This window comes from Parafrankia sp. FMc2, from assembly GCF_041008525.1.
GTDB lineage: Bacteria > Actinomycetota > Actinomycetes > Frankiales > Frankiaceae > Parafrankia.
The window spans coordinates 112,576-227,918 of the sequence record NZ_JBFLUG010000001.1; the positions used below are offsets into that span (position 1 = coordinate 112,576).

Annotated in this window: 104 protein-coding genes and 1 pseudogene (2 of these 105 only partly in view); 24 read left to right on the top strand and 81 right to left on the bottom strand. The window is 72.6% G+C overall.

What is annotated here, in order from left to right; all coding sequences use genetic code 11:
- Positions 1-850: the 5' portion of a Rossmann-like and DUF2520 domain-containing protein gene (locus AB1460_RS00555; protein ID WP_368958526.1), read on the bottom strand. The gene continues 203 nt to the left of window position 1, outside the view; only the first 850 of its 1,053 coding nucleotides appear in the window; its start codon is at positions 848-850; the stop codon falls past the left edge of the window.
- Between the two features lie 1,038 nt (positions 851-1,888).
- Between AB1460_RS00555 and AB1460_RS00560 the strand changes: the two genes are divergently transcribed.
- The 3 genes from AB1460_RS00560 to AB1460_RS00570 all read left to right on the top strand — a co-directional run bounded on the left by AB1460_RS00560 (position 1,889) and on the right by AB1460_RS00570 (position 6,734).
- Complete coding sequence (locus AB1460_RS00560; protein ID WP_368958527.1) at positions 1,889-3,775, top strand: 2-oxoacid:acceptor oxidoreductase subunit alpha; 1,887 nt, start codon at positions 1,889-1,891, stop codon at positions 3,773-3,775.
- Positions 3,772-4,833 (top strand): 2-oxoacid:ferredoxin oxidoreductase subunit beta, encoded by a 1,062-nt coding sequence (locus AB1460_RS00565; protein ID WP_368958528.1) that lies wholly within the window; start codon positions 3,772-3,774, stop codon positions 4,831-4,833. The genes AB1460_RS00560 and AB1460_RS00565 overlap by 4 nt, the downstream gene beginning before the upstream one ends.
- Before the next feature lie 404 nt (positions 4,834-5,237).
- Positions 5,238-6,734, top strand: a complete 1,497-nt coding sequence (locus tag AB1460_RS00570; protein ID WP_368958529.1) for a hypothetical protein — start codon at positions 5,238-5,240, stop codon at positions 6,732-6,734.
- A 92-nt stretch (positions 6,735-6,826) separates the two neighbouring features.
- Here the strand turns inward: AB1460_RS00570 and AB1460_RS00575 are convergent, their stop codons facing one another.
- The 16 genes from AB1460_RS00575 to AB1460_RS00650 form a co-directional block, all read right to left on the bottom strand.
- Positions 6,827-7,843, bottom strand: a complete 1,017-nt coding sequence (locus AB1460_RS00575) for a polyprenyl synthetase family protein (RefSeq protein ID WP_368958530.1) — start codon at positions 7,841-7,843, stop codon at positions 6,827-6,829.
- 7 nt (positions 7,844-7,850) lie between these two features.
- On the bottom strand, positions 7,851-9,428 hold the full coding sequence (gene nuoN, locus AB1460_RS00580) for an NADH-quinone oxidoreductase subunit NuoN (RefSeq protein ID WP_368958531.1): 1,578 nt from the start codon (positions 9,426-9,428) through the stop codon (positions 7,851-7,853).
- Positions 9,425-10,984, bottom strand: a complete 1,560-nt coding sequence (locus AB1460_RS00585) for an NADH-quinone oxidoreductase subunit M (RefSeq protein WP_368958532.1) — start codon at positions 10,982-10,984, stop codon at positions 9,425-9,427. The genes nuoN and AB1460_RS00585 overlap by 4 nt, the downstream gene beginning before the upstream one ends.
- A gap of 1 nt (position 10,985) precedes the next feature.
- Complete coding sequence (gene nuoL, locus AB1460_RS00590) at positions 10,986-12,971, bottom strand: NADH-quinone oxidoreductase subunit L (RefSeq protein ID WP_368958533.1); 1,986 nt, start codon at positions 12,969-12,971, stop codon at positions 10,986-10,988.
- Between the two features lie 258 nt (positions 12,972-13,229).
- Positions 13,230-13,529, bottom strand: coding sequence for an NADH-quinone oxidoreductase subunit NuoK (gene nuoK, locus AB1460_RS00595; RefSeq protein WP_066066242.1), 300 nt, complete (start codon positions 13,527-13,529; stop codon positions 13,230-13,232).
- Positions 13,526-14,485 (bottom strand): NADH-quinone oxidoreductase subunit J, encoded by a 960-nt coding sequence (locus tag AB1460_RS00600; protein ID WP_368958534.1) that lies wholly within the window; start codon positions 14,483-14,485, stop codon positions 13,526-13,528. Before AB1460_RS00600 ends, nuoK begins: the two co-directional genes overlap by 4 nt.
- Positions 14,482-15,141 (bottom strand): NADH-quinone oxidoreductase subunit NuoI, encoded by a 660-nt coding sequence (nuoI, locus tag AB1460_RS00605; RefSeq protein ID WP_368958535.1) that lies wholly within the window; start codon positions 15,139-15,141, stop codon positions 14,482-14,484. The genes AB1460_RS00600 and nuoI overlap by 4 nt, the downstream gene beginning before the upstream one ends.
- Positions 15,142-15,144: 3 nt before the next feature.
- Positions 15,145-16,482, bottom strand: coding sequence for an NADH-quinone oxidoreductase subunit NuoH (gene nuoH / locus AB1460_RS00610; protein WP_368958536.1), 1,338 nt, complete (start codon positions 16,480-16,482; stop codon positions 15,145-15,147).
- Positions 16,479-19,058, bottom strand: a complete 2,580-nt coding sequence (locus AB1460_RS00615) for an NADH-quinone oxidoreductase subunit G (RefSeq protein ID WP_368958537.1) — start codon at positions 19,056-19,058, stop codon at positions 16,479-16,481. The genes nuoH and AB1460_RS00615 overlap by 4 nt, the downstream gene beginning before the upstream one ends.
- 1 nt (position 19,059) lies before the next feature.
- On the bottom strand, positions 19,060-20,403 hold the full coding sequence (gene nuoF, locus AB1460_RS00620; RefSeq protein ID WP_368958538.1) for an NADH-quinone oxidoreductase subunit NuoF: 1,344 nt from the start codon (positions 20,401-20,403) through the stop codon (positions 19,060-19,062).
- A 2-nt stretch (positions 20,404-20,405) separates the two neighbouring features.
- Complete coding sequence (gene nuoE / locus AB1460_RS00625; protein ID WP_368958539.1) at positions 20,406-21,191, bottom strand: NADH-quinone oxidoreductase subunit NuoE; 786 nt, start codon at positions 21,189-21,191, stop codon at positions 20,406-20,408.
- The gene (locus AB1460_RS00630) at positions 21,191-22,588 is read right to left on the bottom strand and encodes an NADH-quinone oxidoreductase subunit D (protein WP_368958541.1); all 1,398 of its coding nucleotides are present in this window, start codon (positions 22,586-22,588) and stop codon (positions 21,191-21,193) included. The genes nuoE and AB1460_RS00630 overlap by 1 nt, the downstream gene beginning before the upstream one ends.
- Before the next feature lie 106 nt (positions 22,589-22,694).
- On the bottom strand, positions 22,695-23,384 hold the full coding sequence (locus tag AB1460_RS00635) for an NADH-quinone oxidoreductase subunit C (protein ID WP_368958542.1): 690 nt from the start codon (positions 23,382-23,384) through the stop codon (positions 22,695-22,697).
- A complete protein-coding gene (locus AB1460_RS00640; protein ID WP_368958543.1) occupies positions 23,377-24,171 on the bottom strand; it encodes a NuoB/complex I 20 kDa subunit family protein in 795 nt (264 codons plus the stop codon). Before AB1460_RS00640 ends, AB1460_RS00635 begins: the two co-directional genes overlap by 8 nt.
- Positions 24,162-24,524: an NADH-quinone oxidoreductase subunit A gene (locus tag AB1460_RS00645; protein ID WP_071083831.1), complete on the bottom strand. Its 363-nt coding sequence runs from the start codon at positions 24,522-24,524 to the stop codon at positions 24,162-24,164. The genes AB1460_RS00640 and AB1460_RS00645 overlap by 10 nt, the downstream gene beginning before the upstream one ends.
- 377 nt (positions 24,525-24,901) lie before the next feature.
- Positions 24,902-26,200 (bottom strand): geranylgeranyl reductase family protein, encoded by a 1,299-nt coding sequence (locus tag AB1460_RS00650; protein ID WP_368958659.1) that lies wholly within the window; start codon positions 26,198-26,200, stop codon positions 24,902-24,904.
- Between the two features lie 490 nt (positions 26,201-26,690).
- Between AB1460_RS00650 and AB1460_RS00655 the strand changes: the two genes are divergently transcribed.
- Positions 26,691-27,428, top strand: coding sequence for a dienelactone hydrolase family protein (locus AB1460_RS00655; RefSeq protein WP_368958544.1), 738 nt, complete (start codon positions 26,691-26,693; stop codon positions 27,426-27,428).
- Positions 27,429-27,471: 43 nt separating this feature from the next.
- Here the strand turns inward: AB1460_RS00655 and AB1460_RS00660 are convergent, their stop codons facing one another.
- The 5 genes from AB1460_RS00660 to AB1460_RS00680 form a co-directional block, all read right to left on the bottom strand.
- A complete protein-coding gene (locus tag AB1460_RS00660) occupies positions 27,472-28,266 on the bottom strand; it encodes a demethylmenaquinone methyltransferase (RefSeq protein ID WP_368958545.1) in 795 nt (264 codons plus the stop codon).
- Positions 28,267-28,270: 4 nt separating this feature from the next.
- Positions 28,271-29,335 carry an adenosine deaminase gene (gene add / locus AB1460_RS00665; RefSeq protein ID WP_420497146.1) on the bottom strand — a complete coding sequence of 355 codons (1,065 nt, stop codon included), beginning with the start codon at positions 29,333-29,335 and terminating at the stop codon, positions 28,271-28,273.
- 74 nt (positions 29,336-29,409) lie between these two features.
- Positions 29,410-30,615 (bottom strand): cyclic dehypoxanthinyl futalosine synthase, encoded by a 1,206-nt coding sequence (gene mqnC, locus AB1460_RS00670; protein WP_368958546.1) that lies wholly within the window; start codon positions 30,613-30,615, stop codon positions 29,410-29,412.
- 94 nt (positions 30,616-30,709) lie between these two features.
- Positions 30,710-31,048: a hypothetical protein gene (locus tag AB1460_RS00675; protein WP_368958547.1), complete on the bottom strand. Its 339-nt coding sequence runs from the start codon at positions 31,046-31,048 to the stop codon at positions 30,710-30,712.
- A 63-nt stretch (positions 31,049-31,111) separates the two neighbouring features.
- A complete protein-coding gene (locus AB1460_RS00680; RefSeq protein WP_368958548.1) occupies positions 31,112-32,992 on the bottom strand; it encodes a serine/threonine-protein kinase in 1,881 nt (626 codons plus the stop codon).
- Positions 32,993-33,648: 656 nt separating this feature from the next.
- Here AB1460_RS00680 and AB1460_RS00685 point away from each other — a divergent pair.
- A complete protein-coding gene (locus AB1460_RS00685) occupies positions 33,649-34,089 on the top strand; it encodes a sirohydrochlorin chelatase (RefSeq protein WP_420497147.1) in 441 nt (146 codons plus the stop codon).
- Here AB1460_RS00685 and cobA read toward each other — a convergent pair.
- The 6 genes from cobA to AB1460_RS00715 all read right to left on the bottom strand — a co-directional run bounded on the left by cobA (position 34,029) and on the right by AB1460_RS00715 (position 39,624).
- Entirely contained in the window at positions 34,029-35,666 is a 1,638-nt protein-coding gene (gene cobA, locus AB1460_RS00690) for a uroporphyrinogen-III C-methyltransferase (protein ID WP_368958550.1), read from the bottom strand. The genes AB1460_RS00685 and cobA overlap by 61 nt on opposite strands.
- Before the next feature lie 194 nt (positions 35,667-35,860).
- Positions 35,861-36,532: a phosphoadenylyl-sulfate reductase gene (locus AB1460_RS00695; RefSeq protein ID WP_018638526.1), complete on the bottom strand. Its 672-nt coding sequence runs from the start codon at positions 36,530-36,532 to the stop codon at positions 35,861-35,863.
- Entirely contained in the window at positions 36,532-36,843 is a 312-nt protein-coding gene (locus tag AB1460_RS00700; RefSeq protein ID WP_368958551.1) for a hypothetical protein, read from the bottom strand. Before AB1460_RS00700 ends, AB1460_RS00695 begins: the two co-directional genes overlap by 1 nt.
- Positions 36,840-38,576 (bottom strand): nitrite/sulfite reductase, encoded by a 1,737-nt coding sequence (locus AB1460_RS00705; RefSeq protein WP_368958552.1) that lies wholly within the window; start codon positions 38,574-38,576, stop codon positions 36,840-36,842. Before AB1460_RS00705 ends, AB1460_RS00700 begins: the two co-directional genes overlap by 4 nt.
- A 56-nt stretch (positions 38,577-38,632) precedes the next feature.
- Complete coding sequence (locus AB1460_RS00710; RefSeq protein ID WP_368958553.1) at positions 38,633-38,920, bottom strand: hypothetical protein; 288 nt, start codon at positions 38,918-38,920, stop codon at positions 38,633-38,635.
- Between the two features lie 116 nt (positions 38,921-39,036).
- Positions 39,037-39,624 (bottom strand): response regulator transcription factor, encoded by a 588-nt coding sequence (locus tag AB1460_RS00715; protein ID WP_368958554.1) that lies wholly within the window; start codon positions 39,622-39,624, stop codon positions 39,037-39,039.
- Between the two features lie 757 nt (positions 39,625-40,381).
- On the opposite strand from AB1460_RS00715, the gene AB1460_RS00720 reads away from it, so the two are divergent.
- The gene (locus tag AB1460_RS00720) at positions 40,382-41,551 is read left to right on the top strand and encodes a helix-turn-helix domain-containing protein (RefSeq protein ID WP_368958555.1); all 1,170 of its coding nucleotides are present in this window, start codon (positions 40,382-40,384) and stop codon (positions 41,549-41,551) included.
- 40 nt (positions 41,552-41,591) lie between these two features.
- Here the strand turns inward: AB1460_RS00720 and AB1460_RS00725 are convergent, their stop codons facing one another.
- The 8 genes from AB1460_RS00725 to AB1460_RS00760 all read right to left on the bottom strand — a co-directional run bounded on the left by AB1460_RS00725 (position 41,592) and on the right by AB1460_RS00760 (position 48,396).
- Positions 41,592-42,452, bottom strand: coding sequence for a menaquinone biosynthetic enzyme MqnA/MqnD family protein (locus AB1460_RS00725; protein WP_368958556.1), 861 nt, complete (start codon positions 42,450-42,452; stop codon positions 41,592-41,594).
- A gap of 194 nt (positions 42,453-42,646) precedes the next feature.
- Positions 42,647-42,955 (bottom strand): hypothetical protein, encoded by a 309-nt coding sequence (locus AB1460_RS00730; RefSeq protein ID WP_368958557.1) that lies wholly within the window; start codon positions 42,953-42,955, stop codon positions 42,647-42,649.
- Positions 42,955-43,170: a hypothetical protein gene (locus AB1460_RS00735; protein ID WP_368958558.1), complete on the bottom strand. Its 216-nt coding sequence runs from the start codon at positions 43,168-43,170 to the stop codon at positions 42,955-42,957. The genes AB1460_RS00730 and AB1460_RS00735 overlap by 1 nt, the downstream gene beginning before the upstream one ends.
- Before the next feature lie 311 nt (positions 43,171-43,481).
- The gene (gene mqnE / locus AB1460_RS00740; RefSeq protein ID WP_368958559.1) at positions 43,482-44,630 is read right to left on the bottom strand and encodes an aminofutalosine synthase MqnE; all 1,149 of its coding nucleotides are present in this window, start codon (positions 44,628-44,630) and stop codon (positions 43,482-43,484) included.
- A gap of 70 nt (positions 44,631-44,700) precedes the next feature.
- Complete coding sequence (locus tag AB1460_RS00745; RefSeq protein ID WP_368958560.1) at positions 44,701-45,081, bottom strand: hypothetical protein; 381 nt, start codon at positions 45,079-45,081, stop codon at positions 44,701-44,703.
- 128 nt (positions 45,082-45,209) lie between these two features.
- Entirely contained in the window at positions 45,210-45,992 is a 783-nt protein-coding gene (locus AB1460_RS00750; protein ID WP_368958561.1) for a UbiX family flavin prenyltransferase, read from the bottom strand.
- Positions 45,993-46,018: 26 nt separating this feature from the next.
- Positions 46,019-46,948 carry a menaquinone biosynthesis prenyltransferase MqnP gene (gene mqnP, locus AB1460_RS00755; protein WP_420497148.1) on the bottom strand — a complete coding sequence of 310 codons (930 nt, stop codon included), beginning with the start codon at positions 46,946-46,948 and terminating at the stop codon, positions 46,019-46,021.
- Positions 46,945-48,396, bottom strand: a complete 1,452-nt coding sequence (locus tag AB1460_RS00760) for a menaquinone biosynthesis decarboxylase (protein ID WP_368958562.1) — start codon at positions 48,394-48,396, stop codon at positions 46,945-46,947. The genes mqnP and AB1460_RS00760 overlap by 4 nt, the downstream gene beginning before the upstream one ends.
- Positions 48,397-48,746: 350 nt before the next feature.
- On the opposite strand from AB1460_RS00760, the gene AB1460_RS00765 reads away from it, so the two are divergent.
- A complete protein-coding gene (locus tag AB1460_RS00765; RefSeq protein ID WP_368958662.1) occupies positions 48,747-49,166 on the top strand; it encodes a PLD nuclease N-terminal domain-containing protein in 420 nt (139 codons plus the stop codon).
- 43 nt (positions 49,167-49,209) lie between these two features.
- On the opposite strand, the gene ccsB is transcribed toward AB1460_RS00765, so the two are convergent.
- The 14 genes from ccsB to AB1460_RS00835 form a co-directional block, all read right to left on the bottom strand.
- The gene (gene ccsB / locus AB1460_RS00770; protein WP_368958563.1) at positions 49,210-50,355 is read right to left on the bottom strand and encodes a c-type cytochrome biogenesis protein CcsB; all 1,146 of its coding nucleotides are present in this window, start codon (positions 50,353-50,355) and stop codon (positions 49,210-49,212) included.
- Positions 50,355-52,514 (bottom strand): cytochrome c biogenesis protein ResB, encoded by a 2,160-nt coding sequence (gene resB, locus AB1460_RS00775; protein WP_368958565.1) that lies wholly within the window; start codon positions 52,512-52,514, stop codon positions 50,355-50,357. Before resB ends, ccsB begins: the two co-directional genes overlap by 1 nt.
- Positions 52,511-53,533: a cytochrome c biogenesis CcdA family protein gene (locus AB1460_RS00780; protein ID WP_368958566.1), complete on the bottom strand. Its 1,023-nt coding sequence runs from the start codon at positions 53,531-53,533 to the stop codon at positions 52,511-52,513. The genes resB and AB1460_RS00780 overlap by 4 nt, the downstream gene beginning before the upstream one ends.
- A 7-nt stretch (positions 53,534-53,540) precedes the next feature.
- Entirely contained in the window at positions 53,541-54,131 is a 591-nt protein-coding gene (locus tag AB1460_RS00785) for a TlpA family protein disulfide reductase (RefSeq protein ID WP_368958567.1), read from the bottom strand.
- Between the two features lie 281 nt (positions 54,132-54,412).
- Entirely contained in the window at positions 54,413-55,330 is a 918-nt protein-coding gene (locus AB1460_RS00790) for a putative RNA methyltransferase (RefSeq protein WP_368958568.1), read from the bottom strand.
- A gap of 23 nt (positions 55,331-55,353) precedes the next feature.
- A complete protein-coding gene (locus AB1460_RS00795; protein WP_368958569.1) occupies positions 55,354-55,998 on the bottom strand; it encodes a histidine phosphatase family protein in 645 nt (214 codons plus the stop codon).
- Positions 55,995-57,347 (bottom strand): glutamate-1-semialdehyde 2,1-aminomutase, encoded by a 1,353-nt coding sequence (gene hemL / locus AB1460_RS00800; RefSeq protein WP_368958570.1) that lies wholly within the window; start codon positions 57,345-57,347, stop codon positions 55,995-55,997. Before hemL ends, AB1460_RS00795 begins: the two co-directional genes overlap by 4 nt.
- Positions 57,348-58,005: 658 nt before the next feature.
- Positions 58,006-58,230 carry a heavy-metal-associated domain-containing protein gene (locus AB1460_RS00805; protein ID WP_368958571.1) on the bottom strand — a complete coding sequence of 75 codons (225 nt, stop codon included), beginning with the start codon at positions 58,228-58,230 and terminating at the stop codon, positions 58,006-58,008.
- A 218-nt stretch (positions 58,231-58,448) separates the two neighbouring features.
- Positions 58,449-59,498: a porphobilinogen synthase gene (gene hemB, locus AB1460_RS00810; protein WP_420497149.1), complete on the bottom strand. Its 1,050-nt coding sequence runs from the start codon at positions 59,496-59,498 to the stop codon at positions 58,449-58,451.
- Positions 59,495-61,309, bottom strand: coding sequence for a uroporphyrinogen-III synthase (locus AB1460_RS00815; RefSeq protein ID WP_368958572.1), 1,815 nt, complete (start codon positions 61,307-61,309; stop codon positions 59,495-59,497). The genes hemB and AB1460_RS00815 overlap by 4 nt, the downstream gene beginning before the upstream one ends.
- A gap of 2 nt (positions 61,310-61,311) precedes the next feature.
- The gene (hemC, locus tag AB1460_RS00820) at positions 61,312-62,385 is read right to left on the bottom strand and encodes a hydroxymethylbilane synthase (RefSeq protein ID WP_368958573.1); all 1,074 of its coding nucleotides are present in this window, start codon (positions 62,383-62,385) and stop codon (positions 61,312-61,314) included.
- Positions 62,382-63,815 (bottom strand): glutamyl-tRNA reductase, encoded by a 1,434-nt coding sequence (locus tag AB1460_RS00825; protein WP_368958574.1) that lies wholly within the window; start codon positions 63,813-63,815, stop codon positions 62,382-62,384. The genes hemC and AB1460_RS00825 overlap by 4 nt, the downstream gene beginning before the upstream one ends.
- On the bottom strand, positions 63,812-64,603 hold the full coding sequence (locus tag AB1460_RS00830; protein WP_420497150.1) for a redox-sensing transcriptional repressor Rex: 792 nt from the start codon (positions 64,601-64,603) through the stop codon (positions 63,812-63,814). Before AB1460_RS00830 ends, AB1460_RS00825 begins: the two co-directional genes overlap by 4 nt.
- A gap of 344 nt (positions 64,604-64,947) precedes the next feature.
- A complete protein-coding gene (locus AB1460_RS00835) occupies positions 64,948-65,364 on the bottom strand; it encodes a glutaredoxin family protein (RefSeq protein ID WP_368958576.1) in 417 nt (138 codons plus the stop codon).
- A 410-nt stretch (positions 65,365-65,774) separates the two neighbouring features.
- Between AB1460_RS00835 and AB1460_RS00840 the strand changes: the two genes are divergently transcribed.
- The gene (locus AB1460_RS00840) at positions 65,775-66,626 is read left to right on the top strand and encodes a sigma-70 family RNA polymerase sigma factor (RefSeq protein WP_368958577.1); all 852 of its coding nucleotides are present in this window, start codon (positions 65,775-65,777) and stop codon (positions 66,624-66,626) included.
- 204 nt (positions 66,627-66,830) lie between these two features.
- Positions 66,831-67,715, top strand: coding sequence for an HAD family hydrolase (locus AB1460_RS00845; RefSeq protein ID WP_368958578.1), 885 nt, complete (start codon positions 66,831-66,833; stop codon positions 67,713-67,715).
- A 1,103-nt stretch (positions 67,716-68,818) separates the two neighbouring features.
- On the opposite strand, the gene AB1460_RS00850 is transcribed toward AB1460_RS00845, so the two are convergent.
- From AB1460_RS00850 to AB1460_RS00900, 11 genes are all read right to left on the bottom strand, one after another.
- Entirely contained in the window at positions 68,819-69,850 is a 1,032-nt protein-coding gene (locus AB1460_RS00850) for a lysophospholipid acyltransferase family protein (protein ID WP_368958580.1), read from the bottom strand.
- Positions 69,851-70,191: 341 nt separating this feature from the next.
- Positions 70,192-71,232: an NAD-dependent epimerase/dehydratase family protein gene (locus AB1460_RS00855; RefSeq protein ID WP_368958581.1), complete on the bottom strand. Its 1,041-nt coding sequence runs from the start codon at positions 71,230-71,232 to the stop codon at positions 70,192-70,194.
- A 200-nt stretch (positions 71,233-71,432) separates the two neighbouring features.
- Positions 71,433-72,299, bottom strand: coding sequence for an SAM hydrolase/SAM-dependent halogenase family protein (locus tag AB1460_RS00860; protein ID WP_368958582.1), 867 nt, complete (start codon positions 72,297-72,299; stop codon positions 71,433-71,435).
- A gap of 250 nt (positions 72,300-72,549) precedes the next feature.
- Positions 72,550-72,648 carry a 30S ribosomal protein bS22 gene (locus AB1460_RS00865; RefSeq protein ID WP_003948845.1) on the bottom strand — a complete coding sequence of 33 codons (99 nt, stop codon included), beginning with the start codon at positions 72,646-72,648 and terminating at the stop codon, positions 72,550-72,552.
- Positions 72,649-72,761: 113 nt separating this feature from the next.
- On the bottom strand, positions 72,762-73,613 hold the full coding sequence (gene proC / locus AB1460_RS00870) for a pyrroline-5-carboxylate reductase (protein ID WP_368958583.1): 852 nt from the start codon (positions 73,611-73,613) through the stop codon (positions 72,762-72,764).
- Positions 73,614-73,714: 101 nt separating this feature from the next.
- Entirely contained in the window at positions 73,715-75,913 is a 2,199-nt protein-coding gene (locus tag AB1460_RS00875) for an acyltransferase family protein (protein ID WP_368958584.1), read from the bottom strand.
- A 431-nt stretch (positions 75,914-76,344) separates the two neighbouring features.
- Complete coding sequence (locus tag AB1460_RS00880) at positions 76,345-77,094, bottom strand: class I SAM-dependent methyltransferase (protein ID WP_368958585.1); 750 nt, start codon at positions 77,092-77,094, stop codon at positions 76,345-76,347.
- Between the two features lie 32 nt (positions 77,095-77,126).
- Positions 77,127-77,975, bottom strand: coding sequence for a sugar phosphate isomerase/epimerase family protein (locus AB1460_RS00885; RefSeq protein WP_368958586.1), 849 nt, complete (start codon positions 77,973-77,975; stop codon positions 77,127-77,129).
- Between the two features lie 329 nt (positions 77,976-78,304).
- Entirely contained in the window at positions 78,305-79,531 is a 1,227-nt protein-coding gene (locus AB1460_RS00890) for a Ppx/GppA phosphatase family protein (protein ID WP_368958587.1), read from the bottom strand.
- 260 nt (positions 79,532-79,791) lie between these two features.
- Positions 79,792-80,472, bottom strand: coding sequence for a response regulator (locus AB1460_RS00895; protein WP_368958664.1), 681 nt, complete (start codon positions 80,470-80,472; stop codon positions 79,792-79,794).
- Positions 80,473-80,631: 159 nt separating this feature from the next.
- Positions 80,632-81,978 carry a sensor histidine kinase gene (locus AB1460_RS00900; RefSeq protein ID WP_420497151.1) on the bottom strand — a complete coding sequence of 449 codons (1,347 nt, stop codon included), beginning with the start codon at positions 81,976-81,978 and terminating at the stop codon, positions 80,632-80,634.
- A 423-nt stretch (positions 81,979-82,401) separates the two neighbouring features.
- Here AB1460_RS00900 and phoU point away from each other — a divergent pair, with 423 nt between their 5' ends.
- On the top strand, positions 82,402-83,046 hold the full coding sequence (gene phoU, locus AB1460_RS00905) for a phosphate signaling complex protein PhoU (RefSeq protein WP_368958588.1): 645 nt from the start codon (positions 82,402-82,404) through the stop codon (positions 83,044-83,046).
- A gap of 124 nt (positions 83,047-83,170) precedes the next feature.
- On the opposite strand, the gene AB1460_RS00910 is transcribed toward phoU, so the two are convergent.
- Positions 83,171-83,908 carry a phosphoglyceromutase gene (locus tag AB1460_RS00910; RefSeq protein WP_368958589.1) on the bottom strand — a complete coding sequence of 246 codons (738 nt, stop codon included), beginning with the start codon at positions 83,906-83,908 and terminating at the stop codon, positions 83,171-83,173.
- Between the two features lie 430 nt (positions 83,909-84,338).
- Here AB1460_RS00910 and AB1460_RS00915 point away from each other — a divergent pair, with 430 nt between their 5' ends.
- Together AB1460_RS00915 and AB1460_RS00920 are read left to right on the top strand one after the other, a co-directional pair.
- A complete protein-coding gene (locus AB1460_RS00915) occupies positions 84,339-84,773 on the top strand; it encodes a Fur family transcriptional regulator (protein ID WP_368958591.1) in 435 nt (144 codons plus the stop codon).
- Positions 84,774-84,780: 7 nt separating this feature from the next.
- Complete coding sequence (locus AB1460_RS00920) at positions 84,781-85,959, top strand: YgfZ/GcvT domain-containing protein (RefSeq protein WP_368958592.1); 1,179 nt, start codon at positions 84,781-84,783, stop codon at positions 85,957-85,959.
- 106 nt (positions 85,960-86,065) lie between these two features.
- Here AB1460_RS00920 and AB1460_RS00925 read toward each other — a convergent pair whose 3' ends face one another.
- The 5 genes from AB1460_RS00925 to AB1460_RS00945 all read right to left on the bottom strand — a co-directional run bounded on the left by AB1460_RS00925 (position 86,066) and on the right by AB1460_RS00945 (position 92,233).
- Positions 86,066-87,415, bottom strand: a complete 1,350-nt coding sequence (locus AB1460_RS00925) for a transcriptional regulator (protein WP_368958594.1) — start codon at positions 87,413-87,415, stop codon at positions 86,066-86,068.
- Between the two features lie 422 nt (positions 87,416-87,837).
- On the bottom strand, positions 87,838-89,010 hold the full coding sequence (locus AB1460_RS00930) for an ABC transporter ATP-binding protein (RefSeq protein WP_368958596.1): 1,173 nt from the start codon (positions 89,008-89,010) through the stop codon (positions 87,838-87,840).
- Positions 89,007-90,359 carry an extracellular solute-binding protein gene (locus AB1460_RS00935; protein ID WP_368958597.1) on the bottom strand — a complete coding sequence of 451 codons (1,353 nt, stop codon included), beginning with the start codon at positions 90,357-90,359 and terminating at the stop codon, positions 89,007-89,009. The genes AB1460_RS00930 and AB1460_RS00935 overlap by 4 nt, the downstream gene beginning before the upstream one ends.
- 21 nt (positions 90,360-90,380) lie before the next feature.
- Positions 90,381-91,274: a carbohydrate ABC transporter permease gene (locus tag AB1460_RS00940; protein WP_368958598.1), complete on the bottom strand. Its 894-nt coding sequence runs from the start codon at positions 91,272-91,274 to the stop codon at positions 90,381-90,383.
- Positions 91,271-92,233, bottom strand: a complete 963-nt coding sequence (locus tag AB1460_RS00945; protein WP_368958599.1) for a carbohydrate ABC transporter permease — start codon at positions 92,231-92,233, stop codon at positions 91,271-91,273. Before AB1460_RS00945 ends, AB1460_RS00940 begins: the two co-directional genes overlap by 4 nt.
- 383 nt (positions 92,234-92,616) lie before the next feature.
- On the opposite strand from AB1460_RS00945, the gene AB1460_RS00950 reads away from it, so the two are divergent.
- The 4 genes from AB1460_RS00950 (at position 92,617) to AB1460_RS00965 (ending at position 96,510) form a co-directional block, all read left to right on the top strand.
- Positions 92,617-93,975, top strand: coding sequence for a DUF349 domain-containing protein (locus AB1460_RS00950; RefSeq protein ID WP_368958600.1), 1,359 nt, complete (start codon positions 92,617-92,619; stop codon positions 93,973-93,975).
- Between the two features lie 106 nt (positions 93,976-94,081).
- Positions 94,082-94,951, top strand: coding sequence for a helix-turn-helix domain-containing protein (locus AB1460_RS00955; protein WP_368958601.1), 870 nt, complete (start codon positions 94,082-94,084; stop codon positions 94,949-94,951).
- Positions 94,952-94,992: 41 nt separating this feature from the next.
- A complete protein-coding gene (locus AB1460_RS00960; RefSeq protein ID WP_368958602.1) occupies positions 94,993-95,460 on the top strand; it encodes a hypothetical protein in 468 nt (155 codons plus the stop codon).
- Positions 95,461-95,589: 129 nt separating this feature from the next.
- Positions 95,590-96,510: an aldo/keto reductase gene (locus AB1460_RS00965; protein WP_368958603.1), complete on the top strand. Its 921-nt coding sequence runs from the start codon at positions 95,590-95,592 to the stop codon at positions 96,508-96,510.
- 165 nt (positions 96,511-96,675) lie between these two features.
- On the opposite strand, the pseudogene AB1460_RS00970 reads toward AB1460_RS00965, so the two are convergent.
- Positions 96,676-97,098, bottom strand: a pseudogene (locus AB1460_RS00970) (DUF1269 domain-containing protein); the annotation flags it as partial.
- Positions 97,099-97,226: 128 nt separating this feature from the next.
- Here AB1460_RS00970 and AB1460_RS00975 point away from each other — a divergent pair.
- On the top strand, positions 97,227-97,748 hold the full coding sequence (locus AB1460_RS00975; RefSeq protein ID WP_368958604.1) for an O-acetyl-ADP-ribose deacetylase: 522 nt from the start codon (positions 97,227-97,229) through the stop codon (positions 97,746-97,748).
- Here the strand turns inward: AB1460_RS00975 and AB1460_RS00980 are convergent.
- Positions 97,717-98,535: a class I SAM-dependent methyltransferase gene (locus AB1460_RS00980; protein ID WP_368958666.1), complete on the bottom strand. Its 819-nt coding sequence runs from the start codon at positions 98,533-98,535 to the stop codon at positions 97,717-97,719. The genes AB1460_RS00975 and AB1460_RS00980 overlap by 32 nt on opposite strands.
- A 230-nt stretch (positions 98,536-98,765) precedes the next feature.
- On the opposite strand from AB1460_RS00980, the gene AB1460_RS00985 reads away from it, so the two are divergent.
- Together AB1460_RS00985 and AB1460_RS00990 are read left to right on the top strand one after the other, a co-directional pair.
- On the top strand, positions 98,766-100,145 hold the full coding sequence (locus AB1460_RS00985; RefSeq protein WP_420497152.1) for a glycosyltransferase: 1,380 nt from the start codon (positions 98,766-98,768) through the stop codon (positions 100,143-100,145).
- Positions 100,146-100,224: 79 nt separating this feature from the next.
- A complete protein-coding gene (locus AB1460_RS00990) occupies positions 100,225-100,719 on the top strand; it encodes a YbjN domain-containing protein (RefSeq protein WP_368958605.1) in 495 nt (164 codons plus the stop codon).
- A 37-nt stretch (positions 100,720-100,756) separates the two neighbouring features.
- Here AB1460_RS00990 and AB1460_RS00995 read toward each other — a convergent pair whose 3' ends face one another.
- The gene (locus AB1460_RS00995) at positions 100,757-101,347 is read right to left on the bottom strand and encodes an FABP family protein (RefSeq protein WP_368958606.1); all 591 of its coding nucleotides are present in this window, start codon (positions 101,345-101,347) and stop codon (positions 100,757-100,759) included.
- 222 nt (positions 101,348-101,569) lie between these two features.
- On the opposite strand from AB1460_RS00995, the gene AB1460_RS01000 reads away from it, so the two are divergent.
- Both AB1460_RS01000 and AB1460_RS01005 read left to right on the top strand, forming a co-directional pair.
- Positions 101,570-101,932, top strand: a complete 363-nt coding sequence (locus AB1460_RS01000) for a DsrE family protein (protein ID WP_368958607.1) — start codon at positions 101,570-101,572, stop codon at positions 101,930-101,932.
- A gap of 146 nt (positions 101,933-102,078) precedes the next feature.
- Entirely contained in the window at positions 102,079-102,327 is a 249-nt protein-coding gene (locus AB1460_RS01005; RefSeq protein ID WP_018638585.1) for a hypothetical protein, read from the top strand.
- A 17-nt stretch (positions 102,328-102,344) separates the two neighbouring features.
- On the opposite strand, the gene shc is transcribed toward AB1460_RS01005, so the two are convergent.
- The 10 genes from shc to AB1460_RS01055 form a co-directional block, all read right to left on the bottom strand.
- Positions 102,345-104,402 (bottom strand): squalene--hopene cyclase, encoded by a 2,058-nt coding sequence (gene shc / locus AB1460_RS01010; RefSeq protein ID WP_368958608.1) that lies wholly within the window; start codon positions 104,400-104,402, stop codon positions 102,345-102,347.
- Between the two features lie 169 nt (positions 104,403-104,571).
- Positions 104,572-105,282 (bottom strand): TetR/AcrR family transcriptional regulator, encoded by a 711-nt coding sequence (locus AB1460_RS01015; RefSeq protein ID WP_420497153.1) that lies wholly within the window; start codon positions 105,280-105,282, stop codon positions 104,572-104,574.
- A 338-nt stretch (positions 105,283-105,620) separates the two neighbouring features.
- Complete coding sequence (locus AB1460_RS01020; protein ID WP_368958610.1) at positions 105,621-105,920, bottom strand: DUF1416 domain-containing protein; 300 nt, start codon at positions 105,918-105,920, stop codon at positions 105,621-105,623.
- Positions 105,921-105,922: 2 nt separating this feature from the next.
- The gene (locus AB1460_RS01025; RefSeq protein ID WP_368958611.1) at positions 105,923-106,756 is read right to left on the bottom strand and encodes a sulfurtransferase; all 834 of its coding nucleotides are present in this window, start codon (positions 106,754-106,756) and stop codon (positions 105,923-105,925) included.
- Complete coding sequence (locus AB1460_RS01030) at positions 106,753-107,172, bottom strand: DUF4395 domain-containing protein (RefSeq protein WP_368958612.1); 420 nt, start codon at positions 107,170-107,172, stop codon at positions 106,753-106,755. Before AB1460_RS01030 ends, AB1460_RS01025 begins: the two co-directional genes overlap by 4 nt.
- Positions 107,173-107,415: 243 nt before the next feature.
- Positions 107,416-107,991 (bottom strand): TlpA family protein disulfide reductase, encoded by a 576-nt coding sequence (locus AB1460_RS01035; protein ID WP_368958613.1) that lies wholly within the window; start codon positions 107,989-107,991, stop codon positions 107,416-107,418.
- 140 nt (positions 107,992-108,131) lie between these two features.
- Entirely contained in the window at positions 108,132-108,899 is a 768-nt protein-coding gene (locus AB1460_RS01040; RefSeq protein WP_368958614.1) for a DUF2993 domain-containing protein, read from the bottom strand.
- Positions 108,896-110,119, bottom strand: a complete 1,224-nt coding sequence (locus AB1460_RS01045) for a hypothetical protein (protein ID WP_368958615.1) — start codon at positions 110,117-110,119, stop codon at positions 108,896-108,898. The genes AB1460_RS01040 and AB1460_RS01045 overlap by 4 nt, the downstream gene beginning before the upstream one ends.
- Positions 110,120-110,224: 105 nt before the next feature.
- The gene (locus AB1460_RS01050; RefSeq protein ID WP_018638593.1) at positions 110,225-110,479 is read right to left on the bottom strand and encodes a MoaD/ThiS family protein; all 255 of its coding nucleotides are present in this window, start codon (positions 110,477-110,479) and stop codon (positions 110,225-110,227) included.
- Between the two features lie 9 nt (positions 110,480-110,488).
- Positions 110,489-111,469 carry an alpha/beta hydrolase gene (locus AB1460_RS01055; RefSeq protein WP_368958616.1) on the bottom strand — a complete coding sequence of 327 codons (981 nt, stop codon included), beginning with the start codon at positions 111,467-111,469 and terminating at the stop codon, positions 110,489-110,491.
- An 85-nt stretch (positions 111,470-111,554) separates the two neighbouring features.
- Here AB1460_RS01055 and AB1460_RS01060 point away from each other — a divergent pair, with 85 nt between their 5' ends.
- Entirely contained in the window at positions 111,555-112,295 is a 741-nt protein-coding gene (locus AB1460_RS01060; RefSeq protein WP_026311287.1) for a response regulator transcription factor, read from the top strand.
- Between the two features lie 527 nt (positions 112,296-112,822).
- The gene (gene mshD, locus AB1460_RS01065) at positions 112,823-113,836 is read left to right on the top strand and encodes a mycothiol synthase (protein WP_368958617.1); all 1,014 of its coding nucleotides are present in this window, start codon (positions 112,823-112,825) and stop codon (positions 113,834-113,836) included.
- On the opposite strand, the gene AB1460_RS01070 is transcribed toward mshD, so the two are convergent.
- Complete coding sequence (locus AB1460_RS01070) at positions 113,800-114,189, bottom strand: STAS domain-containing protein (protein ID WP_368958618.1); 390 nt, start codon at positions 114,187-114,189, stop codon at positions 113,800-113,802. The genes mshD and AB1460_RS01070 overlap by 37 nt on opposite strands.
- Before the next feature lie 536 nt (positions 114,190-114,725).
- Between AB1460_RS01070 and AB1460_RS01075 the strand changes: the two genes are divergently transcribed.
- On the top strand, positions 114,726-115,343 hold the 5' portion of the coding sequence (locus AB1460_RS01075; RefSeq protein ID WP_368958619.1) for a hypothetical protein. Its footprint extends 201 nt past the window's final position; only the first 618 of its 819 coding nucleotides appear in the window; its start codon is at positions 114,726-114,728; its stop codon lies beyond the right edge, outside the window.

Here is a 115,343-nt window from a genome sequence, read left to right on the forward strand (position 1 = left end):
CTGTGACGGTCCCGACATCGCCACGCCGGACCGGGCCGGTCATCGCGTGCACGCCTGCGACGAGCGCGTTCTCCAGCGACATCCGCAGCAGTGGGCCGAGCGCCGCCGCCTGGTCGTCGACGCCGGCCGCGGCCACCAGCTGCCCGGCCGCGGTGACGAGGGTGGCGAGGAAGTTGCCGCCGAGCACCAGGGCGGCGTGGTAGATCGCCCGCCGCTCCTCGGGGATGATCGCCGGTCGGCCGCCGACGCTCTCGACGAGACGACGGGCGCGGGCGGCCGCGACGTCGTCCCCAGGCGCGGTGGTGATGCCGAACGTCGCGCCGACCAGCTGAGCCGCGTCGCCCGGTGCGCCGGTCAGGGTCATGATCGGATGGATTGCTGCGGCCCGGGCACCGACCGCGGTCACCGCGCGCAGCGGCAGGATCCCGTGCCGCCCGCTCAGATGCGCGACGAGGGGAGCCGGCGCGCGGGCAGCGCCGGGAGCGACCTGCCGGGCCACCTCGGCGATCCGGTCGTCCGGCACACCCAGAATGATCACTTCTGCGTGGGACGCGGCCGCGGCGGGGGTGGCGCAGACCTCGGCGGCGGAGAACACAGCCGCGGCCCGTTCTCGGCCAGCACCGGTCCGGCTGTACAACGCGCTCACCTGGTATCCGGCGGCCATGAGCGCCCGGCCCATCGCCATGCCGGCCCGACCCGGCCCGATGATCGCCACGGAGCGCCCTGGCAGCTCCCCCGACTCCAGGGGCTCCACCGACTCCACGGGCTCCACGGGCTCGACGGGCTCGACCGGATCCAGCGACTCTGCCAGTTCGTCCGCCGGTCCGGCGTCGGGAGACTGCGGCCGCATGTAACCCTCCTCCTCGTGCACGCCATCCACCATCCGTCCGGTCGGGCTCACACCGGTAAACCCGAACGTCACAGCGCAAAGGAACGGGCGGCGTTCGAGTGGTGCCCGGGATGCCGGGTCGGCCGTCAGCACTGCCGTGGTGGCCTTCTCGCGAGCCCGTTTCGGGTGATGCCGCCCGGCCGCGAAGCCGCCGGACACCGGCCTGCCCTCCGCACCGTGACGGCCGACACGCCGCCGCTGCCTACATACGGCGTTCCGTGCACGGTTGGTGCCGGCGGCGGCGCAACCAGGTCACGGCCATCGTTATCGAGCGATACGAATTGGCGGCGCCGCGAACCGCTGAGATCCGCCTATAGACGACGGTTGCGTCGGCCACCATCGACCCTATCCGGCCCGCTCCTGGAATACAGTCGTACTGTGACAGGCCGCGCGGCCGCCGAGGCGGGCCAGCGTTACCACCGGGGTGCCGAGCGGTCGTTTAGCCGACTACGCCGCCATAGCCGCCGCGGATCGGAGGCCAGCTGAATACTCGCGCGCCGCACATACCTGCCGCGGTCGGGGCACAGGCCACCGGCGGGCTGCCCACACGCGCCTTCGGTGCCTGCGCACGAGGCTCTGTCGCCTGGCCGACCGGCCAGGTCCGGCTGTCCGCCTGCGGACACCCGTCAGGGTTCCCGCGAGCGGGTGACGTCGTATGTCATGGCGGTCCCGAGGGGACGACGGGCCCCGGCGTGGGCGCGGCTCCGCGCTCGCGGCGACACGCGACCGGTGTGTCGCCCGCGGGAGTCCGGGCCGCTCGCACCATGTCCGCACGGCCCGCCGGAGGCGGCCCGGCCCCCTGTTCCCGGACCCCCGCGGCCGATACCAGAAAACGCATACTGCAACCAGTCACGCACGGCCAGCAAGGGGTCGGCGGTCGGGATAATCCGGCCGGAAGCCGCGGTACCCCGCTCTTCCCGGCGGCGCCGGGCGGCGGCATCCTCGTGCCCTATTGAGCTGCCCGGTACGCTGGGGTGGTACCTGAGGAGGTTACTAAAGGTGTCTGAGCAGGTCAGGGAGAGGGAGACCCGCCGGCTCGATCGGGTCGTCGTGCGGTTCGCCGGCGACTCCGGCGACGGTATGCAGCTCACCGGGGAACAGTTCACGAGCGAGACGGCGGCATTCGGCAACGATCTGTCCACGCTTCCGGACTTTCCCGCGGAAATTCGGGCGCCAGCCGGCACGCCTGCCGGAGTTTCTGGCTTCCAGCTCCATTTTTCCGATCACGATATTCTGACCCCGGGCGATGCCCCGGACGTCCTGGTCGCCATGAACCCGGCCGCGCTGAAGGCGAATCTCAAGGACCTGCCACCTGGCGCGGACCTGATCGTCAACACCGATGCGTTCACCGGCGGCAACCTGAAGAAGGCCGGCTACGCCGCCGACCCGCTGACGGACGGGACCCTGGACAACTACACCGTCCACCGCGTGCCGCTGACGTCGATGACGATCAACGCGGTCCACGCCGCCGAGGGCGTCGGCGGGGCGGTGAACAAGAAGGAGGCCGAGCGGGCGAAGAACATGTTCGCGCTCGGCCTGATGAGCTGGCTGTACCACCGGCCCACCGGCGGCACCGAGGGCTTCCTCAAGAAGAAGTTCGCCAAGCGACCGGAGATCGCGGCGGCCAACATCGCCGCGTTCCGTGCCGGTTTCAACTACGGCGAGACCACCGAGTCCTTCTCGGTGACCTACGAGGTCGCCCCGGCCCGTATGCGGTCCGGCACCTACCGCCGCATCACCGGGAACATCGCCCTCTCCTACGGGCTGATCGCCGCCGGTGAGCTCACGAAGCTGCCGCTGTTCCTCGGCACCTACCCGATCACCCCGGCGACGGACATCCTGCACGAGCTGAGCAAGCACAAGCAGTTCGGCATCCGGACGTTCCAGGCCGAGGACGAGATCGCCGGCGTCGGTGCGGCACTCGGCGCCTCGTTCGGCGGCTCGCTGGGTGTGACGACGACGTCCGGCCCGGGAGTCGCGCTGAAGAGCGAGACGATCGGCCTGGCGGTCAGCCTGGAGCTGCCGCTGCTGATCGTGGACATCCAGCGTGGTGGCCCGTCGACCGGCCTGCCGACCAAGACCGAGCAGGCCGACCTCCTGCAGGCGATGTTCGGCCGCAACGGTGAGGCCCCGGTGCCGATCGTGGCGCCGCAGTCACCGGCGGACTGTTTCCACGCCGCCATCGAGGCCGCCCGGATCGCGACGAAGTACCGCACACCGGTGTTCCTGCTCTCGGACGGCTACCTGGCGAACGGCTCCGAGCCGTGGCTGCTGCCGACCAGCGAGGAGCTGCCGGACCTCACGGTGACCTTCACGACCGAGCCGAACCACACCGGTCCCAAGGGTCCCGAGTTCTGGCCCTACCAGCGCGACCCCGAGACGCTCGCCCGGCCGTGGGCTGTCCCCGGCACCCCGGGCCTCGAGCACCGGATCGGTGGTCTGGAGAAGGCGGACGGATCGGGCAACATCTCCTACGACCCGGCGAACCACGACCGCATGGTGCGGCTGCGGCAGGCGAAGGTCGACGGCATCGCCCGTGACATCGCCCCGCTGGAGGTCGACGACCCGTCCGGCATGGCGGACGTGCTCGTGCTCGGCTGGGGGTCGACCTTCGGGCCGATCGCCGCCGGCTGCCGGCGGGTCCGGGCCAAGGGCCTGCACGTGGCCCAGGCGCACCTGCGCCACCTCAACCCGTTCCCGGCGAACACTGCCGAGGTGCTGCGCTCCTACGACAAGGTGCTGATCCCCGAGATGAACCTCGGCCAGCTCCGCACCCTGATCAGGTCGCAGTTCCTGGTGGACGCGATCGGCTACAACCAGGTCCGTGGGCTGCCGTTCAAGGCTGCGGAACTCGCGGGCGTCTTGGAGGATGTGATCAACCAGTGACCGTCACGACGAACGGCAACGGGATTACCAACCGACTCCTGGACCTGGTGCCCGCCGCCCCCACCCAGCTGACCCGCAAGGACTTCACCTCCGACCAGGAGGTGCGCTGGTGCCCGGGTTGCGGCGACTACGCCATCCTGGCGACCGTGCAGGGCTTCCTGCCGGAGCTCGGCATCGCCCGGGAGAACGTCGCCTTCATCTCGGGCATCGGGTGCTCCTCCCGTTTCCCGTACTACCTGCAGACCTACGGGATGCACTCGATCCACGGGCGTGCGCCGGCGATCGCGACCGGGCTGGCCACCTCCCGTCCGGACCTGTCGGTGTGGGTCGTCACCGGTGACGGTGACGCCCTGTCCATCGGCGGGAACCACCTGCTCCACGCGATGCGCCGCAACGTCAACCTCAAGATCCTGATGTTCAACAACAGGATCTACGGTCTGACCAAGGGGCAGTACTCGCCGACCTCCGAGGTCGGGAAGATCACGAAGTCGACACCGTTCGGCTCGCTGGACCGCCCGTACAACCCGGCGTCGCTGGCGCTGGGCGCGGAGGCCACCTTCGTCGCCCGGTCGATCGACTCGGACCGCGCCCACCTGACGTCGGTGCTGCGCGCCGCGGCGGAGCACCCGGGCACCGCGTTCGTCGAGATCTTCCAGAACTGCAACATCTTCAACGATGGCGCGTTCGAGCCCCTCAAGGACCGGACGACGCGGGACGACGTCACCCTGAAGCTGGTCGACGGCGAGCCGCTGCTGTTCGGCGCCGAGCGGGACAAGGCCATCCGGCGCTCCGCGTCGGGCGGCCTGGAGGTCTGCGCGGCCACCGACGAGGGTGTCCTCGTGCACGATGCGGCGAACCGGGACCCGAGCCAGGCCTTCGCCCTGTCGCGGCTGACCGGCGACGACCACGGAGTCACCCCGATCGGGGTGTTCCGCAACGTCGACGTACCGACCTACGACGAGGCCCTCAACGGGCAGGTCGAGCAGGCCCGCGCCAAGAGCGGCGCCGGGGACCTGATCAGCCTCATCTCGGGCAGCGAGACCTGGACGATCGACTGACCGCGCATCGAGCGCCCGCGCGTCGAGCGCCCGCGAAGATCGGCTGACGGCTCAGGTCGGCTGACAGCACGACCGTGACGGCCGGGGTGGTGGAACAACACCACCCCGGCCTTCGCCTTTCGGCCCCGCGCATGGTTTCCGGACCGCCGGCGCGCCGCTCCAAGGTGCCATCCGCTTCCTTTTGTCCCTGTTGGCGGCACATGCTGCACTTGCCGCTTTCTGATCAGTGTGCGGTAAGGTGATTGCCGGTGGGGGTGCCGTGCGGCCCGGGGGGGCTCACAACACCAGAACAGCCGGAGGCGTAGTGCGGGTTCACGCAGCGCGAGGTCACCGAGCCCATCACCGAGGCTCGCCGCCGCCCACCAGTACCCGGTTCCAGGGCCTGTCGGCCGCGGGAGCGCGGCATGGGTAGCCACTCCGCGGGCCGGCACAGCCGGGGAGCCCCCAGCAGCGGTCGGCGCCCCGAGGCGCGGGCCGAGGCTCCGGGCCAGGCCTCGGCTCACACGCCCCCACGCGGCCGCCTGTCGCAGCCCTCCGAGCGCGACCTCCCCCGTGAGCCGCTGCCGCACCGCTACCCGACGCCGCGCCGCGAGCCGTCACAGCATCGCGAGCCGTCGCTCTACGCCCAGCGGCGTGCCGAGCCCCTCCCACGGACGTCTCAGGCGCAGAGCCGGCAGCAGAGCGCGGCCCCGGCCCGTTCCACCTGGGTCACCAGCGAGTGGAGCAGCAGCCCCTCCGCGGGGACGTCCCCGCTGCCGAGGCGTTTCCCGCCGCCCCGGCCGACCAGCCGACCCCCCGGAGAGATCGACACGCTCACCGGGCCGCTGTCGATGAGCTCCGGTGCCGACACCGCACGGCCGGCCCGGCCCGCCCGCACCACGCGCTCCTCGCTGTTCGAGCCCGTGCGCCCGGTCGGCTCCCTCGACGTCGGGCACGCCGAGGACGTCGATCCGGGCGCACCAGCCCCCCGGGATCGGGCGCCGCGCCCGGGAGGCACCCGGTCGGGTTCCGCCACGGCCGGCCGCGGAGCGCACCGCGCACCGGCCCCCCGCCGCGCACCCGGCCGCACCAGGATGGTGGTCGCGGGCACCGCCTCCCTCGCCGGCCTCTCCGCGATCGTGACCGGTGTCGCGCTCACGGGCGAGCACCCGGTCACCAACGCCGGGCCGACGACCGGCGCGACGCCGCTCATCCAGGTGGACGAGGCCCGCCACGCGTTCGGTTCGGACGACGCGCAGGCCTCCCGGGGCAGCCGCGAACCGCTGCTGCCTCCGCAGGTCTCCGACCCTGTCGGCGACACCTTCCCCACCGGTTCCGGCACGAGCACCAGCACGGGCCCGATCGGCCAGGAGTACGGGTACCAGCACTACACCCGGCAGGACACCCCGGCGCCGCCGGTGAACCCGGGCACCACGGGCGCCACGGGCGAGGAGGGTCTCTCCGGCTACGAGATCCCATTCGTACCGCTGACGCCGCAGACCAGCGCGGCGCCGACGCCGGGCGGGTCCACCCCGCCGGCGGGCACGACGGCCGACCCGGCCACCGGCGGAACCACGACCGGTGGAACCACCACGGGCACGACCCCTGGTGCAACGCCCGGCGGCACCACCACCGGCGGCACGACCACCGCCCCGGGGACCACCCAGCCCGGGGGCACCGCCACGCCGAGGCCGACAGCCCCGGCGACGAAGCCGGCATCCGGCGGCACGACGACGCCCACTACTCCGCGCCCGTCCAGCTCGACCTCGACCACCCCGCCGCCGAGCACGACGCCGGAGGACGAGGAGGAGGGTTCGCTGCCGTTCAACCCGGAGCCGGTGCAGGTCACCCCGATCTGGGATTCGCTCTTCCCGCCCGCGACCTCCGGCTCCACGGCGACGAGCAGCTCCGCCACCAGGTAAGGCCGCCCGGCCACGGGGCCGGGAAGATCCCTGCGGCCGCCCACCGCCTCTGGCGGGTGGGCGGCCGCTGGCAGTTCGTGGTCAGCTCGTGGTCAGCCCGTGCGGTCGACGACGAAGTCGGCCAGTGACTCGAGGGCCACCTTCGCGGAGCTGTCCGGGAGCGGAGCCAGGCAGGCGCGGGCCTCACTCGACCAGCGGATCAGCTCGGCACGTGCCCGGCCCATGGCCGGGTGCTCCCGCAGTACCTCCAACGCCTCCGCGACGGCGGGCTCCGCGACTCCCTCCTGCGCCCAGGGGTTCTCGCCGAGCAGGTCACGCAGCCGCCGCGCACCCGCGTCGTCGCCCTCCAGGGCATACAGGACGGGCAGCGTCGGGATGCCCTCACGCAGATCGGTGCCGGGGGTCTTCCCGGACGCCTCGGTCGGCGACGCCACGTCGATGAGGTCGTCGGAGAGCTGGAAGGCCACCCCGAACCGCTCACCGAACGCGGCGAGGATGTCGGACGTCACCGGGTCGGCGCCGGCGAGCATCGCCCCGAGCCGGCCGGAGGTGGCGATCAGTGACGCGGTCTTGTCGGTGATGACCCGCAGGTAGTGCTCGATCGGGTCCTGGCCGGGCGCGGGGCCGACGGTCTCGCGGATCTGCCCCTCGCACAGCGCGGCGATGGTGCGGGCCAGGATGCGGGTGGCCTCCGGCCCCAGGTCGGCCGTGATCTCGGAGGCGCGGGCGAACAGGAAGTCGCCGGTGAGGATCGCGACCGTGTTCGTCCAGCGGGCGTTCGCCGATGCCGCGCCACGCCGCAACGGCGCCTCGTCCATCACGTCGTCGTGGTACAGCGTCGACAGGTGCGTCAGCTCGATCGCGACGGCGGCCGGCACCACGCCGACAGCGTCGGGATCGGCGAACTGCGCCGCGAGCAGCACGACCATCGGCCGGAACCGCTTGCCGCCCGCATCGACGAGGTGCCGGGATGCCTCGGTGACGAACGAGAACTCGCTGCGGACGGACACCCGCAGCTGGTCCTCGACCGCGGCGAGCCCGACCCGGACAGCCTTCTCAAGATCAGGGTCGGCCCTGATCCCCATCACGTCCAGCCCGATAGCGCTCATACCGCCATCAGCGTACGAAGCCGGAGGTCGCCGCGGTGGTCGCAAGGTCGAGAAGTGGCTGGGGAATTACGCCCAGCAGCAGGGTCATGAGTGCACCTATACCCACCGTGGCGAAAGTCAGCGTCGGGCGGGTGACCACCACCGGGCCGTCAGCCAACGGCTCGGAGAAGAACATCAGCACGATCACGCGGACGTAGAAGAAGGCGGCGATGGCGCTGCAGACAAGCGCGACGACGACGAGCGGGGTGGCATCACCGGCGATCGCGGCCTGGAAGACCGCGAACTTTCCGGTGAATCCGCTGGTCAGCGGGATACCGGCCAGTGCGAGCAGCAGGAACGCGAACGTGCCCGCGACCACCGGCGACGTGCGGCCCAGGCCCTGCCACTGAGACAGGTCGCTGGCCTCCCCGTCTCCGGTGCGGACGAGCGAGACGACACCGAACGCGGCGATGGTGGTGAAGCCGTAGGTCACCAGGTAGAACATCGCGCCGCGCAGGCCGTCGGTGTTCGAGCCGGCCATGCCGACCAGCAGGAAGCCGGCGTGGGCGACGGCCGAGTAGGCCAGCATCCGCTTGATGTCGCGCTGGGTCAGCGCCAGCACAGCCCCGACGACCATGGTGAGGATCGCGACGGCCCACACCACGGGACGCCAGTCCCAGCGCATACCCCCGAAGGCCACGTAGAAGACCCGGAGCAGGGCGCCGAAGGCGGCCACCTTGGTGCCGGCCGCCATGAACGCGGTGATCGGCGTCGGGGCGCCCTGGTAGACATCCGGCGTCCAGGAGTGGAACGGAGCGGCACCGATCTTGAAGAACAGGCCGACACCGAGCAGGGCCAGCGACAGGTAGAGGTAGGTGTCGTTCTGGCCCACCGTGCCGACCGCGTCGGCGACCCGGCCCAGCTCGACACTGCCGGCGTAGCCGTAGGCGAACGCGACGCCGTAGAGGAAGAAGGCCGACGAGAACGCCCCGAGCAGGAAGTACTTCATCGCGGCTTCCTGCGACAGCAGGCGCCGCCGGCGGGCGAGTCCGGCCAGCAGGTACAGCGGCAGCGAGAGGATCTCCAGCGCGACGAACATGACGAGCAGGTTGTTCGAGGCGACGAAGAGCAGCATGCCGCTGACCGAGAAGACCATCAGCGGATAGGCCTCGGTCTGCACCTCCGGGGAGGTGCGCTGCGCCGTGGAGCCCTTGGAACCGGGCACGACGGCCGCGGAGGCGACGAGCGCGCCACCGGAGGAGTCCAGCCGGCGCTCGGCGACGAGCAGGACGGCCAGCGCCGCGAACACCAGGATGGTGCCCTGCATGAACAGGGTGGGCCCGTCGATGGCCACCGCGCCGGCGGCGAGGATCTCGCGCCGGGTGTGCAGGAGCACGACGGCGACGAAGGCGGCGATGAAGCCGCCGGCCGCGAGCAGCGGTTGCAGCACCCGCCGGGCCTTCGGCGGCGCGAAGGCGTCGACGAGGACACCGGCCAGGGCGACGCCGAAGAGGATGAGCATCGGGCTGAGCGCCGAGTACTCGATCGACGGCGGTGTGATCTTCTGTGTGACGTCCTGCGCCAGCACAGTGGGTACTGCGCTCACGAATGGCCTCCGGATTCCGGCGCGGCCACCGGGGCCGTCGGCGCCGGGTCAGACTTCCCGATGTCCTCGAAGGTGGCGGTGACCGTGGGCGTGATGATGTCGAGCAGCGGCTTGGGGTACACACCGAGCCCGATGATCAGCGCGACCATCGGGGCGACCACCAGCCGCTCCCGCGTGCTGAGGTCCTTGACGAGGCGCATCTTCTCGTCCTTGATCGGACCGGTCATCGTGCGCTGGTACAGGTAGAGGATGTAGACCGCGGCGAGCACGATGCCGCAGGTCGCCACGATCGCCAGCGCCCGGTACTCGGTGAAGGTGCCGACCAGCACCAGGAACTCGCTGACGAAGCTGTTCGTGCCCGGCAGCGCCAGCGAGGACAGGCCTGCGATCAGGAAGACCCCGGCGAGTATCGGCGTCACCTGGGCCATGCCGCCGTAGGCGCTGACGTCCCGGCTGCCTCGCCGGCTGACCAGGATGCCGACCACCAGGAACAGCAGGCCCGTCGACAGGCCGTGGTTGACCATGTAGAGCACGGCACCCGTGCCGGCCTGCGAGGTGAAGGCGAACGTCCCCAGGGCGATGAAGCCGAAGTGCGCCAGCGAGGTGTAGGCGACCAGGCGTTTCATGTCCCGCTGGCCGATGGCCAGCAGTGCGCCGTAGAAGATGCCGATCACCGCCAGGGCCAGCACCATCGGCGCGAAGTACTCGGCGGCGTCCGGGAACAGCGGGATGCAGTACCGGATGAGGCCGAAGGTGCCGACCTTGTCCAGGACGCCGACCAGCAGCACGGCGCCGCCGGTGGGCGACTGCGCACCGGCGTCGGGCAGCCAGGTGTGGAACGGGAACAGCGGCGCCTTGATCGCGAAGGCGACGAAGAAGCCGAGGAACAGCAGCTTCTGCACGCCGGGGGTGATCTCCAGCTGGCGCAGGGTGGCGAAGTCGAAGGTGCCGGTACCGAGCTGGTCGGCGGAGACCACGTAGAGACCGATCACCGCAGCCAGCATCAGCAGCCCGCCGAACAGGCTGTAGAGCAGGAACTTCACCGCCGCGTAGGAGCGCTGCGCCTTCTCCTCGGCCGGCCCGTAACTCCCGATGAGGAAGTACATCGGGATGAGCATGGCCTCGAAGAAGACGTAGAAGAGGAACACGTCGGTGGCCGCGAAGACCCCGATCATGCCCGTCTCGAGCGCCAGCAGCAGCGCGAAGAACGCCGGGACCGACCGCTTGCCCTCCTCGACCTCGTCCCACGAGGCCAGCACGACCACTGGCACGAGCAGCGCGGCGAGCAGCATCAGCACCAGCGAGATGCCATCGGCGCCCACCGAGTAGGAGACGCCGAACTCCTTGATCCAGTCGTAGGACTGGCCGAACTGGAAACCGGCCTTGTCCGGGTCGTAGGCGGCGGTGGCCAGCACGGCCAGCACCAGCACCGCGAGCGAGATCGCCAGCGTGAGCTGCTTGGCGAGCGTGACGGACCGGCGCGGGAGACCCGCGACCACCAGAGAGCCGACCGCGGGGACGATCAGCAGGATCGTCAGCCAGGGAGCCGTACTCACGTCAGCCGGCCCTGGTCAGCAGCAGAGCACCGACCACGAGGACGGCACCTCCCAACATCGACAGTGCGTAGGACCGGACGAAACCGGTCTGGGTGCGTCGCAGCCGGCCGGACAGCCCGCCGACGGCCGCGGCGCTGCCGCGCACGAATCCGTCGATGCCGACGTTGTCCGCCCAGACCAGGAAGCGGGTCAGGTACTGCCCGGGCCGCATGGCGACGGCTTCGTTGACGGTGTTCGCGTAGAGGTCGTGCCGCGCGGCGACGGTGACCACGCTGACCTCGGCGTCCGGCCGGGCGACGGCCTCGACGGGGCGCAGCGCGTAGCGCAGGTACGCACCGGCGAAACCTCCGGCGGAGACGACCAGCACCAGCGCGGTGACGACGGCGGGTGAGATGTCGTGGTGCGCCTCACCGTGCTCGCCGACGACCGGCGCCAGCCAGTTCTGCATCGAGTTGCCGAGGACGAACAGGCCACCGGCGAACACCGAGCCGACCGCGAGCAGCAGCATCGGGCCGGTCATCGTGGCCGCCGACTCGTGCGGGTGCTTCGCGGCCGGGCCCTCGTGTTCCCAGCGTTCCTTGCCGTGGAAGGTCATGAGGAACAGCCGGGTCATGTAGAACGCGGTGATGCCGGCGCCGAGCAGTGCCACTCCGCCGAGGACGTAGCCGCTCGTCCCGCCCTTGGCCAGCGCGGTCTCGATGATGCGGTCCTTGGTGAAGAAGCCGGACAGGCCCGGGAAGCCGATGATCGCCAGGTAGCCGAGCCCGAAGGTGATCCAGGTGATCGGCATGTACTTCCGCAGGCCGCCGTAGCGGCGCATGTCCTGCTCGTCGTCCATCGCGTGGATGACGGAGCCGGAACCGAGGAAGAGGCCGGCCTTGAAGAAGCCGTGCGCCAGCAGGTGCATGATGCCGAGCGCGTAGCCGGCGGGCCCGAGGCCCACGGCCAGGAACATGTAGCCGATCTGGCTGACCGTCGAGTACGCCAGGACCTTCTTGATGTCGTCGTAGGCGCAGCCGATGACGCACCCGATCAGGATCGTGACCGCGCCGATGATCAGGACGACGGTGCGGGCGGCCTGCGTCTGGTCGAAGATCGGCGCCGCGCGGACGATCAGGTAGACACCGGCGGTGACCATCGTCGCGGCGTGGATCAGCGCGGAGATCGGGGTGGGGCCCTCCATGGCGTCCGGCAGCCAGGCCTGCAGCGGGAACTGGCCGGACTTGCCGCACGCGCCGAGCAGGAGCAGCAGCGCGACCGCGCTGATGGTGCCGTAGCCGATCACGTCCGCGGCGGCCGCGCCGAACACGTCGTCGTAGTTGGTGCTGCCGACGGTGGCGAACATGAACATGATGGCGAGCGCCAGCCCGACGTCACCGACCCGGTTCATGTAGAAGGCCTTGTTCGCGGCGGTGGCCGCGGCGGGCTTGTACTCCCAGAACTTGATGAGCAGGTAGGACGAGAGACCGACCAGCTCCCAGCCGCCGTAGAGAACCAGGAAGTTGTTCCCCAGGACCAGCAGCAGCATGGACGCCAGGAACAGGTTCATGTAGGCGAAGAAGCGCCGCCGCCCGGGGTCGTGCGCCATGTAGCCGATCGAGTAGATGTGGATCAGCGTTCCCACACCGGTGATCAGCAGCACGAACAGGATGGACAGCTGGTCCACCAACAGGCCGACGTCCACCTGGAAGCTGTTGACCGGCACCCAGCTGAACAGGTGCTGGGAGACCGCGCGGTCGTCGCCCTCCCGGTCGAGCAGCCCGACGAACAGCACCAGGCCGACGACGAACGAGGCCGCCGCCGTGAGCGTTCCGAGCAGGTGGCCCCACCGGTCGGTGCGCCGCCCGCCGAGCAGGAGAACGGCCGCCCCGGCCAGCGGCAGCGCGATGAGCAGCCAGGTCAGCGAGAACGCCCCGGACGCGGCGGCGTAGTGCACGGCCCCACCGCCGTGCTCCTCGGCCGCGAGGAGGGCCCCTGGCGCGCTCATCGCGGTCCGGTTCCGGGTACGTGCGCCAGCGCCAGGGCCACCGGAGGTGGTCCGGGCTGCGCCGCCCCTGTTGCGCAAAGCGTCACTGCAGTGTCGTCCGTTCTTCCGTGACCGGAGGTCCCGGTCGCGGCCGCGTCGTGGGCGGCCGGGGACAGGCCTGGAGGAGGCCCGAGTACGTCGAGGGTTGCGCTCAGTCCGTCGAGGTTGCTCAGTACATCGAGGTTGCTCAGTACATCGAGTTACTCAGACCTCAGCGGCTCAGTACTTCAGGAGGTTCACGTCGTCGACCGAGGCGGATCTGCGCGTCCGGAAGATCGCCAGAATGATGGCTAGGCCGACGACCACCTCGGCGGCGGCCACGACCATGACGAAGAACGCCATGATCTGGCCCTCCAGCGTGCCGTGGATGCGGGAGAAGGTCACCAGCGTCAGGTTCACCGAGTTGAGCATCAGCTCGATCGACATGAACACGACGATCGCGTTGCGCCGGACCAGTACGCCGGTCGCCCCGATGGTGAACAGCAGTCCCGACAGGATCAGATAGTTCGCCGGGTTCACCGACCACTCCCCCTGCCCGCGCCGACCGGCGCCGACTCGCCCACGGCGCTCCCGCTGTCGGAGCGCTCCGCTGTGCCGTTCACGCCCTCGCCGCCACCGCCGGTGCCCGGCTCGCCGTCGCCACCCGTACCACCTGAACCACCCGGACCGCCCGTGTTACCGGGGCCGCCGGAGCCACTCGGGCCGCCTGGACCACCCGTGGCAGGGCCAGGGCCGGCGCCGCTGGCACCGGGCCCGTCACCGGCGGACGTACCGCCGACGGCCGGAAGCTCGCCGGTGCCGCGGACGGCCTGCTCCAGATCGGGGTTGAGCGCGAAGACCTTCGGCCCGGGTCGCGGCGTGACCGGCCCGCCCGCGGTGAAGCGCCGGCGCATCTGCTCCTTCTGCGTGAGCTTCCCGCCGGTGTGCTCGCGGTGGCCCAGCACCATCGTCCCGATGGCGGCCACAACCAGCAGGACCGAGATCGCCTCGAAGACGAACACGTACTCGGTGAAGAGCAGGCGTCCGATCGCGTGGACGTTGCCCCCGCTGTTCGCCGCCTCCAGGCCCGCCGCCGTGCCACCGTCGATCGCCCGGCCGATCGGGAAGACCAGCAGGCCGGCGAAGCCCAGGCCGAGGATCACCGCGGCGATCCGCTGGCCGCGCAGGGTCTCGACAAGCGAGTCGGACGAGTCCACGCCGACCAGCATCAGCACGAACAGGAACAGGACCATGATTGCGCCGGTGTAGACGATGATCTGGACGAACCCGAGGAAGGGTGCGTCCTGGATCAGGTAGAACACCGCGACGCAGAACAGGTTCACGACCAGCAGCAGCGCCGAGTGCACCGCGCTGCGCACCAGCACCAGCCCGAGGGCGGCGATGACCGCGACGGGTGCGAGGAGCCAGAAGGTCCAGGCCTCGCCGTTCGACGTGCTGGTCATCTCCGCCGCCTGGGCGAGGATCTGCGGACTCATCGCGGCTGCTCCGAACCGGCGCCGTGGGCGGGAACCTCGTCCGCCCGGGAGTGCTCGCCGGCGACCCGGCGGGCGATGACGCTCTCCGCCTCGGCCTGGGTGTCCCCGGCGGGCGCACCGCCATCCGGGGTGCTGCCGACCTGCCAGGGCAGGGGGGCGTCCGGGTCGCGGGTGTAGTAGTCGGTCTCGCTCTCGCCGAGCCGCATCGGGTGCGGCGGGGACTCCATCCCCTCCCGCAGCGGGGCGAGGAGCTGCTCCTTGGTGAAGATCAGGTCGGCGCGGCTGTCGTCGGCGAGCTCGTAGTCGTTCGACATGGTGAGCGCCCGGGTCGGGCACGCCTCGATGCACAGCCCGCACAGGATGCAGCGCAGGTAGTTGATCTGGTAGACGCTGCCGTAGCGCTCACCCGGGGAGTAGCGCTCCTCGTCGGTGTTGTCCGCGCCCTCGACGTAGATCGCGTCCGCGGGGCACGCCCAGGCGCACAGCTCGCACCCGACGCACTTCTCGAGACCGTCGGGGTGCCGGTTGAGCTGGTGCCGGCCGTGGAACCGCGGCGCCGTCTCCTTCTTGTACTCCGGGTACTGCTCGGTCGTCGGCTTCTTGAACATCGTCGAGAAGGTGACGCCGAATCCCTTGTAGGGGTCGAGGATCCCCATGGTTCAGCTCTCCTGACGCGGGCCGGAGCCCGCGGGGATGACGGTGGTGTTTCCCTTGTCGCGCCCTGCCAGCACACCCGTGGCCGGGCCGCCGGACGGCGGGGGCCAGGGGATCCGGTCGAGGCTCGGGGCGGATTCGGCCCGTTCCCGCTCGGCCTCCTCCTGCTCCCGTTGAGCCCTGCCCGCACCCGGGTCGATGATCGCGACGATGAGCAGGATGCCCACCACGACCCCGAAGCCGATGAGCCAGGGCGTCCGGTCGGTGACGTGCTCCTGGTAGGCGCGGAACGTCGCGACCGCGACCACCCAGACCAGGCCGACCGGGATGAGGACCTTCCAGCCGAAGGCCATGAACTGGTCGTAGCGCAGCCGCGGCAGCGTTCCCCGCAGCCAGATGAAGACGAAGATGAACAGCAGCAGCTTGGCGACGAACCAGATCAGCGGGAACCAGCCGTGGTCCAGCCCGGACAGGCCCGGGATCGGCGGCGGCTGCCACCCGCCGAGGAACAGCGTCGTCGCGATCGCCGAGACGGTGACCATGTTGATGTACTCGGCGAGGAAGAAGAAGGCGAACTTGATCGAGCTGTACTCGGTGTGGAAGCCGCCGACCAGCTCGCCCTCGGCCTCGGGGAGGTCGAACGGCGTCCGGTTCGTCTCGCCGACCATCGCGATCACGTACAGGATGAAGGACGGCAGCAGCGCGACGTACCACCAGTCGTGCTGGCTCTGCACGATGCCGGCCGTGCTCAGCGTCCCGGCGTAGATGAACACCGCGACGAAGGCGAGGCCCATCGCGACCTCGTAGGAGATGATCTGCGCGGCCGAACGCAGCGAGCCGAGCAGCGGGTACGTCGACCCGCTGGACCAGCCGGCGAGGATCAGTCCGTAGACACCCACCGACGCCGCCGCCAGCAGGTACAGGACGCTGACCGGCAGGTCCGCGAGCTGCAGCAGGGTCCGCTCACCGAAGATCGACACCTCGGGCCCGAACGGGATGCACGCGAACGCCAGGAACGCGGGCACCGCGGAGATGACCGGCGCCAGGATGAAGATCGGCTTGTCGGCCAGTGCCGGGATGATGTCTTCCTTGAGCATGAGCTTCACGCCGTCGGCGAGGCTCTGCAGCCAGCCGCGCGGGCCGTGCCGGTTCGGCCCGACCCGCTGCTGCATCTTCGCGACGACCTTGCGCTCGAAGACGATCGCGAACAGCGTCATCACCAGCAGGAACGCGAAGACCGCGACGGCCTTGATCAGGATGAGCCAGAACGGGTCGTCGGTGAGGACGGACGTGTCCGGGTCGCCCATGTTCGCGGCGATCAGGAGCGTCGAGGTCCCGGTCATGCCCGGCCTCCGGTGGTGTCGTTCCGGCCGAGCGGGGTCACGGTCACAGCGGTGTCCCTGGCCTCGGCGAGCTGCGAGCCCAGCGCGGTACCGCGCGTCTCGTCGACCGGGAAGGTGTCGACGCCGCCGCCGGGCGCGGTCTCGGTCGGCAGCAGACCGCCGGCGCTGAGCCGCACCCGGACCCCCGCGTGCTCCGCCAGCGAACGGCGCACGTGCGAGCCGGGCGAGTGCGTCGGGACCCAGACCACCCGGAAGGGCATCTCGCTGATCTCCAGCGGCAGGGTGACGGAGCCGCGGGCGGTGCTGACGGTGACCGGCTGGCCTTCGACCGCGCCGATCTCGGCCGCGGTGGCCGCCGAGAGCAGCACCTGCGGCGGGCGGGCGGTGCCGGCGAGGTAGGGCTCGCCGGCCTGCAGCGCGCCGTCGTCGATGTTGAGGTGCCAGGTGGCGAGCAGAGCCTCGCCCGGCCCGGCGGCCACCGGTGCGGACGGGACGTCCGTCGGTGCCGGGCCACGGCCGGTCTCGTCGCCGGCCCGGCCGAGCTCGCTCAGCTCGCGCGCGGCCGCCCCGGCGTCCGGAACGCGCAGGTCGATGCCCATCTCGGCGGCGAGCAGGTGCAGCACCCGCAGGTCGGGCAACGCGGGAGTGTCGAGGGCCCGCTGGAAGGGACGCAGCCGGCCCTCCCAGTTCACGAACGTGCCCGCCTTCTCCGCGACCGGGGCCACGGGGAAGACCACGTCGGCGACCTCGGCGATCGACGAGCGGCGGATCTCCAGCGAGATGCAGAACGGCACCCCCGCCAGGGTCTCCAGGGCGGCGGCCGGGTTCGGCAGGTCCTCGGCGTCGACGCCCGCGACCACGACCGCGTCGAGCTGGCCCGCGTCGGCGGCGGCCAGGATGCCGGCGGTGTCGCGGCCGGGCGCGCCGAGCAGGTTGGCGCCCCAGAAGGACTCCACCTCGGCGCGGGCTCCGACGTCCGCCACCGGGCGTCCGCCGGGGAGCAGTGACGGCAGCAGGCCGGCGGACACCGCACCGCGCTCGCCGGCGCGGCGCGGTACCCAGGCCAGCGCGGCACCGGTCGTCTCGGCCAGCCGCAGGGCGGCCGAGAGGGCCCCGGGCGACTCGGCTGCCCGCGAACCGACCAGGATCACCGCGCCGGGTGCGCGCAGCGCCTCGGTCGTGGCGGCGCCGGTCGTCCCGGCGGCCAGCTCGTCGAGCGCGGCGGCCTCGCCACCGGGCACGATCGGGATCAGGGTGCCGGCCAGCTTCCGCAGGCCACGGGTGACCAGCGGCGCGAGCGCGTGCACGGCGGTGCCGCGCTTGTCGGCCGCCTTCCGCAGCCGCAGGAAGACGATGCCGGACTCCTCCTCGGGCTCGAAGGCCACGAGCAGGACGGCGGGGGCGGCCTCCAGGTCGGCGTAGGTGACGCCGATGCCGGTGCCGGCGACCTCGCTGCCGAGGAACGCCTCCTCCTCGGCGGAGTGCGGGCGGGCCCGGAAGTCCACATCGTTGGTACGCAGGGCCACCCGGGCAAACTTGGCGTAGGCGTAGGCGTCCTCGCGGGTGAGCCGGCCTCCGGCCAGCACGCCGACGCCGCGGCGGTCCCGGCACTCGGCGAGACCGCGGGCGGCGTACTCCAGCGCCTCCGACCAGCTCGCCTCGACCAGCTCACCGGTGTTGTCGTCGCGGATCAGCGGAGTGGTGAGACGGTCGGCCTGCCGGGCGTAGGTGAACGCGAAGCGGCCCTTGTCGCAGTTCCACTCCTCGTTGACCGCCGGGTCCTCGGCGGCGAGGCGACGGGTCACCTTGCCGCGGCGGTGGTCGGTGCGCAGCGAGCAGCCGGCGGCGCAGTGCTCACAGGACGTCGGCGTCGACACCAGGTCGAACGGCCGGGCCCGGAACCGGTAGGCGGCGCTGGTGAGCGCGCCGACCGGGCAGATCTGCACCGTGTTGCCGGAGAAGTAGGACGAGAACGGCTGCCCGTCGCTGACCGCGACCTGCTCGGCGGCACCGCGCTCGAACAGCTCGATGAACGGGTCGCCGGCGATCTGCGCGGAGAACCGGGTGCACCGCGCGCAGAGCACGCAGCGCTCGCGGTCCAGCAGGATCTGGGTGGAGATGGCCAGCGGCTTGGGGTAGGCCCGCTTGGTCTCCTTGAACCGGGAGGTGGCGGCGCCGTTCGCCATCGACTGGTTCTGCAGCGGGCACTCGCCGCCCTTGTCGCAGATCGGGCAGTCGAGGGGGTGGTTGAGCAGCAGGAACTCCAGCGTCCCGGCCTGTGCCTTCTTGGCCACCGGCGAGGAGATCTGGGTCTTGACCACCATGTCCGCGGCGACCGTCGTGGTACAGGAGGCGACCGGCTTGCGCTGGCCCTCCACCTCCACGATGCACTGCCGGCAGGCCCCGACCGGGTCCAGCAGCGGGTGGTCGCAGAAGCGCGGGATCTCGATGCCCAGCTGCTCCGCGGCCCGGATGATCAGGGTGCCCTTCGGCACGCTCACCGGCAGGCCGTCGATGGTGAGCGTGACGTGGTCGGGGGCGGCCGGCACGGCCGGCTTCTCTGGGGCGACGGTCATGTCAGTGCGCTCCCGCGTAGGTGCCCGGCGTGCCCGCGGCCGCGCCACCCGCGGCCGCGCCGTTCGCCGAGCCGGCTACCGACGTGGTGGAGCCCGACGGGTTCGCCGGGGTGATCGGGAGGAACTCGTTCCGGAAGAACTTGATCCCGGAGACGATCGGCGAGGTGGCGCCGTCCGCGAGCGCGCAGAAGGCGCGTCCGAAGATGTTGTCGCAGGCGTCGACGAGAGTGTCGACGTCGTCCGGGTCGCCCTGGCCGCGCTCCATCCGGGACAGGATCTGCACCATCCAGGTGGTGCCCTCCCGGCAGGGGGTGCACTTGCCGCACGACTCGTGTGCGTAGAACTGGGTGAGCCGGCGGACCACCGGGAGCATGTCGACGGTCTCGTCCATGATCATGAGTGCGGCGGTGCCGAGCAGCGAGCCGGCCTCCTGCACGCCCTCGAAGTCCAGGGGAGCGTCCAGGTGGTCGGCGGTGAGCAGCGGGGTGGAGGAGCCGCCCGGTGTCCACGCCTTCAGCTTGCGACCGCCGAGCACGCCACCGGCGAGGTCCAGCAGCTCGCGCAGGGTGGTGCCCATCGGGGCCTCGTACTGCCCGGGGCGTGTCACGTGCCCGGAGAGGCTGTAGATCTTCGGGCCCGGCGAGCGCTCCCGGCCCATCGAGCGGAACCAGTCGACGCCGTAGTTGACGATGAAGGGAACCGTGGCGATCGTCTCGACGTTGTTCACGACCGTGGGAGATGCGTACAGACCGTGCGTCGCCGGGAACGGCGGGCGCAGCCGCGGCTGGCCTCGCCGGCCCTCCAGCGAGTCGAGCAGGGCCGTCTCCTCGCCGCAGATGTAGGCACCGGCCCCCGAGTGGATCACGAGGTCGAGGTCGAAGCCGCTACCGAGGATGTCCCGCCCCAGGTAGCCGGCCTGGTAGGCCTCGGCTACGGCGGCGCGCAGCCGCCGCGCGGCGTGGATCAGCTCACCGCGCAGGTAGACGAAGGCCCGGCTGGCCCGCACCGCATAGGCGGCGATGACGATGCCCTCGATGAGCGAGTGCGGGTCCGCCTTCATCAGCGGGGCGTCCTTGCACGTGCCCGGCTCGCCCTCGTCGGCGTTGATGACGAGGTAGTGCGGCTTGCCGTCGCCCTGCGGGATGAAGCCCCACTTCATGCCGGTGGGGAAGCCGGCTCCGCCACGGCCGCGCAGGCCGGAGTCCTTGATCAGTTTGATGAGGTCGTCGGGCCCCTGGGCGAGTGCCCGGCGCAGGCCCTGGTAACCGTCGAGGCGCTCGTAGGTCGCCAGCGTCCACGACTCGGGCGCGCTCCAGCGCCGGGTGAGGACCGGGGTGACAGGCATGGTCAGTTCACCTTCGTCTGCGTGGCGCCGGTCGCCGAGGCGGGCGGCGGTGCCTGGTCCGCCGCGCCGGTCGCGCCCGCGGGGGCGGACGGCGGCGCGGTCGACGGGAGCGGCGTCAGCGGCGGGGCGCCGGCGACACCGTCCTCCGGCTTCCAGCCGCCGGCCTCCGCGATCAGCACGCCGGCGAGCGACGGGTCGCCCACCCCCGGGCCCGCGACACCCTCCGGCCGCGGGTCGGCGAACCCGGCGAGCTGGAAGGAGGTCTCACCAAACGTACACAGCGGACCACCACGGGTGGGGGCCGGGCGCTCGCCACGCCGGAGGGCGTCGACGATCTCCTCGGCGGAGTCCGGGGTCACCTGGTCGTAGAACTCGTAGTTCACGGTCATGACCGGGGCGTAGTCGCAGGCCGCGAGGCACTCGGCGTGCTCCAGCGTGATCGTGCCGTCCTCGGTGGTCTGGTCGTGCCCGACCCCGAGCGTGCCTGACAGCCGCTGGTAGACGTCCTCACCGCCGCGCAGCAGACACGACAGGTTCGTGCACACCGAGACCAGCCAGTCGCCGACCGGACGGCGCTTGTACATCGTGTAGAAGGTCGCGACCGCGCTGACCTCGGCGTGGGTGATGCCGAGCTGCTCGGCGCAGAAGTCGACGCCCTCCGCGGTGACGGCCCCCTCCGCCGACTGCACCAGGTGCAGCATCGGCAGCAGCGCGGACCGGGAGCGCCCCGCCGGATAGCGGGCGATGATCTCGGCCGCGGAGGCCCGGGTCTGTTCGGTCAGTGCCATCAGCGGTCAACTCCCCCGAGCACCGGGTCCACGGAGGCCACTCCGACGATCACGTCCGCCACCTGCCCGCCCTCCGTCAGTGCGGGCACGGCCTGCAGGTTGACGAAGCTTGGGTCGCGCACGTGGACGCGGAACGGCCGGCTGCCGCCATCGCTGACGACGTGGTAGCCGAGCTCGCCGCGGGGCGACTCGACCTGCGTGTAGACCTGGCCGGCCGGCACCCGGAAGCCCTCGGTGACCAGCTTGAAGTGGTGGATCAGGGCCTCCATCGAGGTACCCATGATCTTGCGGATGTGGTCGAGCGAGTTACCCATGCCGTCCGACCCGATCGACAGCTGCGACGGCCAGGCGATCTTCTTGTCGGCGACCATGACCGGGCCGGGACGCAGCCGGTCCAGGCACTGCTCGACGATCTTGAGGGACTCGCTCATCTCCTCCAGCCGCACCAGGTACCGGGCGTAGGAGTCGCCCTCCAGCGCGGTGGGGACGTCGAACTCGTAGGTCTCGTAGCCGCAGTACGGCATGGTCTTGCGCAGGTCCCAGGGCAGGCCGGCGGCGCGCAGCACCGGGCCGGTCGTCCCGAGGGCGATGCAGGCGGCGGCGTCGAGGAAGTTGACGTCGACCATCCGCGCCTTCCAGATCGGCTGGCCGGTCAGCAGCGCGTGGTACTCACGGATCCGCTTCGGCATGTCGACGAGGAACTCACGGATCCGCGGCACCGCCTCGTCCGGGATGTCCTGCGCCAGGCCGCCGGGGCGGATGTAGGCGTGGTTCATCCGCAGGCCGGTGATCAGCTCGAGCAGGTCGAGGATCTTCTCCCGCTCACGGAAGCCGAAGATCATGCCGGTGGTCGCGCCGAGCTCCATGCCGCCGGTGGCCAGCCACACCAGGTGCGAGGCGATCCGCTGCAGCTCCATGACCAGCACCCGGATGACGGTCGCCCGCTCAGGCACCTCGTCGGTGATGCCGAGCAGCTTCTCCACCGACAGGCAGTAGGCCGCCTCGTTGTACAGGGGGGAGAGGTAGTCCGCCCGGGTGAGGAAGGTGACCGCCTGCGTCCAGGTGCGGTACTCGCAGCTCTTCTCGATGCCGGTGTGCAGGTAGCCGATGACCAGGCGGGTCTCGGTGACCGTCTCGCCCTCGATCTCCAGCACCAGCCGGAGCACTCCGTGCGTGGACGGGTGCTGCGGGCCCATGTTGACGACGATGCGCTCGCCGTCGTCCTCACCGGAACCGAGGACCTGCTCCCAGTCTCCCCCGGTGACGGTGTAGACCCGGCCGGCGGACGACTCGGTGAAGCCGGCCTCGTAGGGCTGGGCACCGGTGACGGTCTCGGCCGGATCGCCGGCCGCCGTGCCACCCGCGGCGTCGACAGGGGTCTCGGTGTGCGTGCTCATAGCGAACCTCGGAGGTCTGCTCGGATGTACGCGGCGGCACTGTTGTACGCGGCGGTACCGACAGTCCCGGCGGTCTGGCGCTCCCCGACAGCCCGGCGACGGGCCGTCACGAGTAGCTCCGGCGCGTGTCGGGGGGCGGGATCTGCGCGCCCTTGTACTCGACGGCGATGCCGCCCAGCGGATAGTCCTTGCGCTGCGGATGCCCGACCCAGTCGTCCGGCATCATGATCCGCGCGAGGCCGGGGTGGCCGTCGTAGACGATGCCGAACAGGTCGTAGGTCTCCCGCTCGTGCCAGTCGGCGGTCGGCCAGACCGGCGTCAGGCTCGGCAGGTGCGGGTCGGCGTCCGGCACCGAGACCTCGACGCGCAGGCGGCGGCGGTGGGTCATCGACGTCAGGTGGATGACCGTGTGCAGGCGCCGGCCCGTCAGATCGTCGGGGTAGTCGACCCCGGACGAGGAGGAGAGCAGCTCGAACCGCAGGCCCGGGTCGTCGCGCAGCTTCCAGGCGACCTCGAGCAGCCGCTCGCGGCGGACGTGGATCGTCAGCTCGCCGTAGGCGAACACGACCCGCTCGACGGCGTCACCCAGCTCCGGGAAGACCCGCTCCAGGGTGTCGTACACCGAGTCCGCCGCGTCGTCCCCGAACGGCCGGGAGCTCGACTCAAGGGTCGCCACCGGCGGCACCAGCCCGCCGAAACCGGAGGTGTCTCCGCTGCCGCGGGCACCGAACGCGTCCCGGCGGCGGCCGCCCGGGCCGCCCGGGACTCCGGCATTGCCAGGTACCAGGTCAGTCATCGGTCAGGGTCTCCGTGCTCGGTCCGGGTCCGCCGGACCGGGACTCGTCGGTCGGCTTGGCGTCGACCGGCACCCTCTTGCCGCGCCCGAACACCGACGGCGGGGCGATGGCAGCCGGGCGGCGGGTGTCCAGCGACGGCTCGACGGCACCGCGACCGGCCGGGGCCGGCGCCCCCTCCGGGAGGCTGAAGCGCTTGCGGTCGTTGACCGACAGGGTGCGGGTGTCGACCGCCCCGGCCGGCAGGCCGGACCACGCCGTGGCCACCTCGATGGGCTTCGCGTACGGCGCGGCGCCGACCTCGGTGTGCTCGGTCTTGCCCGACACCGGACCGGCGAGGATCTTCTCGTGCAGCTTGATGATCGCGTCCATCAGCATCTCCGGACGCGGCGGGCAGCCGGGCAGGTACATGTCGACCGGGACGATGTGGTCGACGCCCTGCACGATGGCGTAGTTGTTGAACATGCCGCCGCTGCTCGCGCAGACGCCCATCGACAGCACCCACTTGGGCTCGGGCATCTGGTCGTAGATCTGGCGCAGCACCGGGGCCATCTTCTGGCTCACCCGACCCGCGACGATCATGAGGTCGGCCTGGCGCGGGCTGGCGCGGAAGACCTCCATCCCGAAGCGGGAGAGGTCGTAGCGGCCGGCGCCGGTGGACATCATCTCGATGGCGCAGCAGGCCAGGCCGAACGTGGCCGGCCACAGCGAGGAGCGCCGCGACCAGTTGGCCAGCTTCTCGACGGTGGTCAGCAGAACTCCACCGGGCAGCTTCTCTTCTAGTCCCATTCCAGACCCCCCCGGCGCCATATGTAGGCGTAGGCGACGAAGATCGTCGCCATGAACGACACCATCGCGCCGAGACCGAAGACCGCGAGACTGTCGAACGCGACGGCCCACGGGAACAGGAAGATGATCTCGATGTCGAAGACGATGAAGAGCATCGCGGTGTTGTAGTACTTCACCGGGAACCGGTGCGGCCCGGCCGGCACCGGCTCAGGTTCGATACCGCACTCGTAGATGTCGACCTTGGCACGGTTGAACCGTTTCGGGCCGACCAGCGCGCTCACCGCCACGGAACCAACCGCGAACAGCATCGCGATCGCGAGCAGAACGAGGATCGGCACATAACTGTCAAGCATGCCGAACTCCTCTCCTTCGAATGTTTGGTGCGGACGTCTTGGTGGCGGTTCGCCGGGGGCGGCCGTTACCGCCCGCCCGGGCCAACCGGTGTACTTCCCGCCCCGGCCCCGGACGGGGCAGAGCGCGCATGCAGCCTACGCGACCGCTGTTTTCCCGATCGCACCGGGATTGTTCACTCCTGCCCGTCACCAGGCGGCTGCCTGTTGGCCGGCCGAAGGACGTCGAAACGTTCTTTCGCTGCCGGCACGGGCGACCGGACGAATATCCGCGCCGCGCGGGCGGTGCGCCGATGTCCCGATCGTTCGCCGCCGGACGGTGCTTCGTCCACCCCGGAGTCCCGGGTCGCGGGGCCGCGCCGGGCCCGCGGGGCCTGCGGTCAGGTGGTGGGCGCCAGCCGGGTCAACGCGTTGATCAGCCGGTCCGAGGCATCACCTCCCCGCGGGTCGGTCAGGTTCGCCATGATCTTCAGGACGAAACGCATCAACATGGGCCGGGGCAACCCGTACCGCGTACCCAGACCCATCACGGTCGGATTCCCGATCAGCTGTACGAACAGGCGACCCAGGGTGTAATACCCGCCGTATGTCTCCCGGATGATCTCCGGATAACGCTCCAGCGCACGCTCCCGCGCCGACCCGGACCCGCGGGCGAGCGCGAGCACGATCGTCTCGGCCGCAATCCGGCCCGATTCCATCGCATACGCGATGCCCTCACCATTGAACGGGTTCACCATCCCGCCGGCATCGCCGACGAGGAGAACCCCGTCCTGGTAGTGCGGGGTGCGGTTGAACGCCATCGGCAGCGCGCTCCCCCGGACCGGGCCGAGCGCGTTCTCCTCGGTGTATCCCCACTCCGGCGGCAGCGCCGCCAGCCACCGGTGCAGAAGATCCCGGTAGTCGGTGTTCTGGAAGGCACTGGTGGTGTTCAGCATCCCGAGGCCGACATTACTCGTGCCGTCGCCCATACCGAAGATCCAGCCGTACCCGGGCAGCAGCCGGCTCTGCCGGGGCGGACCCTCCCACAGCTCCAGATGCGACTCCAGGAAGTCGTCGCCCGAGCGCGGGCTGCGGTAGTAGCGCCGCACCGCGACGCCGAGCGGGCGGTCCTCCCGCCGACGGATCCCCAGCGCCAGCGCGATCCGTGCGCTGTTCCCGTCCGCCGCGACGACAACCGGGGCGCGGAAGTCGACCGGCGCCCGGTCGACCCCGGCCCGTGCGGTCACGCCGACAACCCGCCCGGTGCGGTCGTCACGCAGCGGCCCGGTCACCGTGGTGCCCTCGCGCAGCCGCGCACCGGCCTTGACCGCGTGCCGGGCGAGCATCTCGTCGAAGTCGGCGCGTGGACGGACCAGCCCGTAGTCCGGCCAGCTCGCCAGCTCCGGCCAGGGCAGCTCGAGCCGCAGGCCGCCACCGATGATGCGCAGCCCCCTGTTGCGCAGCCAGCCGGCCTCCGCCGAGGTGTCGATACCCATCTCGACCAGGCTTCGCACGGCCCGGGGGGTCAGCCCGTCGCCGCAGACCTTCTCGCGCGGGAAGGCGCTCTTCTCCAGCAGCAGGACGTCCAGGCCGGTCCGCGCCAGGTGGTAGGCGGTCACCGAGCCGCCGGGCCCGGCGCCCACCACGATGACGTCGGCATCGGGACGGTCGTCCGTGCGGGCGCCGTCTCGTTCCGTCATCCCTGTGGTCACGCGCTGCTCCGGATTCCCCACGCTGTCGGCCGGTCGCCGGCCCCATTCCAGACCCCTGCTTGCGCGCTCGTGAAATTCTTCACGAGCGCCACGCCGAAGTGTAGGCCTTGGCCGGGCCGGAGGCACCAACCAGGACCTCCAGAACCGAAGACGAGTCAACCCAGCCCGTGGAGGAGCAACGCAGCGCTACGCCACGGCAACCCATGGCACCGCCGTGGTGGCCCAGACGGGCCATGGTGACCCGGACGGGCGATACCGCCCGTCCGGGCGCCGGCACCGGTCCGGGCGCCGGCACCGGTCCGGGCGCCCCAAGAGGTGACATGGCCGCCCGCGCCGGGTACATCCTGACCGGGTACGAGGCGGGCCGACCGGCGGGTGGCGGGCGCGCCGCAGCTGACGCCCCCCAGCTGACCTGGAGCCGGCCGATCGTCTCCGACCCGGATCGACCCCGGCCCCCCGACCTCGGAGATCGACGGCCATGAGCTCAGACACTGTCACGACATCAGAGACCGTGGTCCTCACCACGGCGGACGGCCCGACACCCGCCGTCATCGCCGAACCGCCCCGGACCGCCCGCGGCGGCGTGCTGGTGGTCCACGAGGCGTTCGGCCTCACCGACCACATCACCGACGTCTGCCGCCGCTTCGCGGATCTCGGCTGGCGGGCCGTCGCGCCCGACCTCTACCACCGGGTCGGCTCGCCCGTGTTCGACTACGGCGACGCCCCGGCCGCCCTCGCCGTACGCGGCCGGCTCGCCGGCGACGACATCCTCGATGACCTGGACTCCGGGCTGATGGTGCTCGCCGAGTCAGGAACGGCGGTCGACCGCTGCGCGGTCGTCGGCTTCTGCATGGGCGGCAGCATCGCCTTCCACGCCGCCGTCCGGCGGCCGCTGGGTGCCGCGGTCACGTTCTACGGCGGCGGCATCGAGGACGGCCGGTTCGGTGAGCCCTCCCAGCTGGACGTCGCAGCCCGCCTGCAGAGTCCGTGGCTGGGCCTGTACGGCGACCTCGACCCGGCGGCACCGGTCGAGCAGGTGGAGCACCTGCGGGCCGCCGCCGCCCGCGCCGGCGTCGACACCGAGATCGTGCGCTACCCCGGGGCCGGCCACGCGTTCCACAACGACGCGCGCCCCGACTCGTACGACCCACAGGCGGCCGGCGACGCCTGGGCCCGCACCGTCGCCTGGCTCGAGTCGCACGTCCCCGCCACGTAGGAACGTGCCTGTCCCTCCTACGCGGCGTTCCTGCTGCGCGGCGTCACTCCTGCGTGGCTCCTGCTGCGTGGGGTACCTGCTCCGAGGGGCGCACGGCCCGGTGCACCGCCACGATGCCGCCACTGAGGTTGCGCCAGTTCACTCGCGTCCAGCCGGCCCCGCGGACGAGGTCGGCCAGTTCCGCCTGCCCCGGCCAGGCGCGGATGGATTCCGCCAGGTACACGTACGAGTCGGGGCTGCTGCTGACCCCGCGGGCCACAGCCGGCAGCGCACGCATCAGGTACTCCAGGTAGACCGTGCGGACCGGCCCCCACACCGGCCGGCTGAACTCACAGATCGCGAGCACGCCGCCCGGCCGGGTCACCCGCAGCAGCTCGCCGAGGCAGACATCCACGGCGGCGACGTTGCGGAGGCCGAACGAGATCGTCACCCGGTCGAACGAGGCGTCGGCGAAGGGCAGCCGCAGGCCGTCTCCGGCGGTCAGCAGCACCCGTCCCGGCCGCGGGGCGCCGGTACCGCCGCGGGGCGTGCGGGCGCCGGCGGTACCGGCGGTCTCGGCGAGTCGGTGGCGGCCGACCTCCAGCATCCCGAGCGAGAAGTCGCAGGCCACGACGTCAGCGCCACTGGCGGCGAACGCGCGCGAGGACGTCGCCGTGCCGGCAGCAACGTCGAGGACACGCAGGCCCGGCGCCAGGTCGAGCGCCCGCGCGGTCGCGGTCCGCCAGGTGCGGTCCAGGCCGGCGGAAAGGATCGCGTTCGTCACGTCGTAGCGTCGCGCGACCTGATCGAACATCGCTGCGACCTGCTCGGGCTTCTTGTCGAGACCCGCTCGGCTCACCAGATCATCCTTCTGCACTCGTACCGATGGCGGATGCCGTCGCCGTCGCCGTCGCGGTTGCTGCCGCGGTTGCTGTCGCGGTTGCGGTTGCGGCCGCCGTTGCGGTCGCGGCCTCGGCGAAGGCGTTGGCCTGGGCGGCGTCCCAGTCGGTACCGGCACCAACCGCCGCCAGCCGGGCCCTCGTGCCGTCGTCGCACAACGCGCCGTCGACACCGGCGGCGAACAGGTCCCGCAGCGGTGCGCCCAGGCCGGCCGCGATCGCGTACTCCCGCGCCAGGTCGGTGCCGAACATCGCCGGGTCGTCCGTCCCGAGTGAGCAGCGCAGGCCGGCCGTGAGCATTGCCGTCAACGGGTGCGCGGCCAGCTCCCGGATCACTCCGGTCCGCAGGTTGGACACCGGGCAGACGTCCAGCACGATGTTCCGCTCGACCAGCTCGGCGACCAGTTCCGGGTCCTCCAGCGCGCGGATGCCGTGCCGGATCCGCCGGGCGCCGAGCGCGTCCAGCGCTCCACGCACCGACTCCGGCCCTGCCGTCTCCCCCGCATGGGGCACGGCGGCCAGGCCGGCGTCCGCCGCGGCGGCGAAGACCGGCGCGTACGGCTCCGGCGGGTGACCCACCTCGGGGCCACCCAGCCCGATCCCGACGACCCCGCGGTCAGTGAAGTGCGACGACCAGCCCACGACGTCCATCGCGACCTCCGGGGGGAGCACCCGGTCGATGTCCGGGGTGAGCCGCACCTCGACGCCGAAGCGCTCCCGGGCCTCCACGGCGCCCTCGGTGTAACCGGTGAAGATCTCCTGCCAGGGGACGCCGCGGTGCACCCGGTACCAGGGCGAGAAGATCCCCTCCAGATAGACGGCTCCGTCAGCGGCAGCGCGGCCCGCGTAGTCGACGACGACCTCGCGGAAGTCCTCCGCGGTGCGCATCACGTGGGTGGTGAGCACCCAGACCTTGATGAAGTGGTCAAAGTCCCGGAACCGGTACAGATCGCGGAGGCCCTCCACGGTGCGGGCGGGCAGCGCCTCGTCGTTGCGGCGGGCCATGTCGAGCAGGATCTCGGGCCGCACCGTCCCTTCGAGATGAACGTGCAGCTCGATCTTCGGACCGGTCGGCGACGCGGGTACCGGCGTGGGCTCGCGGCTCAGGTCGTCACCAGCGGCAGAGCTGTCGAGGAGAAGTGGGAGGCCACGCGCTCGTCGACCGGGTCCTGCGCCGGATCGCGGTGCACCACCAGGTGCCGGTACAGGGTGTCGCGCTGGGCGGGGATCCGGCCGGCCGCGCGGATCAGGTGGATCAGCTCGGTGCGGTTCGTCCGGTGCCGGGCCCCGGCGGAGGAGACGACGTTCTCCTCGAGCATGACCGAGCCGAGGTCGTCCGCGCCCATGTGCAGGGTGAGCTGGCCTACCTCCTTGCCGGTCGTCAGCCACGAGCCCTGCAGGTGCGCGACATTGTCGAAGAACAGCCGCGCGACAGCGACCAGCCGCAGGTACTCCAGCGTGGTCGCCTGCGTCCGGCCACCGAGGTGGTTGTTCTCCGGCTGGTACGTCCACGGGATGAACGACCGGAAGCCCCCCGTACGGTCCTGGACGTCCCGGATCATGCGCATGTGCTCGATGCGCTCGGCGTTCGTCTCCCCGGTGCCCATCATGAACGTCGCCGTCGACTCCAGGCCGAGGCCGTGGGCGGTCTCCATCACCGACAGCCAGACGTGGCCGGGCTCCTTGAGCGGGGCGATGGCGTGACGCGGCCGCTCGGTGAGGATCTCGGCACCGGCGCCGGCGAAGCTGTCGAGCCCGGCGTCGCGCAGGCGGGTGATGACCTCGGCATGGCCCAGGCCCGACGTCCGCCCGATGTGCACGACCTCACTGGCACCGAGCGAGTGCAGCGTGAGCTGGGGGTACGCCGCCTTGATGGCCGCGAAGGTGCCCTCGTACCACTCGATCCCGAACTCGGGGTGGTGGCCGCCCTGCAGCATGATCTGCGTCGCGCCCAGTTCCACGGCCTCGCCGCACTTGGCCACGATGTCGTCGACGTCACGCACCCAGCCCTCGGGGTGCTTGGGCGACCGGTAGAAGGCACAGAAACGGCACGCCGTCACACAGACGTTCGTGTAGTTGATGTTCCGATCGATGATGTAGGTGGCGATACCGTCCGGATATCTGCGGCGGCGCACCAGGTCCGCCGCCCGGCCGAGGGCATGCAGAGGCGCGGAGGTGTAGAGCAGGAGGGCCTCTTCCGGCGAGATCCGCCCACCCTCGGCCGCACGGTCCAGCAGCGTGCGCATCTCGGCATCGGCCACCCGGGCCGAACCGGCCGGGGGCTCGCCGTCCGCATCAAGAAGGCTCACCCGTCAGATCGTACGACCTGCGCCCCCGGCCCCCGGCCCGTACGCGTCACGGCGACCGGGACGAGGGCACCGCGGGACAACGGCGAGGGGAGCCTCAGAAGGGGCCGTAGTCCGACCGCTCGCGCTCGGCGGCGCTGCGGCTGTCCCCGCCGACGGAGTCGGATGTCGGGGAGCCGGGTGCCCCGCCGACCCCGGACGTGCTCGAGGTACTCGACGTCGTGGGGGCGTGCGGGGTGCCGCCGCCGCCGGGCCCACGGCCGCGGCTGGTGAACTTGCTGGACAGCTGCCGGAACTTCTCCCGGTTCTCCGGCTTGTTCGCGGCCATCTTCGCCTTGTCGACCATCTCGCGGGCCTTCGGGCTGTGCAGCAGCTCCTGAACCTTGCTGGTGAAGTTCGCCATAACCCTGGTGTACCTGGGTCGGGGCTCGTTCATGCCGACGATCATGGCCCGGTCCACGGGGGCGCGCGGCGGGGCAGGCGGGCGCGGCCCTTCCGGTCAGCTGTTCGGGCTGCCCAGCAGGTCGTTGAGGTCCTCCGGCAGGCCTTCGATCCGCCCGGGCAGGCTCGAATCCCCACTGGCGGGATCCTGGGCGCCGTTCTGGTCCGCGCCCTGGCCACCCAGGTCCGGGACCTGCTCGCGCAGGTCGTCAGCGCCACCGCGCAGCCGGTCGACCTGCTTGTCGACCGAATCCTGCACCGAGGTGACGATCCGGTTCCAGATCTGCTGGCGCTGCTCGTCGACCATCGTCGCGATCTGGTCGGCGGCGGAGAGCAGGAACAGCACGAGCAGGACGAAGATGATCGTCCGCTTGAACGGGATCCGCAACCGCCAGCGGCGCCGGGGCCGGGGTTGGCGCTCGGGGCGATAGGGCGCCGGCGCGGGCGGCGCGGGCGGAGCCGGCGGAGGTGCCGCGGGACGGCGCTCGCCGCCCCGTGGGCGCTGGCGCGGGTCGCCGTAGTACGGCGCGGCTGGCGCGGGTGGTGGGGCCGGCCGGGCAGCGGGGCGCTGCGGGGCCGGAGCGGGCGCGGCGGGCACCGGCCGCGGCGGAGCGCCGCCGTATCCCCAGGGATCCGGGCCGGCGCGCACCGGCTCCGGCTCGTCGCCGTACTGGACGAATCCGCCCTTGCGGCGCCGTCGCGCGGGCTGCGGGCCACCCGGGCCCTGCGGCCCCACGGGCCCCGGTGGCCGCGGCGGAGAGGGTGCCTGCCGGGCGCCCGGGGGGGCATCCCACCAGTGGTTGCCGGCATCGGCCGGGCCCGCGACCCGGGTCGGCGCGGGCCGCCCGGCCGGGCCTGCACCACCTGCACCGCCTGCACCACCGGGCGGCCTGTCGAGCCGGGTGCGGGGCAGGCCCGCCTCGGCTCCGGCGTGCGCACCCGCACCGGCGGAACCGCCCGCCGCGGCACCCGCCGCCCCGGCACCGGCAGCAGCCCCCAGGCCGAACCCGGCCGCCGCGGCGGCGGCGGACCGGCCGCGCGGCCACGTCGTGTCCAGCACCTCGCTGGCGACGGCGCGGGTGCTGCCGCCGCCCTCCCGGCCGCGGTCGCCGAGCAGGCGCAGCAGCAGCTGCTCGGCGGACGGCCGGCGCCGCGGATCCCGTTGCAGCGCGGCGACGACGATGTCGAGCAGCGGTGCCGGGACCTGCCGCAGATCGGGCTCGTGCAGGAGCATCCGCTCCGACATCTCGAGGTAGGTGCCATCGCCGTACGGGTGCTCCCCCGCCGCGGCGAAGGCCACGAGCAGGCCCCAGGCGTAGATGTCGGTCGCCGGGCCCACCGGCGCGGTGCCCTCCATCTGTTCCGGCGCCATCCAGCCGACGGAGCCCAGAACCAGGCCTGACTGGGTGCGCCCGCCCACGGCGTCCAGCGCCCGGGCGATCCCGAAGTCGATCACGCGCGGGCCGGAGTACGACAGCAGGACGTTGCTCGGCTTGAGGTCACGGTGCACGATCCCGGCGCCGTGGATCGCGGTCAGCGCCGAGGCGACCCCGACCGCCACCCCCTGCAGGGTGGACAGCGGCAGCGGGCCCGACTCCGCGACGACCTCGTCGAGCCGGGCGCCGTCGATGAACTCGGTGACCAGGTAGGGGCGCCGTGCGTGCGGGTCGGCGTCCAGGACCTGGGCGGTGCAGAACGGCGCCACCCGGCGCGCGGCGGCGACCTCGTCGGCGAACCGGTCGCGGAACTCGGGGTCGATCGCGAGATCCGACCGGATCACCTTGATCGCGACCTGCCGGCCCTGGGAGTCGAGGGCGAGGTACACCCGGCCCATGCCGCCCGCGCCCAGCCGGCCGATGACCTCGTAGCGCCCGATCGACGTCGGATCGTCCGGGTGCAGAGGTTCCCCGTGCGTCCGGCGTGCCGATCGGTCCGCCACGTCTCGCCCGCTCTCCCGCCTGTCCCAGCGGCCGCCGGGACACCCCACCTGCGTGCCCGCGAGCCCGCGGGCACCTCCATCATCACGCTTCGGCGGCGGCCGCGACAGACCAGACGACCTGATCGACAACAGCGGCGCCGAATGTGACGCTAACGCGCCCGGGGTCCGGGGGCCGCGTCGTGTCCGCCTTCCGACGGCCTGCGGGAGGGTCCGCCGTCGGGGCGGGCGGGCTGCCGACGATCAGCCGAGGGCACTGCCGGCGGTCAGCCAGGGTGGAGGAGGGGAACTCACCTGCGACCGCCGACGGGTCAGGGCCGGCGGTTGCAGGTACCGGCACAGCACACCATCGCGACGGATCGAATGTCGAACGCCTGTTCACACCATCGGGGGGTCATGCCGGCTGCGGGCGCCCCCGGGGCGGCAGGACCACCCGAGCGTGCCGCCCGTGCGTGCCGGCTCCCCCGGCGGTTCGTGTATGGGGCCCGGTGCCGCGGTGGCAGTGCCGCGGTGGCAGTGCCGCGGTGAAGGTGCTGCCGGGGCCGTGCTGCCGGGACGCGGGGGCGCTGCCGGCGGGAAGGTGCGGGCGGCGGCAGACTGGACGCATGCGCGGTCTGCTGGTGATCGGACACGGCTCCCGTCGGGATGAGGCGAATGCCATGGTGGTCGAGCTCTCCCGCGCGCTCGCACCCTGCGCGGACCGGCCGGAATGGGACGCGGTGGAGCCGGCCTTCCTCGACCTCGCCCACCCGGACATCGCCCAGGGTTATGCCGCGCTGGTCGACGCCGGCTGCTCGGAGATCATCGCGCACCCCTTCTTCCTGTTCGAGGGAAACCACACCGCCCGTGACATTCCCGACGCGCTGGCGGCGGCGCAGTCCGCGCACCCCGGTACGCGGTGGACGATCACTCTGCCGCTCGGCCTGCACCCGGGAGTCGTCCACGCGGTCCGGGCCCGCATCGAGGACGCGCTGGAGCAGCCCGGGCTGGACGCCGCAGCAGCTGATGGTGGAAGCGCGGAGGGGAGCAAGAACGAGGCTCAGGCGGTCGGCGCGCGGCGGGCGGCCACCAGCTCGGCGACCACCGCGGCGAGCGGGTAGATCCCCGGCTCGGGCGGGACGGCGTCCACCCGCAGGCCCGCGGCCTCACAGGCCTGGACGGTGCGGCGCCCCATCGCTGCCACGAGGACGGACTCGGGCAGCGGCCCGTACAGCTCGGCCAGGCAGCGGGCCGCGGTCGACGAGGCGAGCGCGACGGCGTCGATGTCACCGTGGCGTAGTTCCTGCGCGATCCGCGGGTCTGCCTCGGCCGCCGCGTCGGTCAGCAGCCGGACCCGGCGCATCGTCCGGATCCCGGTCGGCGGCGGCGCGTCCCCGCAGACCACCACCCGCAGCCCTGACACCGGTACCTCGGTGACCATCCGGTTCGCGACCTGGACCTCGGCCGACGAGCGGACCGCCGTCAGCCCGAGCCCGGCCAGCGCCGCCGCCGCGGAGTCGGACGCCGCGACCAGCGTCAGACCGGCCAGCGCGCGGACGTCCGTGCCCTGGGCGCGCAGCAGCGTGACGGTGGCGGCGACCTCGTCCGCATCGGCCAGCACCAGCCCGTCCGCGCCGGGCAGCGCCGCGCGCAGGGCCGCTCCGTCGGCGACCGGGACAAGCTGGCTGACCACCGTCTCGACGGCCTCCGCACCGAGCTCACGCAGCCGGCGCGCCAGCAGCCCCTGGCGCGCCCTGGTCCGTGGCACGAGTACCCGGAGCCCGGCAAGCGGCGCGGCCGCACTCCCGGCCTGCCCCGCGGCCCCGGCCGGGTTCTGCCCGGCGGAGACCGGGTGGGGCGTCAGGTCGGGCGCCAGGTCGGGGAGGACGGCGGCGTCGCGCCGGGCGGCGACCGCGCCGACGACCAGCACCGCGGGCGAACGCAGCTGGAACGCGATGGCGTCGACGGCGAGAGCGTCGAGGGTGGTGCGGAGCACCCGCTGCGCGGGGGTGGTGCCGCGCTCGATGACCGCTGCCGGCGTCGTCGGCGGTCGGCCGCCGCGCATCAGCGCCTCGACGATGTCGATCAGCCGGGCGACGCCCATGAGCACGACGATCGTGGCCCGGCTGGCCGCGAGGGCCGCCCAGTCCACCGTCGACTGCGGGTGGTCGGGTGGCAGGTGGCCGGAGACGATCGCGATGTCCTGTGCCACCCCGCGGTGGGTGACCGGGATGCCCGCGTAGGCGGGGGCGGCGATCGCGGAGCTCACACCGGGGACCACGGTGCAGGGAATCCCGGCGGCGGCGCAGGCCTCGGCCTCCTCGCCGCCGCGGCCAAGCAGGAACGGGTCCCCGCCCTTGAGGCGCACCACCATCGCCCCGGCGCGGGCCTCCTCGACCAGGATCCGGTTCACTTCCTCCTGGCTGCGCGACAGCGTCGGGCTCTTGCCGACGTGGATCACCCGCGCCTCCGGCCGCGCCGCGTCAAGCAGCACCGCCGCGGCCAGGCGGTCGGTGACGACCACGTCGGCCCGGGCAAGCAGCTCCCGCCCGCGCACCGTCAGCAGCCCGGGATCACCGGGACCAGCCCCTACCAGCCATACCTCGCCGGTTCCGCTGCGGCCGAGGGCCACCGGGGCCGGGTCAGGCTCGGGCCGCCGGCTGCCGGGCCCGGTCGTCGCGACTACCACGGCGTGCACGGTACAGCCTGGTGGGCGCAGCCTGCCCTGGTTCGTCGCGGCGTCGGCATCGGCCCACGGCCGGAGCCCGTTGCTGGTGACAGCCCTGCCCAGGCCGACGCGGGCCGGGAGCGACGCGGGCAGCAGGCATCGGCCGGCTGCCGCGCCGGTGCCGGGCCGAGGTCAGACCAGGCCGAGGCCAGACCAGGCCGAGGTCAGTGAATGCCGCACTCGGACTTGCTCGTGCCGGCCCAGCGACCCTCCCGGCCGGCGCCGCGGCGGGTGCACGGCCAGCAGCCGACCGAGTCGTAACCGTCCGAGAGCAACGGGTTGACGATCACGTTGTGCTCCTGGACGTAACGCTCGACGTCCTCGTCCGTCCAGGTGGCCAGCGGGTGCACCTTCACCTTGCCGCGGCGCTGGTCCCAGCCGACCACGGGCAGGTTGCGCCGCCCGGCCGACTCGGCGCGCCGGGAACCGGCGGCCCAGGCCCGGTAGGGCGCCAGCGCCCGGTCCAACGGAACGATCTTGCGCATCCGGCAGCACAGGTCCGGGTCGGTCTCGTACAGCCGCGGACCGTGCACGGCGTCCTGCCCGGCCACGGTCAGCTGTGGGCTCGCGCTGATGATGGGCAGCGAGTAGGTGTGCGCGACCGCGTCCCGCGTGCCGATGGTCTCGGCGAAGTGGTAACCGGTGTCGATGAAGACGACCGGGATGTCCGTGCGGATCCGCGACAGCATGTCGACGAGCACGGCCTCGGCCATGGACGCCGCGACAGCAAGCCCGGTACCGAACTCCTCGGCCGCCCAACGGAGGATCTCCTCAGCCGGTGCGCCCTCGAGCTCGTCACCGGCCCGCAGTGCCCGGGCCTTCAGCGCGGCATCCATCAGTCCCTCTCCTCCACGTCCGACGGCGCGACGGCGGTGCCGTTCGCCGAACCCGATCCCCCTGGCGTCGTCCCGGTGCGGACCTCCCCGGAGGGCTCCACCCCGCTCGCCGCCGATGCTGCGGCGCCCGGTCCTGCGGCGCCCGGTTCTGTCGCTGCGACGAGCGCCGTGAGACTGAGCCGGAAGGCCCGCTGGCACGACCGGCAGGCCCAGTGCCCGTGGCCCTCGCCCGACCCGCCCGGAGCGGGCTCGGGCACCAGGTCCTCGTCGCCGCAGTACGGGCAGTAGAAGGGGACGGCGCGGGCGCTCACGTCGCCCCGCCCGCATCCGCGTCGGCCGGCGGCGCGGCACCGACGAGCAGCGACTCGTCGGCGCGTTCCGCCCAGTCGGCGAAGGTGTCGCCGTCGGCCCGGTTCGCCTGGTACGTCTCCAGAAGCCCGACGACGTAGTCGACGAGGCCGTCGGCGGTGACCTTGAGCCCGCGCGACTTGCGCCCGAGCCGGGAACGCGTCCCCAGGTGCCCTCCGAGGTGGACCTGGAACCCCTCGACCATCGCGCCGCTGTCGTCCGGGACGAGCGAGCCCTTCAGGCCGATGTCCGCCACCTGGAAACGGGCGCAGGCGTTCGGGCACCCGTTGATGTTGATGCCGATCGGCTCCGTGAAGTCCGGCAGCCGGCTTTCCAGCTCGGTGATGAGATCGCGGGCGTTGCCCTTGGTCTCGACGATCGCGAGCTTGCAGAACTCGATCCCGGTGCAGGCCATCGTGCCGCGGCGGAACACGCTGGGCTTCACGACGAGGTCGAGCTTCGCCAGCTCCGCCTCCAGCGCGTCGAGCTCGCTGCCCGGGACGTCGAGGATCACGAGCTTCTGCATCGTGGTGGCCCGGATCCGGCCCTGGCCGTGACGGTCCGCGAGGTTCGCGACGGCGGTCAGTGTCGTCCCGGTCAGCCGGCCGGCACGCGGCGCGAACCCGACCGCGTAGCTGCCGTCCCGCTGCTGGTGCACTCCGATGTGGTCCCGCCCCTCGTTGCGCGGCGGGAGCGGAGCCGGGCCGTCTGGCAGGGCCGCCGAGAGGTACTCCTTCTCCAGCGTCGAGCGGACCCACTCGACGCCCATGTCCGCCACGAGGAACTTCAGCCGGGCACGGGTGCGCATCCGCCGGTAGCCGTAGTCGCGGAACAGCTGGATGACGCCGTGCCACACCTCGGCGACCCGCTCGGGCGTCACGAAGGCGCCGAGGCGCACACCGAGCTTCGGGTTCGTCGACAGGCCGCCCCCGACCCACAGGTCGTAGCCCGGGCCGAGATCGGGGTGCACCACACCGACGAAGGCGATGTCGTTGATCTCGTGCAGGGTGCACTGGTCCGCGCAGCCGGACATCGCACTCTTGAACTTGCGGGGCAGGTTCGCCAGCTCCGGGTCGCCGACGAACCGCTCGACGACCTCGTCGATCACACCGGTGGCGTCGAGGACCTCGTCGGCGTCCACCCCCGCCAGCGGGCAGCCGAGGATGACCCGTGGCGTGTCCCCACAGGCCTCGGCGGTGGTCATGCCCGCCGCCTCGAGCGCGCCCCAGATGGCGGGGACGTCCTCGATGCGGATCCAGTGCAGCTGGATGTTCTGCCGGTCGGTCACGTCAGCGACGTCCCGCCCGTACCGGGTGGAGATGTCGGCGATCACCCGCAGCTGGTCGGATGTCATCCGGCCGCCGTCGAGGCGGATCCGCTGCATGAAGTAGCTGTCGTCGAGCTCCTCGGGCTCCAGGACGGCCGTGCGGCCACCGCTGATCCCCGGCCGGCGCTGCGTGTAGAGGCCCCACCAGCGGAACCGGCCGCGCAGGTCCTGCGGGTCGATGCTGTCGAAACCCGTGTGCGGGTACAGGTTCAGGATGCGGTCGCGCACGGCGAGACCGTTCTGATCCTTCTTCATCCGCTCGTTGGCGTTGAGCGGTTCGGAGTAGCCCAGCGCCCATTGGCCCTGTCCCTTGGGACGGGCGGGAGTCTGCGGGCGCGCGGCACGCGGGTTTCGAGCAGGAGAAGTCATCAGATCTCTCGGTGAGCAGGGTCCACCTCGGCGTCGTACGGCCGGGGTGGGCGGAGTCAGCGGGAGCGGCGACAGCCGGCGCTGGAGACGCGCAACAGGTCGACGTGCAGACGCGCGACCAGGCAGGGGTCGACGGGGCTCACGTCAGTTGGCCGTGCGACGGGCGTACCCGGCGAGGCCACCGGGGCCCCGGAACGTGACGGCCCGGCCAGTGGGAACACCTCAGCGCGCCGACGGCGGGCGACGATCAGACGCCCGCCCGACGGCTCCAGCAGGTGGGCCCGGGCAGTCACGCTGGCCATGTTCCCACAGATCTGCCGCCGACGTCGTGGATGCGTCGTCACACCCCATCCTGGTCACGGCACGACCACAACACGCGACAAACCATGGAACGGGCAAGGCCGGGCCGAACCAGACCGAACCAGCCGAACCAGACCGGACCAGGTCGCGCCGGGCGGGTTCAGAGCGGGCGCGGACGCCGGCACATCTGGCGCAGCCGGTCGAGCAGCACACCGGTGGACAGGTCCTTCTCCATCAGCTCGTCGGCGCCGAGCGCCAGGACCTGCTCCCGCAGGCTCCCGCCCGAGAACCCGGTGAAGATCACGACATGGGCCTCGGGGGCGGCTCTGCGCACCCGGGGCAGCGCGCCGATCCCGTCGAGGACGGGCATCGCCACGTCCAGCAGGACGAGGTCGGGCCCCGTCCGGCTCACGACCTCGACGGCCTCCGCGCCGTTGGTGGCACGGCCCACCACGGTGAAGTCGGGCTCGGTGTCGAAGAGCAGGCAGAGCAGCTCACGCAGCCCGTCGGCATCGTCCGCGACGACCACCCGATACGGACCGGGCCGGCCTCGGCCGCGGGCGAGGCCGGCGCGCTCGGCGACACCGACACCCGCCACCCCGATCCCGGGAGCGCCGATGCCGGGAGCGCCGACGCCGGGCGCACCGGAGACACCCGCACCCGTGACGCCGGCGACGCCCGCACCGGAGATGCCGGTGTCGGCGTCAACGACGCCGACATCCTCATCCGTCGACGGCCAGCGGTCCATCACCCGTCATTTGTACGCGCCGCACGGGAGCCCCGCCCATCGTCATTCGGGATGGTTTCGCGGTATGACCCAAACGCGCTGGACACCCCCCGTTCGCCCCTGCTCGAAGGGCCACCGGGGCCCTCCCCGCCGGATAGTCGCCGGTGCGGTGAATTATGGCGACCCGACGACACTCACCGCATTTCCCGCGCCATTTCCGACCCACAAAACAAATCGCTGGACACACAACCATCACCCACGGGGGGATCGCACTCCGCCCACCGGGCCGGTGCTTGGCCGCACAGACAACCCGCTCTGCCGCAGAGAGCGGCGACCGGCCAGGCAGAGCGAGGCCACCCGCCACAGAACAACTTCTTAAACACGAAGAGTAATCGACTTCAGCACCACACCGCTACCACATGCTCACGCGGCGCCGACAACTCTCCGTGTCCGGGACCTTTGACCCCAGGCGCACCTTGTGCCAGGAGGAGTATGGTCATCACTCAAGGTGATGCCTGACGCCCACAACGCGGGCAGACTGCACCCTTGGAAACCCAGCACGCACACGGTGGCAGGCACCGCAGCGGCGAGAGCGGACGTGTGACCAGCCCGGGCGCACTCCCCACCCTTGCCACAACGGCGCAACCACGCCCCCACGACAGTGAACAGGCAGCCGATGGTGCACGCGACCGAAGCCCTAACGCCCGCCCGTCCTCCCACGGAGCGGGGTCGATCGGTCACCCTCGGGAGCCTCCGGGTAGCGGAAGGATCGGCGCGCATGCGGCAACGGAGCCGGGGCCGGCAGGGTCTGAGCACTGCTGAGGACATGCTTCCAGCAGAGATCCGGCGGCGCCGCTGTGAGAGTGGGCTCAGCCGTGCGGAGCTCGCCGTACGTACCGGCTACAGCCGTCAGTACATCAGCCAGCTGGAGCAGCCGAGCCGCGGTATTCCCGCGCGACCGGTCCTGGCCGCCGTCGACGCGGCTCTCGAGGCCGGCGGGGCGCTCGTCGACCTGCGGGAGACAGCCATCGCGGAACGCGCCGAGCGGCGCGGCCGGCAGCCCGACGCGGAGGCCGAGTCCCGGCGGCGGATCGGTGAGCTGCTCGACCACCGCCGGTCCGACCGGGAGCTGGACTACCTCGACCGACTCGCCGGCGACCTCATCGCCGCCGCGGACACGCTGGAGCCCGCCGACGTCACGGCCCGGGTCCTCGACCAGCAGACCTTCGTCGACCAGCTCCTGCGCACGCCGATGCTGCCGCACCAGCAGTTCCGACTCTTCATGATCGCCGGCCATCTCGCCGGCCTGCTCGCCATCTCCCTGCTCGACATGGACGAACTGGCGAAGGCGAGCACCTGCTGCCTCGAAGCGGCCGTGTTCACCGAGCTGACCGGCCACGAGGGCCTGCGGGCCTGGACGCTCGCCGTCAACAGCCTCATCGACGCCGCCGCCCGCCAGGCTGACGCCAGGCGCCCCGTGGGCACGGCGGCCAGTAGCCCGGCGCGGTCCGGGAAGCGCCTGGCACCGGTGCGTCCCATCCCGAACCCGGAGATCCCGACCGGAGAGCGCCCGGGCCGCCCCGTGCCGGGCGCCGGTGATGACGCCTTCGAGCTCGCTCTCGACACGGCACTCCATCACGCTGGGTATACGGAGGACCATGCTCGCAGCCCTGAAACCACACCTACGAGCGGCGGGATCGATCCCCGTCCGGGCCTGCAGCACCGGTCGATGGACGGCTTCTCGTCACTGTCCGCATCCAGCTCGAGCGGTGGCCATGCCGAAGCTGCGCCCGGCCTGGACGAGATTCTGATCGCCCCGGGCGGCAGAGCCACCCCGCCCCGGCTGGTGGCTCTCGTCAAACGACGGATTGCGCGTTTCGCAACGGCCTCCGCGCAGCGGGCGACACCTCCGGTAGGCATCTCCCAGGCATTCCGCCCGCCGGTCTGAGGTGCCTGCCCCGCAGCGGGCGGCGCCACCTCGCGGCCGGTTACACAGCGGCGAAGACGATCTCGCTGAGCGGCGGCGCGTCCCCACGGGCCGCCGCCCGCCGGGCGAACTCGAGTATCCCCGCCTGTTGTCGCGGGCCCAGCCGGAAGTCCAACGTCCTGAAGTAGCGCGCGAGCGTCGCGGGATCGAACACCTCGAACCTCGCCGCCCGCCGGGCGACCTCGTCCACCTCGCGCAGTGCCGCGTCGAGGCTGGACCGGAACGCCCCGTGCACCTCCTTGACCACACCGGGGTGTGCAGCCGCGAAGGAACGCCGCGCGGCCCAGACGGCGAACACCATCGGCAGACCCGTCCAGTCACGCCACTCGGATCCCAGATCGGCGATCCGCAGCGGATGGCCGTCACCGGCCCGCTCGGCGTCGTAGGTCGCCCGCAGCGCCACATCGCCGATGGTCACCGCCGCGTCGGCCTCCCGCAGCATCAGCGGAATCTCGGGCGGCATCGTGACGTAGTCCGGCCGCAGGCCCCAACGCTGCTCGAACAGCATCCGGGCCAGCAACACGCTTGTCCGGGACGTCGACCCGAGCGCGACAGTGCGGATCTGCTCGAACGGTACGGCGCTCGTGACGACGACGGACAGCACCGGGCCGTCCGACCCGACCGCGAGGTCCGGCAGGACCGCCAGCTCGTCGGCATGGCGCAGGTACTCGACCAGGCTGATCGGGCCGATGTCGAGATCGCCCGCGATCAGCGCCTCGTTGAGCCGGTCCGGGGAGTCCTTGGTCAGATCCAGGTCGAGCAGCGCCCCGGAGTGGACCAGGCCCCAGTACAGCGGCAGGCAGTTCAGGAACTGGATGTGCCCGACCCTGGGGCGCCCCTGCCGGGTGGGCTGATCCGGCACGCCCGGAACGGCGACAGCGGAGGTGCCGGCAACGCCGGGCCACTCGGGACCGCCAGGACCGCCGGGCCCTCGAGGACTGCCGGATCGGGCGGCGGGAACGCCGGCTGCACCGGGCCCGGCTGGCGTCAACGGGGCCAGCGCGGATGCCGGCCCCGCTGACGGGCGTTCCTGCCCGGCCTCGCCGCCCGCCGCCGTCACCGGTGCTCGCCGGCGCGGCGCACGGCGATGGTGTTCAGCACCGCGCGGCGCTGCCGCAACGCCAGCGGATAGCTGAGCAGCCCGCTGATGACGAGCGCGAGCGCGAAACCGAACAGCCCGTCGAGGCCGAGCAGCAGCAGCACCGCGAGAACCCCGCCGAAGAGGACAGCCCGGATCGCGAAGTACCGCAGGTTCAGCCCCATCAGGCCCGGGTCACCGGTCTCGCCCGCGGCGCTCCCCCGCAGCCGGCCGCGGCGCGCGGGCCGGAAGCTCCCACCGGTCGGCGGGACATCGCCAGCGGACATCATGCACTCCGGTTTCTGGCGGGACGGCGCCCGCGGCGGCGCACCCACCCGAGACGTTGCAGCAGCGACGGATAGATACCCAGCCCGACCAAAATGACCAGCAGACCCAGCAGCCCCGCCGGGCCGATCGCGAGGCCGGCCCACCGCAGCAGACTGTAGGCGACGAGCCCCGGGACAAGGATCACCAGAAACGCGAGCACGAAGATCGAGCCCATCCCGGGCGCGCCCGGTGGACGGACCGGCCGGCCAGCACCCGCCGGCGAAGCACCCGCAGGGGCGGCGCCAGCACCTTCCGGGGTGGCTCCTCCCCCCGGTGCCCCCAAGGGCGCCGCGCCCGAGGCACCCGATGCGGTTGGCGCACCCGGAGCAGCACCGCCGCCCGGCGCGCCCGAGGCAGCGAGCTGCCCGGCGCTGAGGGCGGGGCTGCCCGCGGCTCCCGTCCCGGGGCCGGGCCGCGGGACACCGCCGGCGCCCCCGGGCGTCACCGCAGGAGTGGTCTCGTCAGTTGCCATGACAGCGCGCCGGCCTAGGCGTCGATCGCGACGGGGGTGTCCCGCCGGGTGGTGTCCGGGCCGTCGTAGGTCCGGATCGTCCGGTAGCGGGTGTCCCGCTCGACGGGGTGGAACCCAGCGTCCCGGATCACCGTCAGGAGATCATCTCGGGTCATCGTGCCGGGAGTGCCGAACCCGTCCGCATCGTGCGTGATCTTGTACTCGACGACCGAGCCGTCGAGGTCGTCCACGCCGAAGTTCAGCGAGAGCTGGGCGGTGGTCAGGCCGTGCATCACCCAGAAGCACTTGATGTGATCGACATTGTCGAACAGCAGGCGCGAGACCGCGAACGTCTTCAGCGCCTCGGCGCCGGTCGCCATCGGCTGGTTCATCAGGCGGTTACGCGGATCCCCGACCGAGTCGTGCTGGAACCGCAGTGGGATGAACACCGAGAAACCGCCCGTCTCGTCCTGCAGCTCGCGCAGGCGCAGCACATGGTCGACGCGGTGCCGGGGCTCCTCGACGTGCCCGTAGAGCATGGTGCACGGTGTCCGCAGGCCCTTGCTGTGCGCCAACCGGTGGATCCGCGACCAGTCCTCCCAGTGGGTTTCGTGGCCGACGATGCGCTGGCGGACCTCCCAGTCGAAGATCTCCGCGCCTCCGCCGGTCAGCGACTCCAGCCCGGCGTCGATCAGCTCGTCCAGGATCTCGTCGGCGGGGAGCCCGCTGATCTTCTCGAACCAGTGGATCTCGGTGGCGGTGAACGCCTTGAGCGCCACACCCGGCAGGGCCTTGCCCAGCTCCCGCAGCGACCGCGGGTAGTAGCGCCACGGCAGGGTCGGGTGCAGGCCGTTGACGATGTGCAGCTCGGTGATACCCGCCGGCTCCATCTCCTTCGCCAGCCGGACGGCCTCCTCGATGCGCATCGTGTAGGCGTCCTGCTCGCCGGGCTTGCGCTGGAACGAACAGTAGGCGCACGACGCCGAGCAGACGTTCGTGAGGTTCAGGTGCCGGTTCACGTTGAAGAAGGTCTGGTCGCCGTTCTTGCGGGTGCGCACCTCGTGGGCGAGCCCGCCGAGCCAGACGAGATCATCGCTGGCGTAGAGCGCCTCGCCGTCGGCCCGGCTCAGCCGGACCCCGTCGTGGACCTTGGCTTCGATCTCGCGCTTGAGGCCGGCATCCATGCGTCCAGATTAGACCCGCGGACGGCCGAGCCAGACCGGTCACATCCGTCACACCGCACCCGGACTCCACTCAGGGGCCGGGTGCCTTCGGCGGGGTATCCGCCGCCCGGGAGCGCGCCGCGGCCCGGCGCTGCATACGGCCGATCGGCCAGGTGGCCAGGCCCGCGGCCGCGAAGCCGATGAGCAGGGCGAGCAGCAGCGGAACGTTGACCACCACAAGGACCACCGTGAGGATCACCAGGACGGCGATCCGCGCGAGGAAGTACGGCATCTGCACCCGCAGATCAGGGGCGGTCTCCGGCGGCCGGGCCCGACCCGGCTGCCCTGGCTGCCCTGCCTGCCCTGCCTGGCCCGGCTGGCCCGGCTGCCCGGTCCGGCCAGGCGCTGCCGCTGAGGCGTCCTGGCCCGCCGAGGGCGTGCCCGACGAGTTCCGGTTCCGCTTCCCCGCCATGCCGTTCGCCCGCCCCTCACCGCGGCGGGCGCCGGCCCGCCACCGGACCGCGCCGCCCGCCTTTCGGGCAGGTTCGCCTGCCCGTCCACCCGGGTCTGTTGTACGCGCCGGGCCCGCCGGCCGCCTCGTCACGGCTCCCGCTCGGCATCCCGACCGCCGCCCGGCTCACCCACCGCGCCAGCTGCGCGGGCCTGGCGGGCGTCGCCGAGGGTTCCCGTCCACCGCCGGAAGAGAGCGTTGGCGACGCCCGCTGCGTCCAGGACCCGACCGGCGACGAAGTCGGCGAGATCCTCGACGTCACGCGCGCCGGCGTAGAACCCGGGGCTGGCCGCGGCGACCACGGCGCCGGCGGCGTCCAGGTCGAGCATGTGGCGCAGGGTCGCGCGGGTGTAGGGCATCTCGCGGGGGACCACGACGAGGCGCCGCCCCTCCTTGAGGGTGACATCCGCGGCGCGCTGGAGCAGGTCCTTGGACAGCCCGAGGGTGATGCCCGCGACCGACGCGGTGCTGGCCGGCACGACGATCATGCCCCGGGTCGGGTAGGAGCCGCTGCTGGGGCGGGCGCCCAGGTCCGCGGGGGGGTACACGGTGACGAGGCGGCCGATCCGGTCGGCCAGGTCATCCGCGTCGGCGCGGCGACGCCCGTCGGCCCGGGTCGTCAGCCAGGACGTCAGCGGGTCCCGCCACGCCCCGTCGCGCCAGCCGACACCGGTCTCGTCCAGCAGGGTGAGGCGGGCGGCACGGGAGACCACCAGATCGACCGGCAGGTCCACGGCGAGCAGCCCGCGCAGCACCGACGCGGCGTACGGAGTGCCGCTGGCACCGCTGACCCCGACGACCCAGGGCACCCGCGGCTCGGACGGCTCCTGCCGGGGCCGGGGCTCGGCCTGGGGCGCGGGATCGTCGGGCACGGCGCAGACCTCAGGCCCTCAGGCGCTCAGGCACCGAGACCGCGGTTGATCAGGTCGATCAGGGCGAACGCGAACAGCGCGATGCCGACGAACCCGTTCGCGGTGAGGAACGCGCGGTTCACCCGGGAGAGGTCGGTCGGCGAGACGATGGCGTGCTCGTAGCAGAAGGCGGCGGCGGTGAGGGCGAGGCCGGCCCACCACCAGGCGCCGAAGCCCTCGAGCAGACCGAAGAGGACGAACAACGCGAAGGTCACGACGTGGGTGACGATCGAGGCCGCGAGCGCCGCCCGGACCCCGAAGCGGGCGGGGACGGAGCGCACCCCGATCCGGCGGTCGACCTCGGCGTCCTGGCAGGAGTAGATCAGGTCGAAGCCGCCGATCCATGTGCCCACCGCCAGGCCGAGCACGACCGCCGCCCAGGACCACTCCCCGGTGATCGCGATCCAGGCCCCGACCGGTGCGACCGCCTGCGCGAACGCGAGCACCGCGTGTGGGAAGTCGGTGAACCGCTTGGCGTAGGAGTAGACGATCAGGGGCGCGACCGCGACCGGGGCCAGCGCCAGACACAGCCAGCCCAGCACCGCTGCCGAGCCGAGGAACACGGCGAGCGCCACGACCGAGCCGACGACCGCGGTGCGGACCGACACCACTCCGGTGACGAGCTCCCGGCCGGCCGTCCGCGGGTTCCGGGCGTCGATCGCCCGGTCGATGATGCGGTTGGTCGCCATCGCGAACGTGCGGGCCGCCACCATCGCCACCGTGATCAGCGCGAGGTCGCGCCAGTGCGTCGTGCGCGAGACGTCGAAGCAGGCGGCGAGTGCCGCGACGTAGGCGAAGGGCAGCGCGAACACCGAGTGCTCGATGACAACGAGTCGCAGGAAGGCGCGCACCCGGCCGTGCGCGGGCTCGCCGGATGCCCGGCCGGGCATCCCGGGGGCGACGGCGGCGCCGCTCAAAGGCCGTACTCCTTCCAGCGCCGGGTCACCCTGTCCCGGATGTCGGGGTCCATCACGATCTCCTCGGGCCAGCCGCCGTCGCGGCGGTACCCCTCGGTCGGCAGCTTGCGGGTCGCGTCGACCCCGACCTTGCCGCCGTAGAACTGCTCGTAGGAGGCGTGGTCGAGGTGGTCCACCGGGCCGATCGTGGTGACCAGGTCGTGTGCGTAGTCCACATTGCCGAACGCCCGCCAGGCGACCTCGTGGTAGTCGTGGACGTCACAGTCGGCGTCCACCACGATGATCAGTTTTGACAGGGACAGCAGGCCCGCGCCCCAGACCGCGTTCATGACCTTCTGGGCGTGCTTGGGGAAGCGCTTCTCGATCGAGACGATCGCGCAGTTGTGGAAGACGCCGGCCTCGGGCAGGTCGTAGTCGACGATCTCCGGGATCATCATCCGGATCAGCGGCAGGAAGATGCGCTCGGTCGCCTTGCCCATCGGCCCGTCCTCCTGCGGGGGACGCCCGACGACGATGCCCTGGAAGACCGGGTCGCGCTGCATGGTCATCACGTCGATGTGCAGGGCGGGGAACGGCTCGACCGGGGTGTAGAAGCCGGTGTGGTCGCCGAACGGGCCCTCCGGGATCCGCTCCCCCGGCTCCAGCCAGCCCTCCAGCACGACCTGGGCGTTCGCCGGGACCTGCAGCGGCACGGTCAGGCAGTCGACCATCTCGACCCGCTCCCGGCGCAGGAAACCGGCGAACAGGTACTCGTCGATCTCGGCGGGCAGCGGCGCCGACGACGCGTAGGTCACGGCGGGATCACAGCCGAAGGCGATGGCGACCGGCAGCCGCTCACCACGACGCTCAGCGACCGCGTGGTGGGCGTTGGAATCCTTGTGGATCTGCCAGTGCATGCCCACGGTGCGCGCGTCGTGCTGCTGCAGCCGGTACATCCCCAGGTTGCGGGCACCGGTCTCCGGGTGCTTCGTGTGGGTGAGCCCCAGGTTGAGGAACTTCCCGCCGTCCTGGGGCCAGGCGTGCACACCGGGGAGCAGGTTCAGGTCGACGTCCGAACCCTTCAGGATGACGTCCTGGCAGGGCGCGGTACGGACGCGCCGCGGCGGCAGCGAGGTGAGCTGCGCCGCCTTGCCGAGCGCGGAGCGGACGCCCCCGAAACCGACGGGCAGCTCGGGGCGCAGCATCTCGCCGATCCGGGTGCCGATGTCGTCGAGGCGCTCGACGCCGAGCGCGGCCGCCATCCGCGCCTCGGTGCCGAAGACGTTGATGGCCAGCGGCATGTCGGCCCCTTCGGGCCGTTCGAACAGCAGCGCCGGCCCGCCGGCGCGGACCACCCGGGTGACGATTTCCGTCACCTCCAGGCGGGGGTCGACAGGGACCCGCACCCGGTGCAGGTCACCAGCGCGGTCGAGGTGCGTCAGAAACGCGCGGAGATCGGCCCAGGCCATGACGTCCATCCTTGCAGCGTCCGGTGGCGGCCGCCGGACGTACCCTGGTTCGAGGCACGTGAACCACCCGCCGCCTCATCTTCGCGACCAGTGAACATCCCCTTCGCGGACCGCCGGGACACGCCGTCCGTGGGAGAGGCAGACTAGGGGCACATCAGACGTCCGACCCAGGCTGCGCGGATCTGGCCCGAAACACGGGCAGATCGGGAACAACGGGGGCGGGCGGTGCTGGCACCGGCGGTCGCGCGGCAGGCTGGTGGGTCTTCGACCAAGGGCACGCCAACCCGGGGTGCTCATGGCGGCCGCGCCGCGGTACGCCGCTCATGGCGAGCAGAGAGGAGCGGTCGGCCTTGCTGGGTCTCGCGCTGACATTCCTGATCATCGGTGTCTGGGTGTTCTCGGTCATCGATGTGATCGGCACACCTGCGGACGCGGTGAAAGTCGCGCCGAAGCCGATCTGGCTCATCATCCTGATCGTCTTCTTCTTCCTCGGGTCCATCTGCTGGTTCGTCTTCGGGCGCCCACGGACGGTCTACGGCACCGCTGGCTACGAGCGTCACCACGCGTCGGACCACCCCGCCTTCGGCGGCCGCGGTCAGTGGGGCACCGAGCGGCGCACCGCCGGTTACAGCCGCTCGAGTGCGCCCCGGGCGGGTATGCGCCGCCAGGCCGTGCGCCCCGTCGGGCCGGACGACGACCCCGAGTTCCTGCGCCAGCTGACCGACCGCATCCGCGGCGGGGAGTCCGAGCCCCCCGCCGCGCGCGACTGACCTTCCGCCGCACCGTCCACGCGGGCGGCACGCCGGAGCCGGCTCAGATCCCCGCGTACGAGTGCAGGCCGTTGATCACCAGGTTCACCAGGTAGTAGTCGATGAACAGGGCGCTGAACGCCAGCAACGAGACCGCTGCCGCGCGCCGCCCCCGCCAGCCGGCCGTCGCCCGCGCGTGCAGGTAGGCCGCGTAGATGACCCAGGTGATGAACGACCAGGTCTCCTTCGGGTCCCACCCCCAGTAGCGGCCCCAGGCCGCCTCGGCCCAGATGGCGCCGGCGATGATGGCGAAGGTCCAGATCGGGAACGCGAACGCGATGATCCGGTAGGTGATCGTGTCGAGCGTCGCGGAGGAGGGCAGCCGCATCACGATGCCGCCGCGGCTGCGCATCGCCCGGGAAGCCTCTGCCCGGCCCGACGCCACCTCGGCCAGCCTGCTCTCCCACCGGTCCTTGAGCAGGAACAGCACCGTCGTGACGGCGGAGACCAGGAAGACACCGCTCGAGATGATCGCACCGGCCACATGGATCTTGAGCCAGTACGAGTCGAGCGCCGGGACCAGCGGCCCCGCGGCGACGTAGAGCACCGTCCCGGCGAACCCCATCGAGAGCACGACGGGGACCATCACGAAGACCCCGAGCCACCGAAGTGGCTGCCGCGTGATCAGGACGAGGAACGTCGTGACCGCGATGAGGCAGATCATGGACGAGAACTCGTACATGTTGCCCCAGGGAACGCGGTCGGCCGCGATCGCCCGCGTCACGACCGAGCCCACATGGGTCGCCCAGCCGACGATGGTCAGCACGACCGCGAGGCGGCCGATCCAGACCGAGGCGCGAGGCGTCACGCCGTCTGCGCCGGCGGAACCGGCCCCCTTCCGCGGGGAGCCGTCGCCGGCCGGGCTGGTGCGGCCGTCGGTCCGCCCCGGCACGCCGCCGGACGGGCCGGTGGTTCCGACCTCCCCGCCGCCAGCGGGAGCCGCGCCGACCAGCACGGCCTGCTTCGCGGCGGTCTCGTCCGCGGCGTCCACGGCCTCGGCCTCGTCGACTGCCGAGGCGCTGCCCGCGACCCGGCCGAGCCGGCTGAACGCGAACTCGGCGCCGAAGCCGAGCATGCCCACGGCATAGACGCCGATCGAGGTCCTGAACAGCAGATCGGACAGTTCTGCCATGCCTTCGTTGACCGGCATCAAGGCTCCCGTTCGCTGGTGGCGCTGGTGGTGCTGGAGGTGCTGCTGGACGTGGTCGTCGGGGTGGCGGCGCCCGGGGTCGCGGTGCTCCCCGTCGGGGTGCTCGCGGTACTCGGCGCGCCGGTGCTCGGGTTTTCGGCGCCCGGGGTGACGTCCTCCGGTGCCGTGTCGTCCCTGATCCGGCGGGTGAGGGCGGTCAGTTCGGCGGCGAAGCCCTGGGCGTCGGAGCGGGAGAGCCCGCCGATCTCGACGGTGCTCCCGCCGCCGTCGAGCGGCGTCGCCCGGACCCACACCCGCCGGCGGCGCACCCGCAGGCTCGCGATCAGTCCCGCGATGATCACCACGGAGGCGACGAGCACCAGACCCTTGAAGGGATCGGACTTCGTCTGGAAGGTCGCGAACTCGCGGACCCCGTCGACCTCGAGCGACAGGCCGCCCGGCAGGCCGGTCAGCGTCCGCTGCTGTGGGTTGTTCGGCGCGACGACCTGGGCGATCCGGTCCGCGCCGGCCGGCCCGGTCATCGTGAACTGGGTCATGTCACGGGTGTCGACGGTGTAGACGTTCTGCGGTATGCCCTCGTTGAGGTGCAGGTTGCCGACGAACCCGGTGAGGGTGAGCCCCGGCGCGCGAGCCGCCGGGAAGACCGAGACGTAGCCGTGCCCCGGGTCGAGCACCGTCGTCGGGGTGAACACCCCGCTGAACGCGAGCTGCTGCGGCACCCGGAGTTCGCCGAGCGGCGGCAGGCCGGTGTCCGGGATCTTCACGGTGCAGGTCGAGGTGAACATGCCGTCGCGGGGGGTGCAGGGCACGTACGACTCCCAGACGATCTCCCCGGCCGGGTCACGCAGGACGAAGTGCGGGGCGTAGCCGTGCCCGATCAGATAGATCTTGGCGTTGCCGATCGCCAGCGGATGGTTGACCCGCACCGTGTCGGTCCTGGTCGGCGCGTCGCGATCCTCGGCGTACCGGACGTCGGCCCGGAAGTCCGCCGGCTGGCCGTTGTCCTGGTAGGTCGCCTCGAACCGGTCCAGCATCACCGAGAACGGCGGCAGGTCCACCGGGTCGACGAGCTCACCGCCGTTGTACTGGTCATAGGAGATCAGGGTGTTCGCGAAACCGTTGCCGGTGATCACCAGCACCGTGCCCTGGTAGCCGAACCAGGAGCCGAACCCCATGCCGGCGAGCAGCGCGACCAGCGCCAGGTGGAACACCAGGTTGCCGGTCTCGCGCAGATAGCCCTTCTCGGCGGCGGCGGAGTGGTCGGGGGTGCCGTCCGGCCGGCGGGCGTCGGCGGGCGCGACCGCGACCCGGAACCGCCGTCCGCGCAGCACGCCGCGGGCCCGGAGCACCGCCTCGTCGGCCTCGAACGGGCTGGTCCAGGTGCTGCCGCCGGGCAGTCGGCCCGGCCGCGACGGCGCCTTCGGCGGGGCGGTGAACAGGGCGCGCGCGTGCCAGCGCACCCGCGACCACAGGCAGCCGATCAGCGAGATGAACAGCAGCAGGTAGATCGCGGCGAACCAGGGGGCGCCGAAGACGTCGAAGAAGGAGAACCGATCCAGCCAGGAGGCGAGCGAACCGTGGTCGGCGAGGTACTCCTCGACCTTCATGGGATTGACGTTGCGCTGGGGGAGGAGGGACCCCGGCACAGCCGCCACGGCCAGCATGAAGAGCAGCACGAGGGCCGTCCGCATGCTGGTGAGCTGGCGCCATGACCGGGCGATCAGCGCCAGCGCACCGGCGCGGCCCCCGACACGGGCGGGCCGGGTCGTGTCGGAGGACAGGGCCCGGGGGCTGCCGCCGCGACTGGCGGCCGAGATCCCGTCAGCCGCGGAACTCCCGTCAGCCGCAGCTCCACCCGCCTCTGCGCCGCTGTCTCCCGCGCCGCCAGCGCCCGGGCCGGCAGTCTCCGCCGAGCCGGCGCCTGACGGGCTCGTCCGCGCCGCGGCGGTGGTGCCGCCGGTGCTGGCGGTGCTGGCGCCGGTGGTCGTGGACGTCAGGCCCTGCGTGCTCTCCCGCTCCGTGCGCTCGGTCGGGGCGGTCCGGTCCGCCGCGCGCCGCGGAGCCGGCGGGTCGAACGCCTCCGGATCCTCCAGGACCGTCGGATCGTCCGGCATCAGCCCGTCGACATGGCCGGACGGGGCGGTGTGGCGTGTGGTCACAGCGGGGTCTCCGAGAATCCGGGCGCGTACGGGCGGAGCTCGGCGATGAGATCCGTCCAGGCACCGGTGAGCTGCAGGACACCGACGATCACCAGCAGGGCGCCGCCCGTGAGCGCCAGGAGCCTCGCGTGGCGGCGCACCGCGAGCAGCGCGCCCGCGACGCGGCGGAACGCCAGCCCGACGACGAGGAACGGCAGTCCCAGGCCCAGGCAGTACACGGCGGACAGGAACGCGCCGCGGCCGACGGTGGCGCTCTGGGTCGCGAGCCCGAGCACGGCGGTCAGGGTCGGGCCGATACAGGGCGTCCAGCCGATGCCGAAGAGCACCCCGAGCGCGGGGGCACCGAGCAGGCCCGGGGACGGCAGCCGGTGGAACCGCCATTCGCGGTTGGCCCAGGACGTCCGGGAGAACACACCGGCGAAGCTGAGCCCCATCACGATGGTCACCGCGCCCAGCACCTGGCTCAGCCCCACCTGGTGAACCCGCAGCCACTGGCCCAGCCCGCCGAACGCCGCCCCGTAGGAGACGAACACGACGGTGAACCCGAGGATGAACAGGCCGGTGCCGGCGGTCACCCGCCCCGCCCGGCGGATGTCACCCAGCCGCTCGCCCCACCAGGCCCGCCCGGCACGCTCACCGGCCCCGGCCCCGGCACCGGCACCGGCACCGGGCTCGCCGCCGGACGGCTGTGGACCGGCTGCGGGGACGGCAGCCGTGGCGTCCGCGGTTGGCGCCGGCGCGCCGGGAACGCCCGCCGCGTCCGGAACGGCCAGGGACGTGACCGGCGCGCCGACCGCGGCCGGAACCGGCACCGGCGCCTGCCCGGGCGCGGCGGCGACCGGCTCGGGCTGCTCGGCACGCCGCTGGAGGTCCTCGCCGGACAGGCCGGTGATGAAGGACAGGTAGCCGGGCACCAGGGGCAGGACGCAGGGAGACAGAAAGGACAACAGCCCGGCCGCGGCGGCCACGGGCGCGGCGAGCAGCAGCGGGCCGTCCGTGACGACGTCCACGACACCCATCCGGAACTCAGGCCTCCGTCCGGAGCCTGCCGAGAACGGCGGTGAGCTCCTCGGGCACGACGCCGCCGGTGAAACGGGCGGCGAGCCGCCCCTGGCCGTCCAGGACGACGGTCGACGGGAGCCCGATGGAGATCGGCCAGCCGGCGGCGAGCGTGCCGACGCGGTCGACGATGCTGGGGTAGGTGACCTTGAAGTCACGGTCGAACGCCCGGGCGCTGGACGGCTCGTCCTTCACGTTCACGCCGACGAAGGCGACGTCCTTGTTCTCATCCGCGAGGGTGACCAGGCCGGGGGTCTCGGCGCGGCACGGGGCGCACCAGGAGGCCCAGAAGTTCAGCACGACCGGGCGGCCCCGCAGGGAGGCCAGGTCCAGCTGCTCACCGTCCAGGGTCTCCCCCGCCATGCTGGGCGGCTCCCGGCGCTTCCCTGGCTCCACGAAATCCTGCCCGGGCGCCTGTTGGACGAAGCCGTAGCCCCCACCGCCGGTGGCGTCGACACTGTTCGCGTTGGCGGAGCAGGCCACGAGCCCGCCCCCGGCCAGCAGCATGGCGGCGGCGGCTCCGGCCACCGCGCCGCGAGTCCGCCCTCTGTCCCGCATCGCGCCCAGGATGAGCCCGCTCCCTTCGATGCTGCCGTGCCCCTGCCGCAGTGGCCGTCTACGACCAACTGTAGAACTACGTCCTCCAGAGTAGGTGCCCCGAGAGTCGTCTGCGCCGGGGCTGGGCCGTTCGGCCCTGGGACGTCCGGCCCTGAGGCTTCGCCGTACTCCCGCGGCGCGGCGGGCACCGCCCCCGGGACGGCCCGTCGCGGGAGGGAGCACAACCTCGGCCGTGGGGTGCAGCTGCCGCGCAGTCGCAGCAGGTCCGGCGGCGGCGCAGGTCAGTCCACCGCCATCTCCGCCGCCCCCTGGGCACAGTCGATGACGAAGGACGCTGTGACCTCCGTCGCGGTACACCCGGCCGGCAGCACCGCCTCCAGTCGCCGCCGGAGCTCGGCCGCGTCGGCATGGTGGCCGGTGGGGCCCATCAGGGCCAGTTCGACCAGCTCGTCCACCCCCAGCCGGAGGGTACGGGTCAGGGTCTCCGACGACAGCCGGGTGAACCGGCCGGCCAGGTCCTCGGCGAGCCGCGCCCGCTTGCCCGGGTGAATGCCGACCAGACCGAGCGGCCCCCGCAGCTCCGCCAGGTGGTCGTCGCCCGGGGTCACCAGCAGCAGCGCCCCGCCCGGCCGGAGCAGGCGGCGCATCTCCGGCAGGTTGCGCGGGGCGAACACGTCGAGCAGGACGTCCACCGACCTGTCGGGCAGCGGCCAGGGCCGGGCGACGTCGAAGGCCACCGCGCCGATCCGGGCATGCGCCCGGGCCGCCCGGCGCAGCGCCGGCTTCGACACGTCGACCGCGAGGCCGAGTGCCCGCGGGCGGGCGTCGACGACGGCGGACAGGTGGTGGGCCGTGCCGGCCCCGATCTCCAGCACCAGCTCGGGGTCCACCTCGCCAGCCCCGGCCGGCCCGGCACCCCCCGGACTGGCCATGGCGAGGCTGGCCAGCCGGGCGAGGCGGGCGGTGAGCGGCGCGTAGTGGCCGCGCCCGAGGAAGTCGACCCGGGCCTGGACCATCTCCGCGGTGTCACCGGTCACCCGGCGGGCCTGCCCCGTCCGCAGGTTCAGGTAGCCGGAGCGCTCGACGTCGAACGCGTGCCCACCACCGCAGCGCAGGCCGGATGGCTCGGCGGGCCCGTCCAGCGGCGCCGCGCACACCGGGCACCGCAGCAGCCGCAGCGCCGGGTGGATCACAGCCACGGCCTGCTCGGGCGTGCGCCGGGTCAGGCGCCGACGGAGCCGGCCGCGTTCGCGGTCGGCCCGTTGGGCTCGGCGTAGTCCACCCGGACCAGCCGGTCGCCCCGGTAGACCGCGGAGGTGACGCTGGCGAGGGAGCACTGCCGCCGGTCCGGGCGGTGCCACAGGTGCTGCCCCTCCAGCGCCCGCCGGGCGGTCCAGACCGGAAGCTGGTGGCTGACCAGGACGACATGCCGCCCGGGGAAGGTGTCCCGCCACTCCGCGACGCTGGTGAGCATCCGGTTCGCGATCTCGACGTACGGCTCGCCCCAGGACGGGGTCAGCGGGTTGCGCAGCAGCTTCCACATCCGCGGGTAGCGCAGGACCGCCGGCCCGGCCTCGAACGGCCGGCCCTCGAAGGCGTTGCGGCTCTCGATCAGCCGCGGGTCGACCTGGAGCTCCACGCCGTGGGCCTCGGTGATCGGGGTGGCCGTCTGCCGGGCGCGGTCCAGCGGGCTGGAGACGACCGCGGCGACGTCCAGCCCGGCGAGGTACTCGGCGGTGACCTTCGCCTGCCGCTCGCCGGTCTCGGAGAGCCGGTAGCCGGGCAGCCGGCCGTACAGCACCTTCTCGGGGTTGAAGACCTCCCCGTGCCGGACGAGATGCACCGTGGTCAGGTCCGCCCCGGTCACGCCGCGCCCCCGCCGACCAGCTCGGAGCCGGCCTCGACCGCCGCGGCCGCCCGGGCCGCCGCCGGCGCCACGGCGGCGATCCGCTCGACCGCCTCGTCGTCGTGCGCCGCCGAGACGAACCAGGCCTCGAACGCCGACGGCGGCAGGTAGACGCCGCCGTCGAGCATGGTGTGGAAGAAGGCCGCGTACCGCTCGCTGGTCTGCTGCTTCGCGCCGGCGTAGTCGACGACCGCCGCGGCCTCGGTGAAGAACACGCTGAACAGCGACCCGGCGCTGTTCAGCAGGTGCGGCACGCCCTGCTCGGTGAGCGCGGTGGAGACGATGCCGGCGACGTCCGCCGCCCGCGCGTCGACGGTCGCGTAGACCTCGTCGGTGCAGGCGCGCAGGGTGGCCAGCCCGGCGGCGACCGCGAGCGGGTTCCCGGAGAGGGTGCCCGCCTGGTAGACGGGGCCGGCGGGGGCCAGCCGGGCCATCACGTCGGCCCGGCCGCCGAACGCCGCGGCGGGCAGGCCGCCGCCCATCACCTTGCCGAAGGTGAACAGGTCCGGCGCCCAGCCCTGCTCCGCGCCTTCCAGGCCCCACCAGCCCGTCGAGGAGACGCGGAAGCCGGTCATCACCTCGTCGAACACCAGCAGCGCGCCGTAGGAGTCGCACAGGCGCCGCAGGCCGGCGTTGAAGCCGGGCAGCGGCGGGACGACACCCATGTTCGCCGCGACGGCCTCGGTGATGACCGCCGCGATGCTGTCGCCGCGCTCGGCGAAGGTCGCCTTCACCAGATCAAGATCGTTGTAGGGCAGGACGATGGTGTCGGCGGTGGCCGCACCGGTCACGCCGGGGGTGTCGGGCAGCCCGAGGGTCGCCACGCCGGAACCGGCCGAGGCGAGCAGCGCGTCCACGTGCCCGTGGTAGCAGCCGGCGAACTTCACCACCGTGGAGCGGCCGGTGAACCCACGGGCCAGCCGGATGGCGCTCATCGTGGCCTCGGTACCGGAGTTGACCAGGCGCACCTGCTCCACCGGGCGGATCCGGTCGACGATGAGCTCGGCCAGCTCCACCTCGCCGGGAGTCGGGGTGCCGAAGCTCGTCCCCCGGGCAGCGGCCGCTGTGATCGCCGCGACGACGTCCGGATGGGCGTGCCCGAGGATCATCGGGCCCCAGGAGCAGACGAGATCGACGTAGGAACGGCCGTCGGCGTCGACGAGCCGCGGCCCCTCGCCACCGACCATGAAACGGGGAGTGCCGCCGACGGCGCGGAACGCGCGCACCGGAGAGTTCACTCCGCCCGGAACAACCCGCTGGGCGCGCTGGAAAAGATCCTCGGACGCCGGTGCGGCAGACGGAACCACCATGCCCCGATCCTTGCAGGTCTCGCCCGGGGCCGGCGCCCGGCGCGGCCACCCGGATCCGGTACCGCCGCTCGGGGCCGCCCGGCCGGCCCACGGGGCCCGTGACGCACCTGACACGACGAAGGCCGCCGGCGGACGGGGGTCTGCCCCGGCCGCCCACCGGCGGCGGCTCACGGCTACCAGGCGCTCGCTGCCCGCGGATGGCCAACGCCGGCCCGCGGGGGCCCCGTCACGCTCCCGCGTCTGGCTGCCACCCGGGGTCTTGCCTGGCCGCCATGTCGATGATATGCCGCCGCCGCAGGACGGCCGCCCACCGGCACAGTCCCGCCCGTGGTCCCTTACTCGACGGATGTGCTGGCAGAGCGCATCTCCCTCTGGGAGACCGCTCGAAAGACCATGATCAATAGGCGCAGTTGTCCTGTACACGCCTCCCCCTCCGGTCCGCCCGGTCCCGCTGCGGCCGCCTCGCGGCCAGAAGCGCGATCATCCGGGACGCCCGGCTCGCCCTCGGGGGCAGTCCGGAGGCCGGCGTTCGCTCCCGTGCCGCAGCGCTCCGGACTCCGCGGTTTCCGCGGTTCCGCGGGCCCGGAAGCTCACGGAACCGCGGGGACCGGCTCGGCCGCCGGACCCGGCGCAGGCCGGTCAGCCGGTCAGCCGGTCGTCAGAGGCGGCCGGCGAGGGTGTAACCGGCTTCCTTGACGGCCGCGTCGACGGCGGCGTCGTCGATCTCGCTGGCACTCGTCACGGTGACCCGCCCGGTCGCGGCGTCGACGTCGACCGCGCTCACGGCGGGCAGCCGCGAGATCTCCTCGTTGACGGCCGCGGCGCAGTGGCCGCAGGTCATCCCGGTGACGCTGAAGGTGGTCACGATGCTGGTGACGGACATGACGACGCCTCCCGTGATGTGATCATGGGCCCCGGGCGGAACTGCGCGCGGAGCCCGAAGATTCCGACGGTCAGCACCCTACGCCCGTACCCTCCCCCCGTAGGGTTCCGTCCCGGGGTCGACCCGGCCACATGGGCCACGCCAAGACCACGACGAGACACGGCGCTGACGGGGCCCCGGAGACGCGAGCGAGCCGCGGGAGCCGCGGCCGGCGCAGGTCAGCCGCGGGAGCGCAGGAGGTCGGCGACCTCGGCCGCCCAGTACGTGAGGATGATGTCCGCGCCGGCCCGCCGGGCGGCCGTCAGCGTCTCCAGGATGATCCTGTCCCGGTCGAGCCACCCGTTGGCCGCCGCCGCCTCGACCATCGCGTACTCGCCGGAGACCTGGTAGGCGGCGACCGGGACGTCCACGCTGTCGGCGACCGCGCGCAGGATGTCCAGGTAGGCCAGCGCCGGCTTCACCATCACCGCGTCGGCGCCCTCGGCGAGGTCGAGCGCCACCTCGCGCAGCGCCTCCCCCACCGAACGGGCCGGGTCCTGCTGGTAGCCGGCCCGGTCACCGAACTGCGGCGCGCACAGCGCCGCCTCCCGGAACGGCCCGTAGAAGGCCGAGGCGTACTTGGCGGAGTAGGCGAGGACAGGCAGCTCGGTGTGGCCGGCGCCGTCGAGCGCGGCCCGGATCGCCGCGACCTGCCCGTCCATCATGCCGCTGGGGGCGATCACCTCGACGCCGGCGGCGGCCTGGGCCAGCGCGATCTGCGCGTAGCGCCCGAGCGTGGCGTCGTTGTCAACGTCGCCCGCGGGGGTCAGCAGGCCGCAGTGACCGTGGTCGGTGTACTCGTCAAGGCAGAGATCGGCCATGATCACCACGTCGCCACCGACCTCGGATGCCAGGTCCGCGAGGGCGAGCTGGACGATGCCGGCCGGGTCGTCGGCAGCCGAGCCGCGGCTGTCCTTGTGCTCGGGAACGCCGAACAGGATGATCCCACCGACGCCGGCCGCCGCGGCCTCGGCCGCGGCCTTGCGCAGCGTCGACCGCGTGTGCTGGACGACTCCCGGCATCGACGAGATCGGAACCGGGTCGGTCACACCCTCCCGGACGAACATCGGCAGGACGAGGTCAGCCGGATGCAGCCGCACGTCGGCGACCAGCCGACGCAGCGGCGCACCGCGGCGCAGCCGCCGCGGGCGCGCCAACGGGAACCCCGGCTGGGCCGCCGGGCGGCCCGCCGGCAGGCCCGCCGTGGCGCGCCCGGGCGTCCCGGTCACCGCCGGGAGCCCCGTCGCGGCTTGGGCAGCCGGGCGGCCAGCGGGCCGACCTTGCCGAGTTCCTCGCGGTGCTCGGCGGCGAACTCGGCCAGCGCCGTCACCAGCGACGGGATCGACGCCTCGGTGGCCTGGACGTCCACCCGCAGCCCGAGTTCGACCGCGGTGGCCGCGGTCGCCGGGCCGATCACGGCGATGACGGTCGTCTCGTGCGGCTTGCCGGCGATGCCGACCAGGTTGCGCACGGTGGAGGAGGACGTGAAGACGACCGCGTCGACCCGCCCGCCCTTGAGGGCCTCGCGGATCGGTGCGGGCGGCGGGGCCGCCCGCACCGTGCGGTAGGCAGTGACGTCGTCGACCTGCCAGCCGCGGTCCTTCACCCCGGCGACGAGCGTGTCGGTGGCGATGTCGGCCCGCGGCAACAGGACGCGGTCGAGCAGGTCGAGCGAGTCGTCGAACTCGGGCCACTCCTCCAGCAGGCCCTCGCTGGACTGCTGGCCGGCGGGCACCAGGTCGGGCCGGATACCGAAGGCGCGCAGCGCGTCCGCGGTGGCCTCGCCGATCGCGGCGACCTTGACCCCGGCGAAGGCGCGGGCGTCCAGGCTGCGCTCCTCGACCTTCTCCTGCACGGCCTTCACCGCGTTCACCGAGGTGAACGCAACCCACTGGTACCGCCCGGAGACCAGGCCCGTGATGGCCCGTTCCATCGGGGCGGCCGTGCGGGGCGGCTCCACGGCGATCGTCGGCACCTCCAGCGGGCTCGCCCCGTGTGCACGCAGGGAGTCGGAGAGGATCGCGGCCTGCTCCTTCGTCCGCGGCACCAGCACGGTCCAGCCGAACAGGGCGCGGGTCTCCCACCAGGACAGCTTGGAGCGGGTCCCGACGACCTGGCCGACCGAGATGACGACCTCGTGCGGCGGGGTGGCGGTCGCGCCGAGCATGGGGGCGGCGTCGGCCTCGATCCGGTCCAGCGTCGAGGTGACGGTGCGCTGGTCGGTGGTGGTGCCGTCGACCGTGACCGCGATCGGGGTGTCACCGGGGCGGCCGTGCTCGACCAGCGCGGTGGCCACCTTGCCGATCTCGGTGGGGCCGGCGGTGATGATCAGAGTGCCGGGCGCCTGCGCCAGGGCGCCCCAGTCGACGTCCCCGTGCGTGGTGGGCAGGCCGAGCCCGCCGAAGCCGGTCGGGGTGCCCAGGCCCAGCGGCGCACCGAAGCCGCCACCGACACCCAGCGGGCCGGTGCCCAGGCCGGACATCGACCGGCTGCCGAGCCGCGGCGCGCCGAACGGCGGCGCGGTGAGCGGGCCGACCGGGTCGCCGGCACCGAACGGCGACCCGCTGTTGACCGAACCCGAGGACGAGAAGACACCCGACGTACTCGCGAAGGTGACCGGGGAGCCGGGGGCCACCCCGGCGTAGGTGGCCACGGCGGCCGACGTGGAGACACCGGGCACCACCCGGTAGGGGATCCGGGCCTTCGCCAGCGACTGGGCGTCCGCGGCTCCGATCCGGGTCAGCCACGGGTCCGACGCGTAGAGGCGGACGACCTTCTCCCCGGCCCGAGCCCGGCTGACGACCGCGGCGGTCGCGGCCTCGGCGTCGCGGACCGGCTTCGGGGCGTCGAGGTCACCGATCCGCAGCACCTCCGCCGACAGCGACTCGACCACGGCGGACGGGACGTCCGGGTCGGCGACGACGACGTCCGCGGCGGCGAGAGTCTCCACGGCGAGGACGGTCAGCAGCCCCGGATCATGGGGTCCGGCGCCCACCAGCGCAACCGGGGACACGGGCTTCTTGGTACGTCGGGTGGCCATGCTCAGCTTGTTCCCATCAGCGTGTGTGCTCCGGCGGACAACAGCTCGTCCGCGAGGCGCTGCCCGAGCGCCTCCGGGTCGACGGCAGAACCGGTGAGTTCGCGCCGCAGGACCCTGCCTCCATCCGGCGCCGAGACCACCGCCCGCAGGCGGATGCCACCCACGGCGGGCGCACCATCGCCGCGCGTGTCCGGGTGCGAGCCGGCTCCTGGAAGGACCTGGGCCAAGGCACCCACCGGAGCGGTGCAACCGGCTTCGATGCCTGCCAGGAAAGCACGCTCGGCTCTGACCGCGACAGAGGACGATGCGTCGTCGAGCACAAACCGTAGCAGCTCGGCGAGTCCTCCATCGATGCCCCGGCCCCGATCTGGTCCGGTCTGATCGGATGCTGGTCCGGCGTCCGGCGTCCGGGCGCACTCGATCGCCAGCGCGCCCTGGCCGGGAGCGGGCAGGATCACCTCGGGCGGGATCACCTCGGTCACGGCGTCCAGCCGGTCGAGGCGCGCCAGGCCCGCGTGCGCAAGGACGACGGCGTCCACCTCGCCGTCGATCGCCTTCTTGATCCGGGTGTCCACGTTGCCCCGGATCGGCACGACCTCGAAGCCGTGGCCGAGCGCGCGCAGCTGCGCCGCCCGCCGCGGCGACCCGGTTCCCACCCGCGCGTCGGGGCCGAGCTCCGCCAGCGTGCGCCCGCCGGGCGACACCAGGACGTCCCGGGTGTCGGCCCGCGGCGGGACGGCGGCGAGCACCAGCCCGGCCGGCGTGGCGGTCGGGAGGTCCTTGAGCGAGTGGACGGCGAGGTCGATCTCACCGGCCAGCAGCGCGTCACGCAGGGCGCTCACAAAGACACCCGTACCGCCGATCTGACTGATCGCCGCCTGGGACCGGTCGCCCTCGGTGACGATCTCGACGAGCTCCACCGGCCGGCCGAGCCGGGCCCGCAGCGTCTCGGCGATCTGCCCCGACTGCGCCAGTGCCAGCGCCGAGCGACGTGTACCCAGCCGCAGTGGCCGGCGCGCCAGCCAGGCGTGCTCCGGCGCGTCGGGCGCTGGGTTCTGCCCTCGGGTCTCAGTCACGTTCTCTCCACCAGATCCAGGTCAGGGGCGGAGACGATGGCTGGCACGTCCCGGGGCAGGTCGAACAGTTCGCGAAGGGCCTCCGCATAGGAATCACCACCTGGCGCCTCCGCGAGCTGCTGCACCCGCACCGTCGGTGCGTGCAGCAGCTTGTCGACCACCCTGCGGACCGTGCCGGAGACCATGTCCCACTCACGGTTGTCAAGATCGGGCATGCGGCTGCGCAGCCGGTCGAGCTCGTCGCGCACCACCGCCGCCGCGTGTGCCCGCAGAGCCACCACGGTCGGGGCGACCCGCTCCGCGCGCCGCCGGTCGAGGAAGCCGGCCACCTCCGCGGCGACCAGCGACCGGACGGCCTCCACGTCGTGGGACACCTGTGCCCCGTCCAGGGCGACCCGGAGGGCCTCGATGTCGATCAGGGTGACCCCGGGCAGCTCCCGCACGGCAGGGTCGATGTCGCGCGGGAGCGCGAGGTCGAGAAAGACCAGCGGGCGGCCGCCGCGGCCCGCCATGGCCGACCGGACCACATCGTGGCCCACCACGAGACCGGACGCACCGGTCGAGGACAGGACCAGATCAGCCCGGCCGATCTCGTGGGCGACGTCGGCCAGGCCGACCGCCCGCGCGTCGTGGGTCTGCGCGACGCGGGCCGCGTGGGCTGGCGTCCGGTTCGCGATGACGACCTCGCCGGCACCGGCCCGGCGCACGGTCTGGGCGGCCAGCGAGCCCACCGCACCCGCACCGATGATCAACACACGGGCACCGGCGAGGGGGGCGGCGTCGCCGCCCGGGTCGACTGGTGCGGTGAGACCGGGGCGCAGCATCTCCTCGACCGCGTCCGCCGGGTCGGTTCCCGGGCCGGCGACGGGTGCGGCCAGCGCGTCCGGGCGGCGGGCCTGCAGGTCGAAGGCGGCCATCCGCACGCCGACCGCGACGATCGAGGCTCCCGCCGCGTCGATGGATGTCTCGGTGTGCGCGCGCTTGCCGACCCGCAGGGCGGTCTGGAACAGCCCGCCGAGGATCCCGCTGGTCACCTCGGCCGCCTGGGCCGCCCGGAACGCCACCCGCACCTGGCCGAGAATCTGCGACTCGCCGACCAGCATCGAGTCCAGCCCGCACACCACCGAGAACAGGTGGCTGACCGCCCGTGCCTCGTGGTGCACGTAGAGGTGGTTCGCGAGGTCGTTCAGCGGCACCCCACACACCCGGCTGAGCTGGTCGGAGATGTCGGCCAGCCCGCCGTGGAAGGTCTCCACCTCGGCGTAGATCTCGGTGCGGTTGCAGGTCGAGAGAACGACCGCCTCGCTGATGTGGTCAGCCGCGACCAGGTCGTGGAGGACCTTCGCCGTCTCGTCCGCGGAGACCGCGGCGAGTTCCAGCAGCGAGGTCGGTGCGGTCCGGTGGTTGAGCCCCACCGCCAGCAGGCTCACTCGGAGTCACCCCCGTGCGCCACTGCGGGTAGCGGCACATCCGGCGCCACCCGTGACGGCGGTGGCACCACCCGACGGGTCATCCGCACGACCTCACCAGCCTCGTCATCCACGGTTGCGCCCGGCCCCGGCCCGCGACCGCCCGCCACGGCGCCGGCGGGCGGGCCGGGCGACGGACGTTTGCGAGCCTCGTGAAAGGAGAGAATCTGCAGTTCCAGGGCAAGGTCGACCTTACGCACATCTACTCCCTCCGGCACCGAAAGCACCGTGGGGGCGAAGTTCAGGATGCTGGTCACGCCCGCTGCGACGAGACGGTCGCAGACATGCTGGGCCGCCGCCGCCGGCGTGCAGATCACGCCGATGGTCACCTGGCAGTCCTCGATGACCGCTTCCAGCTCGTCGACCGGGCGGACGACCACCTCGCCGACCCGCTCACCCACACGGGACGGATCCGCGTCGACCAACGCCGCGATGCGGAACCCACGGGCGTGGAAACCGCCGTACCCGGCAAGTGCATGCCCGAGGTTACCCACCCCCACAAGCACCACCGAGCGGTCTTCGGTCAGGCCAAGCTCGGCCGAAATGCACTCCAGCAGGATGCCCACCTCGTACCCGACCCCACGCGTCCCGAACGAACCGAGCTGCGAGAGGTCCTTGCGGACCTTCGCCGACGTCACCCCGGCGGCGGCGGCCAGAGTGTCCGAGGACACGGTGTGCACCCCACTCTCGCCGAGCGCGGTCAGCACACGTAGGTAGAGGGGCAGCCTGGCGACCGTGGCCTCGGGCATCGACGATCTGCCCGACAGCCGCCCGGCCCCCCGCCGTGGTTGACGCATCCGCGGCTCCCGACATCGTTCGACAGTGCGGGCCGGCTGCTCGGCCCCGTGGACCGGTGGACCGGCGGACCGGTGGCCGTGCCATGCGAGACGGCCCCGCCGGCCTGCACGGATCTGGTCCGTACGGTCACGCCCGGCCCGGCGGTCACGCCCGAACGGCGGGCGCAGCCGGCCCGGCGCTTCGTGCGGCCGACGACCGCGTCTGCGGACCCACAGAGTCTACGACTTCGTGAAGGGATTCACGAAGTACTGAGACCCGTGCGACCGCCACCCCGGCCGGCGGCCCAGGTCGCCCCCTACCGGGCGGAACGCCCCGACCGCCAGGACCACCGGTCGCCGGCGAGCGCCCGGCGCAGCCGCTCTTCCTCGACCCGCCAGTAGCCGTGCTCCCGACCGTCCACGAGAACGACCGGCACCCGGTCCCCGTAGGCGTCGGCAGCGGCCGGGTCGGCATCGACATCGGTCTCCCGCCAGCTGACACCCAGCTCCGCGCCGACCCGCGCGATCACCTGCCGCGCGTCGTCGCACAGGTGACAGCCGGCCCTGGTCAGCAGCTCGATCCGGGTCGTGGCCGCATCGTCGCCGAAGCCGGCGCTGCCGCTGGAACCGGCGCTGGCGCCGGCGCCGCGGTGGCTCGGCCCGGCGCCCGGGGCGGGATCACCGGGCCCGGGAGGATGCTGCCGTTCGGAGTTCGCTGCACGGGCGTCGATCACCCCAGCGACGATAGTGCTTCCGCGGCGCACGGATACCTACCATCGGGTGACGACCCACTGTCCGTCGGCGACCGGCGGCGCATTACGGTACCCGGTCTCCCTGGACGGGCCTCCTGGCTACACTCAGCTACCCGACGGCTATGGTGGTGGCGCCCATCACCGCCCGCGACGTCCTTGCCGGGAGCCCGTATGTGCGCCACTACGCGCCCCTCTCGTCGACGGTCGCGGCACGGGGCAACCGGCATCGTTCATGCCAGGGCTTCTTCCCGGGGAACCGATCCCGCCCGAACCGTCCCCGCCGGAGTTCTTGCCGCCGGAACTGTCACCGCGGCGCCCGCAGCCGGGTGGGGCATCCGACGGACGGCGGCGCGACCGGCCGGGCGCGTGGGCGCCCGGCCGGCGGAGACACCGTGCGCCTGCTGATCGCACCGGCGATCGCGCGCGGCGGGATCGCCGGTGGCGTCGGCGGCCACGTCCCACGTGCCACGCCCGTCCTGGGACGCCTGCTCGCCCTGCTGCCACTGCTCGGTACCGCCGCTGTCATGTCCCGCACAACCGCCGGGGATGCCACCCGCGTCGACGCGTCGGAGCCGCAGCACCCGCCGGAGCCAGCTGGCCGGCCGGACCTGCGGGGACTGCCAGGCCTGGTGGACCGGCCGCAGCCGGCGGCCGTGGCGCGCCCGCCGGACCCGCCGGTGGACGCCGACCTCATCCACCGGGCCCGCCGCGGGGAGCGGGATGCGTTCGGCGAGATCTACGACCGCTACGCCGACTTCGTCTACCGCTTCGCCTTCTATCGTGTCGGCGGCAACCGTGCGGTCGCCGAGGACGTGGTCTCCGAGACGTTCCTCCGTGCGCTGACCAGGATCTCGACCTTCGAATGGCAGGGTCGCGACATCGGCGCGTGGCTGGTCACCATCGCCCGCAACCACATCGTCGACCTCGCCCGCTCGGGCCGGGCCCGGCTGGAGTTCCCGGCTGCCGACCTGTTCGCCACCGCCGAGAGTGGTGTGGGCCTGCGCACGTCCGTCCCGGGGCCGGAGGACACCGTCCTGTCCGCCCTCAGCCTGCGCGACCTGCTCCAGGCCGTCAGCTCACTGGGCTCGGAGCAGCGGGAATGCGTCACGCTGCGGTTTCTCGAGGGGTTGTCGGTGCGCGAGACCGCACAGGCGATGAACAAGAAGGAGGGGGCGGTGCGGGCACTGCAGCTACGGGCCGTGCGTGCCCTTGCCCGCAGCCTGCCCACGTCACGTGGAGACTGACAGCGGGCCGGCGCTGGCTTCCCGGGGCTGCCGGGGTCGTAGGCTGACGGCGCCGCCCACGGGCTCGGGCAGCCGGATCTCCTCCGGCGCCCGCAGGCGGGCATGCCACGATTCTACCGAAAGGATCGAACATGCGTTCCAGCGTCGAACGGCGTTCCCTTCCCGGCGTGAACGCCGGGGCCTCCATGCCGCGAGCCCGATGACATGAGGGTGCGACGGCGCAAGGATCATCTGCACGGCCGCGAGGCGGCGGAGGCGGCCGCCACGGCCGCTTTGAAGGTTGCCGCCGAGGAGGTGGCGAAGCCCCCGCCGGACGAGTCCGCCGCGGCCTTCTTCGACGTCGACAACACGATGATGGCCGGCGCTTCGATCTTCTACTTCGCCCGCGGCCTGGCCGCACGCGACTTCTTCGACTCCCGGGACCTGCTCAAGTTCGGCTGGCAGCACATCAGCTACCGGGTGCGCGGCCTCGAGGACCCGAACGGCATGCGGGACGCCCGTGAGGCCGCGCTCGCCTTCGTCGCCGGGCGCGACGTCACCGACATCGTCCGCTACGGCGAGGAGATCTACGACGAGCGGATGGCGCAGCAGATCTACTCGGGCACGCACGCCCTGGCCCAGCAGCACCTCGATGCCGGGCAGCGGGTCTGGCTCGTCACCGCGACCCCCGTCGAGCTGGCGTCCATCATCGCCCGGCGGCTGAACCTCACCGGCGCGCTGGGCACCGTCAGCGAGGTCGCGGACGGCTGTTACACCGGGCGCCTCGTCGGCGAGCCGCTGCACGGGCCGGCCAAGGGCGCGGCCGTGCAGGCACTGGCCGAACGCGAGGGACTCGATCTGTCCCGGTGCTGGGCCTACTCGGACTCGATCAACGATCTGCCGATGCTCTCGCTTGTCGGGCATCCGGTGGCCATCAACCCGGATCCCGACCTGCGCGCGGTCGCCAGGGAGCGGGACTGGCTGATCAAGGACTTCCGCACCGCCCGCAAGGCGGCCAGGATCGGCATCCCGACGGCCGCCGGGCTCGGCGCCCTCGGCGGCGGCGTGGCCGCCGGCATGGCGCTGCGCCGCCGCTACGGCGGAGCCTGACGAGGCTGCCCACCGGGCCGGCTCGGGGTGGGGCCCAGGCTGAGACCGGGGCCGGGCCGGCCTGACCGCTTACCGGGGGTGTTCGGCCGCCGGGTGACACCGGTGTCGGAAACTGGCCCCGACCATCGCCCGGGACGTCCCGACGACCGTCACGCCCGCCGGACCGGAACGGCGCCCAGGCACGGCAAACCCGTCTGACGCGCACTGGCAGCCAACGCCGGGACGTCCGCACCCTCCTACCGGGCGGACGGGGCGGCCCGCCGGACCGGTCCCACCGCCCCCGCGGCGGCCCTCAGGGCCGCCGCCAAGCCGCCGACCAGCCGTTCTCCGACCTCTCCGGAGCCGGGTCGCGCCGAGCATCGGCGGCAGCGGGCAGTTGTGTGGACGACGGAAACTAAGGGGCTCGCCGTGGCCTCTACTTTCCGAGGCCTTGCGGAATGCCCACCTCCGCCACCGTCAAGGTATCTCCCAGAAAGACCACCGAAAGGTGGTCTCGCCAGGCGAACGGTCAGCCCAGCCCCTCGCCCAATGTGTCAGTGATGTCAGATTCCAGCCGCTACCAGATCGGCGCCGCCGCACTGTCGCCGCCAGCCGACGTCCCACCGGTGCCACGCACTGCGGCCAGCCACCGTCATGGCCGCACCGCTGCCGCCCCCCTGAACCCACCGTTCCCCTCGGGACCCGTCAGCACATCCGCCCGCCACATCACCAGGCCAGGTCACCGGGTTCCGCCTTCGACCGGGCGACACGAGACCGGGGATCGGCACGCGAGAATCTGGCACCACTGACACCTTTCACCGCGGGTTCAGGTCCCACTGCGGCTTGATGGCATTCCTGGAGCCCGCGGTGAGCGGGTGAACAACCCGGCTCGACGGGTCGCCGGCGTACCGTCCACCGCCGTCACCGTCCGCACGACATCCACCAGCCTTCGGCGGCCAGGCAACCCGCGCCTGCGCGTCACCTCGACCCGACGATCATGACCTTCGACGGGACGTCGGCAGGTGGCGCAGACCCGTTTTCCAACACCGGTGCCACCGTGGCCGACATCGCCTGGCGGGCCGCGGGCACGGCCTCCGCCCGGCCCCGCCCGCCGGGCGCGTGGGTCAGAAGAACACCGAGCGGCGCTGCATCAGCAGGCCGTACAACGTGTGCTGGATCGTCTCCCGGATGCGGTCGGTCAGCTCGAAGACGAGCATCGGGTCGTCGGCCGCGGCCGCCGTGTAGCCGGCCGTGTCCACCGGCTCACCGAACTCGATGATCCACTTGCTCGGCAGCGGGACAAGACCGAGCAACCCCAGCCACGGGAACGTCGGCGTGATCGGCAGGTACGGCAGCCCCAGCACCCGCGCCAGTGTCCGGGAGTTGCCGATCATCGGGTAGATCTCCTCCGCGCCCACCACGGTGCACGGCACGATCGGCACCCCGGTCCGCAGCGCAGCCGAGACGAAACCGCCGCGGCCGAACCGCTGCAGTTTGTACCGCTCGCTGAACGGCTTGCCGATTCCCTTGAAGCCCTCCGGCCACACCCCCACGAGGTGGCCGGCACCGAGCAGCCGCTCGGCGTCCGCCTGGCAGGCCAGGGTGTTGCCCGTCTTGCGGGCCAGCGGCGCGAGGAACGGCACCGCGAAGACCAGATCTGCGGCGAGCATCCGCAGGTGTCGGTGGGCCGGATGGTGGTCGAGGATGGCCACGGCGGTCATCAGCGCGTCCATCGGGATCGTGCCGGAGTGGTTCGAGACCACCAACGCCCCGCCCTCGTCCGGAATGTTCTCCAGCCCCCGGGTCTCGACCCGGAAGTAGCTGCGGTAGATCGGCCGCAGCAGCGGCGCCACGACATGCTCGGTCAGATCGACGTCGAAACCGTGCTCGTCCACGGTGTACTCGCCGGTGATGCGGCGGCGGAGAAAGGCGAGCATTTCGGCCAGCGCCCGCTCCAGATCCCCGGGATCGGCGGCTCGTTCCTCCGCATCGGCATCGGCCTCGGCATCGAATCCGCCATCCGCGGCGGTAGCGGCGGTAGCGGCGGTATCAGTATCGGTATCGAATCCGTCCTCGGCACCGAGCCCGCTCTCCGCCCCGAACTCGAACTCCGGCCCGAGCTCGGGCGCCGGGCGGGGCGATGGCTCCGCCGTCACTGCGGCAGCGGGCCGGGTCGTGGCCCTGTCCTTCCCGCCTCGCGCGACGCGGGAGCCGTTCGCCCGACGCGAGCCGACCGCCCCGTTCGCTCTGGCTGCACCGCCGACCGGTCTGCTCCGCCGGCCCGATCCGTTCGACCCGGCGGACCCGGCGGACCCGGCGGACCCGTTCGATCTCGGCGATCTCGCCGGTCTGGGCTGGTCTGACTGGCCCGCTCCCCCGGCCGGCAGGTCGGACCTCCCCGGCGTGGCCGGGCCGGTACGTCCCTGCGGCGGCATACGTCCCTGCGGCGGCATCGGCACATCGGCCTCTCTCCCCGGCTCTCCGGGCTGGCCGCCCATCAGGATGCCCCGGCGGACCGGCGACCGGCGAGCGCGCCGCGAAGGCCGTGCTCCACCCGTGTGACCAGGTCGTGGTCAATGGTGAACCGCAGCTGCCGGTGCCGCACGAAACTGTCGAACGTCGCGACGGTCGAGTACCGCGGGACGTAGCCGAAAACCTCCTTGAGCCTGGTGGTGTCCACCGCGCGCCCGTGCGCGAGGAACCCGAGCTGTTCGGAGGAGAAGTCGACAAGCCGCAGCCGGCGCGCGATGTTGCCCAGCGAGCCGACGGCCGGGAAGGGTACCGGCAGCGGCGGTCGCCCGGCCCGCCGGATCGCCTGGGACAACAGCAGGACGCCGTCGCCCGCCACGTTGAATGTCCCGGCGTGGTTCTCGCTGGCGGCCTTCAGCAGGACGGCCATCGCGTCGTCGGCGTGCAGAAGCTGGATGCGCGGGTCGAATCCGAGAACGGTGGGGACCACCGGCAGGTCGAGATACCGGGCGAGCGGCGTGTCGACCCCGGGGCCCAGCACGTTCGCCAGCCGCAGCACCGTCACCGCGATGTCGGGACGCCGCCGCCCGAAGCCGCGGACGTACCCCTCGACCTCGACGGCGTCCTTGGCGTACCCACCGCCGGGGAATCCGCGCGGCTCCATCTCCTCGGTGAACAGCGCCGGGTCCCGCGGCGACGAGCCGTAGATGGACGTCGTCGACTTGACCACCAGCTTGCGGACCCCGGGGGCCTTCTGGCAGGCGGCGAGGAGCTGCATCGTCCCGATGACGTTGATCTCCTTCATCGCCGTCCGCCCGCCGGCGCCGAGCGGTGTCGCCAGCACGCTCAGGTGCAGCACGGTGTCGATCTCCGCGGTCGAGACGACCTTGGCGATCAGCGGATTGCGGATGTCCACCCGGACGAACTGGGTGCGCCCGAGATCCTCCGTCGGGGCGATCGTGTCGACCCCGACGATGTCGACGATCTCCGGGTCAGCGGCGAGCGCCGCCGCGACCTGAGCCCCCAGGGGACGCGACACCCCCGTCACAAGAACGCGACGTGGCCTCATGGACGCCTCCCGCGCAGAACTCTCCGAGGTCGACCAGCGGCCGGCCCTGCGGGTCATCGTACGCCGCGCGCGACCCCCTTAGCTGCACAGCGTCACAACCAGCCACCAGAGGCGCTACTTAGCGTAGCGTAAGGCCGATCGGGATACCCGAACCACCACCTGCGCCCACGGATGTCAGAACCGCTGGACCGCCTGGGGCCTCACCGCAGGCCGCGCGCCGCGGCGACGGCGGTGGCCGTCCGCGGGCCGGTGCGGGGCACCTGCGCGACCACGACGGAGTCTCCGCGCCGCAGCCGGAGCACCTCGGCCGCCCGCCCGCAGTTCACCGCGATCATGACCTGGCGCAGGGCGTCCTCGCAGAGCGCCAGCTCGCCGGCGGCGACCTCGCCGTAGGTGTGGGCGAAGGGCATCGTGTTGAGCCGCGCGTCGGCCCGCACCTCGACGCGGTCGCCGAGCAGGATGCCGGCCGCCTCGAGCTCGGCGCGGGTCATGTTCAGGGACAGGTTCCCGAAGTGGTCCACCGACACCACCTCGCCGTGGACGTGGTCGTCGTCCACATGGCAGGTACGCGGCTCGACCGAGACGAGCTCGGCGACGTCGAGCCGCGGGCCGACGTCCGCCGGGGAGAGCCCGGTGGCGAGCCGTGCGGCGACCGGCGCGTACACGTCGCGGCCGCGGAACACCGCGGTCGGCAGCGGCAGCCACAGGTCCGGGTTGGAGATCTCGTAGGCCTCCTCGGCACCACCGAGGAGCTCCCAGCCAAGCGAGGCAACGCCGTTGTCCGGCACGACGAACAGCGACCCGTCCGCGGAGCGGACGACGATGCCGCGGGTGTAGCCGCTGGCGTCGAGCTGCTCGACCACGATCAGGTGAATGCCGGACGGGAGGTAGCCGATGGCGCCGACGAGGGTCACCGCGGCCTGGCCGACGTCCTGCGGCTCGATCGAGTGGCACAGGTCGAGGACCCTGGCCTCCGGCGCGTGCCTGGCGATGATGCCGTGGCAGACGCCGACGCAGGCGCCGTCCACCCCGTAGTCCGACATGAATGTGATCCACGCGCTGGCCATCGAACCCCCTGTGCCTGGCCGGCGCCGTTGCCGGCCACCCGACCAGCGTGCCATACGCTCACGGAGCAAGCACGAAGGAGCACACGGAGTGAAACGGAGACGTTACATGAGGGTGCGCGGGCGCCCGCAGTACGGGGTCGAGCCCGGCGACCAGAACATTCCGCGCAGCAGCGGCCGGCGGCGTCGGCGGTGACCGGCACCCGGCATCACCGGCACCCGGTACTCGCCCGCCCCCGCCGCCCGCGGCCCGCTACTTCTTGTTGCGGCGCTGAACCCGTGTGCGCTTGAGCAGCTTGCGGTGCTTCTTCTTGGCCATCCGCTTGCGACGCTTCTTGATTACTGAACCCACGAACCCGACCGATCTGTTGACGAAGTTTTTCCGAGCGAGCCTACCCGCCGGAACCCTGCTGCCCGGCAACCGGTGCACCTTCGCAGCGGACGTCGATGCCGAGCTGGCACATGTCAGGAGGCGCCGAGCTCGCGGGAGCGGGCGCACGCCGCCTCCACCGCGTCCAGGACGGCTGCCCGGACACCGCCCCGGTCCAGCTGGCGCAGCGCCGCGATCGTGGTGCCGCCCGGCGAGGTGACCGCCTCGCGCAGCAGGGACGGATGCTCGTTCCCACCAGCACCACCAGCACCACCCGCGCCTCCGGGACCGGGCGCGTCGCGCAGCATCCGCGCGGAGCCGGCGGCGGTCTGCACCACCAGCTCGGCCGCGAGTGCCCGCGGGAGCCCCAGCAGCACCCCGCCCTCGATCATCGCCTCGATCAGGTAGAAGAAGTAGGCCGGGCCGCTGCCGGAGAGTGCCGTGACCGCGTCGAGCTGGGCCTCGCTCACCCGCACGACCCGCCCGACCGGGCGCAGCATCTCCTCGACGGCGGCGAGGTGCTCGTCGCCGGCCCCGGGGCCGGCGCACAGGGCCGACATCGCCTCGTCCACGAGCAGCGGGGTGTTCGTCATGACCCGCACGACGGCGGTCCCCGGCGGCATCCGCTCGGCGACGAAGGCGGACGTCACGCCGGCCGCCACCGAGACGACCAGCGCCCCGGGCCGCACATGGTCGCGGATCTCCGCCAGCACGGAACCCATGTCCTGTGGCTTGACGGCCAGGACGACGACCTCGGCCTCGGCCACCGCGGCCGGCGGGTCGACCACCTTCACACCGAACGACGCAGCGATCTCCGCGGCCCGACGCTCGTCCCGCTCCGCCGCGAGCACGTCGGACGGCGCCCGCCCGGCCCGCAGCAGGCCGGACAGCAGCGCGCCACCGAGCCGACCCACCCCGACGATCGCGAGAACGCTCCTGCCCTGCACAGATCACTCCCTCAGCTCCACCGCCCGCCACCTGCCAGCCGGGCAGCGGCGCCGCCGGTGCAGGCTACGACCTCCCGGACCCGCGCGTTCCCACAGCGTTCCTACCAGCCCTCGCCCGCACCGGGCATCGGCCCGAACAGCGGGTCGGGCTCGGCTGCCGGGCGGCCGGCCCGCGCACCGCGGTCACCCGTCGGCGGCCCCGCCGCATGGTCCCGGTCGGCGGGTGCCGGCGTCCGGCCCGCGTGCCCGTACACCGGCTCCTCACCGTAGTGGCCGTGCTGCCCGTGGCGGCCGGGCTCGTGCCCGGGAGGCGGACTCGGGCGGCGCCCTGCTTCGGCGCCGGGGTCGGCGATCGCAGGCAGGCGCAGGTTCATGGTCTCGCCGACCACAGTGGCTCCGGCCGCCCGCGGGTCGGCCGGTGCCGGGGTCACGCCGACGCCGACGCGGGTGTCCGGCCCGCCGCGCAGCGCCGGGTAGGCGGCCCAGTCCGGCACGGGTGTCGGCTCGCTCCAGCCGCCCGGGCGACCGGAGCCCACCGCGGGCCCGTGCTCGTACACCGGCGGACCGTCCGGGCGGTCGTAGGTGACCGAGCCGGGACGCGGCCCCCCGAAGTCGGTGGCACCGGGTGCGCCCACCCGGTCGCGGCGGTCGGCCTGCGGCGGCACCTGGCGGGGATCCCGGTCGCGCAGGGGGTAGCCCTCATCCACCCAGTCGACGTCCGCCTCGGCCCAGGACTGCGTGCCCACCGGCTCCGGTTGGCGCGGCTCCCTCGGCCCTGGCACACCCCGGGGATCCAGCGGCTCCCGCGGATCCGGCAGGTCGGCCAGCTCCGGCAGGTCCGACAGCTCGGGCAGGTCGACCAGATCCCGTCCGCCACGCTCGCCGGCCGGCCGGCCGCGGTCCGTCCGGTCGCCATGGTCCGTCCGGTCACCACGGTCCGTCCGGTCACGACGATCCATCCGGTCGTCCCGGCCCGGCCGGTCGCCGTCACCGAGGCTGACCGGCGGGCGGGCAGCCTCGTCGGCGGCGGGACGGGCCGGGCCGCGCGGGGTGTCCGACCACTTCGGCCGGCGGGCCTGGATGGGCTTCTCGACAAAGGAGTTCACCACGTAGGCGGTGATGGTGGTGGCCACGGCGGCGACGAAAACCGCGGGCCACAGACCGATCCGGGGCACGAGCTGGCCTGCCGCGGCCGAGATGAAGGGGTAGTGCCACAGGTAGATGGTGTAGGTCATCTTCCCGAGCCAGGCCATCTTCGGATGGCCGAGCAGGCGCACCCAGGTGGCGTCCCGGTTCACGTCGGCGCCGATGATCAGGATGGCGCCGAGGACGGCGGTCGGCACGTAGGCCGTGTAGTCGATCCAGTTCGGGTCGTGCGCCTCCTTGGACGGCCCCAGGAAACAGAGGAGCAGCATCACGATCGCGGCCGGCAGGCCGAGAGCGCCGAGCCGGCGGCCCGTCGTCCAGCGCCCGACCGCGGCGCGCGTGGCCGCGGAGGAGGCACCGCGGCTCCGGTCGCCACCGGAGCGGTCGGCCGCCGCCCTCTGCCCGCCCGTACCGGGCTTCCCTGCGGCGGCGTCGTCCCGACTGGCCGGGCCGGCAAGGGCCCGCAGGCGGTTGTCCCGCCAGACCGCGACCAGGGCGCCGATGAGCAGCGGCGCGATGTGGGTGTCGGCCGCCAGGTAGATCCGGGTGCGCGGGGCGCCGTTCGCGGCGAGGACGTACGTCCAGCCCAGGACGATGCCGATCGACGCGATCAGGAACACGAGCAGGTAGGGCCGCAGTCGTGCCGACCGTGCGAACAGCACGAACGCGAACGGCCAGACCAGGTAGAACTGCTCCTCCATCGACAGTGACCAGACGTGGGCCAGCCAGCGGCCGCCGCCCTCCGGGTGGGCGACCTTGTACCAGTTGTTGACGTTGAAGAAGGCGCTCAGCGCGCTTTTGATGTACTCGTTGCGGTAGGCGATGTCGTCCCACTTGAAGACGACCGTCACGGCGAGACCGACGAGCAGGTAGAACCACATCCCCGGCATCAGCCGGAACGCCCGCCGCACCAGGAAGCGCCCGATCGAGACGGTGCCCGTCCGGGCCTGCTCGGCCACCAGCAGGGTCGTGATCAGGAAGCCGCTCAGCACGCAGAACATGTCCACGGCGACGTTGCTGGCGTGGATCGCGCCCATGTGGCCGGCGAGGATGATGTAGATGCAGACGACGCGCAGGCCGTCGAGCGCCGGGTTGTAGGCGAACTTCGCCGCGGCGGTTGCCTCCGCGGCGCTCGCGCGCCTCGACGCCGGCACCCCGGGAACCCTCGACACTCCGGACACTCCAGACATTTCGGGCATAGCGCGGCGCCGACCTCCAGGACGCCCAGAGCCCGGCGGGCCGTCGGTCACAGACCGGGAACCGGCTCTCACGATCGCGCGTCTCCTCGTCCAGCCAGGGAGACCGCGGCGAACCGGGCAGGGGCACCCCGGCCATCCCTGGACAGTCGTCCATCCACGGCCGGGGAGGAGTCGACCGCCCCGCCATCCGCGGACAAGGTCACGACCGACAAGTCGGCCAGAAACCCACGAACCAGCAAAACGATAGCGGACGCCCTTTATCAGACATTCACCTACGTGCCTGCCGGACCGCCACACCGGAACGCCAGGACCTCGGCATCAAGCGGCCACCGGCGGTCGGGCCCGGGCGCGCGGGCACGGGCGCGCGGATGCGGGCAGCGCGACCCTCAGGGGAGCCGGGCGACCACCAGCACCGTGCGGAAAGGCTCGATGATCATGCCGTCCGGGAAGGAGCGCAGCAGCGAACGGCGCTCGGCGGCGAGGAAGTCCTCGAGCCGGTCACCGATCGCGGCGACGAACGACTTCGAGCGCAGCCACGTCTCGTACAGATCGAGGTCGATCTCCCGGTGCCACCGACAGGTCACGGTGACAACCTCGGCGAACAGCCCGGTCCAGCGCAGCTCCTCGGCGAAGGGACGGCTGCGGTAGTCCCGGGTGTAGCCGGGGCTCATCGCCTCCAGCCTGTCCTGCTGACGCTGGTACCAGTGGAAGTCCTCGGCGTCGACGTCGTTCCACCACATGGCGAGCGAGCCGCCCGGACGCAGCACCCGAGCCGCCTCCGCCGCGGCGGCGGGCACCCCCACCCAGTGCCAGGCCTGGGCGTAGGTGACCAGGTCGGCACAGGCATCGCGCAACGGCAGTGCCTCCCCGTCCCCCCGGACCACGGGCAGATCGGGGCTGTGCCGCCGCAGCCGGTCGAGCATCACCGGGCCCAGGTCGACGGGCAGGACCCGGGCGCCGCGGGCGAGCATCGCCCGGGTGGCGATCCCCGTCCCGGCACCGACATCGACGACGCCGGCCCCGGCGACGGGACGCCCGGCCAGCATCTCCAGATCGACGAAGAGCTGGTCGGGATAGCTCGGCCGAGCCTGGTCATAGGCGTCGGCCAGCGGGTCGAAGAGTGATCCGGGGCTCACGCACCGATAGTGGACCTATCCGGCGGCCCGCGTCACGTCGCCGACGGGACGCCGGCCGGGGCGGCCAGGTTGAGCCGGGTGAAGGCCAGCGCCTCCGCGAGGTCGGCCTCCCGCTGGTCACGCGACTCCGCCCGGCGGGTGTTGATCTCGACGACGACGGTGCCGTCGAAACCGTTCACGGCGAGCCGCTCCAGCAGCGCGGCACACGGCTGGGTGCCGCGGCCGGGGACCAGGTGCTCGTCCTTGGCCAGCCCGGTGCCGTCGGCCATGTGGATGTGGGCGAGCCGGTCGCCGAGGTGGTCCGCCATCGCCATCGCGTCCGACCGGGAGACGCTGGTGTGGGAGAGGTCGAGCGTGACATGGCGGTACTCGTCGTCGACGGGGGACCAGTCGGGCGCGTAGGCCGAGACCTCGCGGCCCCGCGCGCGCAGCGGGAACATGTTCTCCACCGCGAAGCGGACGTCGGTCTCCCCCGCCATCCGATCGATGCCCGCGACGAACTCGCGGGCGTAGTCCCGCTGCCACCGGAACGGGGGGTGCACGACGACCGTGGGTGCCTCGAGCGCCTCGGCCACCGAGCGCGCGCGCTGCAGCTTGGCCCACGGGTCGGTGCCCCACACCCGCTGGGTCAGCAGCAGGCAGGGCGCGTGCACGGCCAGGATCGGGATGCCGTGGTAGTCGCGGAGCCGTCGCAGCGCCTGCGGGTCCTGGCTGACCGGGTCCGTCCAGACCATGATCTCGACGCCGTCGTAGCCGAGCCGGGCCGCCATCTCGAACGAGGTGGCCGTCGACTCCGGGTACGTGGACGCCGTGGACAGCGCGATCAGCCCACCGGACCCCGGCCGGGCGGCCGACCCGCCCGGCGCCAGACCCGATCTCACACCTGGTCGCCCACCTGGCGTCCACACGCCTGGCCTTGGAACACCTGGCGTCGGAACACCTGGCGTCGGACCTGATGTCACACCCGGCGTGGTCTCCTGCCGTGGCGTGACGAGGCCGGCTGGTGGCGCCGGCGGCGGGGTTGTCTCCGCCGTCGGTGCCACCGGCGCCGACCGCCTCCTGGCACCGCGTGGCTGCACGTCGACTCCCTGTCAGAACCTGGGGCGCAGGCTGCCGGACGGCTCGCCGCACGGGGCCCGCCCCGGACCGGTGAGGAACCGGTCCCTCCATCCAGGCTAGGCCATACTCCGCGGACCACCGTCGGCGAGAGTCATCCCCCCGCGACGGGCGGGAGCGCGCGCGGGCCGTCCAGACCGGAGGTCAGCAGGTCGAGCCGGCGCAGGATCACCCCTTCGCGCAGGGCCCAGGGGCAGATCTCCACCTCGTCCAGGTTGAGCAGGTCAAGAGCCTCGGAGGCGACGACGGCGCCAGCGATCAGCTGGCCTGCCCTCGACACGGACACTCCGGGCAGGGCCGCGCGCTCCGCCACCGACATCCGGCACACCCGGGCGGTGACGTCCACCAGGTCGGCCCGGCGCAGCACCCGCCGCACGTACGGGCCCCGCCCGTACGGCTCCGCGCCGGCGATCCGGGCCAGCGAGCGGAACGTCTTCGACGTCGCCACGGCCCGGGTCGGCTCCCCGACGCTGTAGAGCGAGCCGACGACCGGAGCGATCTGCGCGCGGACGTAGCGCCGCAGCTCGCTCAGCTCGGCCCGCTTGGGTGGGTCGTTCTCGCCCAGCCAGTTCCTGGTCAGCCGGCTCGCGCCGAGCGGGAGGGAGGCGACGACGTCCGGGTCCTCGTGCATCCCGGCGCCGATCTCCAGCGAGCCGCCGCCGATGTCGAGGGCGAGCAGGCGACCCGCGCTCCAGCCGAACCACCTACGGACCGCCAGGAAGGTGAGACGCGCCTCGGCCTCGCCCGGCAGCACTGTGACCGACAGCCCGGTGTCAGCCCGCAGGCGGGCGAGGACGGCGTCCCCGTCCGGCGCCTCGCGGACCGCCGACGTGGCGAACGCCACAAGGTCGACCACGTTCAGGTCCTGTGCGTGCGTCCGCAGCTCGTGGATGCAGTCGGTCAGCGCGCGTTCACCGGTGTCCGACAGGCGGCCTTCACTGTCGAGCAGCTCGACGAGCCGCAACGGCACCCGCACGCTCGCGGCCGGCTGCGGCTGGCCACCACGGTGCGCGTCGACCACCAGCAGGTGGACGGTGTTCGAGCCGATGTCGATGACGCCGAGCCGCATGGGGCCATGCGTGTGCGCGGACGCCCCCCGCGCGCTGGTCCTGTCCAACTCCCCCACCTGCCCCGCCTCGACCGCGTCGGGCTGCGTGGGGGCCGTGACCGCAAACGCGGCCGGAACCGCGGCCGGGACTTCAGCCGCGGCCGGAGTCTCGGCGTCCGCCACGGGCAGGCCCCAGCGTGGTTCCGGCGGCTCGGGCAGGTCGATGTCACCGGCGCCGGGACCCCGGCGAATCAGGGTGGGCCTCAACCGCACTGCCGACCACCTGCCCGGACAGCCATGGCCGCGCCGCCGCTGCGACCCGCTGCCCCTCGACCCGCCAGCTCTCGACCCGCTTCCCCACGACCTGTTGCCCCACGACCCTGTGCCACCGAGCTGGTCACCCCCTGTGTATGCCCTTGCTGACGTCCCGTGACCAGTACGCCGCGCAGCGGGTCAGCCCCGGAATCCCGACCGCTCCGGGGCGTCCGTCGACGGTAGTGCCGCTGCCGCGGCCGCCCGGGAGGGGGAGGGGATCAGGGCTCGAACTTGTAACCAAGCCCACGTACGGTCACCAGATGGCGCGGCACCCCCGGCTCCGCCTCGATCTTGGTTCGTAGTCGCTTCACGTGGACGTCCAGCGTCTTGGTGTCTCCCACGTAGTCCGACCCCCAGACCCGGTCGATCAGCTGTCCGCGGGTGAGGACCCGGCCGGCGTTGCGCAGGAACATCTCCAGCAGCTCGAACTCCTTGAGCGGCAGCGCCACCTGGTCGCCGTCGACCGTCACGACGTGGCGCTCGACGTCCATCCGCACCCGGCCGACCTCCAGCGTGGTGTCGGAGATCTCCTCGGTCTCCACCCGGCGTCGCAGCACCGCGCGGATCCGCGCGACGAGCTCGCGCGCCGAGAACGGCTTGGTGACGTAGTCGTCCGCGCCCAGCTCGAGGCCGACCACCTTGTCGATCTCGCTGTCCCGCGCGGTGAGCATGATCACCGGCACGGTCGAGCGGGCCCGCAGGGTCCGGCAGACCTCGGTGCCGGAAAGGCCCGGCAGCATCAGGTCGAGCAGAATGAGGTCGGCCCCGCGGCGGTCGAACTCGGCCAGCGCGCTCGGCCCGTCGCCGACGACCGCGACCTCGAAGCCCTCCCGCTCCAACATGAACGACAACGCATCGGAGAAGGACTCCTCGTCCTCGACCACGAGCAGCCTGGTCACCGTCACGCTCCCTGTCTTTCTTTCCCTCGTCCGCCGGGATCTCCGGGGACGACATCGACGTGCCACGCGGTGTCGCGCCGCGCGGCCTGCGCCGTCGGAGCGGCTCGGCGCCGGGAACAGGGGCCACCGCGAGAAGGCCGGTCGAAACCGGCGGTCAGGTCAGCCCGCGCTGCCGCCGCCGCCGCGACCGGCCGAGGAGACATCCGGCGCCGCCGGCTGACCTGTCTGTGACGTCCGGTCGCTCCCGGACGGTCCGCGCACAGTGTCCAGCACCGCGGTGCCGCTGTACCCCGAATCAGCACGATCACCGTTACCGACGCGATCAGCGCGCACCGCACGTTCGGCACCGCCGCCGCGGGGCACCGGCTCGTCCGCGCCGGACGGCAGCCGGAGCGTGAAGGTCGAGCCGCGGCCCTCCGCGCTCCACACACTCACCGAACCACCGTGATTGGTCGCGATGTGCTTGACGATCGCCAGGCCGAGACCGGTTCCGCCGGTCGCCCGGGAACGCGCCGGGTCAGCCCGATAAAAACGCTCGAAAACCCTTTCGAGGTCCTTCTCGGCAATGCCGATGCCTTCGTCGGCGACGGAGATCTCGATTGTTTCCGCGACCCGCCGGACACCGAGCACGACGCGGGTACCGCGGGGTGAGTAGCTGATCGCGTTGTCGAGCAGGTTGGCGACCGCGGTCACCAGCTGGCCCTCGTCGCCGCGCACCCGCAGCCCACCTGCGCCGATGACGGCGACGGAGATCTCCTGGGCCTGGGCGTTGAACCGGTTCCGGTCGACAGCCTCGGCGAGGACGACGGACACCGGCACCGGCGCGAGCTCCGGCATGGGATCGGCTCCCTGCAGCCGCGACAGGTCGATGATCTCCTGGACCAGGCGGGCCAGCCGGGCCGACTCGTGCGTCATCCTCGAGGCGAAGCGGCGGACGGCGACAGGGTCCTCGCTGGCCGCGCCCACCGCCTCCGCGAGGATGTGGAGCGCTCCGACGGGCGTCTTGAGCTCGTGGCTGACGTTGGCGACGAAGTCTCGCCGCACGGCCTCGACCCGCCGGGAGTCGGTGATGTCGTCGAGGAGCACCGAGACGTACCCGCTGTCACCGAGCGGCCGGGCGTAGGCCCACACCGCGAGCGTGGTCTGGTCCGGTCGCGCCCTGGTGAGTGGCGGTTCCGGCACCGGCGGCAGATCGAGCTGGCGGTTACGCTCCGCACCGGCCAGGCGGCAGGCGATGACGAGGTCCGCCACCTCCATGACGCCGAGCCGGTCCCCGTCCACGACGCCCATCCGCCGCGCGGCCGAGTTGACCAGCACGACGACGTCCTCGGTGTCCACCACGACCAGCCCGGAGGGCAGCCCCGCGATGACCTGCCGGACAAGCGCGGGCGGCAGCGAGTGCGGGCCGGTCATCCCCGCCGCGGGACGGCGCCCCGACACCGGAACCGAGCCGCTCCCCTCCGCCTGGTCATCATGCAGGTCCTGGTCAGGCCGCTGCGCGGTCACCGGGTCCGCTCCCCGCCGGCCAGATCCGGGCCGGTCCGATCCGGGCCGGTCCGTTTCGCTGTGCCGGCCTGCCTCGCCGCTGCGCCACCCCACACCACGACCGTTTCACAGCGACGGGCAGCACCATGGGGGGTGCCCGACCGGTCACCGGTAGCACAACCCCCGGGAAACGAAAGATGACCAGGAGTCAGCACAACACCCGACCTGTCCGCCACGTGCCGAATGCTAGGCCCCACCAGGTCGTCCGCGCTTTGCCACGCAATGATTCACCGCCGATGGTCGCCAGCTGTTCATCCGGCCTATCGTCGATGTTCACCGGGCGGCGACAGCTGCGCTTCATCGTCGGACGTCAACCCCCGAGGACCACCGAACGACTGTGATCGAATGGTGCTCCGAACCTCCCCGAGATGTAAGGAGCTGTCTGTGCGGGACGTCTTTCAGGAAGAACTGGAGAGCATCAACCGGTCACTCATAGAGATGACCAACATGGTTGCCTCCGCCATGGCCCGCGCCACGACCGCACTCCTCGACGCCGATCTGCAGCTGGCCGAGAACGTGATCAGCGCCGATGAGACGGTCGACCTGCTCCGCAACGAGATCGAGGAGCGCGCGTTCGACGTGATGGCGCGCCAGGCGCCGGTCGCGACCGACCTGCGGATGATGGTCACCACCCTGCGCATCGTGGCTGACCTGGAGCGGATGGGCGACCTCGCCCTCCACGTGGCCAAGGTCGCGCGCCGCCGCTACCCCGGGCGCGCGGTTCCGCCGGAGCTGCACTCCACGATCCTGCAGATGGGCCAGGTCGCCCAGCGCATCGTCGCCAAGGCCGGATCGGTGATCGCCAGCAGCGACGCCGAGCTCGCCAAGGAGCTCGAGGCCGACGACGACGCGATGGACAGCCTGCACCGCGCCCTGTTCCACGTGCTGATCGAGAAGCCCTGGACGCACGGCATGGAGGCGGCGATCGACATCACCCTCTGCGGGCGCTACTACGAGCGGTACGCCGACCACGCCGTGTCGGTGGCCCGCCGGGTCATCTACCTGGTCACCGGAGAGAAGCCGGCCTGACCGAAGTCGGCCCGAACCCAGCCGGCCGACCCGAACCCGGCCGTCAGCGGGCCGAGCTGACCAGCCAGGGGCAGGCCAGCTCCGCACGCTCCGATACCTTCTGTCTTCTGTCTTCTGCTGTCCTCTACTTCTTCTTTCCCTGCGCCGCGACCGCGGCGGCGGCGGTCTCGGCCGCGTCAGGGTCCAGATAGCCCGAGTCCACCACCTTCAGGTCGTCGCCGAGCTCGTAGCGCAGCGGGATGCCGGTCGGGATGTTCAGGCCGGCGATGTCCGCGTCGGAGATCCCGTCCAGGTGCTTGACCAGCGCACGCAGCGAGTTGCCGTGCGCGGCGACCAGCACCGTCCGGCCGGCCTGCAGGTCCGGGACGATGGCGTCATACCAGTAGGGCAACATCCGGATCACGACGTCCCGCAGGCATTCGGTCAGTGGGATGACGTCGGGAGCCAGGTCGGCGTAGCGCTCGTCCACGCCGCTGACCTGGCCCGGCTCGAGGGGCGGGGGCGGAGTGTCGTAGGAGCGGCGCCAGAGCATGTACTGCTCCTCGCCGAACTTCTCCAGCGTCTCAGCCTTGTTCAGCCCCTGCAGGCCGCCGTAGTGCCGTTCGTTCAACCGCCAGTGACGCCGCACCGGCACCCAGCCGCGCCCGGCGGCGTCGAGGGCGAGCCAGGCGGTGCGGATCGCACGGGTGAGCAGTGAGGTGTGCACGACATCCGGCAGCACCCCGGCCTCCCGGAGCAGCTCACCGCCCCGCGTCGCCTCCTTGAGGCCCTTCTCGGAAAGATCGACGTCCACCCAGCCGGTGAACAGGTTCTCGCGGTTCCACGTGCTCTCGCCGTGGCGGAGCAGGACGAGCGTCGGCATAGGTGAATCCTGCCCGCTCGGGCCGGTCCTCGGCCAGTGTCACGGCGTCGTCCCGCAACGCAAAACCCCCGGGTTTCCACTCTGCCTGGTAGGCGGAGTGGGCCGTCGGGACTGATCGACGGCACCCGGGGGCCCGGTGTCTGTCTGGTACTCGCCGGCGCCGGTGCCCGAGGGCCACCCGGCAGGGGGTGAGGACCACGAGACCGGCTAGCGGACAGTCACCTCACGAGTCCTATGTGCATACAAAGCGCGGACCACCTCCCTTCTCGTGTACCGGGAACGCTACGCGCGCCACGGGGGCGCCGCAATCTGTTTTTCCGGCGGGTCGTCCGCGTCACTCGTCACGGCCTGTTCGCGGTCGCCCGTTGTGAACCGTTCGAACGGCAACCGCACGGCACGGCAACCGCACGGCACGGCCTAGACTCACTTCATGGCGGCCGACGTCGATAACTGGCACACCCGGCTGCGCGCGAGCGGGCACCGGCTCACGCCGCAACGGCAGCTCGTGCTGGAGGCCGTCGCGAAACTCGGGCACGCCACTCCGGAGGCGATCGTCCACGAGGTCCGGCAGACCGCGAGCGCGGTGAACATCTCCACCGTGTACCGCACTCTCGACCTGCTCGAGGAGCTCGAGCTTGTCTCCCACGCACATCTCGGGCACGGCGCGCCCACCTACCACGTCACCGGAGTTGATCCCCATGTGCACCTGGTCTGCGGCGCGTGCGGCGCCATCCAGGAGATCTCACCGGAGCGGCTCGCCGGCATCGTCGGCGAGCTGCGCGCCGAGCTCGGCTTCGTGGTCGACATGGACCACCTGACACTGGCGGGCCGGTGCGCGGAGTGCGTGGCCCTCGGCCGGCGTTGAACCGGTCATGAGCACCGACACCGAGGCCCTCCGCACCGCCCCGGCCCCCTCCCCGCTGCTCGGGTGGCCGGGCGCCGTCGCCGCCGCCGAGCCGGATGCCGCGGTCGCGGCCCACTACGGCGACCCGCTGCGCGAGCAGCGCCTGGCCACGACAGGGGCCGCACTGGTCGACCGCTCCAACCGCGAGGTGGTGCGGATCACCGGTCCGGACCGGCTGACCTGGCTGCACAGCATCACCTCCCAGCACCTGTCCCAGCTCGCCCCGATGCACGGCACCGAGGCGCTGGTGCTCTCCCCGCACGGCCACGTCGAGCATCACCTCGTGCTCGCGGACGACGGCGCGGCCGTCTGGATCGACGTCGAGCCCACCACCTCCGGGCGGCTGCTGTCGTTCCTGAGGTCGATGCAGTTCATGCTCCGCGTCGAGCCGACCGAGGTGACCGAGGGCGTCGCCGTGCTCTCGCTGGTCGGCCCGCGGGCGGACGAGGTCGCCGCCGCCGTGTTCGGCGCCGATACCGTCCCCGCTGCCGGTGGCGGCGCCGGCACAGCCACGAGTGCCGGTGCGGTGACCACCGGCCCCTACCCGGTCGGCCAGGCCGGGGCGGCGGGCGAGGGCCATCGCCCGCTGCTGCGGCGGATGCCGTACGGCCTGGACCTGCTCGTGCCGCGCGCCGACCTCGCCGCCACCGCCGACCGGCTGCGGGCCGCTGGTGCCACACCCGCCGGTCTGGGCGCCTTCGAGGCGCTGCGGATCGCCGACCGGCGGCCCCGGCTGAACCGGGAGACCGACCACCGCACCATCCCGCACGAGGTCGGCTGGCTGACGAACGCCGTCCACCTCGACAAGGGCTGCTACCGCGGCCAGGAGACCGTGGCACGGGTGCACAACCTCGGCCGCCCGCCCCGTCGCCTGGTGCTCCTGCACCTGGACGGCATGGTGGCGGCCCCGGGCTGCGCGGTCACCGCGGGCGGGCGGGCCGTCGGCTTCGTCGGCTCGTCCGAGATGCACCACGAGCTGGGCCCGATCGCGCTGGCCGTGGTGAAGCGGTCGACCGGCGCGGGCGCCCCGCTGGTCGTGACGGATCCGGACGGGGCGCAGGTCGCGGCGACGATCGACCCCGAGGCGGAGCTGGCCGCGCCGACCCGGCCCGCGGGTCGACTGCACCGTCCGGGCACCGAGGGCTGACCTCGGGCTGGCCGGGCCCCGCAGACAGGCCGGCCGGGCCAGCGGGAAGGGCGGCCAGGGCCAGCGGACGACCCGTCCACGGTCGGGTCGTCCGGGCCAGGGCCGCTCAGGCTATCCGGGCGAGGGCCTGGTCCAGCTCCCGGGCGAACGAGGCCGACGAGTGTCGGCGCAGCCGGCGCCGGAGCTCGTCCGCCCGCCGGCTGTTGCGCTTCGACCGGGTCGACTCCAGCATCGGCAGGGCCTCCCGGGCGATCGAGCATCCGGCGTCGAGGTTGCCGAGGTCCATCTGGACGGCCGCCCGCCGCAGCATGTAGGTGGCCCGGTCGCGGGTCCGCTCGTTGGTGCGGATCGCCAGCGATCGCTCCAGCCACCGGTCGGCCTGGACGAGATGGCCGAGGTCGATGTAGCAGCTGCCGACCTGCGCCTGGTACTCCGCGTCGTCGAAGTAGGCGGACCAGGCCGGGTCCTCGGAGCGGGCCTCGACGAACGCCGCCTCGGCGCAGGCCAGGGCCTGCGCGCACAGGCTGGACTCGCCGAGCGCCGCGTGGGCGCGGGCGCGGCGCATCTGCAGCATGGCCGCGACCCGCCCGCCCGCGCGCCGGGCGCTGGTGACGGCGGCCTCCGCCAGGTCGACGGCCTCCCGCGGGCGGGCGAAGTCGACGCACTGCAGGGACATGTTCTTCAGGACGTTGGCGCCGAGCATCCGGTCACCGGCCGCGTGCGCGGCGTGCAGGGCGGTCACCCAGTACCGCTGCGCCGCCGTCTGGTAGCCGGAGTCGAAGGACACCCAGCCGGCGAAGCGGGCAAGCTCGGCGGCCACCAGGTGCAGGTGGCGGCCGATCGCCTCGGTGTAGGAGCCACGCGCGAGCAGCTCGGCGACGACCCCGAGCTCGGCGTCGACGAGGCGGCGGACGCTCTCGCCACCGAGGCGCTCGTCCATCACCCGCAGGCCCGGGATGTTGTGCTCGATCCGGTTGACGATCTGCTCGTCCACCCGCCCGCCGGCGAGGGCCGCGTGCAGTCGTGCCGGCTCCAGGCTGAGCCACTCCGACGACAGCGCGGCGACGCCCGGCCCGGTGATGGTCAGGAAGCCGCGCCGGTCGGTCAGCGCGTCCTCGACGACGTCCATCAGCGCGGTGACACTGCCGGTGGACGACCACGGGTACTCGGTGCGGACGGCGTCACCCGTCGGGAGCCACGCCGGCCAGGGGTGCGACTCGAGCCGGTCGGCCGGGACGCCGAGCTCGGCGGCGAGGGCCAGCTGGGAGACCCGGTCCGGCACCACCCCGCGGTGTTCCCAGCGCCAGACCTTCTGCCGCTCCGCGGCCATGTTCGCGACGCCGAGATCTCGGGCACGCCGCGCGACGACGCGTGCCAGCCGTTGGTAGGACCACCCCCGCTGGGCGCGGACGAAGGCGAGTGGGTGGGTGCAGGCGTGGGCATTGTCCGTCAGCATCGGCGTATCTCCTCTGAGTCGCTGACACAGTCGATTGCGTGACCAGCTCGCAACGCTATGTCGCGACATCTTCGTGTCCCAGGCAAGAGGAGAGTGCGATGTGTGCGGAGAGGTAACGCACGGACCACTTCGCAGCGCTGATTGCACGGTTCGCGCACCTACGCGCGTGCGACCATCCCCGACATCGCCCCGCAGAAGCCAGATGGGGCACACGAAGGGACAAGCCAGGCGGTGTCGCACGGCCGGGCGACGCAGACCGCCAGTGGGAACCCCGTCCGGGTTACGCCACGATTGCCCTGGAATGATCTTTCACCATCGGCGGCCCGCCCGACCAGGGACCAAGGTCCGTCTCTGCACCCACGAGCAGACACCAAAGCCAACAGCACACCTCCGGACCGAGACCGGACGAGCCGGGCCTGCGGTCAGGAGGGCTGGCGGGCCTGCGGGACGGTGAGCGCCCGGCCGTCCGGGCCGAAGCAGAGCAGCGCCGTCGCGGGCGCCGTCACCGTCACCGGCTCGTCGGGCACCACCGGGACGGCCGCGTCCACCCGGACGCCGACCATTCCCGCGGCCGTTCGCACGTACATGGTCCGCTCGGCGCCGAGGCGCTCGGCGACGACCACGTGCCCCTGCACGCTGAACTCGCCGCCCGCGGAGGGGCCGCTCGCAGAGGGACCGCTTGCAGAGGGGCCGCTCGCGCCACGGACGAGGCGCAGGTGCTCCGGCCGGACCCCGACGGCGGTGGCGGTGGCCGGCGCCGGGGCGGCGAAACCGGGTCCGCGCAGCCGGCCGTCCGACCAGGTGCCCTCGAAGACGTTCATCGGCGGGCTGCCGACGAAGGTCGCCACGAAGCGGGTCGCCGGCAGGTCGTAGATCGCGTCCGGGGTCCCGATCTGTTCGATGGCCCCGTGGTTCATGACGGCGACCCGGTCGCCGACCGCCATCGCCTCGGCCTGGTCGTGCGTCACGAACACCGCGGTGGTGCCGAGCCGGCGGAGCAGGTCGACGATCTCCACCCGCAGCTCGACCCGCAGCTTCGCGTCCAGCCCGGACATCGGCTCGTCGAGGAGCACGACCCGGGCGCGGGTCGCGATCGCCCGGCCGATGGCCACCCGCTGGCGCTGCCCGCCGGACATCCGGGCCGGCCGCCGCCGGGCCAGGTCGGCGATGCCGAGCATCCGCAGGGTCTCGGCGGCGCGGTCGCGCGCGTCCGCCCGGGACATCCCGCGCCCGTACCGCAGGGCCAGCACCAGGTTGTCCGTCGCGGACAGATGCGGGTACAGGGCGAAGTGCTGGAAGACCATCGAGACGTCCCGCTGGTGCGGTGGGACGCCCACCTGGCTGCGGTCGTCGAACAGCAGGTCGCCGGCGGTCGGCTGGTCGAGGCCGGCGATGATGCGCAGCAGCGTCGACTTTCCCGACCCGGACGGCCCCAGCAGCGCGACGATCTCGCCCGCGGCGATGGTGAGGTCGACCCCGGCGAGGGCGTGCACGGGGCCGAAGGTGCGCCCGATGCCCACGGCCGCGATCCGCGCCCCCGCGACCGCGGTGACCTCGCCCGCCGTCACCGGGCCCCGCCCGTCATCGGAGGTCATCGGGTCAGTGCCTCCGCCTCAGCCTGGGCCGCGGCCAGGGTCTGGTCGATGTCAGCGCCGCCCATGATCCGCACCACCTGGTCGGACATGGCCTGCGGCAGCTCCCCGCCACGCGCGCCGCCCCAGGAGGGGGGCGCCACCAGCGACGGCGCGAGGTCGTTGAACGCCCGGAGCTGAGGGTACTGCCGGTACAGCGGCTCCAGCCGGGCCAGCGCCTCGGTGTCGACGGGCAGGTAGCTCAGCGATTCGGTGCTCGCCACGATGACGTCCGGTGCCAGCAGGGAGACGACCAGCTCGGTCGCCATCTCCCGCTGGCACTGGTCCTCGGCGAGCACGGTCAGCGCGTTCCCGCCGGCGACCGGCGCCTGGGTTCCGCCCGGCAGGATGGGGAACGGCACCGCACCGGCGCGGAACCCGTTCTCCCCCTGGTCCTGGATGAACCGCAGGCCGCCGGCGAGCGTCGCCACCGTCACCATCGTCATCGCGGTCTCCTTGCGGATCCCGAACCGGGGCAGCCCCTGGCTGGTCGGGCTGTCCGACTGCGGCCCGTAGCTGGCCACCCTGGCCAGGAACTGCGCGGCCGCCCGCGCCTGCGGGGTGTTCAGCCGCGGCCGGCCGGCGTCATCCTGGATGGGCGCGCCCCCCGACGAGGCGAGGTTGTTCAGCGTCCACTGCGCGAACCCCTGGCCGGTCGGGATGTCGATCGGCTGGATGTCCTGTCCGGAGGCCCGGATCTTCTCGGCCGCGGCGATCACGCCGTCGGTCGTCGTCAGCGTCGCCGGGTCGACCCCGGCGCGTTCCAGGACGTCGAGGTTGTAGGCGAGCGCGAGCGTCGAGACCTGCTGGGGGATGCCGATCTGGCGGCCGCCGACCTGGCCGAGCGGTGTCATCCGCTGGTCGTAGGACGCCCGAAGCAGGCGCGGGGACAGTTCCTGGGCACCGAGCTGCGCGGCGAAGGTCGGCAGCACGTCGAAGCCGGCGACGGCGACGTCGGCCTGCTGGCCGGCGGACCGGTCCGCGCCGAGCTGCTGGACCAGCGCCGTGTAGGTCGGCGCGGTGGAGACGATCTCCACGGTGAGCCCGGGATGCGCCCTCTCCAGGTACGCCTTGCCGGACCTGGCCACGTCGTTCAGATTGGCCACCGCGTACATCCGCAGCGTCTTCACCTGGGCGGCGCACCGGGGCGAGGCCTTCGCCCCGGCGACGTCGTCGACGCCGGCCGTGGCCGGCCGGGCGGTCGGGCGCAGGCTCTCGGACGGGTCGGGCGTCGAACCGCCCCCACTGCACGCCGCCAGCGTGACCAGGGCTGCCGCGACGGCCGCGGGCACTGCCCGCCGGATACGGATCACGTTTCCTCACTCATCGTCATGTCAGTCCCCCTGACCGGTGCCCGAGACGCCGGCTGCCAGCCGGCGCTGGGCCACGATGAACACGAGCAGGGTCGGCAGGCTGATGATGAGTGATCCCGCGGCGAGCTGGGCGAAGTCGGGCAGGGCGGAGCTCCTGCTGGTCAGCCCGGCCAGGGCGAGCGGCGGGGTGGCGATGTCCGGCGACCGCGCCACGAGCAGCGGCCACAGGTACTCGTTGAACGAGAGCAGGAAGCTGAACACGCTCACGGTCGCGATCGCCGGGGCGCACAGCGGGACGACGACCCGGCGCAGGGTGCGCGGCGTCCCGAGACCGTCCATCCGCGCCGCCTCGAGCACCGACGCCGGGATCGTGGTCATGTACTGGCGCAGCAGGAAGATCATGGCCGCGTGGGTCATGAACGGCAGCACCAGGCCGACGCGGGTGTCGGCGAGTCCGAGTGCCGAGATCGTCACGTAGTTCGGCACCGCCGTGACCTGCGGCGGGACGAGCAGCGTGGCAAGCACCACCCCGAAGAGCACCGACCGCCCGCGGAACGGCACCCAGGCGAACGCGTACGCCGCCGGGATCGCGGTGAGCAGCTGGAGCGCCAGGATCGCGAGACTGACGCCCACGCCAGTCAGCAGCGCCGGCCCGAGATCGGCCGCCCGCCAGGCACTGTCGAAGGCCCGGAAGCTCACCGAGGACGGGAGCGGGCTGGCCGACATCCCGAGCGCGTTCTGCGGCGGCCCGAGGGCCGTGCGCAGCATCCAGAGGAACGGCAGAAGTGCCGTGGTGACACCCACGGCGAGAAACGCGAAGCGCGCCGTCCCGGACAGGGCCCGGGCCGGCCGCAGGCCTGCCCGCGCTCCACCGGAGGCCGCCGCCGGCGGCGCGCTCGCCGCCTCCCCCGTCAACGCCGGGCTCCTTCCAGCGCGGGTGCCTCCCCGGCAGGCGCCGTCCCGGCAGGCGCGCCCGCGTCCTCGCGGGCCACCCGCAGGCGCCGGCCGAGCAGCGCACCGGCGGCGCCGATGAGCACCACGGTGACCAACAGCAACAGAGCGATCATGGATGCGTAGCCGATCCGGAAGGAACCGGTGAAGCCGACCTGGTAGATGTAGTAGATGATCGTCGTGCTGGAGTCGAGCGGACCGCCGTCGGTCAGCACCGCGACCGTCTCGAAGGTCTGCAGGGTCAGGACCGTGACGAAGACCGCGAGGAAGACGGTCGTCGGGCCCAGCAGCGGCAGCGTGATGTGGCGCAGCCGCGCCAGCCCGCGGACGCCGTCCACCTCCGCCGCCTCGTAGACGGAGGGCGGGATGGCGGTGAGCCCGGCCAGGTAGACCACGAACACGAAACTCGTCAGCCGCCAGCCCCCGACCAGCGCGACGACCGGCAGCGCCGTGTCGCTGTCGCCCAGCCAGTTCTGCGGGTCGACACCGACGACGCCGACCAGGGTGTTCGCCAGGCCGTCCGGACTGGCGTCGAAGATGTACCGGAAGACGACTGCCATTGCCACGATGTTCGCGCTTGCCGGCAGGAACAACGCAAAGCGGACCGCAGGCCGGCCACGGGTGACGCTGTTCGCGGCCAGCGCGAGCAGCAGGCCGAGCACAACGGACGGAATGACCGTCAACAGGCAGTAGACGAGCGTGTTGCGGACGGCCCGGCCGAGATCAGGGTCGGACAGTGCCTCCCGCAGGTTCGCGGTGCCCACCCAGTGAAAGTCGACACCGGTGAGCTTCTTGTCCGTTCCCGCGACAAAGGCGGACACGGCCGCCGGCCCGATGACGAACACGCACAGCCCGACCAGAGCCGGGGTCACCAGGGCGGCTGCGCGCCAGCCGTCACACCCGACCCTCGTACGCTCCGCCACGGTTACGCATCTTGGCCCCGCAGGGACGCGTGCGCACGCACCGGGTGCGGGAAAAAGGTGACCAGGCGGGTCATTTCCGAACTATTGGCTGGTGACCGCCCGGCGAGGTGCTGACGACGTGACGCTTCTCGCGGCTGTGCCCCCGCCTGGCCCGCACCGCCAGGCCACACCCCCGGGCCTGCACCTGCGCTGCCAGGCCTGCGCTGCCAGGCCCCGTATCGCCAGGCCTGTACCGCCAGGCCGGTGGGCAGTGGGCTGTGCCGCGGAGCGCCGCGCCGACAGAGAGGCCACACCGGCGCACCGGGCACCCACCAGGGGCCCGCGGACTTCCCACCAGATCCGATACCCGCGGACGGTCCCCTTCCGGGCCGATGCCTGCAACAATGGCAGGCATCTTGATGTCGATCTTCGGGAACGCGATGAGTGACCGCAGCGACGGCGGACGCGACGACAGCGCACGCCTGGGCACCGGACCTGGCGGGCCTGCCCCCCGCCCCGACGGGAGCGGGCCTCCCAGCGCGCGCAGCGCCGACCGGGTGAGCGACGACCAGCCCCCCTGGGGCCGGGTCTCCTCCGACGGCACTGTGTATCTGCGTACCGCCGACGGCGAGCGGGCCGTCGGCTCCTGGCGCGCGGGCAGCCCGGAGGAGGGCCTCGCCCACTTCCGGCGCCGGTACGACGATCTGGCCGCCGAGGTCGAGCTGCTGGAACGGCGGCTGACCGTCAGCGGTGTCGACCCGGCCGGCATCGCCGGCAGCGCACGCCGGCTGCGCGAGGGCCTCCCCCAGGCCGCGGTCGTCGGTGATGTGGAGGCACTCGCCGCCCGTCTCGACGCCGTCATGGCCGCGACGGACACCCGCCGCACCGAGCTGGCAGCCGAGCGCGCCCGCCGGGTGGCCGTCGCGGTCGCTGCCAAGGAGGAGCTGGTCACCGAGGCGGAGCAGCTCACCCGCAGCTCCGAGTGGAAGGCGACCAGCGAGCGCTTCCGCACGATCGGCGACGAGTTCCGCGCCATCACCGGGGTCGACAAGCGGACCGACTCGGCGCTGTGGCGCCGGATCGCCGCGGCGCGGGACGAGTTCACCCGCCGGCGCACCGCCCACTTCGCCGCCCTCGACACCCAGCGCTCCCGTTCCCGGGAGCGCAAGGAAGCGATCATCGCCGAGGCCGTCAGCCTGTCGGATTCGTCCGACTGGGGCCCGACGACCGCCCGTTACCGGGCGCTCATGACCGAGTGGAAGTCGGCCGGCCGGGCGGCGAAGGACGTCGACGACGAGCTGTGGGCACGTTTCCGTGCCGCACAGGACGCCTTCTTCAGCCGGCGCAACGCCGTGAACGCCGAGCGCGACGCGGAGCTGCGGGAGAACCAGGCCCGCAAGGAGGAACTGCTCGCCGAAGCCACCGCGCTCGACCCGGCGGACGTCGAGCGGTCGCTGCGCCGCTACCGCGAGATCCAGGGCCGGTGGGACGCCATCGGGCACGTGCCCCGTGAGGTCGTGAACAGCCTGGAGCGTCAGCTCAGCTCGATCGGCGACAAGCTGCGCGAGGCCTCGGACGCCCGCTGGGACCAGCGTGAGATCAACGAGTCGCCGTTCCTGCGCCGGCTGCGGGAATCGATCGCGAAGCTGGAGACGAAGCTGGAGCGGGCCCGGTCGAACGGGCGGACCCGCGAGATCACCGAGACCGAGGCCGCGCTGGCGACCCAGCGGGCGTGGCTGGCCCAGGCCGAGAAGCAGGGCTGACTGGCACGCCCGGAACGCCCGGTGTGCTAACTGCCCGCTTGCCGAAGCTAGCATTGCGTCGTACGTTCGTCTGGTGATGCGGCGTACCTGCGGAGGTCGGTAACGGGTGGCAGCTATTCATGTGCGGGATGTCGGCGACTTCATCCGGGAGCAGCGTCGCGGCGCCCAGATCTCGCTGCGTCAGCTCGCCCGGCAGGCCGGGGTGAGCAACCCGTACCTGAGCCAGATCGAGCGTGGGCTACGCCGGCCGTCAGCCGAGATCCTCCAGCAGATCGCGAAGGCGCTGCGGATCTCCGCGGAGGTCCTCTACGTGCAGGCCGGCATCCTGGACGAACGTGAGGGCGGCGAGGATCTCCTCGCCGCCGTCCACGCCGACGACACCCTGACCGAGCGTCAGAAGCAGGTCATCGTCGACATCTACGACGCCTTCCGCCGGGAGAACGCGCTCGCCGGAGCGGGCTCGACGGCACGCCCGGCCGCGATGCGGCCCGCGGGCACCGACACAAAGACCACGGAGACCGCCGCCGGGCTCGCCGACGAGCATCCCGTCATCGACGCGGAACCTGCCGCTGCGACGGAGCCCGCCGCTGTCACGGAGCCTGCCGCCGAGGCGGATGTGGTGCCCGACGTCACCACCGCCCCGGCTGCCGCAGCCGCCGCCTCCCCCGCCGCGGGTTCCCCGGGCGGGGCGGGGGCGCGGCCGCGGGCCACCGGCACCCGGCGTGCCACCAGGTCCACGCGCTCACCATCGAAGACCACGTCCGCCAGCACCAGCGGAACGCCCAACGGCACAGCCGGGGCGACCGCCGGTGGAAGCGGCGCGACCGCCGCGCCCAGGCGTTCCACCGCCCGCACCTCGGGGGACGGGCGCCGGGCGCCGCGTAGCAGCGGTACGAAGGCCGCCACGGAGCCCGGCGGCACGGCAGAGCCGGCCGCCCCGGCGCAGCCACCGTCCGCTGACGACGGCACCACCTGACCCAACACCGCCACAACCACCGGAGATCACTAGGAGATCACATGGCCACCGCCCGAACCAGCGCGAAGGCGAAGAGCGAAGCCGCGTCCACGTCCGACGTCCGTAAGCCGCTGTACGCCTCCGTGGGCGCCGCCGACCTGGCGGTCGAGAAGCTCCTGACGATCCCCGCGGCCTACGGGACGGAGGTCCGCCGCATCTCGGACCGGGTCAGCCAGATCCCGGCGCAGGCGGCGCGGGTCCCCGTCCAGGTCAGCTCGGCAGTTCTCGCACTGCCGGTCACAGTGGGCTCGCAGATCTCGGGTCTGCAGGGCCGCGCGACCGACCTGTACAACTCCTTCGCGAGCCGCGGGGAGAAGCGGGTGGCGGGCATCCGGCGCAGCCCGGCGACGGAGGAGGCCGTGAAGCAGACGCGCACCGCGACCAGCCAGACGCGGGCCGCGCGCACCTCGACCCGCAAGGCGGCCAGCGCCGCCGCCCGCGCCGTCAGCGACGCGGCGACACCCCGCTGACGACAGCACCACAACGGGACAACGCACCAACTCCGCGCGTCGCGGGCCGGGCCCCTGGCAGGAATCGGCCCGCGACGCGCGTGTTGTTATCAGGGCATGCGTTATCGCCCCCTGGGATCTTCGGGTCTGATGGTCTCCGTCGTCGGGCTCGGCTGCAACAACTTCGGCTCGCGGGTGGACCTGGCCGGTACCCGCTCCGTCGTCGACGCCGCCCTGGACGCCGGCGTCAACTTCTTCGACACCGCCGACACCTACGGGAACAAGGGCGGCTCGGAGACCCTGCTGGGGCACGTACTGCGCGGCCGCCGTGACGAGGTCGTCCTCGCCACCAAGGTGGGTAACGACATGGGCGGCATGTACGGCCAGGACTTCAACGCGCGGGCGTCACGCCGCTACATCCGCAAGGCCGTCGAGGGGTCGCTCAGCCGCCTGCAGACCGACTACCTCGACCTCTACCAGCTGCACAACCTCGACGCGTTCACCCCGATCGAGGAGACGCTGGAGGCGCTCGGCGAGCTTGTCCAGGAGGGCAAGGTCCGCTACGTCGGCTCGTGCAACCTCGACGCCTGGCAGGTGTCGGACGCCGAGTGGACCGCACGCGCGTCCGGGACGACCCGCTTCATCTCGGCCCAGAACCACTACAACCTGCTCACTCGGGACGTCGAGGCCGAGCTCGTCCCCGCCACGCTCAAGTACGGCATCGGGGTGATCCCGTACTTCCCGCTGGCCAACGGCGTCCTGAGCGGCAAGTACCAGCGCGACGAGGTCCCCCCGCCCGGCACCCGGCTCGCCGGACGGCAGGACGAACTCACCGACGAGCTGTTCGACCGGATCGAGACGCTCGAGACCTTCGCCCGCGAGCGGGACCGTTCACTGCTCGACGTCGCGATCGGCGGGCTCGCCGCCCAGCCCGGGGTCGCCTCGGTCATCGCCGGTGCGACGAGCGCGGCGCAGGTGCGGGCGAACGCGGCCGCCGGTCAGTGGCAGCCGCGCCCGGACGACCTCAGCGTCCTCGACAAGATCGCGCCCACCCGCCGCCCGCTCGCCTGACGCCCGCGGCGGCCTGGCTCCCGGGGTCCCGGTCCCGCTCCCGAGCTCGGTTGGGTGCTCGGTTCGGTGCTCGCCCCCGAGCTCGGTCCGGAGCTCCTGGCCGCGCAGCGCGCGGATCAGCGCCTCCTCGCGGTCCCGGGGCATCGAGGTTCTGATCACCATCGGCTGGTAGTCCCGCAGGGCTTCGACGACACCCGGCTGTGAGCGGCGGACCAGGACGAAGACGGCGGCCCGGCCGGGCTGCAGACATCCGGCGACGCGCCGCACCATGGCGGTGTCCATCGTCTCGCCCGTGACCAGGCGGCCGGTGACGGCGCCGCCCGCCGCGCCGACCAGCAGGCCCGCCACCGGCGCCAGGAAGGCGGCGCCGACCGCGGCGCCGCAGACCGCCCCGCTGACGGCCGCGGATCTCAACCGGCTGGCCGGATGCCGAACCCGGACCCGGCCCGCCTCGTCGCGCCAGGCGACGGCCTCGTCCGCGAGCTCGACCATGCCCGCCCGCGACAGCCTGCGGCACAGCTGCCGGACCCGCTCCGCCTGCTTCCTGCTGCTGAACCCGAGCACGACAAGTTCTGTCACGTCCCCCATCGCATCGCAGACAACTGACCGCTGGCAAACCGACAGGCCACCCGACAGGCCAGGCCACCCGACAGGCCAGGCCGAGCAGCCAGGCCGAACGGCCACGCGCCCTGCGGGCCCCTCGGTACAGTGGCCGCATGATCACCGTGCGGCTCGTCCAGGGTGACATCACCGACCAGGCGGTGGACGCCGTCGTCAACGCCGCGAACTCGTCGCTGCTCGGCGGGGGCGGGGTCGACGGCGCGATCCACGCCGCCGGTGGTCCGGAGATCCTCGCGGCCTGCCGCGAACTGCGCGCCACCACGCTCCCCGGTGGCCTGCCAACCGGCGAGGCGGTCGCGACCACCGCCGGGCGCCTGCGGGCCCGCCACGTGATCCACGTCGTCGGCCCGGTGTACACCCCCGGTGAGGACCGGTCCGGGCTGCTGCGCTCGTGCTACACGCGGGCACTCGCGGTGGCGGACGAGCTGGGCGCCCGAAGCCTCGCCCTGCCCGCGGTCAGCGCCGGCGTCTACGGCTGGCCGGCCCGCGACGCCGCCGACCTCGCGCTCGACGCCGTCCTGACCACCACCGCCGCCGTCACGGAGGCCAGGTTCGTCCTGTTCGACCGGCGCATGCTGGACGTCTTCACCGAGGCCCTGGCGGCCAGGCGACAGTGACCTCCCCCAGCCGCCAGCGGCGCGGGCCGTCGAGGACGGGCCAGCCCTCCCGCCGCAGCAGCGCGGCGGCGGCGATCCAGCGCTGGCGCGGTCCGAACGTCCCCCGCGGTGCCACCCGCTCCCAGGCCAGGTCGAACGCGGCGAGCAGCGTGTGGACGTCCTCACCGGGCACGTTGCGGGCGATCAGCGCCTTGGGCAGCCGCGGCGCCAGGTCGGAGGGGCGGAGCAGGCTCGGCAGGTGCGCCGAGAACGTCAGGGTCGCCGGGGCCCCGCCCGCCCCGAGGGTGAACCAGCAGGCCCGGCGGCCGATCTCGTCGCAGGTGCCCTCGACCAGCATCCCGCCGGTCGACAGCCGTCCCGCCATGGCCGCCCAGGCCGACCCGACGGCCCGCTCGTCGTACTGACGCAGCACGTTCATCGCCCGGATCACGACCGGGCGGTGCCCGGCCAGCTCGAACCCGCCGAGGGCGAACAGCAGCCCGGGCGGGCGCGCGGCGGCCTGCGCGGCAGCGACCCGTTCGGGGGCGAGCTCGAGGCCGACGACCCGCACGTCGGGCCGCACCGGGCGCAGCCGTTCGTACATCTCCACCGTGGTGACCGGTGATGCCCCGAAGCCGACGTCCACGACCAGCGGGTCGGCGGCGCGGCGCAGCGGCGACCAGGCGGCGGCGGCCAGCCACCGGTCGACCCGCCGCAGCCGGTTGGGTGCCGTGGTGCCCCTGGTGGGCACCCCCTGGGCCCGCGCCCGGCCGGCGGCAAGGCGGGGTTGGCGCCGCGCCACTGTCACTCCGCTCACACCCTCCTCAAAACACCGGCCGCGAACCCCCTGGTCACGCAGGGTCGGTCGGAATGGCACCCACTCGGCGCGGGCACAAACAGCTGGTACCGAGTGTGCCGGGCGGGCATAGGACGGACACCGCCCGGCGTTGTCGACGTTGGCGATGACTGTCACGTCCGGTTCATATTGGTCTCGTCGCGTTTGGTCTCGCCGCGTCGGTCCCGTTCTGGAGGTGGTTGGTGCACCTGGTCGATGGCATGCCGCCGGCCCGTGGTGAGGGCGTCCGGCCGAGGAAGCCGTCGCGGGTGGCGATGCTCTCGATGCACACGTCACCGCTGGAGCAGCCAGGAACCGGTGATGCGGGCGGGATGAACGTCTACATCATCGAGCTCGCGCGCCAGCTCGCTGCTCTCGGTACCGAGGTCGAGGTGTTCACCCGTGCCGTGAGCAGCCGTCTCCCGCCCACCGCGGAGATCGTTCCGGGAGTGACGGTACGCCACGTCCCGGCCGGCCCTTACGAGGACATCGGCCGCGCCGAGCTGCCCGCCTGGCTGTGCGCGTTCACAGCGGACGTCCTGCGCACCGAGGCCGGGTACGAGGCCGGCTGGTTCGACGTCGTCCACTCGCACTACTGGTTGTCCGGGCAGGTCGGCCGTTCGGTGGCCCGGCGGTGGGGCGTCCCGCTGGTGCACACCTCGCACACCCTGGCGAAGGTCAAGAACGCCTCGCTCGCGGATGGCGACCGCCCTGAACCCGAGCTGCGGCTGCGCGGCGAGCAGGCGGTGATCGACAGCGCGAGCCGCCTCATCGCCTCGACGCAGACCGAGCGCCGTCACCTGACCGACCTCTACGGCGCCGCGCCGAGCCGGGTGGACGTCGTCGCCCCCGGCGTCGACCTGGACGTCTTCCGCCCCGACGGTCCCCGGCCCCCTGGCGGAGACGACAGGGGCGCGTCGGACGGCGGGCCGGAACGCCGGCCGGACAGTGGAGCGCGGGCCGCCCGCGTGCGACTCGGTTTCGACCCCGACGCCCAGATCCTGCTGTTCGTCGGGCGGATCCAGCCGCTGAAGGCACCGGACGTCCTGCTCGCCGCAGCGGCCGACCTCATCCGCCGCGACCCGCGGCGGCGCGGGCGGCTCGCGGTGGTCGTCGTGGGCGGGCCCAGCGGCTCCGGCCTCGAGCGCCCCGACTCGCTGGTCAAACTCGCCGCGGAGCTCGGCATCGCCGATATCGTCCACTTCCAGCCCCCGGTCCCGCAGGAGCAGCTCGCCGACTGGTACCGGGCGGCCACCGCGGTCGTCGTACCCAGCCACAGCGAGAGCTTCGGCCTGGTCGCGGTGGAGGCGCAGGCGTGCGGCACCCCGGTCGTCGCCGCCGCCGTCGGCGGGCTGTGCACCGCCGTCGAGCACGGGACGTCCGGTGTCCTCGTCCACGGCTGGAACCCGGCGGACTACGCCGACGCGCTGGAGCGCATCCTCACCGAAGAGCGGTGGCGGCGCCACCTGTCAGCCGGCGCCCGGGCGCGGGCCGCCGGTTTCGGTTGGAGCGCCACCGCCCGGGGCGTCCTCGCGAGCTACCAGGCGGCGGCCACGGCTGTGCCGAGGGCGCTGGCCGGCTAACGTCAGCGATGGGGCCGCCGGTCCCGCCGCCCGCCGCCCGCCGGCTTGACCCGCACCGCATCCGGGGAGATCCCTGCTCATGACGGCACCCATCGACATTTCCGAACGTACCCGGCTCGACGACGTGATCAGTGCCGCGCTGGACGATCTCGGCGTGTCCTACGAGCACGCCGACACCGGTGCCTTCCTGGTGGCCCTGGAGGGCGAGCACAAGCTGCGCACCATGACCTGGCTGGTGGTGCAGGACCACACCCTGCTCGTGGAGGCGTTCTTCATGCGGGCCCCGGCGGAGAACGCCGCCGGCACCTACGGCTTCCTGCTGGGCCGCAACGCGCGCACCTACGGAGTGCACTTCTCCATCGACCGGGTGGGCGACATCTTCCTGACCGGCCAGGTCCCGCTCACGGCGGTCAGCGCCGAGGAGATCGACCGGCTGCTGGGCTGCGTCGGCTCGTACGCCGATGACAACTTCGACCCCGCCATCGCGCTCGGCTTCGCCGGCGCCATCGAGCGTGAGCGGGCGTGGCGGGCCAAGCTCGCCGCCGACGCCGGCAGCGCCGCCCGCCCCACCTGAGGCTTCGCCGCCCGCCCCACCCGGGGCTTCGCCGCGTTCAGCCCCTGACGCGCTGCAGGCGGGCCGACAGGTGCGACTGCAGCGGCTTGCCGCCGGCCTCCATGTCGATCGCGTAGGCCAGGTCACCGCCCTCGACCAGGCCGTACAGCCGTACCGACCGGGTGACCTCCCGGGCGGTCGCCGTCCTGATCAGAACGTTCGAGTCAAGGTCGATCCGGGTGCCGACGACCGTGCCGACGTAGATCTCGGCGATGCCGAACGGGTGCGCCAGCGTCACCTCGACGACCGGGCGGCGATCGGCACTGCCGTCCGGCCCGGGATCGCCGGACGGCGGCTGCACCCGCCAGAAGCCGGTCTCGGTGGCGAGCGGGCTGCCCGGCTCGCGCCCGTCCCGCGGCTCGTCGGCCCACCAGGTGTGCGAGACGTAGCCCAGCGACGGGCGCCCGTCGGCGGCGAAGGTGATCTCCTGCCCGTAGCGGAACGACTCGAGGCCCTCGTAGCCGCCGACGCCCTCACCGCGCCAGGTGCCGACCAGGAACGCCAACGGGAGCAGGCTCGCGTGCAGATCGGGCGGGGCCGCCGCCGCGACCGTGCCCGTGCCCGTGTCGCCGGTCCGGTCCGTTCCCATCGGTGCTCCGCTCCTCGCCCGCCGGCTCAGCGCCGGCCCCCGTACAACTTGTAGACCGCATAGCCGGAGAACCAGGCGATGAGCATCGCCATGGCCACCAGCAGGCCGCTCATGAAGTAGTGCAGCACGGAGCACAGCCTAGTGCCGTGACTGAACGGGTTCGTAGGCGTCACCCGGGCGGGCCTGGCCGCACGGCGCGTGCGGGGCGGGCAGACTGGGCTCGTGACACGATCGCTTGTCGTCAAGGTGACCGCCGGCTCCGACGCCCCGGAGCGCTGCTCCCAGGCCTTCACCGTGGCCTCCATCGCCGTGGCCTCGGGGGTGGATGTCTCCTTGTGGCTCACCGGCGAGTCCGCCTGGTTCGCTCTTCCCGGCCGGGCCGCCGAGTTCACGCTGCCGGAATCCGCCCCGCTGACCGACCTGCTCGACGCCGTCCTGGCCGGCGGCCGGGTCACGCTCTGCACGCAGTGCGCCGCGCGGCGCTCGATCGGCCCGGACGACGTGATCGAGGGCGTGCGCATCGCCGGTGCGGCGGTGTTCGTCAGCGAGGCACTCGCCGACGGCACCCAGGCGCTCGTGTACTGACATTCACCCGGACATCACGCCGGGTTGCACATACCCGGCGCACATGCGCGAAGCGTGGGACGCCCTGCTGCACGTACGCAGCGGACCACTGACAGCACACGACCTGGCACGTTCTCCCGGCCATCGGGATGCGCTTTCATGATCGCATGATGCCGGAGTCCGAGATGCTCTTCGCCGTGGTGCAGTTCGAGGGAGCGGGCCGGCGCACGGTCCGCCGGGTGGTCGCGCCGTTTCCGGACCGCAGCGCCGCGGCCACCTACGCCACCGACAACGACCTGCGGCACTTCACCGTGGGCCCGATGGCCTTCGCTGTCCCCACCAGCATTCCGTTCGACGTGGCAGCCGGCGCCGCCCCCGCCGGCGACCTGCCCGCCCCCCGGGAGGCACCGCGGTAGCTCCGGTCCTGTGGCCCCTACCGGCTCGTGCGCAGGTAACGGCCGAGGGCGAGAACCGGCCAGAGCAGCCGGTAGCCGTTGTAGTTGAGGTAGAAGTCCCCCGGGAAGCCGGTGCCGGTGAACTCGTCCTCGTCCCAGCTGCCGTCCGGTCGCTGCCGGTCGGCGAGCCAGCCGCCCGCCCGGCCGAGTGCGGCGGAGATCTCGGCACCCGGTTCCGCCGCGAGGAGCCCGAGCATCGCCCACGCCGTCTGCGACGCGGTGGACGTCCCCCGGCCGACCCACTCCGGATCACCGTAGGACAGCAGGTCCTCGCCCCAGCCGCCATCGGGGTTCTGGTGGGACAGCAGCCACCGCGCCCCCCGGCGCACGGCCGGGTGGGCCGGGGCCATACCGGCGGCGACCAACGCGGGCAGCACCGCACCGGTGCCGTAAAGGTGGTTCACCCCCCAGCGGCCGAACCACGACCCGTCCGCTTCCTGGTGATCCAGCAGCCAGGCCACCCCGCGCTGGGTCCGGGGGTCGTCGGCGAGGCCCAGGTCGGCGAGGGCCTCGACGATGTGGGCGGTCACATCCGCCGACGGCGGATCGGTCAGCGCGCCGAAGTCACCGAACGGGATCTTGTAGACGAGCGTGCTGGTGTTGTCCGAGTCGTAGGCCCCCCAGCCCCCGTCGCCGGACTGCAGACCGAACAGCCAGGCCACGGTGCGGTCGGCGGCGGCCTCGACCCGCTCCGGCTCGGGATGGTTCACCCGGCGCAGGGCGAGGAGCACCTCGGCCGTGTCGTCGGTGTCCGGGTAGGTGTCGTTCTCGAACTCGAACGCCCAGCCGCCCGCGGGCAGATCCGGGTGGTTGACCCGCCAGTCGCCGCGCCGCTCCCGGATCTCCTGGCCGAGCAGCCAGTCGACCGAGCGGAGCAGGGCCGGGTCGTCCGCCCCGATCCCCGTCACGGCGCCCGCCTCCGCGAGCGCGTTCACGGCCAGCGCCGTGTCCCAGACCGGGGACTGCGAGGCCTCGACCATCCGTGCCCCGTCGGGCAGGGTGACCGTGTAGGCCTCCAGCGCGTCGAGCGCGGCCGCCAGCACCGGGTGCGTCAGGTCATAGCCGAGCAGCCGCAGCGCGATGATCGAGTACACGGCCGGCGGCTGGATTCCCCCGAAGCAGCCATCCGCCTCCTGGCGCTCGATGATCCAGCGTTCGGCTGTCCGCAGCGCGTGCCGACGCAGCGGGCCGATCGGCCGGTGGTGGTAGCGGTGCAGCCCGGCGTCGACCCAGCGGAAGACGTCCTTCCAGCCGATCCTCCCGATCCCCGCTCGGGCCGGCGCGGTGGAGGACGGGGTGGACGGCGCCGGAATGGTCCCCGGCCGGTCGGGCGTGGCCTCCTCGGCGTAGAGCTCCGCCAGGTCGAACGGTGCCGGGCGCACGGGGCGCAGCGCGAACACGACCGTGAGCGGGACGATCGTCTGCCGGGCCCAGGAACCGAACGCGTAGATGCTGAGCGGCGCACGGGCCGGCAGGAGCAGCATCTCGGGCGGCAGCACCGGCAGATCCTCCCAGCGCCACCAGCCGAAAAGCGCCAGCCAGACCCGGGTGAAGACCCGCGTCGCGGGAATTCCGCCATGCCGGCGAATCCAGTCCGCGCAACGTTCCATGTGCGGGGCGGACGGTTCGTCACCGGCCAGACGCAGCGCTATGTAGGACTCGACCGTGATGGAAAGCTCACCGGGGCCGCCGAAATACTGCGGCCACGTGCCGTCCGGCAGCTGGCGGGAACGGATGAAACGGGCCGAGGCGTCGGTGACCGGCTCCGTGCGGATACCGAGGAACTCGCGCAGCAGCAGGTCCTCGGCGTCCATCGTGGTGTTGCTTTCCAGGTCGAACTTCCACCAGCCCGCCTCGTCCTGGCGGGAAAGCAGGTGGTCAACGGCCCGACGCAGGGTTCCGACCAACGGATCCCCGCTGTCGCGGGCCTCGGTGCCCGCGGCGGCCCGACTGGGGGCGGTGCCGCCGACAGCCTGCGCGGGAATGGAGTGCCGGGACCTCGTGGCGGACTCGGGCGCTGGCACGAAAATGGACATGGGAAGCTCGCGCACCCTTTCCTGCGAATGCGGCTGCGGAACCAGCCTGCGTCTGAAGTTGAACGCTGGGTCCACCCGGCGGGCCCACCGACCCGTACGACGACACGTCCACCTCGGTTCATGGCCCGTCCCGAAACGGATCGATAAGACAGGGTCGACCGCGGAAGACTCAGGGGCTCGAACAGATCCGGTCGAGACATGTCTCGACGACGACGAGAAGCACCGACAGATCCGTACTACCCGAGCCGCACCAGAAACGGATGGCGACCTGGATGGCACTGAGAAAGCGGACGACGGTCAGCTGAGCGTCCAGCTCGGCGATGGGCGCCGGAAACCTCGCCGTCGGCCCCGCCGCGGAGGCGGCGAGCGCTTCGGGCGTGTCAGGTATGTCAGGCGGCGGCTCGGCGCAGGCCCGGGGCTCGTTAACCGCCCCGTCGTTGTCGACGAGCTCCATCGCCAGTCGGTCACCGATGACGATGAGCCTGCTCAGCACCGCACCGGCGAGTGGTGAGGCCTGCTCGCTCGGCAGGAGCTGGTCGGCGTAGTGCCGCAGTGCCTGGCCGTCGGGCGACATCAGCGCCCAGGCACTCATGGCCGCGGCGCGCAGGGCGGCCAGAGGTGGTTCGTCCGCCGGCCGGCGGCGCAGTGCCGCGACAGTCAGATCGCCCATCTCGTCCAGCGGTGCGAGCGCGATCGCCTCCTTCCCGGTGAAGTAGCGGAACAGCGTGCGCACCGACACGTCCGCGCCGGCGGCGATCTCCTCCAGGGTCGTGGCCTCGAAGCCCTTCGTGTGGAACAGCTCGTGCGCCACCTCGATGATCGTCTGGCGGGTGCGCCGTTTCTTCCGTTCGCGCAGACCCTCAGCCCGATCCGCCACCACGCCGTCTTCCCCTCAGGCCGGTCCGGACGGCCACCCCTCCCGACACCCGTTTCATACCGGGAGGATTACGACCATCCAGACATCTCCGTCCAAGTCGAATATACGCCTGCGATGGACAAGTGTCACCTTGTGACAGTTTCCCGACTCTGGCCCGGCTGCCGGGCGACCCGGCGATCCGGCAGCCCGGAGGCAACGAGCCATGGCGTTGGAGACGGTCCCGCGACGGAAGTGGGGCGGAGCGGAGGCCTGGTGGTGCGGGAGAACGAAACGGCCGGGTTCCGGGGAGAGCGCTCTCCCCGGAACCCGGCCGTCGTCAGGCGCTCAGGCCTGCGTGCTGATCAGGCGGCCACGTCGACCTGGGTGTCGACCGGCTCGCCCTGGCGGGCGACGACCTTGCGCTCCCCCGTCGCGCCGGGCACGAGCGCGCGCACCGTCCACTCGCCGGGCCGCGCGAAGAACCGGAACTGGCCGGTGGCCGACAGCGGCACCTCGGCGGTGAAGTCACCGCCGGAGTCGAGCAGGCGGGCGTATCCGGTCGACACCGGCTCACCATCCCGAACGACGACCCCCTGGATCACGGTCTCCTTGGCCACGTCGATTCCCTCCACCGATGGTCCGCCACGGGTAGCACCACACATGATCAGGCGCCCTTCTCGATCGGCACGCCGACGAGCGAGCCGTACTCCGTCCACGAACCGTCGTAGTTCTTGACGTTCGCCAGGCCCAGCAGCTCGTGCAGCGCGAACCAGGTGTGGGCGGAACGCTCCCCGATACGGCAGTAGGCGATGGTGTCCTTCGTCAGGTCCACGCCGGCCTCCGAGTAGAGCGCCGTCAACTCGTCGTTCGAGCGGAAGGTGCCGTCCTCGTTCGCCGTCCTCGCCCACGGGATGTTCTTCGCCGTCGGCACGTGCCCGGGCCGCTGCGACTGCTCCTGCGGCAGGTGCGCCGGGGCGAGCAGCCGGCCGGAGAACTCGTCGGGCGAGCGGACGTCCACCAGGTTCTTCTCGCCGATGGCGGCGATGACCTCGTCGCGGAACGCGCGGATGTCGGTGCGCGCCTCCGCGGCGGTGTAGCTGGTCGCCGGGCGCGGGGTGACCTCGGCGGTCAGCTCGCGGCCGTCCAGCTCCCACTTCTTGCGGCCGCCGTCGAGCAGGCGCACCTGGGGGTGGCTGTACAGGACGAAGTACCAGTAGGCGTAGGCGGCGAACCAGTTGTTGTTGCCGCCGTACAGCACGACGGTGTCGTCGTTCGCGATGCCCTTGTCGGACAGGAGCTTCTCGAACTGCTCCTTGTTCACGAAGTCACGGATCACCGGGTCCTGCAGCTCGGACTTCCAGTCCAGCCGCACGGCACCGGGGATGTGGCCCCGGTCGTAGGCCGACACGTCCTCGTCGACCTCGACGAGGACGACCTTGGGGTCGCCTGCGTGCTCTTCCACCCAGGTCGCGTTGACCAGCGCGGTCTCGCGGCTCATGCGCGTACTCCCTTCGCGGTGATGGAACGTAGGACGAGATACATGTGGCACCCGAGGCAGAGCCCGAAGACCGCGTTGAGGAAGGCGGCGGCGAACGCGAACGCGGCGAGCGTGTAGCCGAGGGCAGGCACCCCGGCGAGAAAGCCGACCGCCCCGACGAGCGTGAACATCAGGCCGACCGTCTGCGCGAACCGCGGCGGCGCCTCGGCCTCCCTCTCGGCCGGCGGACCGAGCCGTGGCCGGATCAGGTAGCGGAAGACGAGCCCGTACGGGGCGTGGTGGATCCCGGCGAGCGAGCCCACAGCGAAGACCACGGCCTGCGCAAGCAGGACCCAGGGGCTTCCCGTGAGGATCGCGGCGGCGAGCACGACGACGGTGACCGCCGCGGCAAACCGCGGCCCCCGTGGGTCCACCATGACGCTGCTCTCCTGACGTGGGACGGTTGCGGGCCGACGGCGGTTTCGGGCAGCCGGACGGGACCGGGCACGCCCCGGAACGGCTGGGAACACGGTGGACGAGGGCGGGGACCTACGTCAGCGCACGGTCAGGAAACGCAACACAGGCAGCTGCGGACGCGGCAGAGATCGACCGCGCGGCGTCTGACCAGCTGGGTGTCGCACATGGTGCGTGTCACGGTAGCAGCGAACGTCACAGCTGTGTTAACCCTTACGCGACAGATCCACCGAATCACCATCTGGGCCCGACTGTGGATCTCCTGGGAAGATCTCACCCAACGAGGCCAGGGTGGCGATCACCGCCGCCCGCGTCGGCGGCGCACCACTCGCCCGGCGAACCTCGGTGCCCGAACTGTCGAGGACGAGCACGGTCGGGGTGCTGCGGACCGCGAGGCGCCGCACCAGCTCCAGGTGCGACTCCGCGTCCACCTCCACATGACGTACCCCGGGCACGACCGCGGCGACCTCCGCCAGCATGCGCCGGGTGCTCCGGCACGGTGCGCAGAAGGCCGTGGAGAACTGCAGCAGCGTCGCGACCTCGCCAGGCACCTGGCCGAGCGCGGCCAGCTCGCCGGTGAGATCCCGCCCGTCCGCACTCATGGGATCATCCTCCGCCGCACCGCGCCGGCCGGGAAGACGTGACCACACTCCACTGGGACCTCCGTGCCGATCTCCCCGCCCGCCCGGCGCGGCGCGGAACCCGCCGCCCCGGCGCGTGGTCACCAGACCGATCGCCGTCGCCGCGAGAAGCGCCGCCAGCAGAACCCACAGCCCGGTCATGCGAGGTGCAGCGCCGCGACAGTACCCGGAGCTTCCCGCCCCGCGGAATCCCACCGAAGGCACTCGAAGCAGGAACCCACCGTGACAGCGGATCGCCCGCCGGAACGTCCGGGTGCGGCGACGTCGAGGGTGCGACGACGTCAGGGTGCGACGGACCCGCCGGTCGTCACGCCCGTCGCCAGGTTGGGGTCGAGCAGGACGTCACGGCCGCCGGCCGTGAAGGTGAGCCGGTCGGGCCCGACCACGGCGGACCGCAGCGCCATGTTGAACGGCAGCCCGGTGATCGGCACGCGAATGGTCAGCAGGGCGCGGACGGGCTCCAGCAGCTGCGGCGGGATCACCACCCCGAGGCTCGCGGTGAGGTCCCGCGGGGTGAAGGTGACAGAGTCCGCCGAGACGCCGATGTCGGCGGTACCGGACACCGGGTACCTCGTGCCCAGCACCTCCGCCGTCCCGGCGACCTGGATCCCCTGGTCCGCCGCGCTGACCTGGACCTGGGGCTCCTGAGTCGCCAGGTAGGCGTTCAGATCGGCGAAGGTCAGGTCGACCTGGGCGTCGACCCGGTCGACCGGCACCTGATCCACCTGGTCACGCAGGACGTCCGACAGCGGGAGCCGCACACCGGCGAGCTGGGCGCCGACACGGTCGATGCGGACGCCGTCCTGCTCGTAGCCGCGGACCTCGATGTCGACGTCGCGGTACCGGCCGGCGGCGACCTGGGTCAGGAACGGGAAACCACCAAGGGACACATCCGGCCGCTCGGCCAGGTTCTGCGAGGTCTGTGCCCGGGTCGCGATCTGGTCGGCGACCACCCGGGCCGCCACCCGGTCGAGGACCCCGAGCACGATCAGCGCCAGAAGGATCGTCACGAGGAAGATGACGAGGCCGCGCCGTGCGCCCCGGCTCATCCGGGAAGCTGCCGACCGACGAGGTAGACCATCGGCGCGGCCACCGCGAGTGGGATCAGGACGCCGAGCAGCAGCCCCGCCCCGGCACCCGACCAACGCCCGACAGTGACACCGACCGCCCCGGAACCCGCCGGAAAACCGGCCGGCAGACCGGCCGCCGATGCCGACGCACCCGACGCGGACACGGCCAGCGGAACGGCCGCCGGCACGACGGGCGGGGACCCGGCCGGCAACGCCGGCCCGACCGGGATCGCGCAGGCGGCCGCGACCGCTCCGGCCGCGGCGAGCGCGGCGGCGGCGGGGACGCCGAGATCTGTCAGGCCGCCGAAGACGGCGCCCGCGCCGGTGCCGGCCGCCGCCCCGAGCATCGCGCCCGCCAGAGCGCGGAGCCGGAACCGGCCCGCGGACGCGGCCGCGGGCGCGGCAGGTTCGGGCGCGGCAGGTTCGGAGGCGGTGGGTCCGAGAAGGGCGATCACCGCGCGGCCGACCAGGACAGCGGTGCCGGCGCCAAGCAGACCCGCGATCACCATGCTGTCGGTCGGATGCTCGGCACCCGCCTCGGCCCGCAGCACGAGGAAGCCGGTGAGGAACGCGGCGATGGTGACCCCGCCCAGGGCGGCCGCCATGTCGCCGCTCACCCGGTCAGCCGCCCGCGGGGGCCGGATGACCGCCTGCGCGGCCGGATGCGGAGGCACGAGGGTCGGATGCGCCGGAACCGCGTCATGGTGCGCCGACACAGCGGCGACACTCCCGCTGGGCGGACCAGCCCCGCCCGGGCGCTGGCGCCGGGCCAGCTGGTAGAGCACGGTGACCGCGAGGGACACCCCGACGACCCCGGCCACCGTGCCGATGCCGTTGTCGTCGTAGCCGTGGCCGCCACGCCCGTCGCCATCGCCGCCGGGCCAGAGCACCGCGAGATCGCCCGCCAGCGCGCTCGCCACCACGAGGGCCACGGTGCCCGTCGAGGCCCCAAGCACCCGCGCCCAGGCCCAGGCGAGCGAGGACTGGGCGGCGAGCAGCACACCCGCAAGCGCCCACGGGCCCGCGACAGCGGCGAACGAAGCGCCGGTGACAAGCGCGGCGATCGCCGCACCCACCGCCGCCGAGCCCAGCAACGCGGGACCGGGCCCACCAGGGACCGGGGGCGTGGCCGTGCCGGCCGGCCGGGCCGTGCCCGGCGAGCCGGACACTCCGGGCGAACCGGGCTCGGGTCTAGGCACGGCACCATGCTGCCACGGGCGATCGTCCGTGGAACCAGGGCCCGGTGTACCCGCACGTGTCCCGTCGTCGACCGCTTCGCGCAGGCATCCGCCGGCACCCCATGCTCATCCCCCCGCGAACGGGGGTAAGACCTCGACCACCGCGCCCTCCCGCAGCGGCACGGTGGCCGGGTCACGGCGGCCCACCGGCTCGTCGTCCAGCAGGAACGCGCACCTCCGCAGCACCGTGGCGAGCCTCTCGCCCCGCCGGTGGGTGACCTCGTCCAGCGCGCCGGCGAGGGTGGCGGCGTCCACCGGCTCCTGTTCGACGCCGGCCGCCTCACGGGCCCCGGCCCAGTACCTGACCACCACGCGTGCCACGGCCCGACCTCACTCCTCGCGTTCGTCGTGCTCCTTGTGCCCCGTCGGGAACATCCGGCCCGGCGCCGGCCTGCCCCGCCCGGCCGGCGGGAGCCCCGTCTCCCCCGCCCACCGCCGCGCGCAGTCGGCCCATTCCGGACGGCCGGCGAGCAGATCGGGCAGGTGCGCCCCGATCCGGTCGACCAGGCCCGGGACGACCCCGGCCTCGGCGTGCCCGAAGCCGGGAACCAGCCACAGCTGCGCGGACGGGCCGGCCGCCGCGGCGAGCGCACGCGGATGTTCCTCAGTGAAGTACGTATCCCGGTCGCCGTGCACGATGAGGAGAGGGGTCGGTGCGATCCGCCCGATCACCTCGACGGGTGAGGGCGGGACGGCCGGCCATGCCTGCGCCGCGATGCGGACCCCGAGGGCGAGGCGGGCGGCGACCCGGCCGGACGCCGTCTCGGCGAACCAGTGCACCCGCCGCATCGGCGCCGTGTCGCGGACGAACCACCGGCTGGCCGCGCTGACGGAGACAACCGCGTCAGGACGATGCCGGAGCCGATGCCCGTGCACCGCCACCCCGGATGAGGCCAATCCGGCATGCCGGACCACAGCGGCACCACCCATGGACCACCCGAGAGTGACCACCTTCCGGTAGCCGAGGCGACGTGCCTCACCCACCGCAGCATCCACGTCGAGGACCTCGCGGTCCCCGAAAGTGCACGTGCCCGTCGATCGACCGTGACCACGCAGGTCCATCGACAGCACACTCACGTGCCGACGCAATTCCTCTGTTACAGCACGCAGCGCCGGCCGCCCGATCGATCCGGAGAAGCCGTGGGCGACGACGGCGCAGACGGCGTCCGGGTCTGTCACCACAGGAACACGATTCCGCAGCTCCGTGGCCAGGATCTCAGCGTCTGCGGTGGGAAGAAGTCGATAGACAGTAGGAGCGGAGTAGGGCACTCCGCTATCCTCCCCACAGACCGGTACTCGTTTCATGCCCATGACGGTCGTGGAACGTGGGACACCGGAGACAAGGATCGCCTGGGTCGACGCTGCCCCAACACACACCGCACCTGGAGGAGCCGTCTTGAGCGTCGTCCTTTTGCTCACCAACGCCCCCGGTCCGTCGGCCGAGTCCTTCCCGTCCCTTGGCCTCCTCACACACACGGTCCGTGTCGCGCCGCTGGAGGCAAGTGCACTGCTCGACGCACCCCCGGTCGATGTGATCGTCGTCGACGGCCGCCGCGAGCTCGTCATCGCGCGGGGCCTGTGCCGCCTGCTGCGCACCACCGGGCTCACCACGCCGCTGCTCGCCCTCGTCACCGAGGGCGGCCTCGCCGCGGTCTCCGCGGACTGGGGCGTCGACGACGTGGTGCTCGACAGTGCCGGGCCGGCCGAGGTCGAGGCGCGGCTGCGGCTGGCCATCGGCCGGGTCGCGGCGGCGGGCGGCACCGCCGAGGCCGGAGTGATCCGGTCGGGTGACCTCTCCGTCGACGAGACCACCTACTCCGCCAAGCTGCGGGGGCGTCCCCTCGAGCTCACCTTCAAGGAGTTCGAGCTGCTCAAGTACCTCGCGCAGCACCCGGGGCGGGTCTTCACCCGGGCGCAGCTCCTGCAGGAGGTCTGGGGCTACGACTACTACGGAGGCACGCGGACGGTGGACGTGCATGTCCGCCGGCTGCGCGCGAAGCTGGGCCCCGAGCACGAGGCGATGATCGGAACCGTCCGCCACGTCGGCTACAAGTTCGTGGCTCCGCCGATCTCGCCGCTGCCCGAGTCCGCCAGCCGCATGGACCGCGACGACATCCGCTCCCCCGAGCGCGTCTGACCGGTCCGCACGTCGCGTCGCGGTTCCCGCCACACGCGGCGCGCACCCCGCACGGACAGTACGGCGGCGTATCCGAGGTTCTCCCCCGGATGCGCGTACCTGGAGGGTCCGGTGGCCGTCGAGAAACGGTTGCCGGGCCCTCCCGGCATGTCCGGGCCCGTCGGGGCCCGGCCGCCCGTCCAAGCCTGTCTGCGCCCGTCTCCGCCCGTCCGCGCCCGGACGGGCCGCCCAGGACTCACATGTCCGTCACGCACAGCGATACGCTCCGGGGCGGCGCCCGCCGCGAAACCTGCCGGTGACCTGGCGAGATCGATCCGGCCCTGGGCACGCAGGTCCCACGGCACCTCCGGGGCGGCCCCTCGCCCACGCTCGTCACCTTGACGTCCGTCCGCAGGGCTCCGCGGGCCGGGGGCTGATGGCCGGGCGCGGCCCCGAGCCGCGCCCGGATGCCCGCCGCGTCAGATGAGCGCATGCGGACGTCCCCGAACCGCGCCGAACGACCCCACCGGACCCACTAACGTCGACGGATGACCTCGCTGAGCTGGCTCCGCGCACTCGACGCGAACGATGTGGCCGCCATCAACGACCTGCTGGCCGCCGCCGAGCGCGCGGACGGGAACGGCGTGTCCGAGGATGTCCGGCTCACCCTCCGCCCGGGGGCGGCGGCCAGTGGCGCGGGGCACCTGGTCGCGTGGGAGGGATCGTCCGTGGTGGGGTTCGCCGCCGTGGGCGGTGATGCGGCGGAGCGCCAGGCCGAAGTGGTCGTCCACCCGGATCACCGGCGTGCCGGAATCGGGACGGCGCTCGTCCGCGAGCTTTCCCGGGCGACGGATGGCCCGTCCCACCTGAACATCTGGGCCCATGGGGATTCACCGGCCGCCGCCGCGCTGGCCGGACGTACCGGTTTCGAGCGAGCGCGGGTACTCCTCCAGCTGCGCCGGCCCCTGCTCCCGACCGCCGCCCCGGGAGCGGGGCCCGGAGCCCTGGCCAGCGGAGATGATCTCCCCGAGCCGGTGCTGCCGGCCGGGGTGACGCTTCGCACGTTCGAGGTGGGCCGGGACGAGGCGGCCTGGCTGGCAGTCAACGCCGCGGCGTTCGCCACCCACCCCGAGCAGGGCCGCTGGACGTCCGATGACCTCCGTGCGCGCGAGGCGGAGCCGTGGTTCGACCCAGCCGGCTTCTTCCTCGCGGAGCGGGACGGAGACCTGGTCGGGTTCCACTGGACGAAGGTGCACCCCGACGACCCGACGCCGACGCCGACGCCGGGCGACCGGCCGCCCGGGGCCGGGCAGGGCCCCGCCGGCCCGATCGGCGAGGTCTACGTGGTCGGGGTGGCCCCGGGCGCGGCGGGAACGGGCCTGGGCCGGCTTCTCACCGTCGCCGGCCTGCGACACCTGCGCGGGCGCGGCCTCGGCACGGTGATGCTCTTCGTGGACGAGGACAACGCGCCCGCCGTGCGGCTGTACACCGGCCTGGGCTTCCACCGGCACATCACCGACGTCTCCTACCGGCGGGCGACCCCGGGCCGCGGGCCCGCCTGACCCGCGAGACCCCCACGGGCCTGGACGGGCGCGACCGAACCGTGGTCGATATCGATCACGGTGGTCAGGTTCGTCACGTCGAGCAGGCGGTAGGCGTTCTCGTTGAGGTTGCGCAGCACCAGCCGCCCGCCGGCGGACCGCTGCCGCTGATGCGCGTAAAGGATCACGGCCAGCCCCTGGGAGTCGAGGAAGCTGACCTGCCGGAGATCGACGATGATCTCGCGGACTCCGGCGATCCGCGCATCAAGCAACGCCTCCCGCAGCGGCTCCAGGGACGAGTAGTCGATCTCGCCTTCCGGGTGCACGACGACGGCGTCTCGACCTGTCACTTCCACACGCACGCTGGGGACCATGGCTCCGGTCGGCCGCGACGACGGTGCGAGGCGGGAAGCCCGGCCGGCCTGCCTCCCGCGGCGCCACGCGCTCCGGACAAGCGCGGTAATGCAGCCTCTACCCAGGGGGTATCGAGCTCACACCGAAGCCAGGTCATGGTTTTTCCGGCATCGGGCTTTCCGTCCGCCCGCCGGCCTTCCCCGATCATGCGCCGTCTCACGCGGCACGTGACATGCGGCGCTCGGCAGCGGGTCGCTCCCGCGCAATCGGGCTCCGCGGCCGACGCAATGGCGCGGACCCGCCACCTGCAGCAGCCTGGTTTACATGGGGCGACGGGATAGCCGAGCCAGGGTGGTCGGAACCGCGCCCGGATCGAATTCTGCCCTGCTTCTTCTCCACCATCGGGCCGGATCACCACGACATACCCGGAGGAATGAAGAAGCTCTTCGACGAGAAACTCCCCGCCGCGCGGGGTGTTACCTCCGGAATCACCGTGAGACGGTCATCCCGCAAACAGCGATCGAGCAATCTCCCCGCCGCGGAGGAGGACCACGCGATGTCCCGACCGACCCCGGACACCACACCGAGTGACGATCTCGCCGACCTGGCCCTGCGTCGCCCGGCACCCACACCCCGTGAAGTGACAATCTTCGTCGGCCGCGTGGACGGCGCTGCCGTCACCGTTGCCGCCGCTCCCCGGCCACCCGGCCACGAGCGGCGCGGGGCCATGCACGCCACCGCGACCGGGCAGCCCCACGCTCGCGAGGCACCGACCAGGGGACAGCCCGACGCGGAGTGGTACCGCGCCGGACGACCCGACACGTACGGCGGCGCCACCCGCGACGCGCACGACATCCACACCACGGACGATCTGCTGCGCGGCGAGCCGGAGAACAGTCCTTACCGTGCTTTCGCCACCCACGGTCCGAACGAGCCAGACCAGCTGGACGAACCAGCCGGGCCGGGTGAGCGGGAGGAGTGGGAGGACGGACTGGAGGAAGGGCCGGTGGTACGGCTCCGGATCGCCCCGGCCGGGCCCGGGATCTCCGCCGCCACCGATCTCGGCGCGGACGAGGTCCACCGGATCATCGAACACCTGCTCGCGCTCGACGCCGCCCGGCGATCAGCGCTTCTCGACGCCGAAGCCAGCTTCGCCGGCCAGGCTGCCCCGGCC

Bases quoted from the DNA above. Each gene is read 5' to 3' on its own strand.
- AB1460_RS00855 (WP_368958581.1), bottom strand. From the start codon at position 71,232: ATGAGGCCACGTCGCGTTCTTGTGACGGGGGTGTCGCGTCCCCTGGGG.
- AB1460_RS00635 (WP_368958542.1), bottom strand. From the start codon at position 23,384: ATGACTGACCTGGTACCTGGCAATGCCGGAGTCCCGGGCGGCCCGGGC.
- AB1460_RS00600 (WP_368958534.1), bottom strand. From the start codon at position 14,485: ATGAGTCCGCAGATCCTCGCCCAGGCGGCGGAGATGACCAGCACGTCG.
- AB1460_RS00630 (WP_368958541.1), bottom strand. From the start codon at position 22,588: ATGAGCACGCACACCGAGACCCCTGTCGACGCCGCGGGTGGCACGGCG.
- nuoF (WP_368958538.1), bottom strand. From the start codon at position 20,403: ATGCCTGTCACCCCGGTCCTCACCCGGCGCTGGAGCGCGCCCGAGTCG.
- AB1460_RS00570 (WP_368958529.1), top strand. From the start codon at position 5,238: ATGGGTAGCCACTCCGCGGGCCGGCACAGCCGGGGAGCCCCCAGCAGC.
- mshD (WP_368958617.1), top strand. From the start codon at position 112,823: ATGACCTCGCTGAGCTGGCTCCGCGCACTCGACGCGAACGATGTGGCC.
- AB1460_RS00845 (WP_368958578.1), top strand. From the start codon at position 66,831: ATGAGGGTGCGACGGCGCAAGGATCATCTGCACGGCCGCGAGGCGGCG.
- AB1460_RS00695 (WP_018638526.1), bottom strand. From the start codon at position 36,532: ATGGATGCCGCGCTGAAGGCCCGGGCACTGCGGGCCGGTGACGAGCTC.
- AB1460_RS00650 (WP_368958659.1), bottom strand. From the start codon at position 26,200: ATGACGGAACGAGACGGCGCCCGCACGGACGACCGTCCCGATGCCGAC.
- AB1460_RS00705 (WP_368958552.1), bottom strand. From the start codon at position 38,576: ATGACTTCTCCTGCTCGAAACCCGCGTGCCGCGCGCCCGCAGACTCCC.
- AB1460_RS00860 (WP_368958582.1), bottom strand. From the start codon at position 72,299: ATGGCCAGCGCGTGGATCACATTCATGTCGGACTACGGGGTGGACGGC.
- nuoH (WP_368958536.1), bottom strand. From the start codon at position 16,482: ATGACCGGGACCTCGACGCTCCTGATCGCCGCGAACATGGGCGACCCG.
- AB1460_RS00995 (WP_368958606.1), bottom strand. From the start codon at position 101,347: ATGGGAACGGACCGGACCGGCGACACGGGCACGGGCACGGTCGCGGCG.
- AB1460_RS00730 (WP_368958557.1), bottom strand. From the start codon at position 42,955: ATGTCCGCTGGCGATGTCCCGCCGACCGGTGGGAGCTTCCGGCCCGCG.
- AB1460_RS00655 (WP_368958544.1), top strand. From the start codon at position 26,691: ATGAGCTCAGACACTGTCACGACATCAGAGACCGTGGTCCTCACCACG.
- AB1460_RS00645 (WP_071083831.1), bottom strand. From the start codon at position 24,524: ATGCTTGACAGTTATGTGCCGATCCTCGTTCTGCTCGCGATCGCGATG.
- AB1460_RS01040 (WP_368958614.1), bottom strand. From the start codon at position 108,899: ATGAGCCGGGGCGCACGGCGCGGCCTCGTCATCTTCCTCGTGACGATC.
- AB1460_RS00760 (WP_368958562.1), bottom strand. From the start codon at position 48,396: ATGGCCTGGGCCGATCTCCGCGCGTTTCTGACGCACCTCGACCGCGCT.
- AB1460_RS00975 (WP_368958604.1), top strand. From the start codon at position 97,227: ATGATCACCGTGCGGCTCGTCCAGGGTGACATCACCGACCAGGCGGTG.
- AB1460_RS00830 (WP_420497150.1), bottom strand. From the start codon at position 64,603: ATGCCCGAGGCCACGGTCGCCAGGCTGCCCCTCTACCTACGTGTGCTG.
- nuoL (WP_368958533.1), bottom strand. From the start codon at position 12,971: ATGAGCGCGCCAGGGGCCCTCCTCGCGGCCGAGGAGCACGGCGGTGGG.
- AB1460_RS00910 (WP_368958589.1), bottom strand. From the start codon at position 83,908: ATGCCGACGCTCGTCCTGCTCCGCCACGGCGAGAGCACGTGGAACCGC.
- AB1460_RS01070 (WP_368958618.1), bottom strand. From the start codon at position 114,189: ATGGTCCCCAGCGTGCGTGTGGAAGTGACAGGTCGAGACGCCGTCGTC.
- nuoE (WP_368958539.1), bottom strand. From the start codon at position 21,191: ATGGCACTGACCGAACAGACCCGGGCCTCCGCGGCCGAGATCATCGCC.
- AB1460_RS00930 (WP_368958596.1), bottom strand. From the start codon at position 89,010: ATGACCTCCGATGACGGGCGGGGCCCGGTGACGGCGGGCGAGGTCACC.
- AB1460_RS00675 (WP_368958547.1), bottom strand. From the start codon at position 31,048: ATGAACGAGCCCCGACCCAGGTACACCAGGGTTATGGCGAACTTCACC.
- AB1460_RS00960 (WP_368958602.1), top strand. From the start codon at position 94,993: ATGGCCACCGCCCGAACCAGCGCGAAGGCGAAGAGCGAAGCCGCGTCC.
- AB1460_RS01035 (WP_368958613.1), bottom strand. From the start codon at position 107,991: ATGACCGGGCTGTGGGTTCTGCTGGCGGCGCTTCTCGCGGCGACGGCG.
- AB1460_RS00780 (WP_368958566.1), bottom strand. From the start codon at position 53,533: ATGGGTGTCGTGGACGTCGTCACGGACGGCCCGCTGCTGCTCGCCGCG.
- AB1460_RS01030 (WP_368958612.1), bottom strand. From the start codon at position 107,172: ATGGTGGACCCACGGGGGCCGCGGTTTGCCGCGGCGGTCACCGTCGTC.
- AB1460_RS00915 (WP_368958591.1), top strand. From the start codon at position 84,339: ATGGCGGCCGACGTCGATAACTGGCACACCCGGCTGCGCGCGAGCGGG.
- AB1460_RS01055 (WP_368958616.1), bottom strand. From the start codon at position 111,469: ATGGGCATGAAACGAGTACCGGTCTGTGGGGAGGATAGCGGAGTGCCC.
- AB1460_RS00715 (WP_368958554.1), bottom strand. From the start codon at position 39,624: ATGGACCGCTGGCCGTCGACGGATGAGGATGTCGGCGTCGTTGACGCC.
- mqnE (WP_368958559.1), bottom strand. From the start codon at position 44,630: ATGGATGCCGGCCTCAAGCGCGAGATCGAAGCCAAGGTCCACGACGGG.
- AB1460_RS00685 (WP_420497147.1), top strand. From the start codon at position 33,649: ATGGTGGTCGAGCTCTCCCGCGCGCTCGCACCCTGCGCGGACCGGCCG.
- AB1460_RS00990 (WP_368958605.1), top strand. From the start codon at position 100,225: ATGACGGCACCCATCGACATTTCCGAACGTACCCGGCTCGACGACGTG.
- AB1460_RS00925 (WP_368958594.1), bottom strand. From the start codon at position 87,415: ATGCTGACGGACAATGCCCACGCCTGCACCCACCCACTCGCCTTCGTC.
- nuoI (WP_368958535.1), bottom strand. From the start codon at position 15,141: ATGGGGATCCTCGACCCCTACAAGGGATTCGGCGTCACCTTCTCGACG.
- AB1460_RS00920 (WP_368958592.1), top strand. From the start codon at position 84,781: ATGAGCACCGACACCGAGGCCCTCCGCACCGCCCCGGCCCCCTCCCCG.
- AB1460_RS00785 (WP_368958567.1), bottom strand. From the start codon at position 54,131: ATGCGGGACAGAGGGCGGACTCGCGGCGCGGTGGCCGGAGCCGCCGCC.
- AB1460_RS00575 (WP_368958530.1), bottom strand. From the start codon at position 7,843: ATGAGCGCTATCGGGCTGGACGTGATGGGGATCAGGGCCGACCCTGAT.
- AB1460_RS00805 (WP_368958571.1), bottom strand. From the start codon at position 58,230: ATGTCCGTCACCAGCATCGTGACCACCTTCAGCGTCACCGGGATGACC.
- AB1460_RS00720 (WP_368958555.1), top strand. From the start codon at position 40,382: ATGCGGCAACGGAGCCGGGGCCGGCAGGGTCTGAGCACTGCTGAGGAC.
- AB1460_RS00950 (WP_368958600.1), top strand. From the start codon at position 92,617: ATGGCAGGCATCTTGATGTCGATCTTCGGGAACGCGATGAGTGACCGC.
- AB1460_RS00735 (WP_368958558.1), bottom strand. From the start codon at position 43,170: ATGGGCTCGATCTTCGTGCTCGCGTTTCTGGTGATCCTTGTCCCGGGG.
- AB1460_RS00615 (WP_368958537.1), bottom strand. From the start codon at position 19,058: ATGACCGTCGCCCCAGAGAAGCCGGCCGTGCCGGCCGCCCCCGACCAC.
- AB1460_RS01025 (WP_368958611.1), bottom strand. From the start codon at position 106,756: ATGAGCCGCGAGACCGCGCTGGTCAACGCGACCTGGGTGGAAGAGCAC.
- shc (WP_368958608.1), bottom strand. From the start codon at position 104,402: ATGTCCATTTTCGTGCCAGCGCCCGAGTCCGCCACGAGGTCCCGGCAC.
- hemL (WP_368958570.1), bottom strand. From the start codon at position 57,347: ATGGTGGTTCCGTCTGCCGCACCGGCGTCCGAGGATCTTTTCCAGCGC.
- AB1460_RS01020 (WP_368958610.1), bottom strand. From the start codon at position 105,920: ATGTGTGGTGCTACCCGTGGCGGACCATCGGTGGAGGGAATCGACGTG.
- AB1460_RS00965 (WP_368958603.1), top strand. From the start codon at position 95,590: ATGGTCTCCGTCGTCGGGCTCGGCTGCAACAACTTCGGCTCGCGGGTG.
- AB1460_RS01005 (WP_018638585.1), top strand. From the start codon at position 102,079: ATGATGCCGGAGTCCGAGATGCTCTTCGCCGTGGTGCAGTTCGAGGGA.
- AB1460_RS00640 (WP_368958543.1), bottom strand. From the start codon at position 24,171: ATGGGACTAGAAGAGAAGCTGCCCGGTGGAGTTCTGCTGACCACCGTC.
- ccsB (WP_368958563.1), bottom strand. From the start codon at position 50,355: ATGCCGGTCAACGAAGGCATGGCAGAACTGTCCGATCTGCTGTTCAGG.
- AB1460_RS00745 (WP_368958560.1), bottom strand. From the start codon at position 45,081: ATGGCGGGGAAGCGGAACCGGAACTCGTCGGGCACGCCCTCGGCGGGC.
- AB1460_RS00815 (WP_368958572.1), bottom strand. From the start codon at position 61,309: ATGGCCACCCGACGTACCAAGAAGCCCGTGTCCCCGGTTGCGCTGGTG.